Annotated in this window: 87 protein-coding genes and 2 pseudogenes; 42 read left to right on the top strand and 47 right to left on the bottom strand. The window is 73.6% G+C overall.

Annotated elements, in window-relative coordinates:
- Positions 1 to 104: 104 nt before the first annotated feature.
- Both ACGFI1_RS29340 and ACGFI1_RS29335 read right to left on the bottom strand, forming a co-directional pair.
- Positions 105 to 452, bottom strand: a pseudogene (locus tag ACGFI1_RS29340) (DUF5753 domain-containing protein); the annotation flags it as partial.
- Positions 453 to 502: 50 nt separating this feature from the next.
- Positions 503 to 769 carry a helix-turn-helix domain-containing protein gene (locus ACGFI1_RS29335; protein ID WP_392789807.1) on the bottom strand — a complete coding sequence of 89 codons (267 nt, stop codon included), beginning with the start codon at positions 767 to 769 and terminating at the stop codon, positions 503 to 505.
- 168 nt (positions 770 to 937) lie between these two features.
- On the opposite strand from ACGFI1_RS29335, the gene ACGFI1_RS29330 reads away from it, so the two are divergent.
- Together ACGFI1_RS29330 and ACGFI1_RS29325 are read left to right on the top strand one after the other, a co-directional pair.
- The gene (locus ACGFI1_RS29330) at positions 938 to 1,264 is read left to right on the top strand and encodes an ATP-binding protein (protein ID WP_392789822.1); all 327 of its coding nucleotides are present in this window, start codon (positions 938 to 940) and stop codon (positions 1,262 to 1,264) included.
- A 142-nt stretch (positions 1,265 to 1,406) separates the two neighbouring features.
- The gene (locus ACGFI1_RS29325; RefSeq protein ID WP_392789805.1) at positions 1,407 to 1,613 is read left to right on the top strand and encodes a hypothetical protein; all 207 of its coding nucleotides are present in this window, start codon (positions 1,407 to 1,409) and stop codon (positions 1,611 to 1,613) included.
- Positions 1,614 to 1,823: 210 nt separating this feature from the next.
- On the opposite strand, the gene ACGFI1_RS29320 is transcribed toward ACGFI1_RS29325, so the two are convergent.
- A complete protein-coding gene (locus ACGFI1_RS29320; protein WP_138639161.1) occupies positions 1,824 to 2,102 on the bottom strand; it encodes a hypothetical protein in 279 nt (92 codons plus the stop codon).
- Positions 2,103 to 3,084: 982 nt separating this feature from the next.
- On the opposite strand from ACGFI1_RS29320, the gene ACGFI1_RS29315 reads away from it, so the two are divergent.
- Entirely contained in the window at positions 3,085 to 3,624 is a 540-nt protein-coding gene (locus ACGFI1_RS29315) for a GNAT family N-acetyltransferase (protein ID WP_386875199.1), read from the top strand.
- A gap of 59 nt (positions 3,625 to 3,683) precedes the next feature.
- On the opposite strand, the pseudogene ACGFI1_RS29310 reads toward ACGFI1_RS29315, so the two are convergent.
- Positions 3,684 to 3,980, bottom strand: a pseudogene (locus ACGFI1_RS29310) (carboxymuconolactone decarboxylase family protein); the annotation flags it as partial.
- A 359-nt stretch (positions 3,981 to 4,339) separates the two neighbouring features.
- Positions 4,340 to 4,471 (bottom strand): LuxR C-terminal-related transcriptional regulator, encoded by a 132-nt coding sequence (locus tag ACGFI1_RS29305; protein WP_392789801.1) that lies wholly within the window; start codon positions 4,469 to 4,471, stop codon positions 4,340 to 4,342.
- Between the two features lie 118 nt (positions 4,472 to 4,589).
- On the opposite strand from ACGFI1_RS29305, the gene ACGFI1_RS29300 reads away from it, so the two are divergent.
- Entirely contained in the window at positions 4,590 to 5,126 is a 537-nt protein-coding gene (locus ACGFI1_RS29300) for a hypothetical protein (protein ID WP_392789799.1), read from the top strand.
- A gap of 55 nt (positions 5,127 to 5,181) precedes the next feature.
- Here the strand turns inward: ACGFI1_RS29300 and ACGFI1_RS29295 are convergent, their stop codons facing one another.
- From ACGFI1_RS29295 to ACGFI1_RS29280, 4 genes are all read right to left on the bottom strand, one after another.
- Entirely contained in the window at positions 5,182 to 5,544 is a 363-nt protein-coding gene (locus tag ACGFI1_RS29295) for a GNAT family N-acetyltransferase (protein ID WP_392733854.1), read from the bottom strand.
- On the bottom strand, positions 5,541 to 6,041 hold the full coding sequence (locus tag ACGFI1_RS29290; RefSeq protein WP_392789798.1) for a carboxymuconolactone decarboxylase family protein: 501 nt from the start codon (positions 6,039 to 6,041) through the stop codon (positions 5,541 to 5,543). Before ACGFI1_RS29290 ends, ACGFI1_RS29295 begins: the two co-directional genes overlap by 4 nt.
- A 99-nt stretch (positions 6,042 to 6,140) precedes the next feature.
- Positions 6,141 to 7,784: a cytochrome bc1 complex cytochrome b subunit gene (qcrB, locus tag ACGFI1_RS29285; RefSeq protein WP_392789795.1), complete on the bottom strand. Its 1,644-nt coding sequence runs from the start codon at positions 7,782 to 7,784 to the stop codon at positions 6,141 to 6,143.
- A gap of 292 nt (positions 7,785 to 8,076) precedes the next feature.
- Positions 8,077 to 9,270 carry a hypothetical protein gene (locus tag ACGFI1_RS29280; RefSeq protein WP_392789793.1) on the bottom strand — a complete coding sequence of 398 codons (1,194 nt, stop codon included), beginning with the start codon at positions 9,268 to 9,270 and terminating at the stop codon, positions 8,077 to 8,079.
- Positions 9,271 to 9,856: 586 nt separating this feature from the next.
- Here ACGFI1_RS29280 and ACGFI1_RS29275 point away from each other — a divergent pair.
- The 3 genes from ACGFI1_RS29275 (at position 9,857) to ACGFI1_RS29265 (ending at position 12,946) form a co-directional block, all read left to right on the top strand.
- Complete coding sequence (locus ACGFI1_RS29275) at positions 9,857 to 11,536, top strand: alkaline phosphatase D family protein (RefSeq protein WP_392789791.1); 1,680 nt, start codon at positions 9,857 to 9,859, stop codon at positions 11,534 to 11,536.
- Positions 11,533 to 12,402 carry a galactose-binding domain-containing protein gene (locus tag ACGFI1_RS29270; RefSeq protein WP_392789789.1) on the top strand — a complete coding sequence of 290 codons (870 nt, stop codon included), beginning with the start codon at positions 11,533 to 11,535 and terminating at the stop codon, positions 12,400 to 12,402. Before ACGFI1_RS29275 ends, ACGFI1_RS29270 begins: the two co-directional genes overlap by 4 nt.
- 352 nt (positions 12,403 to 12,754) lie before the next feature.
- Positions 12,755 to 12,946: a hypothetical protein gene (locus ACGFI1_RS29265; RefSeq protein WP_392789787.1), complete on the top strand. Its 192-nt coding sequence runs from the start codon at positions 12,755 to 12,757 to the stop codon at positions 12,944 to 12,946.
- 34 nt (positions 12,947 to 12,980) lie between these two features.
- Here the strand turns inward: ACGFI1_RS29265 and ACGFI1_RS29260 are convergent, their stop codons facing one another.
- The 4 genes from ACGFI1_RS29260 to ACGFI1_RS29245 all read right to left on the bottom strand — a co-directional run bounded on the left by ACGFI1_RS29260 (position 12,981) and on the right by ACGFI1_RS29245 (position 16,538).
- On the bottom strand, positions 12,981 to 13,919 hold the full coding sequence (locus ACGFI1_RS29260; RefSeq protein WP_392789785.1) for an amidohydrolase family protein: 939 nt from the start codon (positions 13,917 to 13,919) through the stop codon (positions 12,981 to 12,983).
- A 39-nt stretch (positions 13,920 to 13,958) separates the two neighbouring features.
- Positions 13,959 to 14,795 carry an alpha/beta fold hydrolase gene (locus ACGFI1_RS29255; protein WP_392789782.1) on the bottom strand — a complete coding sequence of 279 codons (837 nt, stop codon included), beginning with the start codon at positions 14,793 to 14,795 and terminating at the stop codon, positions 13,959 to 13,961.
- Entirely contained in the window at positions 14,792 to 15,697 is a 906-nt protein-coding gene (locus tag ACGFI1_RS29250; RefSeq protein ID WP_392789780.1) for a VOC family protein, read from the bottom strand. Before ACGFI1_RS29250 ends, ACGFI1_RS29255 begins: the two co-directional genes overlap by 4 nt.
- Before the next feature lie 205 nt (positions 15,698 to 15,902).
- Complete coding sequence (locus ACGFI1_RS29245; protein WP_392789778.1) at positions 15,903 to 16,538, bottom strand: TetR/AcrR family transcriptional regulator; 636 nt, start codon at positions 16,536 to 16,538, stop codon at positions 15,903 to 15,905.
- A gap of 202 nt (positions 16,539 to 16,740) precedes the next feature.
- On the opposite strand from ACGFI1_RS29245, the gene ACGFI1_RS29240 reads away from it, so the two are divergent.
- From ACGFI1_RS29240 to rox, 3 genes are all read left to right on the top strand, one after another.
- On the top strand, positions 16,741 to 18,306 hold the full coding sequence (locus ACGFI1_RS29240; protein WP_392789775.1) for a bifunctional 3-(3-hydroxy-phenyl)propionate/3-hydroxycinnamic acid hydroxylase: 1,566 nt from the start codon (positions 16,741 to 16,743) through the stop codon (positions 18,304 to 18,306).
- A 93-nt stretch (positions 18,307 to 18,399) separates the two neighbouring features.
- The gene (locus ACGFI1_RS29235) at positions 18,400 to 19,089 is read left to right on the top strand and encodes a pentapeptide repeat-containing protein (RefSeq protein WP_392789773.1); all 690 of its coding nucleotides are present in this window, start codon (positions 18,400 to 18,402) and stop codon (positions 19,087 to 19,089) included.
- Between the two features lie 249 nt (positions 19,090 to 19,338).
- Positions 19,339 to 20,784, top strand: a complete 1,446-nt coding sequence (gene rox, locus ACGFI1_RS29230) for a rifampin monooxygenase (protein WP_392789819.1) — start codon at positions 19,339 to 19,341, stop codon at positions 20,782 to 20,784.
- 34 nt (positions 20,785 to 20,818) lie between these two features.
- On the opposite strand, the gene ACGFI1_RS29225 is transcribed toward rox, so the two are convergent.
- Positions 20,819 to 21,343, bottom strand: a complete 525-nt coding sequence (locus ACGFI1_RS29225; RefSeq protein ID WP_386875170.1) for a pyridoxamine 5'-phosphate oxidase family protein — start codon at positions 21,341 to 21,343, stop codon at positions 20,819 to 20,821.
- 325 nt (positions 21,344 to 21,668) lie between these two features.
- On the opposite strand from ACGFI1_RS29225, the gene ACGFI1_RS29220 reads away from it, so the two are divergent.
- Positions 21,669 to 24,170 carry a collagenase gene (locus ACGFI1_RS29220; RefSeq protein ID WP_392789770.1) on the top strand — a complete coding sequence of 834 codons (2,502 nt, stop codon included), beginning with the start codon at positions 21,669 to 21,671 and terminating at the stop codon, positions 24,168 to 24,170.
- Between the two features lie 66 nt (positions 24,171 to 24,236).
- Here ACGFI1_RS29220 and ACGFI1_RS29215 read toward each other — a convergent pair whose 3' ends face one another.
- The 5 genes from ACGFI1_RS29215 to ACGFI1_RS29195 are packed head-to-tail and all read right to left on the bottom strand — an operon-like array spanning position 24,237 to position 29,758.
- Positions 24,237 to 25,199 carry an ABC transporter ATP-binding protein gene (locus ACGFI1_RS29215; RefSeq protein ID WP_301176048.1) on the bottom strand — a complete coding sequence of 321 codons (963 nt, stop codon included), beginning with the start codon at positions 25,197 to 25,199 and terminating at the stop codon, positions 24,237 to 24,239.
- Positions 25,196 to 26,164 (bottom strand): ABC transporter ATP-binding protein, encoded by a 969-nt coding sequence (locus tag ACGFI1_RS29210; protein ID WP_364550183.1) that lies wholly within the window; start codon positions 26,162 to 26,164, stop codon positions 25,196 to 25,198. The genes ACGFI1_RS29215 and ACGFI1_RS29210 overlap by 4 nt, the downstream gene beginning before the upstream one ends.
- Positions 26,161 to 27,150: an ABC transporter permease gene (locus tag ACGFI1_RS29205; RefSeq protein ID WP_301176047.1), complete on the bottom strand. Its 990-nt coding sequence runs from the start codon at positions 27,148 to 27,150 to the stop codon at positions 26,161 to 26,163. Before ACGFI1_RS29205 ends, ACGFI1_RS29210 begins: the two co-directional genes overlap by 4 nt.
- Positions 27,147 to 28,094 carry an ABC transporter permease gene (locus ACGFI1_RS29200; RefSeq protein ID WP_392789768.1) on the bottom strand — a complete coding sequence of 316 codons (948 nt, stop codon included), beginning with the start codon at positions 28,092 to 28,094 and terminating at the stop codon, positions 27,147 to 27,149. The genes ACGFI1_RS29205 and ACGFI1_RS29200 overlap by 4 nt, the downstream gene beginning before the upstream one ends.
- The gene (locus ACGFI1_RS29195; RefSeq protein ID WP_392789766.1) at positions 28,094 to 29,758 is read right to left on the bottom strand and encodes an ABC transporter substrate-binding protein; all 1,665 of its coding nucleotides are present in this window, start codon (positions 29,756 to 29,758) and stop codon (positions 28,094 to 28,096) included. The genes ACGFI1_RS29200 and ACGFI1_RS29195 overlap by 1 nt, the downstream gene beginning before the upstream one ends.
- A 116-nt stretch (positions 29,759 to 29,874) precedes the next feature.
- Between ACGFI1_RS29195 and ACGFI1_RS29190 the strand changes: the two genes are divergently transcribed.
- Positions 29,875 to 31,368: an aminopeptidase P family protein gene (locus tag ACGFI1_RS29190; protein ID WP_138635975.1), complete on the top strand. Its 1,494-nt coding sequence runs from the start codon at positions 29,875 to 29,877 to the stop codon at positions 31,366 to 31,368.
- Positions 31,369 to 31,435: 67 nt separating this feature from the next.
- Here ACGFI1_RS29190 and ACGFI1_RS29185 read toward each other — a convergent pair whose 3' ends face one another.
- The 3 genes from ACGFI1_RS29185 to ACGFI1_RS29175 all read right to left on the bottom strand — a co-directional run bounded on the left by ACGFI1_RS29185 (position 31,436) and on the right by ACGFI1_RS29175 (position 34,553).
- A complete protein-coding gene (locus ACGFI1_RS29185; protein WP_392789764.1) occupies positions 31,436 to 32,707 on the bottom strand; it encodes a S1 family peptidase in 1,272 nt (423 codons plus the stop codon).
- A 152-nt stretch (positions 32,708 to 32,859) separates the two neighbouring features.
- A complete protein-coding gene (locus ACGFI1_RS29180) occupies positions 32,860 to 33,528 on the bottom strand; it encodes a GntR family transcriptional regulator (RefSeq protein WP_392789762.1) in 669 nt (222 codons plus the stop codon).
- 68 nt (positions 33,529 to 33,596) lie between these two features.
- Positions 33,597 to 34,553: a LysR family transcriptional regulator gene (locus ACGFI1_RS29175; RefSeq protein ID WP_138635956.1), complete on the bottom strand. Its 957-nt coding sequence runs from the start codon at positions 34,551 to 34,553 to the stop codon at positions 33,597 to 33,599.
- A 177-nt stretch (positions 34,554 to 34,730) separates the two neighbouring features.
- On the opposite strand from ACGFI1_RS29175, the gene ACGFI1_RS29170 reads away from it, so the two are divergent.
- The gene (locus ACGFI1_RS29170; protein WP_392789760.1) at positions 34,731 to 35,288 is read left to right on the top strand and encodes an ATP-binding protein; all 558 of its coding nucleotides are present in this window, start codon (positions 34,731 to 34,733) and stop codon (positions 35,286 to 35,288) included.
- A gap of 1 nt (position 35,289) precedes the next feature.
- Here the strand turns inward: ACGFI1_RS29170 and ACGFI1_RS29165 are convergent, their stop codons facing one another.
- Positions 35,290 to 35,955, bottom strand: a complete 666-nt coding sequence (locus tag ACGFI1_RS29165; RefSeq protein ID WP_138635958.1) for a GntR family transcriptional regulator — start codon at positions 35,953 to 35,955, stop codon at positions 35,290 to 35,292.
- Between the two features lie 131 nt (positions 35,956 to 36,086).
- Between ACGFI1_RS29165 and ACGFI1_RS29160 the strand changes: the two genes are divergently transcribed.
- The 6 genes from ACGFI1_RS29160 (at position 36,087) to ACGFI1_RS29135 (ending at position 41,605) form a co-directional block, all read left to right on the top strand.
- Complete coding sequence (locus ACGFI1_RS29160; protein WP_392789758.1) at positions 36,087 to 36,698, top strand: helix-turn-helix domain-containing protein; 612 nt, start codon at positions 36,087 to 36,089, stop codon at positions 36,696 to 36,698.
- Between the two features lie 87 nt (positions 36,699 to 36,785).
- Positions 36,786 to 37,946, top strand: coding sequence for an NAD(P)/FAD-dependent oxidoreductase (locus ACGFI1_RS29155; RefSeq protein ID WP_392789756.1), 1,161 nt, complete (start codon positions 36,786 to 36,788; stop codon positions 37,944 to 37,946).
- A complete protein-coding gene (locus ACGFI1_RS29150) occupies positions 37,943 to 38,257 on the top strand; it encodes a (2Fe-2S)-binding protein (protein WP_392789754.1) in 315 nt (104 codons plus the stop codon). The genes ACGFI1_RS29155 and ACGFI1_RS29150 overlap by 4 nt, the downstream gene beginning before the upstream one ends.
- The gene (locus ACGFI1_RS29145; protein WP_392789752.1) at positions 38,254 to 39,681 is read left to right on the top strand and encodes an FAD/NAD(P)-dependent oxidoreductase; all 1,428 of its coding nucleotides are present in this window, start codon (positions 38,254 to 38,256) and stop codon (positions 39,679 to 39,681) included. Before ACGFI1_RS29150 ends, ACGFI1_RS29145 begins: the two co-directional genes overlap by 4 nt.
- On the top strand, positions 39,678 to 40,604 hold the full coding sequence (locus ACGFI1_RS29140; protein ID WP_392789750.1) for a dihydrodipicolinate synthase family protein: 927 nt from the start codon (positions 39,678 to 39,680) through the stop codon (positions 40,602 to 40,604). Before ACGFI1_RS29145 ends, ACGFI1_RS29140 begins: the two co-directional genes overlap by 4 nt.
- Entirely contained in the window at positions 40,604 to 41,605 is a 1,002-nt protein-coding gene (locus ACGFI1_RS29135; protein ID WP_392733817.1) for a proline racemase family protein, read from the top strand. The genes ACGFI1_RS29140 and ACGFI1_RS29135 overlap by 1 nt, the downstream gene beginning before the upstream one ends.
- Before the next feature lie 18 nt (positions 41,606 to 41,623).
- Here the strand turns inward: ACGFI1_RS29135 and ACGFI1_RS29130 are convergent, their stop codons facing one another.
- The gene (locus tag ACGFI1_RS29130; protein WP_392789817.1) at positions 41,624 to 42,667 is read right to left on the bottom strand and encodes an NAD(P)-dependent alcohol dehydrogenase; all 1,044 of its coding nucleotides are present in this window, start codon (positions 42,665 to 42,667) and stop codon (positions 41,624 to 41,626) included.
- A gap of 142 nt (positions 42,668 to 42,809) precedes the next feature.
- Here ACGFI1_RS29130 and ACGFI1_RS29125 point away from each other — a divergent pair, with 142 nt between their 5' ends.
- Positions 42,810 to 43,679: a helix-turn-helix domain-containing protein gene (locus ACGFI1_RS29125; protein ID WP_392733815.1), complete on the top strand. Its 870-nt coding sequence runs from the start codon at positions 42,810 to 42,812 to the stop codon at positions 43,677 to 43,679.
- Positions 43,680 to 43,691: 12 nt separating this feature from the next.
- Here ACGFI1_RS29125 and ACGFI1_RS29120 read toward each other — a convergent pair whose 3' ends face one another.
- Positions 43,692 to 44,129 carry a VOC family protein gene (locus ACGFI1_RS29120; protein ID WP_392733814.1) on the bottom strand — a complete coding sequence of 146 codons (438 nt, stop codon included), beginning with the start codon at positions 44,127 to 44,129 and terminating at the stop codon, positions 43,692 to 43,694.
- A 1-nt stretch (position 44,130) separates the two neighbouring features.
- On the bottom strand, positions 44,131 to 44,694 hold the full coding sequence (locus ACGFI1_RS29115; RefSeq protein ID WP_392789748.1) for a DinB family protein: 564 nt from the start codon (positions 44,692 to 44,694) through the stop codon (positions 44,131 to 44,133).
- Between the two features lie 61 nt (positions 44,695 to 44,755).
- Here ACGFI1_RS29115 and ACGFI1_RS29110 point away from each other — a divergent pair, with 61 nt between their 5' ends.
- A complete protein-coding gene (locus ACGFI1_RS29110) occupies positions 44,756 to 45,712 on the top strand; it encodes a helix-turn-helix transcriptional regulator (RefSeq protein WP_392789746.1) in 957 nt (318 codons plus the stop codon).
- A gap of 8 nt (positions 45,713 to 45,720) precedes the next feature.
- Here the strand turns inward: ACGFI1_RS29110 and ACGFI1_RS29105 are convergent, their stop codons facing one another.
- The 8 genes from ACGFI1_RS29105 to ACGFI1_RS29070 all read right to left on the bottom strand — a co-directional run bounded on the left by ACGFI1_RS29105 (position 45,721) and on the right by ACGFI1_RS29070 (position 55,348).
- Entirely contained in the window at positions 45,721 to 50,277 is a 4,557-nt protein-coding gene (locus ACGFI1_RS29105; RefSeq protein ID WP_392789743.1) for an HAD-IC family P-type ATPase, read from the bottom strand.
- A gap of 123 nt (positions 50,278 to 50,400) precedes the next feature.
- Entirely contained in the window at positions 50,401 to 50,871 is a 471-nt protein-coding gene (locus tag ACGFI1_RS29100) for a cysteine dioxygenase (protein WP_392789741.1), read from the bottom strand.
- 22 nt (positions 50,872 to 50,893) lie between these two features.
- Entirely contained in the window at positions 50,894 to 51,025 is a 132-nt protein-coding gene (locus ACGFI1_RS29095) for a putative leader peptide (RefSeq protein WP_364552522.1), read from the bottom strand.
- A 32-nt stretch (positions 51,026 to 51,057) separates the two neighbouring features.
- Positions 51,058 to 51,729 carry a biliverdin-producing heme oxygenase gene (locus ACGFI1_RS29090; RefSeq protein WP_392789738.1) on the bottom strand — a complete coding sequence of 224 codons (672 nt, stop codon included), beginning with the start codon at positions 51,727 to 51,729 and terminating at the stop codon, positions 51,058 to 51,060.
- 13 nt (positions 51,730 to 51,742) lie between these two features.
- Positions 51,743 to 52,591, bottom strand: coding sequence for a heme ABC transporter ATP-binding protein (locus tag ACGFI1_RS29085; protein WP_387073097.1), 849 nt, complete (start codon positions 52,589 to 52,591; stop codon positions 51,743 to 51,745).
- A complete protein-coding gene (locus ACGFI1_RS29080; protein ID WP_364552514.1) occupies positions 52,588 to 53,682 on the bottom strand; it encodes a FecCD family ABC transporter permease in 1,095 nt (364 codons plus the stop codon). Before ACGFI1_RS29080 ends, ACGFI1_RS29085 begins: the two co-directional genes overlap by 4 nt.
- A complete protein-coding gene (locus tag ACGFI1_RS29075; protein WP_392789735.1) occupies positions 53,679 to 54,731 on the bottom strand; it encodes a heme/hemin ABC transporter substrate-binding protein in 1,053 nt (350 codons plus the stop codon). Before ACGFI1_RS29075 ends, ACGFI1_RS29080 begins: the two co-directional genes overlap by 4 nt.
- On the bottom strand, positions 54,728 to 55,348 hold the full coding sequence (locus tag ACGFI1_RS29070; protein WP_392789734.1) for a hypothetical protein: 621 nt from the start codon (positions 55,346 to 55,348) through the stop codon (positions 54,728 to 54,730). Before ACGFI1_RS29070 ends, ACGFI1_RS29075 begins: the two co-directional genes overlap by 4 nt.
- A 128-nt stretch (positions 55,349 to 55,476) precedes the next feature.
- Between ACGFI1_RS29070 and ACGFI1_RS29065 the strand changes: the two genes are divergently transcribed.
- The 5 genes from ACGFI1_RS29065 (at position 55,477) to ACGFI1_RS29045 (ending at position 60,714) form a co-directional block, all read left to right on the top strand.
- Positions 55,477 to 56,250 carry a hypothetical protein gene (locus ACGFI1_RS29065; protein ID WP_392789732.1) on the top strand — a complete coding sequence of 258 codons (774 nt, stop codon included), beginning with the start codon at positions 55,477 to 55,479 and terminating at the stop codon, positions 56,248 to 56,250.
- Between the two features lie 130 nt (positions 56,251 to 56,380).
- Positions 56,381 to 57,385 (top strand): hypothetical protein, encoded by a 1,005-nt coding sequence (locus tag ACGFI1_RS29060; RefSeq protein WP_392789730.1) that lies wholly within the window; start codon positions 56,381 to 56,383, stop codon positions 57,383 to 57,385.
- A 74-nt stretch (positions 57,386 to 57,459) separates the two neighbouring features.
- Entirely contained in the window at positions 57,460 to 58,446 is a 987-nt protein-coding gene (locus ACGFI1_RS29055; protein ID WP_392789728.1) for a WxL protein peptidoglycan domain-containing protein, read from the top strand.
- Positions 58,443 to 59,603 carry a hypothetical protein gene (locus ACGFI1_RS29050; protein WP_392789726.1) on the top strand — a complete coding sequence of 387 codons (1,161 nt, stop codon included), beginning with the start codon at positions 58,443 to 58,445 and terminating at the stop codon, positions 59,601 to 59,603. Before ACGFI1_RS29055 ends, ACGFI1_RS29050 begins: the two co-directional genes overlap by 4 nt.
- A 61-nt stretch (positions 59,604 to 59,664) precedes the next feature.
- The gene (locus ACGFI1_RS29045; protein ID WP_392789724.1) at positions 59,665 to 60,714 is read left to right on the top strand and encodes an NAD(P)-dependent alcohol dehydrogenase; all 1,050 of its coding nucleotides are present in this window, start codon (positions 59,665 to 59,667) and stop codon (positions 60,712 to 60,714) included.
- An 18-nt stretch (positions 60,715 to 60,732) separates the two neighbouring features.
- Here the strand turns inward: ACGFI1_RS29045 and ACGFI1_RS29040 are convergent, their stop codons facing one another.
- On the bottom strand, positions 60,733 to 61,233 hold the full coding sequence (locus tag ACGFI1_RS29040; RefSeq protein ID WP_392789722.1) for a cyclic nucleotide-binding domain-containing protein: 501 nt from the start codon (positions 61,231 to 61,233) through the stop codon (positions 60,733 to 60,735).
- Between the two features lie 204 nt (positions 61,234 to 61,437).
- Here ACGFI1_RS29040 and ACGFI1_RS29035 point away from each other — a divergent pair, with 204 nt between their 5' ends.
- Positions 61,438 to 62,109, top strand: a complete 672-nt coding sequence (locus ACGFI1_RS29035; protein WP_301176873.1) for a response regulator transcription factor — start codon at positions 61,438 to 61,440, stop codon at positions 62,107 to 62,109.
- Between the two features lie 148 nt (positions 62,110 to 62,257).
- Positions 62,258 to 64,870: a cation-translocating P-type ATPase gene (locus ACGFI1_RS29030; RefSeq protein WP_392789719.1), complete on the top strand. Its 2,613-nt coding sequence runs from the start codon at positions 62,258 to 62,260 to the stop codon at positions 64,868 to 64,870.
- Positions 64,871 to 64,893: 23 nt separating this feature from the next.
- Here ACGFI1_RS29030 and ACGFI1_RS29025 read toward each other — a convergent pair whose 3' ends face one another.
- Genes ACGFI1_RS29025 through ACGFI1_RS29015 form a run of 3 tightly spaced genes read right to left on the bottom strand, consistent with a single transcriptional unit; the run spans position 64,894 to position 67,078 of the window.
- Positions 64,894 to 65,277: a putative zinc-binding protein gene (locus ACGFI1_RS29025; RefSeq protein WP_301176875.1), complete on the bottom strand. Its 384-nt coding sequence runs from the start codon at positions 65,275 to 65,277 to the stop codon at positions 64,894 to 64,896.
- A gap of 41 nt (positions 65,278 to 65,318) precedes the next feature.
- Entirely contained in the window at positions 65,319 to 65,753 is a 435-nt protein-coding gene (locus tag ACGFI1_RS29020; RefSeq protein ID WP_392789716.1) for a hypothetical protein, read from the bottom strand.
- A complete protein-coding gene (locus ACGFI1_RS29015) occupies positions 65,750 to 67,078 on the bottom strand; it encodes a multicopper oxidase domain-containing protein (protein ID WP_392789714.1) in 1,329 nt (442 codons plus the stop codon). Before ACGFI1_RS29015 ends, ACGFI1_RS29020 begins: the two co-directional genes overlap by 4 nt.
- A gap of 197 nt (positions 67,079 to 67,275) precedes the next feature.
- On the opposite strand from ACGFI1_RS29015, the gene ACGFI1_RS29010 reads away from it, so the two are divergent.
- The 10 genes from ACGFI1_RS29010 to ACGFI1_RS28965 all read left to right on the top strand — a co-directional run bounded on the left by ACGFI1_RS29010 (position 67,276) and on the right by ACGFI1_RS28965 (position 76,843).
- A complete protein-coding gene (locus ACGFI1_RS29010) occupies positions 67,276 to 68,244 on the top strand; it encodes an Acg family FMN-binding oxidoreductase (protein ID WP_392789711.1) in 969 nt (322 codons plus the stop codon).
- A 23-nt stretch (positions 68,245 to 68,267) separates the two neighbouring features.
- Positions 68,268 to 68,393 carry a hypothetical protein gene (locus tag ACGFI1_RS29005; protein ID WP_386875119.1) on the top strand — a complete coding sequence of 42 codons (126 nt, stop codon included), beginning with the start codon at positions 68,268 to 68,270 and terminating at the stop codon, positions 68,391 to 68,393.
- Entirely contained in the window at positions 68,386 to 69,804 is a 1,419-nt protein-coding gene (locus ACGFI1_RS29000) for a nitronate monooxygenase (protein WP_392789709.1), read from the top strand. Before ACGFI1_RS29005 ends, ACGFI1_RS29000 begins: the two co-directional genes overlap by 8 nt.
- Positions 69,801 to 70,997, top strand: a complete 1,197-nt coding sequence (locus ACGFI1_RS28995; RefSeq protein WP_392733769.1) for a TIGR04053 family radical SAM/SPASM domain-containing protein — start codon at positions 69,801 to 69,803, stop codon at positions 70,995 to 70,997. Before ACGFI1_RS29000 ends, ACGFI1_RS28995 begins: the two co-directional genes overlap by 4 nt.
- 61 nt (positions 70,998 to 71,058) lie before the next feature.
- On the top strand, positions 71,059 to 71,412 hold the full coding sequence (locus ACGFI1_RS28990) for a PRC-barrel domain-containing protein (RefSeq protein WP_138637449.1): 354 nt from the start codon (positions 71,059 to 71,061) through the stop codon (positions 71,410 to 71,412).
- Positions 71,413 to 71,443: 31 nt separating this feature from the next.
- Positions 71,444 to 71,614, top strand: a complete 171-nt coding sequence (locus ACGFI1_RS28985; protein WP_171069063.1) for a hypothetical protein — start codon at positions 71,444 to 71,446, stop codon at positions 71,612 to 71,614.
- Positions 71,615 to 71,783: 169 nt separating this feature from the next.
- On the top strand, positions 71,784 to 72,914 hold the full coding sequence (chvE, locus tag ACGFI1_RS28980; protein WP_240807746.1) for a multiple monosaccharide ABC transporter substrate-binding protein: 1,131 nt from the start codon (positions 71,784 to 71,786) through the stop codon (positions 72,912 to 72,914).
- A 64-nt stretch (positions 72,915 to 72,978) separates the two neighbouring features.
- Positions 72,979 to 74,547, top strand: a complete 1,569-nt coding sequence (gene mmsA, locus ACGFI1_RS28975) for a multiple monosaccharide ABC transporter ATP-binding protein (RefSeq protein WP_364552464.1) — start codon at positions 72,979 to 72,981, stop codon at positions 74,545 to 74,547.
- Positions 74,544 to 75,785, top strand: a complete 1,242-nt coding sequence (mmsB, locus tag ACGFI1_RS28970; RefSeq protein ID WP_138637447.1) for a multiple monosaccharide ABC transporter permease — start codon at positions 74,544 to 74,546, stop codon at positions 75,783 to 75,785. The genes mmsA and mmsB overlap by 4 nt, the downstream gene beginning before the upstream one ends.
- Positions 75,786 to 75,829: 44 nt before the next feature.
- Positions 75,830 to 76,843 (top strand): LacI family DNA-binding transcriptional regulator, encoded by a 1,014-nt coding sequence (locus ACGFI1_RS28965; protein WP_392789705.1) that lies wholly within the window; start codon positions 75,830 to 75,832, stop codon positions 76,841 to 76,843.
- A 30-nt stretch (positions 76,844 to 76,873) separates the two neighbouring features.
- Here the strand turns inward: ACGFI1_RS28965 and araB are convergent, their stop codons facing one another.
- The 4 genes from araB to ACGFI1_RS28945 all read right to left on the bottom strand — a co-directional run bounded on the left by araB (position 76,874) and on the right by ACGFI1_RS28945 (position 81,815).
- Positions 76,874 to 78,502, bottom strand: coding sequence for a ribulokinase (gene araB / locus ACGFI1_RS28960; RefSeq protein WP_392789702.1), 1,629 nt, complete (start codon positions 78,500 to 78,502; stop codon positions 76,874 to 76,876).
- Between the two features lie 29 nt (positions 78,503 to 78,531).
- A complete protein-coding gene (gene araA / locus ACGFI1_RS28955; protein ID WP_392789700.1) occupies positions 78,532 to 80,028 on the bottom strand; it encodes an L-arabinose isomerase in 1,497 nt (498 codons plus the stop codon).
- Complete coding sequence (locus ACGFI1_RS28950; protein ID WP_392733763.1) at positions 80,025 to 80,696, bottom strand: L-ribulose-5-phosphate 4-epimerase; 672 nt, start codon at positions 80,694 to 80,696, stop codon at positions 80,025 to 80,027. Before ACGFI1_RS28950 ends, araA begins: the two co-directional genes overlap by 4 nt.
- A gap of 66 nt (positions 80,697 to 80,762) precedes the next feature.
- On the bottom strand, positions 80,763 to 81,815 hold the full coding sequence (locus ACGFI1_RS28945; protein ID WP_338072558.1) for a LacI family DNA-binding transcriptional regulator: 1,053 nt from the start codon (positions 81,813 to 81,815) through the stop codon (positions 80,763 to 80,765).
- A gap of 165 nt (positions 81,816 to 81,980) precedes the next feature.
- On the opposite strand from ACGFI1_RS28945, the gene ACGFI1_RS28940 reads away from it, so the two are divergent.
- The 3 genes from ACGFI1_RS28940 to fdh all read left to right on the top strand — a co-directional run bounded on the left by ACGFI1_RS28940 (position 81,981) and on the right by fdh (position 87,938).
- Entirely contained in the window at positions 81,981 to 82,727 is a 747-nt protein-coding gene (locus tag ACGFI1_RS28940; protein WP_392789697.1) for an SCO6745 family protein, read from the top strand.
- A 144-nt stretch (positions 82,728 to 82,871) separates the two neighbouring features.
- Positions 82,872 to 84,590 (top strand): hypothetical protein, encoded by a 1,719-nt coding sequence (locus ACGFI1_RS28935; protein ID WP_392789694.1) that lies wholly within the window; start codon positions 82,872 to 82,874, stop codon positions 84,588 to 84,590.
- Positions 84,591 to 84,686: 96 nt separating this feature from the next.
- On the top strand, positions 84,687 to 87,938 hold the full coding sequence (gene fdh, locus ACGFI1_RS28930; protein ID WP_392789692.1) for a formate dehydrogenase: 3,252 nt from the start codon (positions 84,687 to 84,689) through the stop codon (positions 87,936 to 87,938).
- A gap of 38 nt (positions 87,939 to 87,976) precedes the next feature.
- Here the strand turns inward: fdh and selD are convergent, their stop codons facing one another.
- The 3 genes from selD to selA are packed head-to-tail and all read right to left on the bottom strand — an operon-like array spanning position 87,977 to position 92,060.
- Positions 87,977 to 88,984, bottom strand: coding sequence for a selenide, water dikinase SelD (selD, locus tag ACGFI1_RS28925; RefSeq protein WP_138636268.1), 1,008 nt, complete (start codon positions 88,982 to 88,984; stop codon positions 87,977 to 87,979).
- On the bottom strand, positions 88,981 to 90,747 hold the full coding sequence (gene selB / locus ACGFI1_RS28920) for a selenocysteine-specific translation elongation factor (RefSeq protein WP_392789687.1): 1,767 nt from the start codon (positions 90,745 to 90,747) through the stop codon (positions 88,981 to 88,983). Before selB ends, selD begins: the two co-directional genes overlap by 4 nt.
- On the bottom strand, positions 90,744 to 92,060 hold the full coding sequence (gene selA / locus ACGFI1_RS28915; RefSeq protein ID WP_392789685.1) for an L-seryl-tRNA(Sec) selenium transferase: 1,317 nt from the start codon (positions 92,058 to 92,060) through the stop codon (positions 90,744 to 90,746). The genes selB and selA overlap by 4 nt, the downstream gene beginning before the upstream one ends.
- 194 nt (positions 92,061 to 92,254) lie before the next feature.
- On the opposite strand from selA, the gene ACGFI1_RS28910 reads away from it, so the two are divergent.
- Positions 92,255 to 93,499, top strand: a complete 1,245-nt coding sequence (locus ACGFI1_RS28910) for a PucR family transcriptional regulator (protein ID WP_387073155.1) — start codon at positions 92,255 to 92,257, stop codon at positions 93,497 to 93,499.
- A gap of 3 nt (positions 93,500 to 93,502) precedes the next feature.
- Here the strand turns inward: ACGFI1_RS28910 and ACGFI1_RS28905 are convergent, their stop codons facing one another.
- Positions 93,503 to 95,263, bottom strand: coding sequence for a fatty acyl-AMP ligase (locus ACGFI1_RS28905; protein WP_392789683.1), 1,761 nt, complete (start codon positions 95,261 to 95,263; stop codon positions 93,503 to 93,505).
- Positions 95,260 to 96,282: an acyl-CoA desaturase gene (locus tag ACGFI1_RS28900; RefSeq protein WP_138636263.1), complete on the bottom strand. Its 1,023-nt coding sequence runs from the start codon at positions 96,280 to 96,282 to the stop codon at positions 95,260 to 95,262. The genes ACGFI1_RS28905 and ACGFI1_RS28900 overlap by 4 nt, the downstream gene beginning before the upstream one ends.
- Positions 96,283 to 96,428 lie beyond the last annotated feature (146 nt).

Below are 96,428 nucleotides of genomic sequence, written 5' to 3'. Positions count from 1 at the left end.
CCAAGCTACGGTGCTGCCCCCACCGGGCCGGTCACCTGGCCAAGGCCATCCACGTCCTTCAGAACCGCGAGCTCAACGAATGTTGAAAAAGGGTCGGTGTAGGCGAGGTCCCGGTCCCCGACCGTGAGGAGCACAAAAGGGCCGTCAAGGCCCGGATGAGCACCCGCGTTCTTCTCCACTATCCGGATACTGACGAAGGGAAGCTCGCTCAACTCGATCAGCCGAGTGAGTTGGCCGCGCATGACGTCCGGACCGCCCACGATTTGCGACACTGCCGCCCAGCTGAGAAGGGCCGTCACTCGCGGTGGCTTCGTCTTGCCGAATACGGTGGCCTGCCGCGCCAGTCGCCGGTCAAGGGCCGCTTCAAGATCCTCCGCAGTTCCGGCGCTCAGTGCGGCACGCGCGTAGTCCGGTGTCTGGAACAGCCCCGGGATGACCGATGACTCCCACATCCTGAGCCTTGACGAGCGCGCCTCCAACTCGGCGAGTTCCAGCAGCCAAGTCAGTTGCCCTCGTCGGCACGCTCGGCGAACCCGACCAGGGCCGTGAACATGCCGTCCGTGTTCCACACACGGTCGATGATCTCCGCATGCTCCCGCTTGAGCTTGAGCGTGTCGGACTCGTACCGGGAAACAGTCGAACGGTCACAGTCAAGCAGGTCACCGAGAGCCTGCCCCGACATCCCGTGTGCTTTTCGGTAGCGAAGCAGGTGGAACGCCATGAAGTGCCAAATCGATCTTGACGGGTCGAGTGATTCCCGCGCGAGCATGGCCTCTCCCGTTTGTTGCGGATGATTCCGGAACGTAGCGAGCGCAGCTCAGAGCGAGCACGCTTACACCCGAAGTAACCGGCAACGTTCCGAAGGTCGTAGCGATATGTCCGTACCTGCCCCAGAAATCCCGACTCTTATTCTCGATCCCGACGAAACGCGCCGGCGCTGGCAAGGGATTTCCTTGCCACTCTGTTCCGGGAGTGGGGTTCCGCGGGCGACTTCATGGCGCGTCTGGTGGTGTGCGAGCTGGTGACCAACGCCTGGCGGCACGGCGAAGGCCAGATCATCCTTCGCGTCTTCCGCGACGTCCGCGCTGACCTCGCGGTGATCGAGGTGTGGGACCAGGGGGATGGACTGCCGGTGGTCGGTCCCGAGGACTTCGAGGCGACCTCGGGGCGGGGCCTGCTGCTGATGTCGCGAGTCGTGGACGACTGGGGAACCCGACCCATCGCGGAAGGCGGAAAGATCGTATGGGCCAAGTGCGCCCTGTGAAGGCCCAGATTGAGCGGTACGTCCTGCGGTGGCGGACGTACCGGGGCCAGGCTGAAGCCGAAAGGTTCCTGAGCCTGTTGGCGTGGCTCTGGAGCCTCGGGGGTGGCGTCTGGTCCGGCTCCATCGCCCGCAGGGGTTCTCGGTGCCCCTGCTGTGGATCTACGCCGGCGGCCCCGACGATCACGTCGGACTCAGTGTCATCGTGCTCGCCGTTCCGGGTGGTGCGTGGGGATACCACGACGCTGAGCGCGGACGGCGCGGCTACCTGGCTCCCTGTGGAGACGCCAAAGCCGCCGCCGGACAAGTCGAAGACCTGCTCAAGCACCGCATGTTCCCCGGCACCTGGTAGGCCACAAGAGGGGCGACCCCATGGGGTGGGGCTCAGGGATCGACCCTCATTCCCGGCGGTGACGCACGGCCCTGGCTGGGGAGTTCGGGCCGTCGCTCGTCACCGTCCGCCCCGCCTCTCCGCTTAACCCCCGGAGCAGAGAGGTGGGGCCACGCTTCCCGTGCAGCATGCTGAGCGGATCGACCGCTCGTCGTAGGGGCGCGTTGCCGCTCAGTCGTCCTCCGGCTCTATCAGGCCCATGGCGAAGGCGAACGTCTCCACGAACTCTCGGTATGCCGAATCCGTCTCACTCGCGGCCAGGGCCGCCAGCTCGTCAGCAACCCGCTGCTTGTCCGCCTCGGAAAGCTGGTTGAGGAGGTAACCGGCGTACTCCTGCTGCTTGATCGCCGTGTCATCGTCCAACACCACCTCGTCGCAGGTCTCGAAGAACCAGGTGTACGCAACTACCACCTTGAGCAACTGCGTGACCAGTTGAGGGGATTCGCTCATCCCCGCATCCCACCAGACCCCACCGACGTGATGGCATCGCCGTCCGAGTTACCAGCGCTCATCTAGGTGAGCCAGCAGGGTGCGGAAACGGCGAGCATCGCGCCGGGGCAGAACGTGAGCAGCCGCCTCCAAGTAGGAGCGCACCTCCCAGGGGTCGGCGCAGCACTCCCAGAAGCCGCAGCCCTCGTATCTCGGGTCGTGGAGCCGGCGGTGGGGATCGTCCAGGACCGCTCCCCAGAGTCGGAGGGCCTGTCCTGTGGTTCCTGGGCCCCTGCGGCGAAACTCGAACTGGATCAGCATGGTCATGCCGTGGGGCGATAGCCCAGGGATGCACGCCACGAGCCCTCGGCCCGCGGGCGGGAGGGTCGATAGTTGCGCTCTGCGGAGTTGGCCTGGCCGTCTACGCGGCATGGCCCTTTCGTGTCGACATCATGCCGCACATCGTGACATGAACCGATGCCTAGAGGCCGAGGTCGCTGCCGGCTGGGCTAGCCATTACTGCGTCGTCGGCGGCATTCCCGCCTCGGTCGGCTCTGAGCGATCGGCTACGAGAGGTGTCCGCAGTTAGGGAGCGTCAGTCTTGGCGGGACGAGTTGCTCATGTCTGTTGTGTTGAGACCAGGCTGCACGTTCGTTTGTGACACTTGCGATCACCTGTCCGGGGGCGTTCGGTTCCTAGGGCTTCGTCCAGTGGGTAGCCCTGGTCCCTCCGGCTGACTGAAGCGCGAAGGTGGTTGGTGTCAGGCAGCGGGGACGCGTCCTCGTCCCACGGGGGCGGCGAGGACGCGCACCGCCGCCGGTGATGTGTCGATCAGTGGCGTGAAGGCACGGCCATGGCCCGGGCCTTTGGTCCCGTCTACAGCCGCCGGGTGTTGGGAAGTGCCATGTTGAGTGCCCTCCGCTGATGCCGGCGAGGTACGGCGGGTGATTGCCTGGAGGGCACGCATGACGTTGAGGACGCCTGTTTCATCGGAGGGGACGAGATGACGCATCAACTGGTTTCCGAACGGCTCGTCCTGCGGCCGTGGGCGGTGGACGACGCCGAGGCCGCGCTCGACATCTACGGCACCGGCGAGGTCACGCGCTGGCTCAGTCCGGCGATGGACCGGGTGGCGGACGTCGATACGATGCGCTCGCTGCTGGAGCGGTGGATCTCCGAAGGCGCGCGCCTGATCGTCCCCGGTGGTCGCTGGGCGATCGAGAACCGCGAGTCCGGGGAGCTGGTCGGGGCCGCGACGCTGCTGCCGCTGCCGCCGGACGAGGCGTACGAGATGGGATGGCAGCTCCGGCCCACGGCGTGGCGGAACGGCTATGCCACTGAGGCTGGGGAGGCCTTGGCGCGGTGGGCGTTCACGCAAGGGCTGGAGGAGGTGATCGCGCTCGTCCGGCCGGCGAACAAGCGCGCCGCCGCGACGGTCAAGCGGATCGGCATGGAGTGGGTCGGCGAGACCGAGAAGTATTACGGGCTGCGGCTTCAGGAGTACCGGCTGCGTCCTGGCGACCTTGATGTGGATGGCCTATAGCGTCAGCGCGTCCCTTCGACACCGCTCAGGCCAAGACTAGATGTGGTTACCGGTCGGCTTCAGCCGTGGACGGGGTACCGGCTGGTGATCGCGACACGGTTGAAGGCGTTCATCACCGTTGTCAGCCAGACGACCGCCGAGAGCTGCTCCGGGGAGAGGACCGCCGCGGCGGCCTTGTAGTCGTCGTCGCTGACGTGCCCGTCCGGCACCTGCGTGACCGCTTCGGTCAGGCGGAGGGCGGCGCGGTCCGTCTCGGAGAAGTAGCCCGTCTCACCCCACGCGGGCAGCACGGCGATCCGGTCGGGGTTCTCGCCCTTCTTGAGAGCGTCGCGCGTGTGCATGCGCAGGCAGAACGCGCAGCCGTTTGATCTGGGACGTCCGGATCCTCACCAGTTCGATCAGGAGCGGGTCGAGGCCGGCCGCGACGGCGCTCTCCTCCACCTTCGCCGACCAGTCGATGAGGCTCTTGTAGGCGCTCGGGTGCTGCTCACCGATATGGACACGCTGTGCATTGGTCACGGTTCCTCCGGTTCGGACTTGCGGGCTGCGTCCCTGCGTTCGGTTCGTATCGTCGGCGGGGTCACCAGGTAGACGGGCTCGCCACCTGGGTTGTGACAGGCTGACCGGCCTCGTGTGAGAGCCGCCTTGCGCTTGGCTGCGGTGAGGGTGCGGGTCGCGGCCCACGGGCTGCGGTGCCACCGCGTGCGGTCGGCCGTTAGGACAGGACGCGGTCTAGTTGGCTGCGTGAGGTCATGCCGAGGTTCCGGAAGAGATTGCCCAGGTGATACCGCACCGTGCGGGCGCTGATGGCCCGCGATCCGTGGACCAGACCCCTTTGAGCGGTCACCCGAATGCACGATATGTGCTGCTCGAGGTGGACGTGATGTCACATCTGCGGCCCTGCTCTGGTCTTCCTTATGCCGGGTCGGCCGACACCCGCCGGGTTATGAGGACAGGGAGCCGAGATGGACGCGCTGCCGGAAAAGAACTATTCCGACCCCGATTCATGGCGCATCGAAGGCGCCGCCAGCGAGGCCGTTCTGTCGGCGGTCACCGGAAGCGGCACCGAACCGATCTTCCGGTCGGCGGACCTGGAGGGGACGTTCATTCTGAACCGATCCGGACTGCTGTCGGGCTTCTCCCTCGGCCTCGACCTGCCCGAGCAGGCGCTTCCGGCCCGGCGGTGGGGGCGGTACCCGCCCAGCCTGTTCTGGGAGGCATCGGGCCTGCAGCCGAGCGGGGCGGAGCCGCACGGCCTGGAGGGACGCGGCACGCTCGCCCTCGGGCACCGGGAGACGCGGACGGCGCTGTCGGGAACCTGCACGCGGGTGCCGAACGCGCGCACCGGCGTCCCCTACCTCAAGATCGTCCTGGAGACGGTGTTCGCGTCGGCCGCCCTGTGGTGGCCGCGTGAGGCGCGGCGGCGGCTCCGGCCCGTCCAGCTCACCCTGTTCGCCGAGATCCGTCCCGTCCGCATCGGCCCGGACTCAAGGGGCCGGTAGGGCAAGGCACTCATTCGTTGGCGGAGACGGGCGGGGCCGTGCCCGTGGGCGCGTGTCAGCTCCGGCGGGAGGTCACCTGGCGCAAATGTTCTGGTCTGGGCTTGACGATGTGGTCGTTGTACTCGGGGTGCTTCGGGAGCCACGCGGCGACATAAGGGCAGACGGGAACAATGGCGTATCCGTGGGCGATGACGTCGTCGACCACGGTGCGGACCAGCAGGGAGGCGAGCCCTTGGCCGCTGTAGTCCTCGGAGACGCCCGTGTGGAACAGCACTCGCTGGACGCCGCCGGTGGTGTCGACGTCGACATAGCTCTCCTCACCGATGATCTGGTCCTCCGGGTCGGCGGCGTCGTGGTCGATGAGGACGTAGCGTGATTCATCGGGCCGATGCTGCACCTCGAAGCGCTGGCCGGTCATGGTCGTCCTTTTTCCTGTGATGGCGTGTTCTCGGTCGTGCCGGGGTGGTGCCGCGGCCGGACGGGATGCTGGCTGAGGACGGAGACGCGGTTGAACGCGTTGATCGCGACCGTGACCCATTCGGCCGCGCCGAACCCGTCCTCACCCAGAATCGCGCGCGCCGCCTCAAGGTCGGCATGCCCGTCCTCGGTCACCGGAAGCAGGGTGCCCGCCTCCGCGACGGCGAGGACCGCGTCCTCGCGGTCGGTGTAGACGGCGGACTCGCGCCAGGCCGGCAGCAGGTCCAGTTTCTGCTGGGGGACGCCGGCCCGCCGGGCCTGCCGGGAATGCAGGTCCAGGCAGAACGCGCAGCCGTTGAGCTGGGAGGCGCGCACTTTGATCAGCTCGATCTCCTGGACGCTGAGTCCCCGCCCGAGCGCGGCGCCGCGGATCTCCTGCGAGAAGGTCAGCGCGGCCTGCCACGCCTCGGGCATCACCTTGTCCAGGAACGGCCTCACCTGTCTCCTCACTCTTGATCGGTCCCGGTTCTCATCGGTGCCCGGGACGAACCCGGCGACGGCCGCCGGCTCGGCGGCCGGCCGCTCGGTGTCTTCGGCCTATTCGTGAGCGCTGGATTCGACCGCTTTTCGTGCCCGGTCTTCGTGGCCGTCCGGCGGCTCGGGGTGCTCGGCCAGATCGGCGGTGAAGCGGCGGTTGAGCGCCAGGCGCAGCCTGCCGAGTGCCTGGCGGCTTTCGGGGGCCGGCACTCCGTTCTCCTCGGGACGGCTGAGGACGATCGCCGGGGGCGGGCGCTCGTCGGTGATGGGGGCGGCCTCCTCTGGACGCAGGCGCCGCTCGACCTCGGAGTGCCGGCCGTCGGGAGAGCGGACGATGACGCCGGTCTCCACCCCGTGCTCGACCAGCGCGCGGTCGCGCAGCTGCAGGCCGAGGCAGATCCGGTAGGTGACGGCGTACGCGAGGACCGGGCCGAGGATGAAGGTGACGCGGAAGAACCAGGTCGTCCAGTAGAGCGGGATGTGGAAGGCGTTCGCGATGACGTCGTTCCCGCCGGCGGCCCACAGCGTGCCGAACCAGACCATCCCGGCGACGCCGAGGCCGGTCCGGGCGGGGACGTCGCGGGGACGGTCCAGCAGGTGGTGGACCTGGCGGTCGCCGGTCACCCAGCGTTCCAGGAACGGGTAGAGGGCCAGCCCGGTGAACAGGATCCCGGGGACGATCAGAGCGGGGATCAGCACGCCGAACGCGATGGTGTGCCCCATCACGTTCCATTCCCAGCCGGGCATCATCCGCAGTGCGCCCTCCAGCCAGCCCATGTACCAGTCGGGCTGCGAACCGGAGCTGATCGCGCCCGGGTCGTAGGGGCCGTACAGCCAGATCGGGTTGATCTGGAACAACGTGGCGAGGATGACGCAGGTGGCGATGATCCAGAGGAACCACGCGGTGGTCTTGGCGATGAAGACCGGGTAGAAGGAGTAGCCGTACTGGGTCTTGTTGGTGGCGCCCTGGCCCGGGTATGACGTGTGCATCACCCGCCAGGTCATCAGGACCCCGTGCAGCGGGATCAGCGCGGCCAGCAGGCCGGGGATCAGCAGGACGTGGACGACGTACAGCCGGGAGATGATCATGTCGCCCGGGAACTCGCCGCCGAACAGGAACATCTGCAGGTACGAGCCGACCAGGGGGACGCTCAGGATGACGCCCTCCAGGATCCGCAGGCCGGTGCCCGACAGCAGGTCGTCGGGGAGCGAGTAGCCGAACAGCCCGTTCAGCATCACCAGCATGAACAGCACGATCCCGACCAGCCAGTTCAGTTCGCGGGGCTTGCGGTACGAGCCGGTGAAGAAATGGCGGAGCATGTGGACGAGGATCGCCGCCATGAACAGGAGCGTCGCCCAGTGGTGGATCTGGCGGACGAGCAGCCCGCCGCGCACGTCGAACGAGATGCGCAGGGCGGACTCGTACGCCTGGCTCATCTCGACGCCCCGCAGCTTGGTGTACGACCCGTCGTAGACGACCTCCTCCATGCTCGGCACGAAGAACAGGGTGAGGAAAACCCCGGTCAGAAGGATGATGACGAACGCGTACAGCGCGATCTCACCGAGAAGGAAGCTCCAGTGGTCGGGAAACGCCTTGCGCATCGACTTCCGGGCCCATGCCGCTCCCCCGAACCGCTTGTCGATCGTGTTGGCCGCGCCCGCGAGCGCTCCCTGTGCCCCGCGGCCCTTCTGGTCGGCTACCACGGGAACCTCCCGGCTGCGGCACGCGCCCGCGCGACGGCACCGTTCCCGGAGACATGCCGGAAGGGCGTGTCCGTCACGGGCAGCGCGGCAAGACCGGCCTCCCGACTTCGGAGAGTGATGGCATGCATAAGGTCTGGTCCTTATCAGGGGTCACTGGTTCTCACCAGGGATGACCAAGTAGGACCATCGAGTTGTGACAGTTGGGGGCGTCCAGGGGGAAATTGGGTCGAGCCCCGCCGTCCGTCTCCCTGTGGCGCAGTTCCGGCAAGGTGGGGTCAGCGATGGGAGGGGGTCAGCCCCTGCTGGTGCAGGTCTGGGTAGGCGAGGGGGTTTGATAGGCGGCGGCCAGGCACCGGCCCTGGGACTGTTGGGCGAAGGCATTGGGGTGCAGTGACTCCTGCTGGAAGCCCTGGCTGGTCTTCATTCCGGCGGTGCCGAAGCGCACCCACTCCATCTGGCCGCCCAGCTCACCGGCGTCTTCGCTCGGGCCTGCCTGGCGGGTGCCGTTCTCGCAGAGGGCGTGGCCGTCCAGCGCGTGGAGCATGCTCAGGAAGGTCACATTCTTGTCGGCGGCGATCTTCTGCAGCATTGTGTCGATTGCGGGGGCCACGGTGTCGTGCATGAGGTCGAAGTCGGCGTTCCACAGCGGGCAGCCGCCGACAAGTGTCCGCTTGGTCTTGCCGCCCCCGGCCTCGGGGAAGATGTCTCGCACCTTGCCGCTGGTCGGTACTGGAGACGGGTAGGACTGCAAGATCAGCTTGTAGCCGCCGGAGGGTGATCCGGCCGCGTTCATCACCTGGCGGATCTTGTCGATCACTTTTCCGACGTCCGTGGCGACCTGCGGCAGTTGAGCGAGTAGGCGTTGCCCTTCGCCGGTGGCGGCGCATGACGGCCTGCTGTTCATGTACTGATCCGTGCAGCGCCGCAGGAGGTCCGACAGGTGCAGGTCGTTGCCGCCGATCGACACCACGATCAATTTCACCTGATGAGTGGCGGCCAGTGTTTGCAGTAGCCGCGTCTGCGGTTCCTTGTTCTCTTTGAAGGGCTCGGTGAGGAGGTGCTCCGTCTCGGCTCCCGAGCAGGCCAGATTGACCGGAGTGAGCGCGATCTGCCGGGTGCCGGTTATCTCGGCCACATCCGAGCGGTGGCATCCGGTGGTGGTGGGCCGCCGGGGATCGACCGCGGTTCCGTCATAGACCCGCTTCGGGTCATAGCGGCAGAAACCTGCGAAGCGGTAGGCGGCGCGATCGGTCCCGCCTCGGGTGCAGAACGCCGCGGCGGCGAGATCGCCGTTGCCCCACCAACGCCCCGCCTCACCGGAGATGAAACTGTCTCCCAGCGACACCGCCACCGGCTCGGCCTTCTGAGCGAAGGCCCCCTGGTCTGCGGCTCTGGCCTGGGGCGCCCAGGCCGAGTAGGCGGCCAGCATCCCGGCGATGGCGGTGGCGAGTGCGGCGAATCCAGGACGCTTGCTGCCTTTGGTCATGAATGGAACCTCCCAGGCGATATGAGGATGAGAACCGTCCTCCACTGCCTGATTCGGAACCACGAAGAGAGGAGTCGGAACCACGGAAAGAGGAGGATGACAGCGTTCAGCGAACGCCTCGCGTTCTCATACTTGCACAGCGCAATGATGGCGTGACTCGACTGCGTGGAGAGTGCTTTCTGACGGCCGAGGGATCGCACTGTGCGTCGCTCGCCAGGACATCACCGCCATTCCCGGGCAAAACCGCGCCACCATGCCATTTTGGTGCTCGCGGGTCGACCGGCATCGGAATCGCGGCCGGCCGTCAACCGGTTCGACGCTCCTATCGGCTGCCGGCGGGCGCGACTCCCACGCACGCTCGGCGATGTGGTCCTCATGCCCGCGGTGCATCGTGGGCCGGGGCCCGGTCGAGTCGAGGTGGCGGCGTCGGGCTCCGCACGAGGCCGAGCCGCCTCCCGGCTCCGAGTGTTAACCGGGGGGAGACATCTATCAACTTTGGCGTTATTTTAACGTCAAGATCGCAGGCGATCCTGATATGGACTCAGTTCGGCGTGTGTGGACGGCGGACGGGAAGGGAAGCGTGCAGGTGAGCAGAGACGTAGAACCCGGGCCTGCCTTGAGTGATCTGGGCAGGCGGCGTTTCCTGGGGTACTCCGGGATCGGGGCGCTGGCGCTGGCCTTCGGGCCGTTGCAGGCCGAGCCGTCGGCCCTGACCCGCGAGGTGGCCCGGTTCAAGAACGATCCGTTCAGCCTCGGCATCGCGTCCGGCGACCCGCTGCCCGACTCGGTCGTCCTGTGGACCCGGCTGGCGCCGGAACCGCTGGCCTCGCTCGGCGGCATGGAGCCGCACCGCGTGCCCGTCCGCTGGCAGGTCGCCGAGGACGCGAGGTTCCGCCGGGTGGTACGGCAGGGGACGGCGACCGCCAGGCCCGAGTACGCGCACTCGGTGCACGTCGACGTGCGCGGACTGCGCCCCGGAAGGGAGTACTTCTACCGGTTCAAGGCGGGCGACGAGATCTCACCGACCGGACGGACCAAGACCGCCCCCGCGCCCGGAGCGGCGGCGAGCGCGTTCACCTTCGGAATGGTGTCGTGCCAGGCATGGTTCGACGGCTACTACACCGCATACGGCCACCTGGCCGAGGAGGACCTCGACCTGGTCCTTCATCTGGGCGACTACCTCTACGAATACGGCGTCCAGACCAATGGCGGCAGGCCGGACACACCGGTGCCGGGCAAGTTCCACTCCCCCACCGTTCACCTGTCGGATTACCGCGACCGGTACGCGCTCTACAAACTCGACCCGCAACTGCAGGCCGCGCACGCCATGGCACCGTGGATCGTCACCTGGGACGACCACGAGGTCGTCGACAACTACGCCGGCCTCGCCCATCCGTCGGCGCCGCCGGAGGACTTCCTCGTCCGCCGCGCCAACGCGTACCGGGCGTACTGGGAGCACATGCCGCTGCGGGCACTGGAGCCGGCCGGTCAGAACATGCCGCTGTACCGCCGGTTCACCTTCGGCCGGCTGCTGGAGTTCAGCGTCCTGGACACCCGCCAGTACCGCAGTGACCAGGCGTGCGGCGACGGCCTGAAGACCGACTGCGACCAGCGGCTGGACCCGTCCCGGACGATGCTCGGCGACGCCCAGGAGTCATGGCTGCTGGACGGCCTCGGACGTTCGTCGGCGAAGTGGAACGTCCTGGCGCAGCAGGTGATGCTGTCGCAGGTCGACTTCAACACCGATCCCGGGCAGGCGCTCGGAATGGACCTGTGGGACGGCTACAAGCCGTCCCGCGACCGGCTGCTGAACGGGATCGTCGAGCGAAAGGCCCGCAACCCGATCGTGCTGTCGGGCGACTTCCACCGCAGCATGGCCGCGGACGTCAAGCAGGACTTCGACGACCCCGCCTCCCCCACGATCGCGACGGAGTTCCTCGGCTCCTCCATCTCGTCCGGCATGGACGGGGCGGACATGGACGAGTACGGCTCGCAGTTCCTCGCTGCCAACGACCACATCCGCTTCTACAACGGGCAGCGTGGATACATGACGTTCCGCGTCACACCGGACACCTGGAACGCGTCCTACCGTGTCGTCCCGTATGTCCGGGAACGCGGTGCACCGGTGTTCACCCGCGCGAGCTTCGCCGTCGAGGACGGCAGGCCCGGCCTGCAGGCCGACTCCGCGAGCACGGCACGCGGCAGGAGCTACCTGTCCGCCTCCGAAGTCGACCCTCCCGAGCCGCTGAAGGGGAAGCGCCAGTGAGCGTTCGCAAGATCATCGCACTGCTCGCCGTATCGCTCACGGCGGTCGCCGGTGTCGCCGTCTACGCCGGCGCGGCCTCCGCCGCCGGGCAGGGGCGCGGGTCCGTCACGATGACGGTGCGGTCCGGGACGCTGGACGTGCTCGCCGCCCCCTGCGGCGGCGAGCCGCTGGTGATCGACCTCGCCAACTCCGGCTCCGAGGGCGAGTACGTCGACGTGTTCATCACGCCGGAGCGTCCGCTCCTCACCTCCCATGACGTCATCTCGACCTACGTACCGCCGAACCGCGACGTCGTGGTCCGGGCGCAGGTCTCCGCGCCGCTCGGCTCCGCCGGTGGGACGCACGACGTGTCGCTGCGGCTGGGGCCGCGCGGGCCTCGGGTGGAGAAGGCCGTCACGGTCACGCCGAAGCCGTCCGGACCGGGTGCCAACCTCGCCCTCGGCGGCCCTGTCAACGCCTCGTCCACGCACGGCAACTTCAACGTCTGCGGCGGCGTCGACGCCAATACCGACTCCGAGGACTGGTCCACGCTGACCGGCTGGAACGACGGCACGCGCGCCGCCTTCCCGGACACCTACACGGTCGAGTTCGGCGGCCCGCAGCCGATCGACCGGGTCGTCCTGTACACGCTGGACTCCGCGCGCTACCCCGCTGCCCGCTACGGCCTGCGCGACTTCGATGTGCAGGTGCTCGGCAGCGGCGGCGAGTGGACGACGGTGTCGAGCGTCCGCGGCAACACCGCGGGCCGGCTGGAGATCCCGTTCGACCCGGTGGCCTCCACCACGTCCGTGCGCATCACCGCGCTGGCGTCCAACAGCGGCGACTACTCCCGCATCGTCGAACTGGAGGTCTACCAGGACTCGTAATCTCCGCCGACGCCCGAGGGGAGCCCCAGAAGGCAGGACACCACGTGGTCCGGGACGTGCCTCGATACCCGCCACCGAGCATCCCGGCCACCACCCTGGACGCGCGTTTCTCCGGCGGCCAGTGCACTCGCACAGGCCGCCGGAAACACGGGAAAGCGTTCCGGCGAGGCGCAGGAGGAGCGTGGGCGACCCGCCTCGGCCCAGCGCCCTACCCGCTCATCGTCATTCACGGGTTCTCATTCTGCCCCACGATTTGGAGTCGGCCGGCCTGAAGCGCACATGAGCCGCCGCGAACGCTCTACGGGCTTACGATGACAACGCGAGGGCACTGCCGTGCCGCCGGAGGCATCGCATGAGCTGCTTTGGTTGCGTCCTGGCCCTTCTCTCGACCTTCGGCGGGTTCTGCATAGGCTTCATTCTCGGTGCCCTCATCGCCGACGCCATGGGCCTCGAAGGCGTCGGTTTCCACGCCCTTGCCATCCTCGGTGCCATCGCAGGCGCCATTGCGGGTGCCGTTGAAGGCCGGCGCGATCCCGTTGATTAGTGCCGGGTTTTCGGTGCCGGTCGGGGTTGGGCGGCTACTTCGGTACCAGGCGGGGGAACAGCGGGTGGGCGTTGGTGCGGGCTATGGCGTCGTCGGTGGCGATGAAGTCGGTGAAGTAGGAGACGGCCAGGTCGGGGGCGAAGGGCCAGTCGCTGCCGTAGAGGACGTGTCCGGGCTTCGCGAAGGCGTGCAGGGACGGTAGTGCCGAGGGGCTGGAGGACAGGGCGGTGTCGAAGTAGAAGCCGGCCAGGTCGTCCAGGACGGCGGCGGGGTCGCGGCCGGTCTCGGCGAACACGGCGACGGCCAGCCGGTGCGCGGCGTAGGGGACGAAGCCCCCGGCGTGCGACAGGAGGAACCGGATGCCGGGGTAGCGGCGCGGGACGTCGTGCTTGACCAGGTTGAACGCGGCGCGGGTGGTGTCGAGCAGGAAGTCGGCGGCGAACGGCGGGATGCCTTCGGCGGGCGGGCCCGGCAGTTCGGCGGGGTGGACGAACACCACGGCCCGGCGCTCGTTCAGGACGTCCATCAGCGGGTCGAGGGCGGGGTCGCCCAGGTACAGGCCGCGGTGGTTGGCCAGCAGGACGACGCCGTCCGCCGACAGGTCGTCGAGGGCGCGCACCGCCTCCCCGGTGGCGGCGGGCACGTCGGGCAGCGGCAGCGACGCCCAGAGGCCGAAGCGGTCGGGGCGGTCGGCCACCAGCGCGGCGCCGAAGTCGTTGACCCGGCGGGCCATGGTGCGGGCCTCGGCGTCGTCGCCGAGGTGGACGCCGGGTGTGGTGAGCGACAGGACGCCGGTGGCGATGCCGTGCCGGTCCATGAAGTCCAGGGCCAGGTCGGGCGCCCAGTCGGGCAGGGCGCGTCCGCCGGGGGCGTGGACGCCGTTGCCGCGCAGCCAGGCGGCGTAGTCGGACGGCACCATGTGCTGGTGCACGTCGATCCGGGCGGGTCGCGGCCGGTTCGCGGGTTCGCTCATAGGTCGGTCCCAGGGGTGGAGGCGGGTGCGCGACGTGCGCTAGATGCGGCCGGTCAGGAAGGCGCCGACGACGTGGGCGAAGCGTTCGGGCTGTTCGATCTGGGCCCAGTGGCCGGCGTTGGGCATGACGTACAGCTGCGCGTCGGGGATGTGCTCGGCGAAGTAGTGCCCGGCCGCCGGGGGGATGATGCGGTCTTCGCGCCCGTGGACGACCAGTACGGGCGTGCGGAGGCCGGTGAGCTGGTCGGGTTCGTAGAGTCCGGGCAGGTTGTGGGCGAAGGTGGCCAGGTGGGAGCGGCGGACCTCGGGGCGCCGGATCCGGTCCATCCGGCTCTCGGCGATCTTCTCCAGGCTCGCGCCGAGGACGGACGGGTCGTGGGTCATCGCGCGCATCAGACCGGCGAGGGCCTCGGCGGTCGGGTCGTCGTAGTAGGCGACGAGCTTCAGGAGGTCCTCGGTGGGCGGGACGGGGGCGCCGCCGCTGCCCATCAGCACGATGCGGCCGATCCGGTCGGGGGCCCGCAGCGCCATGCCCAGGCCGATGATGCCGCCCATGGAGTTGCCGACCAGGTGAGCGCGCTCGATGCCGAGTTCGTCCAGGAGGCCGAGCAGGGTGTCCTGGCGCAGCCGGGTGAAGTCGGCGGCGGTGGGCGGGGGCGGGTCGGGGTGGCTGGAGTCGCCGAACCCGATGATGTCGGGCGCGATGTTGTGCAGTTCGCCGGACAGGTCGCCGATGACGCGTTCCCAGTTGGACAGGGCGGTGGCGCCGGGGCCGGAGCCGTGCAGCCACAGCACCGCCTCGCGGGACGGGTCGCCGGTCTCGTGGACGCGGAAGCGGTGGTCGCCGACGGGAACGTCCGCGGTGGTGATCGTCATCGGTCGTCTCCGGGGCAGGGCCGGGCGATGCCGGGCGGGAGCGGTTCGGCGGGCGGGTGGTGGCCCCAGATGCTGAAGGAGTCGTAGGCGCGGGGCGCGGCGGCGGTGTCGCCGACCTGGATCCCGCCGTGCCCGTACTCGATCTCGAAGCCGGACGGAGTACGGACGTAGAAGGAGGTCATCAGGTCGTTGACGTGCCGTCCCAGCGTCATGGCCAGGGGCAGCCCCCGTTCGAGGACCTCGTCGTAGGCGGTGCCGACGTCGTCCAGCGAGGCCGTTTCCAGCATGAGGTGGTGGAAGCCGGCGACGCCGGGCACCTCGGCGAGCGCCAGCGAGTGGTGGCGGGTGTTGCAGTGGTAGAACCGGATCGCCATGCCGGGCTGGTCGATCTGGTCCGACAGCCGGAAACCCAGCACGTCGCAGTAGAAGGACTCGGCGTCCGGCAGGCTCGGCACGACAAGGACCGCGTGGCCGAGTCCCTGCGCCCCGGTCACGAACCCCGACATGGGGCGTCCGGGCCGGAACGACGCCGGGACGGTGCGGCGGCCCCAGGTCAGTTCGTGGCGGAACCCGAACACGTCCTCGAACCAGACCAGTTCGACGACGGCGCGTTCGGCGGCCAGTTCTGTGTCGGCGTGGTGGACGATGACACCGGCGTCGGCGAGGCGGGCGCAGGCGTCGGCCAGGGCGCGCGGTCCGTCCACGGCCCAGCCGAGGTAGGCCAGGTCATCGTGGTCGCCGGGGTGGATGCTGACGCGGTGGACGGCGTCGTCCACCCGCAGCCGCACCGCGCCGTCCGGGCCGGGCGCGGCCAGTTCGGCGCCGAGGATCTCGGGGCCGAACGCCTCCCATTCCTTCGCGGCCGGGGAGACGAAGCCGATGTAGCTCAGTGCCTGGATCATCCTGCTCCTCTGTCATCGGGCCGTGAGACCCGCGGTCGCCGCCGCGACGTCCGCGCCGGGGTCATCGAAGCCTCCCTGTCTGGAACGGTCAGTCCAGTCCGGAACGATTGGTACGGAGACTAGGCAGCCGTGGGAGGCCGCGTCAATGGGGGCGGGAAGGCGAAAGCCCGCCGTCACACGCGGACGGCGGGCGGCGGAGCCGCGGTCAGGCGGTCAGGTGGTCCCAGGCGGCGTCGATCGTGAGGGCGAGCCGGTCGAACTGCCCGTGCAGGTCGAAGGCGTCGGGGGCGAGCTGGTAGGCCATGAACAGCCCGTCCGCCGCGGCGAGGGTGAACTCGGCGAGCCGGCGGGCGCCGGCCCGGCGTTCGGCGTCGGACGTCCCGGCGACCAGGGGCAGGAACACGTTGACGGCGAAGTCCAGCACCTCGGCCCGGATGTCGAGGAACAGCTGGCGCGCCTTGGCCTCGACCGGACGCCGTTCGAGGGTGAGCATCATGCCGAGGCGCAGGAACTCCGGCTGGTCGAGGAGGCTGGCCGCCAGGGCCGCGAACGCCTCGCGCAGGCCGGCGGCGCGGTCCGGGCCGAGCGTGCGGGCCGACGCGGCCGCGAACAGGCGGTCGCGCCAGAGGTGGTAGCTGCGCTCGATGACGGCGGCCAGCAGGTCGTCCTTGTCGCGGAAGTGCCAGTAGATCGAGCTCCGCGGCAGGCCGGAGCGCTCGCTGACCAGCGCGATGCTCGTGCCCTCGTAGCCGCGCTCGGCCGCGATCTCGACGGTCGCGTCAAGGATGCGCTGACGGGACTGCTCGCCATGCTGCTGGCGGCGCTCGGTCTTCGGCCCCATCCCCGTCCTCTCGGGTTCCGCTCCTTCGGCGGGCACTGCTGATCCGTGCACCAGTCTCCCAGCCCCAGGGCTCGGGCCGACCCGTCCGGGGGCGGACCCCTGTTGACGGATTGTTCCACGGCCGCCTACTCTCCGGACCAATCGTTCCGGACTGAACCGATCGTTCCAGACGAGCGGTGCCAGCGCAGGGAGGCAGCCCGCCGTGTCCGCGTACCCGCAGTACGACGTGGCCGTCATCGGCTACGGCCCCACCGGCGTGACGGCCGCCAACCTGCTCGGCGCGCTCGGCGTGTCCGTCGCCGTCATCGAGCGCGACGCCTCCGTCTACGACCGCGCGCGAGCGATCTCGACCGACGAGGAGGTGCTGCGCGCCTGGCAGCGGACGGGACTCGCCGAACGGCTGAAGCGCGACATGCTGCCCGACCGGCCGATCGACTTCGTGGACGCCGCCGGGCGGTCGTTCATCCACGCCGTCCCCTTGCCGCGCGGCCACGGGCACCCGCCGCAGATGTTCATCTACCAGCCCGCCCTGGAGCACACGCTCCGGGCCGGCGTCGAGCGGTACCCGAACGTCGAGGTGCTCCTGGAGCACGAGTGCCTGCGCGTGCGGCAGGACGACCAGGGCGTCGAACTGCTGGTCGCCCGGCTCGGGGAGGAGCGGCCGACCCTCCTGCGGGCGTCCTACGTCATCGCGGCGGACGGCGGTTCCAGCCCCACCCGCGGACAGCTCGCGGTCGGCTTCGAGGGACGCACCTACGAGGACCGCTGGCTGGTCATCGACACCGAGATGCTCAAGGAGTGGCCGGACTGCGACCGGCTGCGCTTCCACTGCGACCCCGCCCGTCCCGCCGTCGACTGCCCCACCCCGCTGGGCCACCACCGCTGGGAGTTCCCCGTCCTGCCCGGCGAGGACGAGGCGGACCTGGTCGCCGACGCGTCCGTCCGGCGGCTGCTGGACCGGCAGGGCATCACCCCCGAGCACGTGAAAGTCCTGCGCGCCACCGTCTACAGCCACCACGTCCGCTTCGCCGACCGCTGGCGGATCGGCCGGATCCTCCTGGCCGGCGACGCCGCGCACGTCATGCCGCCGTGGATCGGGCAGGGCATGGCCGCCGGCGTCCGCGACGCCGAGAACCTGTGCTGGAAGCTGGCCGCCGTGCTCTCCGGCGCGCTGCCGGACACGGTCCTGGACAGCTACCAGGCCGAACGCGCCCCGCACGTGCGGAACATGACCCGTCGCGCGGTGTACGTCGGGCGCATCATCACCGAGCGGCGGAGGTGGCTCACCGCGCTGCGCAACCCGGTCTTCCGCGGGCTGGGCAGGCTGGGCCGCCTCAACCGCACCTTCCAGGCCGCGTCGTGGATCCCGGCCTGCCGCTACCGCGAGGGCTTCTTCCGCGCGTCCGAGGGGACGGCGGCTCCGGGCCGCAAGATCCCCCAGCCCTGGGTACTGGACGAGACCGGAACCCGAGTGCGGCTCGACGATGCGCTGGGGCCGGGCTGGTCCCTGCTGCACCTCACGCCCACTCCCGACGCGGCATGGCAGGCCGCAGCGGACACCACGCTGCACGTGCTGCCCGCCGGCTCGCCCCCGAGACCGGGCGCACTCGTGGACGCCGACGGAACCCTGACCGGCTGGGCGAGGCGGATGCGGGCCGTCGCCCTCGTGCTCCGCCCCGACGGCATCGTCTACGCGGCCGCGACCGCGAAGCGCCCCCTGCCGCCGCCTCCCTTCCTCCAGAGTGGCCGGCGTGGTCGTGCGCGCTGACGTTGACATGGTCGAACCAAGCGGCCTGCGGGCCGGTCCGGATCGGGTGCGGTTCGACCGCGTCTGGGGTGCTGCACCGGTAACGTCGCGGCCATGCCAGCCCGCACCCGCGGTGCCCGGCGCGTTCAGCGCGTCTCGCCGCTCCGCGACCCCAAGCCGCCCCGGCTTCCGGAAAACCTCTCCCCGGCCTCCCTTGCCGACCGGGAGCTGACCCACGATGGGAAGTACCTGTCGCTGGCCTTCGGCCCCGGCCGGGTGACCGGCGCCGACACTGAGAACGTCGAGGTCGAGCGGTGCCGTTTCACGGGCGGCACGCTGGCGGGTTCGCTCGTCCGGGCCGAGATCACCGACGCCGAGCTGACCGGCTGCGACCTGGCCAACCTGAAACTCCGGGACTCCCACGTCTCCACCACGGCCGTCCTGGACTGCCGGATGACCGGGATGCGGCTGGACGACGGCGCGCTGCGGGAGGTGCTGTTCACCGGCTGCCGCGCCGACCTGGCCTCGTTCCGGTTCGCCCAGTTGCGCGAGGTGGTGTTCCGCGACTGCAACCTGTCGGAGGCGAACTTCCAGAACGTCGAACTGACGCGGGTCCAGTTCGAACGCTGCACCCTCACCGCGGCGCAGTTCTCCGGGGCTCGGCTGGCCCAGGTCCGCTTCTCCGGCTGCGACCTGTCCGGGATCGGGGGGATCGGTTCACTGAAGGGCGCGATCATGTCCCGGGCGGACGCCGCCGCCGTCCTCGACCAGCTCGCCGCCGCGCTGGGCATCACGATCGACTGACACTGCACCGCGAGGCGGCGGATAAAGGAGTGGACGGTGCGATGTCCGGGCTTGTAGCTTGCGGGTAGCCGTGACACCGCCCGAGGAGGTGAGACCCATGAACGCTGTATCGATGTGGGTGCTCCCCTCGTCGTCATGGTCGGGCGATTGACGTAGGGGTCGCCGGGAGCGCCTCGCCAGTCAGGCACTCCCGAAAGGCAACACCCCATGCGCTCTTCGCAATTCACCGCCGGGCCGTCGTCGGACGACATGGCCGATCGCGCGCCCCTCGCGTACGACGTCGTCATCGCCGGATGCGGGCCGACCGGTGCGATGCTGGCCGCCGAACTGCGGCTGCACGATGTGCGGGTCCTCGTTCTGGAGAAGGAGACCGAGCCGGCTTCGTTCGTCCGTGTCGTGAGCCTGCACATCCGCAGTCTCGAAGTGATGGCGATGCGCGGGCTGCTGGAGCGTGTTCTCGAACACGGAAGGCGGCGTCCCGCCGGCGCCTATTTCGCCGCCATCGCCAAACCCGCGCCCAAGGATCTGGATTCCGCGTACGCCTACCTGCTGGGCATTCCGCAGCCGGTCATCGATCGGCTGCTCGAAGAACGCGCGGTCGAACTGGGGGCGCAGGTCCGGCACGGGTGCGCGGTGGCCGGTTTCGAGCAGGACGGCGAGGGGGTGACCGTCGAGCTGGCCGATGGTGAACGAGTGCGGTCGCGTTACCTCGTGGGCTGCGACGGCGCGCGCAGTACGGTACGCAAAGTGCTCGGCGTCGGCTTCCCCGGCGAGCCCTCGCGGAACGAGACGCTGATGGGCGAGATGGAAGTGAGTGCGCCGCAGGAGGAGATCGCCGCCAAGGTGGCCGAAATCCGCGAGGCCCATCCGTCCTTCAGCCTCGGGCCGTTCGGCGGGAGGGCCTATCGCGTCGTTGTCCCCGCCGCGGGAGTCAGCGATCGCGCGGAGCCGCCCACGCTCGAAGATTTCAAGCGGCAATTGCGCGCCATCGCCGGAACCGACTTCGGCGTGCATTCCGCGCGCTGGCTGTCGCGCTTCGGCGACGCCACCCGGCTGGCCGAGCACTACCGGGTCGGGCGGGTGCTGCTGGCCGGCGACGCGGCGCACATCCACCCGCCCGCCGGCGGTCAGGGCCTCAACCTCGGCGTTCAGGACGCGTTCAACCTCGGCTGGAAACTGGCCGCGCAGATCCGCGGCTGGGCGCCGGGGACGCTGCTGGACACCTACCACGCCGAACGTCGTCCGGTCGCCGAGGACGTCCTGGACAACACCCGCGCGCAGACGGAGCTGACGTCCGCCGAGCCGGGCCCGCGGGCCGTGCGCAGGCTGCTCACCGAGCTGATGGACTTCGACGAGGTGAACCGCCACCTCACCGAGAAGATCAGCGCGATCGGCGTCCGCTACGACTTCGGCGAAGGCCCCGACCTGCTCGGCCGCCGCATGCCCGACATCGGCGTGGCCCAGGGCAACCTCTACAGCCTGCTGCGTCGCGGGCGCGGCCTGCTCCTGGACCGCACCGGGCACCTGACCGCCGACGGCTGGTCGGACCGGGTCGACCGCCTCGCGGATCCCGCCGCGGAGCTGGACGCTCCGTGCGTCCTGCTGCGCCCGGACGGCCACGTCGCCTGGATCGGCGACGGCCGGCGGGACCTGGACGACCACCTCGCCCGCTGGTTCGGCGAGCCCGCCGGCTGATCCCGCGAGGCGGTGTTCCGGTCACCGCGCCCGGCTAGGCGTCGTCGGCTTCGAGCTTGGCGATGTCGGACGCGTAGGCGACCATCCAGTGCGGGCGGAGCTGGTAGTAGACGACCTCGTCCCAGTCGAAGAGGTCGGCGCCGTAGAACTCCTTGAGGTGGGCGAGCAGTTCGGGCCAGTCCGCGTGCGGCCCGCCGTCCCGCGGGTTGAGGACCTCGACCGTGCCGTGCGTGAACACGCCCAAGTCCTCGCCTCGGATGTGGGCGGCGCTGACGGCGGGGCGGGCGGCGAGGTGGCGGGCCTTGGCGGCGTCGCGCGCGGTGCCGAAGTGCCACTTCCCGTGCAGGAAGTGCCCGTCCACGCCGCTGATGCGCGGCTCGCCCTTCGCCGTCACGGTCGACAGGGCCAGGACGCACATCCCGGTGAGGACCTTCGTGAGCTGCCCCGCCGCCACCGCGCGCTCCCCATTGACGATCGAGCGGAGATGCGAGGTGGAGCGGGACAGGGAGGCGTCCAGGAGGGCCTGCAGTTCCTTGAGGTCTGCGGGCGTTTCGTACATCGAGGTCCTTCTCTCTGGGTGTGCTCGTTCGTGGGCCCGGTCCGCTTCTGCGCTAGATGGCGGCCGGTGAAACCCATCCTGGCGGCAAAACCTGACATCCCACGGCAGGTTTCCTTGCGGTCTCCGGACGCGGGTGCCGCCGGGAGTGCCGAGGTGGATCCTCCATAAGGCAGTTCGATGGATCTGCGTATGACCACGGGGCGGGTCTGGTCCGCACACTGCGGGCGCACGCCTTTCCGAGCCTCCGGGAGTTGGGCCCCGGAGTCCCCCTGCGAATCCGTCCGGCGGCGGTGCCGGACGGCCCACCCCCCGGAGGGAAACCCCCGTGAGTAACAGACGCAGAGCCGCGCGATGCCTGATGGCGTCGCTGGCGGTCGTCCTCGGGACGACGTTCCTGGCCGCGCCGGCGGTCGCCGCGCCGAAGCCGCCTCCCGTCACCGGCGGCGACGTGGTGCGGCAGCCGCAGAAGTCGCCGCTGCCCGTGAAGGACCGGCCGCCGCTGGCGGCGGAGAAGGACGCGCTCAAGAGCCCCGACGCGAAGCACACGGAGCACCGGCGGCCGTCCAGCACGGCGAAGAAGGGGATCAAGGCCGCCGCCTGCAGCCCCAGTGAGTTCACGAGCCGTTCCGGGAGCGCGCTCGTCCAGCAGGTCAAGGCGTCCACGACCGACTGCATCAACTCGCTGTTCAGCCTGACCGGCGGGGACGCCTACTACGCGTTCCGCGAGTCGCAGATGACGACGATCGCGTACGCGCTGCGCGACAACGGCGTCTACTATCCGGGCGACAACAGCACCAGTACCGCGCAGCTCGTCCTGTACCTGCGCGCCGGGTACTACGTGCAGTGGTACAACCCCTCCACCGTGGGGAGTTACGGCCAGTCGCTGAAGACCGCGATCCAGGCCGGACTGGACGCCTATTTCGGCAACGCGAAGTCGTCGACGGTCAGCGACGCGAACGGCGAGGTGCTCGCCGAGGCGGTCACGCTCATCGACAGCGCGCAGGAGAACGCCCGCTACATCTACGTCGTGAAGCGGCTCCTGAACGGATACAACAGTTCCTACGACGCGTCGTGGTGGATGCTCAACGCCGTCAACAACGTGTACACGGTGCTGTTCCGCGGCCACCAGGTTCCGGAATTCGTCACGGCGGTCCAGTCGGACCCGAGCCTCCTCGACACGTTGAACTCCTTCGCGGCGAACCACCTCGGCCTGCTCGGCACCGACCGCAGCTACCTGGCGTCCAACGCGGGACGGGAGATGGCCCGGTTCCTCCAGCATTCCGCGCTGCAGGGCAAGGTCAGGCCCTTGGCCAAGGGGCTGCTCGGCCAGAGCGCGATGACCGGGAAGACCGCTCCCCTGTGGGTCGGCATCGCCGAGATGACCGACTTCTACGACAAGGCGAACTGCTCGTACTACGACACCTGCGACCTGCAGCAGCGGCTCGCCCAGAACGTCCTGACCATCACGCACTCGTGCAGTTCCAGCATCAAGATCCGGGCGCAGGACATGACCGCGTCCCAGCTGTCGGACACCTGCGCGAGCCTGCTGAACCAGGACGCCTACTTCCACGGCCTCGTCAAGGACGGCAACAAGCCCGTCGCGAACGACGGCAACACCACCATCGAGGTCTGCGTCTTCGACTCCAGCACCGACTACCAGACGTACGCGGGCGCGATGTTCGGCATCGACACCAACAACGGCGGGATGTACCTGGAAGGGGACCCGGCCGCCGCCGGGAACCAGCCGCGGTTCATCGCCTACGAGGCCGAATGGGTGCGCCCGAAGTTCGAGATCTGGAACCTCAACCACGAGTACACGCACTATCTCGACGGCCGCTTCGACATGTACGGCGACTTCAACGCGAACGTCGCCACGCCCACGATCTGGTGGATCGAGGGGTTCGCCGAGTACGTCTCCTACTCCTACCGGAAGGTGACGAACGACTCGGCCATCGCCGAGGCCGCCAAGGGCACCTACGCGCTGAGCACGCTCTGGAACACCACCTACGGCCATGACACGACCCGCATCTACTACTGGGGCTACCTGGCGGTGCGGTACATGTTCGAGAAGCATCCCGGCGACATCGCCACCGTGCTCGGCTACTACCGGACGGGCGACTGGAACGCCGCCCGCACGTTCCTGACCAGCACGATCGGCAGCCGCTACGACGGCGACTGGCGGACGTGGCTCGCCGCGTGCGCAGCCGGCGCCTGCACCGGCGGGGGCGGCGGCAACCAGGCGCCGTCCGCGCGGTTCTCCTACTCCGCGAACGGGCTCGCGGTCGCCTTCACCGACCAGTCCACCGACGCCGACGGGACGATCGCGTCCCGGCGCTGGGACTTCGGCGACGGCGCCACGTCCACGGCGGCCAGCCCGTCCCACACCTTCGGGGCCGACGGCACCTACACCGTGTCCCTGACGGTGACCGACGACGCCGGGACCACCGGCACCGCGTCCCAGCGGATCTCCGTGTCGGCCGGGGGCGGCGGGACGACCCCCGAGTGCACCGGGTCCGACACCCGGCAGCTCGACCGGAACTGCCAGCGCGGCAACCTGTCGGCGGCCAAGGGCGGCACCGCCTACCTCTACCTCTACGTTCCGTCCGGCACCCGGTCGATCACCATCACCTCCTCCGGCGGGACGGGTGACGGCGACCTCTACTACAGCTCCGGCAGCTGGGCGACGCCGTCGTCCTACAACCAGCGCTCCACCAACACCGGGAACGGCGAGACGCTCACCATCGCCAACCCGCCGGCCGGTTACAACTACGTCAGCCTGTACGGGAAGGAGGCGTTCAGCGGCGCGGCCGTGAAGGTCGAGTACTGACCCGCGGCATCGAAAGGCCGGGGCCGGACCGCGAAGGTCCGGCCCCGGCTTCGTGCCGCGCCCCGGTCAGGCGAGGGGGCCCCGCTCGGGGAAGTGGCAGGCCACCGCGCGCCCGGCGGTCCCGTCCAGCGGGGCGAGCGGCGGGCGCTCGACCCGGCAGCGGTCCTGCGCCTTGAAGCACCGGGGGTGGAAGGCGCAGCCGGGCGGAGGGGCGGACGGGCTCGGCGGGTCGCCGCGCAGCACGATGCGCTCCCGCGTCCGCTCCGCCACCGGGTCGGGCAGCGGGATCGCCGACAGCAGCGCCCGGGTGTAGGGGTGCGCCGGGGCGCCGTAGAGCGCGTCGCGGTCGCCGATCTCGACGATCCGGCCGAGGTACATCACGGCGACCCGGTCGCACACGTGCCGCACCACGGCGAGGTCGTGCGCGATGAACACGTACGCCAGGCCGAGGCGCCGCCGCAGCCCGGCCAGCAGGTTGACGATCTGGGCCTGGATCGACACGTCCAGCGCCGACACCGGCTCGTCCGCGACGACGAGGCGGGGGCCGGTGACCAGCGCCCGCGCGATCCCGATCCGCTGCGCCTGCCCGCCGGAGAACTCGTGCGGGTACCGGTCGGCGTGCTCGGCGCCAAGGCCGACGAACTCCAGCATCTCCCGCACCCGCGGGACGGGGTCGGCCTCGCCCTGCGCGCGCAGCGGCGCCGCCACGATGGAGCCGACCGTGTGCCGGGGGTTCAGCGACGCGAACGGGTCCTGGAAGATGATCTGGAGGTCGCGGCGCAGCGGGCGCATCCGCCGCTGCGACAGCCCGGTGATGTCGCGCCCGTCGAAGGTGATCCGCCCGGCGGTCGGGTCCAGCAGCCGGACGAGCATCCGCCCGGTCGTGGACTTGCCGCAGCCGGACTCGCCGACCAGCCCGAGCGCCTCCCCGGCGCGCACCTCCAGGTCGAGGCCGTCCACCGCGCGGACGGCGCCGTGCCGGGTGCGGAACGTCTTCGTCAGCCCGTCCAGGCTGAGCAGCGGCGTCATCCCGCCACCTCCTCACCGGCCGTCAGCAGATGGCAGGCCGCCGGGTGCGGCGCGCCCCGCAGCGGCGGCCGGTCGGTCGCGCACACCGCGATCCGCTCCGGGCACCGCGGCTCGAACGGGCACCCCGCCGGCGGACGCGACGGCGACGGCGGGGCGCCCGGGATCGGGACCAGCTCGCCGGGCGGCCCGGTCAGCCGGGGCAGCGAACCGAGCAGGCCGCGGGTGTAGGGGTGCCGGGGCGCGGCGAACAGCGCGCCGGCCGCCGCGCGCTCCACGGCCCGTCCCGCGTACATGACCAGGACGTCGTCGGCGACCCGCGCGACCACCCCGAGATCGTGGGTGATCATCAGGACGGCGAGGCCGCGGTCGCGCTGGATCCGCGCGATCAGCTCCAGGATCTGCGCCTGGACGGTCACGTCCAGCGCGGTCGTCGGCTCGTCGGCGATCAGCAGCTCCGGCTCGCAGGCCAGCGCCATCGCGATCATGACACGCTGGCGCATGCCGCCGGAGAACTGGTGCGGGTGGTCGCGGGCGCGCTCGCCCGGGTCGGGGATGCCGACGTCGCCGAGCAGCCGGACGGCGTGCGCGTGCGCCGCGCGGCGGGACTCGCCGAAGTGCAGCCGGCGCGCCTCGGCGATCTGCTCGCCGACCCGGTAGTGCGGGTGCAGCGAGGTCAGCGGGTCCTGGAAGATCATCGCGATCCGGCGGCCGCGCAGCGCGCGGATCCGCTCCCGGCCGGCGCCGACGACCTCGGTGCCGGCGACGTCGATCGACCCGGTCACCCGGGCCCGGTCGTGCAGCCCCATGACGGCGAGGCTGGTCACGGACTTGCCGGAGCCGGACTCGCCGACGATGCCGAGGGTGCGGCCCGCGCCGACGGTGAACGACAGCCCGTCCACCGCGCGCACCGGCCCCCGCGGGGTCGGGAACTCGACGACGAGGTCCCGGACGGTCAGCGGCGTCATGCGTACCTCACCTGGGGGTCGATCGCGGCGTAGAGCAGGTCGACCGCGAGGTTGGCGAAGGTGATGAAGAACGCGGCCAGCAGCGCGACCCCCATCACGACCGGCTGGTCGGACTTGTCGATCGCGTCGATGGTGAGCCGGCCGACGCCGGGCAGCCCGAACACGCTCTCGGTGATCACGGCGCCGCCGAGCAGCGCGCCGAGGTCCATGCCGAACACGGTGAGGACGGGGGTGAGCCCGGCCCGCAGGCCGTGCTTGGCGACGACGGTCCGCTCGGGCAGGCCCTTGGCGCGCGCCGTCCGGATGTAGGGCTCGGCCATCGTCTCCACCATCGACGCCCGCGACATCCGCGCGTACATGGCCGCGTACAGCAGCGCCAGCGCCGCCCAGGGCAGGACGAGGTTCCGCGCCCAGCCGACGGGGTCGTCCGCGATCGGCACGTAGCTGGAGTAGGGCAGCAGGCCGCCGAGCTGGACGACCAGGACGGTCAGCGCCATCGCCGTGAAGTAGATGGGCAGGGACGCGGCGGTGAGCGTGCCGACCATCAGCGTCCGGTCGAGCAGGGTGTCCTTGCGCAGCGCGGACACGACGCCGACGCCGACGCCGCCCGCGAGCCACAGGACGGCGGCGCCGACCCCGATCGACAGGGTCGTGGGGAGCCGCTGCATCATCAGGTCCCAGACCGGCATGTTGTTCTGGTAGGAGAACCCGAGGCACGGGAAGTGGCACTGGACGGCCAGGGGCCCCGACCCGTAGGTGCGGCCGGCGAAGATCCCGGCGAGGTAGTCGGTGAACTGGCGCCACAGCGGCCGGTCCAGGCCCATCTGGTGGTGCAGCATCGCGAGCCGCTCCGGCGTGCACGACTTCCCGCACGCCTGCAGCGCCGGGTCGGCGGGGAACACGTAGAAGATCGTGAAGGTGACCGCGCAGATGACGAGCAGCACGCCCGCGACGCCGGCCAGCCGCAGCGCGAGGTAGCGGATCACCGGTCGGCCCCGCGCGGGTCGAGGGCGTCCCGGAACGCGTCGCCGAGCAGCGTGAACGCCAGCACGGTCAGCAGCAGGCACACGCCGGGCACCACGAAGAACGTCGGGTCGACCTGGTACCAGTCGATCGCCTTGGCCATCATCTGCCCCCAGGACGCGTCCGGCGGCCGGACGCCGATGCCGAGGAACGACAGCGCCGCCTCGGTGCCGATGTTGATCGGGATGGTGAGCGTGGCGTAGACGAGCACCGGCGCCAGCAGGTTCGGCAGCACCTCGCGGAACACGATCCGGGTGCGCGGCATGCCGGTGGCGCGCGCGGCGTCCACGAACTCCCGGTGGCGCAGCGAGAGCGCCTGCCCGCGCACGATCCGCCCGATGTAGGGCCAGCCGAAGAAGCCCATGACGACCACCAGCTCCAGCATCCGGTTCGCCTCCGGCAGCACCGACACCAGGGCGATCATGAAGATGAGGTGGGGGAAGGACAGCACGAGGTCCATGGCGCGGCTGATCAGCGCGTCGACCCGGCCGCCGGCGAAGCCCGCGGCGAGCCCGAGGACGGTGCCGGCGACGGTGGAGACGCAGGTCGCCGCGACGGAGATCAGCAGCGAGACGCGGGCGCCGTAGACCGTCCGGCTGAACACGTCGCGTCCGGTGCCGGGCTCGACGCCCAGCCAGAAGTCGCCGTCGATGCCGCCGAACGCGCCCTTGGGCGCCCCGGCGAGCGCCTTGTCGATCTTCTCCGGGTGGAACTCGTTCGGGCCGTGCCCGTTCAGCGCGGTGAGCAGCGGGGCGGCGACGGCCATCAGCACGAACAGCGCGATGATCGCGAGGCCGGCGAGGGCGGCGGGGTCGCGGCGCAGCCGCCCGCCGGCCAGCCGCCAGGGCGACCGGCCGGCGGGCGTCGGCGCGCCGCCCGCCGCCTCGGTGAGCGACGGGACGGCCACTACTTCACCCCGAGGACGGCGAAGTCGAGCTCGCCCTCCCAGATGGGGTGGCCGAACGCGCCGGTGACCTTGGAGCCGTGCAGCAGCGGCAGCTTGTCGTGGATCAGCGGGACCATCGGCGACAGGCCCATCAGGTCGCGGTCGAGCGCCTGCCACCGGGCGGGGTCGTTCGCCGCCACGGCCGCGTCGATCTTCGCGTTGACCCCCTCGTCGTCGAGCTGGGAGACGACGGTGTTGCCCTTTGGCGCGATGTTGCGGCCGTCGAAGATCGGCGGGATGAACGAGCCGGCGGACGGGTAGTCGGCGCACCAGCCGTAGAAGACCAGCTCGTCCTCCTTCTTGATGTCGCCGATGGCGTCGTAGTAGACGCTCTTCGCGACGGAGTTGATCTGGACCTTCACGCCCGCCCGCGCGAGCGCCTGCTGGACGGCCTCCGCCTCGGCCTTGCCCTGCTCGGTGCTGGTCGTGGTCAGGCGGATCGACAGGCCCGCGCTCTTGCCGGCGGCGGCGAGCAGCTCCCGTGCCTTGGCGGGGTCGCCGGTGGGCGGGGCCTTGTAGACGTCCTGGGCCCGCCCGCCGGTCATGGCGGGCGGGAGGTAGGAGCCGGCGAGTTCGCCGACGCCGCTGCCGCCGTGCGCGGTGCGGTACGCCTCCTTGTCGACGGCGAACTGCATCGCCTGCCGCACCTTCGGGTCGTCGAACGGGGGCTTGGAGGTGTTCATCACCAGGAACCGCGTGCACAGGCTGGTCGCGCTGACGAACCGCTTCTTGACGTCCGGGCGGGTCAGGACGCGGGGCATGCTGGCCGGGGCGACGCTGTAGAGGGTGACGGCCCGCTGGTCCCCGCCCTGGTCGGCGATCAGCCGCTGGTCGATGGTGGGCTGCGCGATGCCCTCCTCGACGACGATCCGGTCGGGGTTGGCCTGCCGGACGCCGTCGGTCGCCTTGCTCCAGTGCGGGTTCCTGACCAGCGCCAGCCTCTTGCCCCGGTCGTAGGACTCCACCTTGTAGGGGCCGGACGAGAACGGCCGCCTGTCGAAGTTGACGCCGGTGTCCTCGGCCTTCGGGACGGGCGCGAACGTCGGCAGCGTCGTGATCTTCGGCCAGTCCATGGACGGTTCCTTGAGCTGGAACACGATGGTCTGCGCGTCCGGGGTCTTGATGGAGGCGAGGCCGTTCTCGTCCTGGTAGGGGCCCTTGTAGCGGTCGCCGCCCGCGAGCATCGTCCTGGCGTAGCCGGGCCCCTCCGGGAGGTCGGGGGCGAAGGAACGCTCCACGCCGTACTTGACGTCGGCGCTCGTGATGGGCGAGCCGTCCTCGAACTTCAGGCCGGGCTTGAGGTGGAACGTCCAGGTCCTGCCGTGGTCGGACGTGGTGCCGGTGCCGGTCGCGAGGTCGGGGACGACCTCGGTGCCCGCCTGACCGGGCTTCGCGGCGTAGGTCGTCAGCGTCCGGTAGAGCAGCCGGGTGCCGAAGTCCATCGCGAACATCACGTAGTTGCGCTGCGGGTCGAGATGGGCGAAGTCCTCGTTGAACAGGACGGTGAGGGTGCCGCCGGCCTTGGGCGCGGCCCCGTCGCCGCCCGAGCCGCAGGCGGCGGACGCGCCGCCGGCGACGGCCAGCGAGAGGGCGAGGGCGAAACAGGTCCTTACCGGACGTCTCATGGCATCTCCGTGCATCGTCGGGCGGAGTGCCATATAAAATAGTACAGTGCAATTGCACTACAAGGCCCGTTATCGAATCTCCACATCCGGGACAGCACACGGAGGACATGGCCGCCATGGACGACCGCCCCACCGACCGACCCGCCGCCGACCCGCCGGGTCGATCCGCGGCCCCATCCGCCGACCGGTTCGCCACGGGCAGCCATGACCTGCCCGTCTCCGCGGCGCTCGCCTCCTTCATGACCACCGGCTGGGCCGCGCCCGACACGCCGCCCGCCGAGCGGCTGCCGGTCGCGGCCTACGCGGAGAAGCGGCGCGCCGCCCTCTCGGCCCGCTTCCCGGGCGAGCGCCTCGTCCTGCCCGCCGGGCCGCCGAAGGTCCGCAGCAACGACTGCGACCACCGCTACCGCCCCCACACCGCCTACGCGCACCTGTCCGGCGACACCGCGGCGGACACCGGGACCGGCGCCGTCCTGGTGCTGGAGCCGACCGCCGCCGGGCACGACGCCGTCCTCTACCACCGGCCCCGGTCGCCGCGCGGCGACGGCGGCTTCTACCGGGACCGCCGGCACGGGGAGTTCTGGGTCGGCCGCCGCGCCGCCCTCGCCGAGACCGAGGAGCGGCTCGGCCTCGCCTGCGCGCCGCTGGACGACCTCGCCGGCGCGCTCCGCGGGCCGCGCCCCGCCCGCGTGATCCGGGGCGTGGACCCGGCGGTCGACGCGGCGGTCCCGGTCCGGGACGCCGAACGCGACCGCGAGTTCGCCGCGGCCGCCGCCGAACTCCGCCTCATCAAGGACGAATGGGAGATCGCGCAGCTCCAGGCCGCCGTCGACCACACCGTGACGGCCTTCACCGCCGTCGCCGCCGCGCTCCCCCGCGCGACCGGGATGCCGCGCGGCGAGCGCTGGGTCGAGGGGACGTTCGAACGCGTCGCGCGGATGGAGGGCAACGGCGTCGGCTACGAGACGATCGCCGCGTCCGGGGCGCACGCGTGCGTCCTGCACTGGACCCGCAACGACGGCACGCTGCGGCTCGGGGAGATGCTCCTGCTCGACGCCGGCGTGGAGACCGACACCCTCTACACCGCCGACGTCACCCGCACGATCCCGGTCAGCGGCTGGTTCACCCCGCGCCAGCGGCAGGTCTACGACCTCGTCTACCTCGCGCAGGAGGCGGGCCTCGCGGCGGTGCGCCCGGGCGCCCGCTTCCGCGACTTCCACCTGGCCGCGATGCGCGTCATCGCCGAGGGCCTCCAGGAGTGGGGCGTGCTGCGCAGCGCCGAGGAGGCGCTCGACCCCGAGTCGGGCGTCTACCGCCGCTACACGCTGTGCAGCAGCGGGCACATGCTCGGCATGGACGTGCACGACTGCGCGGCGGCGCGCGCGTCCCAGTACCTCGACGCGGAGTTGCGCCCCGGCCACGTCCTCACCGTCGAACCGGGCCTCTACCTGCAGCCGGACGACCTGACCCTGCCCCCGGAGCTGCGCGGCATCGGCGTCCGCATCGAGGACGACGTCGTCGTCACCGAGACCGGCGCGCGGCTGATGTCCGCCGAGCTGCCGCGCCATCCCGAGGAGATCGAGCTCTGGATGCAGTCCCTCGCGGGTTGAGAGCACGCCGGAGGGGCCGTGCCGCACCCGCCACCGGGTGCGGCACGGCCCCGTGTCCCGGGCGATGTCAGCCGCTGAGCAGCGACACGCCCCAGGTGGACAGGGCCCGGCCGATCGGTTCGTGGATCATGCCGCACCCGGAGTTCGGCCCGCCGCTCAGGATGCCGTGGGCGTAGTTGCCGTAGAACACGCCGCTGCCGCTGTCGCCCGGACCGTCGCACGCCGTGCTCCAGGTCATGCCGGAGAGCGTCCGGTTCGGGTAGGAGACGGTGGCGTCGATCTCGGTGACCGTCCCGCAGGTGTAGCCGGTCGTCGAGCCCTGCTTGCAGACGTATCCGCCGACGTAGTCGGCCTCGCTGCCGCGGACGGGCGTCTCGTACAGCACCCAGCCGCGCGGCTGCCACCAGCCGGGGTCGCCGACCGACACGATCGCGGAGTCGCCGTACCAGCCGAACGTGTAGTCGGCGACGCCCCCGACGTTCTGGTAGCCGTAGCTGTAGGTGGACACGTCCCACCAGTAACCGAGCTCGGCGCAGTGGCCGGCGGTGAGCATGTAGTACCTGCCGCCCGAGTACGCCGTGAACGCGCTGGTGCACCGCGCCCCGCCGGTGAAGATCGCCAGCCCGGAGCGCAGCGGCGGGTCGCACGCGTAGTCGTCGTAGCAGTAGCGCGGCACCGACCGGTGCGCGTACGCGGAGACCTCCACGGCCGCGCCGAACTCGCGCTTCGCCCAGCTCAGCACGTCCTTCTGGGCGCGGGTGAGCGCGGCGCCGCGCACGCCGCCGAGCTTCACCGCGTTGCGGGACGTGACGATGCCGCTCTGCAGGCCGTTCCGGGCGCCCTCGTTGGCCTTGGCGATCCGCTCGGCCAGCGCGTCCGACACCTTCTGGAGGTGGTCGAAGCCGTACCGGACGGTGGTCGTGGCGGTGTCGCCCATGCCGGACGCCCTGGCGGCGGCGCGCGCCTTGGGCGCCGCCGATCCGGCGGTCACGCCGACGGTGAGCCGGCCGCCGTGCGCCTGGTCGATCCAGGCTCCGCCGTAGGCGGCGCCGAGGTCCGCGCGGATCTCGGCCGCGAGCCTGAGCTGGGCGGGTTGCCGGTCGGCGCGGCGCCGCGCCTCCGCGGCGGAGACGCCGTGGTCCTTCGTGATCTGTGTGACGAGTGCCTGCTCGGCCTCCTTCTGGGTCTGTACCTGGGTGCCGGTACGGGGGGACGGGGCGGGGGGCGCGCCGCGGTCGCCCGCCGCACCGGCGCGGGCCGGTGCGGTGAGCGCGGTCGCGGACAGCGCGGCGGCCAGGGCCAGGGCCAGGGCGGCGCGGCTGCGCTTGTGGCGGACCATCCGGGGTTCCTCCTTCGCGGACCGGGGGAGTGCCACGGCCCGGTGCCGTGGCGTCCGCTGTGCAATGTGAAATTGCACTGTAAAATGTAAAATGGTTCTTGCCAAGGGCCGGTGCGTCCGGTTCCCCGGAGGACGTGCTCAGGCGGGTGGGGTCAGGCGTCCGCGTTCCGGACGTGGTCGAGGTGGCGGGTCATGATGCCGCCGGCGCGCTCGGCGTCGCCGGCGACCAGGGCGTCCAGCAGCCGGAGGTGCTCGTCGGCCGACGCCGCCAGCTCGGCCGCCGCCGCGGGCTTGACGAGCCCGTGCATGCGGGACCGGTCGCGCAGGTCGAGGACCGTCCGGACGAGGGTCCGGTTGCCGGTGAGTTCGAGCAGTTCGGTGTGGAACCGGCGGTCGGCGTCCAGGAACCGGAGGGCGTCGCCGTGCGCCGCCGCCTCCGCGCCCTCCTCGGCGAGGGCGCGCAGCCGCGCGCGGGCCTCCGCGGGCACGGCCCCGGCCAGCCGCACGACCGCGGGGACCTCGACCATCTCCCGGAGCTCGGTCAGCTCGGCGAGGTCGCGGTCGGACAGCGGGACCACCCGGAAGCCGCGGTTGCGCACCGCCTCGAACAGCCCGTCCCGGACGAGGTCGATCATGGCTTCGCGGACGGGCGTGGCGGAGATGCCGAACTCCTCGGCCAGCGTGGGGGCGGAGTAGACGACGCCCGACCGCAGCGTGCCGCTGGCGAGCGCGTGGCGCAGCGCCTCGGCCACCTGTCCGCGGAGGCTGGTGTGGCCGCCGAGGTCCGGAAGTCCGCCCACGGCGTCGGCCACCGTATCCATATGCCTCCTCCTCACCCGCGATCAGAATACCGTTCCACGCGGGCGAAGCCGCAGCGCAGGCGCCGCGCTCACAGCAGCGGGTGGACGTGCGGATGGGCGTGCCACCAGGCGCCGAACGCCGGATGGCGGTCCGCGTGCTCGACGAAGGCGGCGGCGAGGCCCCGGTAGAGGGCCGCGGCGTCCGCGTCGTTCAGCCGGTCCCGGCGCCAGGCGACGATCAGCTTGGCGACCTGCGGCTCCCCCGCCAGCGGCCGGACCACCGTGCCGGGCTGCGGCGGCCACGACGGATCCACCAGCCGCACCCCGTGCCCGGCCGCGACCAGCGGGCAGGCGGCGCCGCTCGGCGCCTCGTAGCGCACGACGGGCTCGAAGCCGGCGGCGCGGCAGGAGGCGCGCAGCGACGCCAGCGAGCCGTCGTCGGCGCCGGGCGGGCCGATCCAGGACTCGTCCTTCAGGTCGACCAGGTCGATCTCGTCCCGCCCGGCCAGCGGATGGTCCGCGGCGAGCGCCACGAAGATCGGGTAGCGGGGCACCAGCGTGCGGCTGACCACCGGGGCGGTCAGCGCGACGTCGAAGCCCTCCATGATCCCGAGCAGCGCGGCGTCGAGCCGGCCCCGGTTGAGGGCGTCGCCGAGCAGCGCCGAGGACGGCTCGATGCGCAGCGAGACCTCCCGGCCGGGCAGCTCCCCGCCGACCCGCTCGACGATGCTGCCGACGCAGGCGAGGTGCACGCAGCCGAGGGCGAGGGCCGTGCCCGGCTCCGCCGGCGCGGGCAGCTCGCCGAAGAGGGTGTCCAGCTCCGCCAGCACGGTCCGCGCCCGGGCGACGACCTGCCGCCCCAGCGCCGTCGGCTCCAGGCCCGCGCGGCTGCGCTCGAACAGCCGGCCGCCGACGATCTCCTCGACCCTGCGGAGCTGGCTCGACATGGCGGGCTGCGACACCCCCATCCGCGCCGCGGCCCGGGTGACGCTTCCCGTCTCCGCCATCGCGCAGACCATGCGCAGATGACCGATATCGAGATCCATAGCCGGAAATTATGCACCAGCTGATGCCCGCCGTTCCGGGCTCGCGGCAATACTTCCCGTACCTCTCCGGCAGAAGGGAGCACCACCGTTTCCCCGCCGCCGGAAGGGGGCTCCTCACCGCCTCCCCCTTCCGGCGGTCCGGCCCGCGCCGGGCCGGTACGCCCAGGGAAGGCGATCATGATGACGGACAACTCGCGGATCTCCGGGACGGAGGCCGCCCGGTCAGCGAGCGCCTTTCCGGCGTGGCCGCTGCCGCCCGATCCGACGGCCGCGCCCACCGCGCGGTCCATTGCCGGGCGCCTCTCCGCCGAACTGGAACTCTCCCCGTCCGTGACGGACGACGTTCGCACGATCGTTTCCGAGCTCGCGGCGAACGCAGTCCTGCACGGCGACCGGTGGAGCGCCGAATTATGGGCCCGGATCGGTCGGCGGAACCGGCCCCATGTCACGTTCACGGTGTTCGACGCCGGCCCCTGGCGCGGACCGGCCGTGCTCCCGGCGGGTCCCATCGAGCCGTCCGAGGCCTGCCGGGGCCGCGGGCTCGCGCTGGTGAGCGCGCTGACGGCGGAGATCGGCGGGCGCTGGGGCGTGCATCCCGGCCGCGCCCGGCTCGGCGCGCCCGGCGGACCCGGCCGGGACCCGGTCTTCGGCAAGGCGGTCTACGTCGCCGTTCCCCTGCCGCTGAGGTTCTTGATCGTCCCGGAGTTCGGCGCGCCGTCGCGCGGACTCCGCTGAGTCAGCGGCGTTCGGGGCGGTCGGCCCAGATGCCGCGGATGTGGCGCAGGTGGTGGCGCGTCAGGGCCTCGGTGCGCGCCGCGTCGCCGTCCGCCACCGCGTCGAGGAGTTCCTCGTGCTCGCGGGCGGACGGCTCCAGCTCGCCGCGCTCCGCCAGCCGGGGGACGCCGTAGAGCCGCGACCTGTACCGCAGCTCGCTCACCAGCCGGACGAGGTGCGCGTTGCCGCCGAGCCCGAGCAGCGCGAGATGGAAGCGGTGGTCGGCCTCGATGTAGGCGAGGACGTCCCGCTCCCCCGCGGCCCGCACGATCGCCTCGGCCAGCGGCCGCAGCGCGCGGACCTCGGCGGCCCGGCCGGACTCCGCGACCCGGACGACGGCCGGAACCTCGATCAGCGCCCGCACCTCGGTGATCTCGTCGAGTTCCCGGTCCGACAGCTCGGTGACCCGGAACCCCTTGTTGCGGACGACGCCGACCAGCCCCTCGCGGGCGAGGTCGATCATCGCCTCCCGGACCGGGGTCGGGGACACCCCGAACCGGTCGGCGATCGCGGGAGCGGAGTAGACCGTGCCCGGCCGCATCTCGCCGCTGACGATCGCGGCCCGCAGCGCGTGGGCGATCTGCACCCGGACGCTCTTGCGCGGGCCGAGGGACGGCAGGTTCAGCATCGCGGTGGGCTCTCCCCTCCGGACGGACGCTCCGGATAGTGACATGTAGTATTGCACTCGCACCTGACCGTCGTCGCGGCGCTACACTGGCTGTTCGTTAAAGCGAACGCTAGCGAGGGGCGGGCCGGAGCGTGAGCGCGTCAGGGGAATCGGTGCGGGACGTGCTGGCGGGCAACCTGCGGCGCGCGCGCCTGGAGCTCGGCCTGTCGCTGTCCGAGCTGTCCCGCCGCTCGAAGATCGGCAAGGCGACGCTCTCGCAGCTGGAGGCGGGCGCCGGCAACCCCACCATCGAGACGGTGTTCAGCCTGGCGCGCGTGCTGGAGGTCCCCGTCTCCGAGCTGCTGGACGGGCAGCAGCCCGCCGGGCTCACCGTGGTCCGCGCGGCGGACGTGGAGGTGCTGCGCGGCGAGGGCGTCGACCTGCGGCCGCTGCGCGGGATCGCCTCCGGCGGCGCCCTGTTCGAGGTGTACGACCAGCGCTTCCGGGCCGGCCGCCGGCAGGACTCGCTGGGCCATGTGGGCACCGAGCACACGATCGTCCAGGACGGGCGGCTCGCCGTTCGGGTGGACGACCGGGACGTCGAGCTCGGCCCCGGCGACTACGTCGGCTTCGACGCCCGGCTCCCGCACTCCTACGCCGCGCTGGACGGCCCCGTCCGCTCGGTCCTGCTCCTGCAGTACGACGCCGACCAGCGGGTCCACTCGGCGCCCGCGGAACCGCCGCACCGCTCCGACGCGCCCTGACGATCCGGCCGGGCCGGGCCGTTGACATCCCGCGCGGGGCCGACGTACGCTCGCAATCGTTCGGTTTATCGAACAAAAGGAGCCGTGATGACGCGGGTCGTGGTGATGGGCGCCGGGATGATCGGCGCCGCCTGCGCCCGCGAGCTGGCCCTGGCCGACTGCAGCGTCACCGTCCTGGAGCGCGGCCGTCCCGCCGCCGCGACCACCGCGCACGGCGAGGGCAACGTCCTGGTGTCCGACAAGCCGCCCGGCCCCGAGCTGGAGCTGGCGCGGCTGTCCCGGCGGCTGTGGCCGGGGGTGCTCGACGGGCTCCCCGGCGCCGGGGGCGCGGAATGGGACCCCAAGGGCGGCATCGTCGTCGCCACCACCGAACCGGGCGCCGAGGCACTGCGCGAGTTCGCCGCCGCCCAGCGCGCCGCGGACGTCGACGCGCGGGAGCTGGACGCCGCCGCCCTCGCCGCCGCCGAACCGCACCTCACCACCGACGTGACCGCCGCCGTCCACTACCCCGAGGACGCCCAGGTGCAGCCCGCCGGGGCGGCCACCGCGCTGCTCGCCCACGCGGTGCGGCTCGGCGCCGAGCTGCGCACCGGCTGCGAGGTCCTCGGCGCCGTCACGCGCGGCGGCCGGCTGACCGGCGTGCGCACCCCCGCCGGGACCGTCGAGGCCGACGCGTTCGTCAACGCGGCCGGGCCCTGGTCGGGCGAGGTCGCCGCGCGGCTCGGCGTCCGGCTCGACGTCCGGCCCCGCCGCGGGGAGATCCTGGTCACCGCGCCGCGGCCGCCGACCGTCTTCCACAAGGTCTACGACGCCGACTACGTGGACGCGGTCGGCAGCGGCGACGGGGAGCTGCAGTCCTCGGCGGTGGTGGAGTCCACCCGCGCGGGGACGATCCTGCTCGGCTCGTCGCGCCGCCGGGTCGGGTTCGACGACCGGACGCGCCCCGGCGTGCTCTCGGTGATCGCCCGCAAGGCGCTGCGGCTGTTCCCGTCGCTGGCCGGCGTGCCGGTGATGCGCGCCTACGGCGGGTTCCGCCCCTACGTGGCCGACCACCTCCCGGTGATCGGCCCCGACCCGGCCCTGGCCGGGCTGTGGCACGCCACCGGGCACGAGGGCGCCGGCATCGGGCTCGCCGCCGGGACGGCCGCCGTCCTGCGCGACCTGCTGCACGGCCGCGCGCCCCAGGCCGACGCGGAGCCGTTCCGCGTCGACCGGCCCGCCGTCAGACCGGAGGGAGCGCCCGGATGACCCCGCGACTCGTGCGCGCGGACCGCGACGCGACCGGGCGCCGCGACGTCCCGCTGCGCATCACCGTGGACGGCGCGCCGCTCACCGGCGTCACCGGCCAGACGATCGCCGGGGTGCTGATGGCGGCCGGCCGCACGGCCTGGCGGGAGAGCCCGTCGGGCACGCCGCGCGGCGTCTTCTGCGGCATCGGCGCGTGCTTCGACTGCCTGGTCACCGTCAACGGCGTCCCCGACGTGCGGGCCTGCCGCCGCCGGGCCCGCGACGGCGACGCCGTCACGACCCAGTCCCGCGCCGGGCGGGAGGCCCGGTGACGCGGCACGTCGCGGTCGTCGGCGCCGGCCCGGCCGGGCTCGCGGCGGCGGCGGGCGCGCTGCGCGCCGGGGCGCGGGTGACGCTGCTCGACGCCGCCGACAACCCGGGCGGCCAGTACCACCGGATGCTCCCGGACGCCTACGCCGCCGCCGACCCCGGACGCCTGCACCACGGCTGGCGCGGCTTCGTGCGGCTCCGCGACCACGTGCTCGGGCACGCGCGCTGCGACTGGTGGCCGGAGAGCACGGTCTGGGCGCTGGAACGCGAGGGGGAGGGCGCGCCGCACGTCCATGTGCTGCGCGGCGAGGCCGACGCGATGGGGCGGGAGCGCCGCGTGCTGCGGCCGGACGCGCTCGTCCTCGCGCCGGGCGCCCATGACCGCGTCCTGCCGTTCCCCGGGTGGGAGCTGCCCGGCGTCCACTCCGCCGGGGCCGCGCAGGCGCTGGCGAAGGGCGAGCGGGTCGTGGTCGGCGACCGCGTGCTGATCGCCGGCACCGGGCCGTTCTTGCTGCCGGTCGCCGCGTCGCTGCTGGAGGCGGGGTCGGCCGTCCGGGCGGTGCTGGAGGCGAACCCGGCGGCGACGGTCGCGCGCGGCTGGACGCGCCGCCCCCGGGAGCTGGCGTCCGAGGCCGGCAAGGCGGCGGAGCTCGCCGGGTACGCCGCGCTGCTCGCCCGGCACCGCGTCCCCTACCGGACGGGCCGCGCCGTGATCGAGGCGAGGGGCGACGGGCGGGTGGAGGAGGCGGTCACCGCGCGGCTGCGTCCCGACTGGTCGGTGGTCGCCGGCACCGAGAAGGCCGTCGCGGTGGACGCGCTGTGCGTCACCCACGGGTTCAGCCCGCAGCTCGAACTCCCCGTCGCGGCGGGCTGCCGGCTGCGGAACGGCGGCGCGTCCGTCGAGGTGGACATCGACCAGCGCACCACTGTGCCCGGCGTGTACGCCGCCGGGGAGATCACCGGCGTCGCCGGTGCCCAGGCCGCCCGCACCGAGGGGCTGATCGCGGGCTGGGCCGCAGGCGGCGGCGCCACGGACTCCCCCGTCGCGGTGTCAGCGCGCCGCCGCCGCGACCGGGGCCGCGCGTTCGCCGCGCGCCTCGCCGCCGCGCACCCGATCGGCGCGGCCTGGCGCGGCTGGCTGCGGCCCGGCACGATCGTCTGCCGCTGCGAGGACGCCCGGTACGGCGACCTGCTCGACGCGGCCCGCGACCCGGCGGAGGCGTCCGCCCGCGCCGTCAAGCTCGGCACGCGCGCCGGCCTCGGCCCCTGCCAGGCGCGCGTCTGCGGCCCCACGGTCGCCGAACTGCTGTCCGGCGCGGTGGACGCGGCGAACCCGCACCACCGGCCCATCGCCCAGCCGATCCGCCTGGGCGAACTCGCCAATCCCCCCACCGGCACCACCGACCAGGAGGAGAGCGCTCGATGAGCGACACGGAGCTCCGGAGCCTCGGCGGCGTGATCGTCGCCACGGCGCTGCCCTACCGCGCGGACGCCGCCGCCCCCGCCGGGCTCGCCGTCGACTACGACGCCTATGCCGAGCACTGCCGCTGGCTCGTCGCGAGCGGCTGCCGGGGCGTCGGCCCGAACGGGTCCCTGGGCGAGTACTCGGCGCTCACGGACGAGGAGCGCCGCCGCGTCGCGCGGACCGCCGTCGAGGCCGTCGGCGGGGACGGCGTCGTGGTCGCCGGCGTGCACGGCCCCGGCTCCCACCAGGCGAAGCACTGGGCGGAGATCGCCGCCGAGGACGGCGCGGACGGCGTGCTGTGCCTGCCGCCGACCCTCTACCGGGCGAACCCCGCCGAGGTCGTCGCGCACTACGAGGCCGTCGCGTCCGTCGGGCTGCCGGTCATGGTCTACAACAACCCGATCGACACCAAGGTCGACCTGTCCCCCGCCCTGCTCGGCGAGATCGCGCAGATCGACGGGGTCGTGGCGGTGAAGGAGTTCTCCGGCGACGTCCGCCGCGTCCTGGAGATCAAGGAGACCGCGCCGGGGCTGGAGGTCGTCGCGGGCGCCGACGACGTGGTGCTGGAGTCGCTGCTGATGGGCGCGACCGGCTGGTTCGCCGGCTTCCCCAACGTGTTCCCCGCCGCGTCCGCCCGGCTGTACGAGCTGGCCACGGCCGGAGAGCTCGCGGAGGCGCGCGCCCTGTACGAGCCGCTGGTGGCCGCGTTCCGCTGGGACTCGCGGACCGAGTTCGTCCAGGCCATCAAGCTCGGCATGGACCAGGTCGGCCGGTACGGCGGGCCGTGCCGCCCGCCGCGCGGCCCGCTCACCGCCGCGCAGCGCGCCGCCGTCACCGCCGACATGGACCGCGCCATCGCCGCGCTCCGGGACGGGGCCGCCTGATGCGCTCCGTCCGGTCGATCACCGCCGTCGACTCGCACACCGAGGGGATGCCGACCCGCGTCGTCACCGGCGGCGTCCCGCCCCTCCCCGGCGCGACCATGGCCGAGCGCCGCGACCACGCCGTCCGGCACCTGGACGGGCTGCGCCGCTTCCTGGTGGACGAGCCGCGCGGCCACTCCGCGATGAGCGGCGCGATCCTGCAGCCCCCGGCCCGGCCGGACGCGGACTGGGGCGTCGTCTACATCGAGGTCAGCGGGTTCCTGCCGATGTGCGGGCACGGCACCATCGGCGTCGCGACCGTCCTGGTCGAGACCGGGATGGTCCCGGTCACCGAGCCGGAGACGGTCGTCCGGCTGGACACCCCGGCGGGGCTGGTGGAGGCGCGCGTCGCCGTCCGCGACGGCGTCGCGGAGCACGTCACGCTCCGCAACGTCGCCTCGTTCGCGCTCCGGCGGGACGCCGTGGTGGCGGTGCCCGGTCTCGGCGACGTCCGCTACGACCTCGCCTACGGCGGCAACTTCTACGCCATCACCGACCTTGCGCCGCTCGGGCTGCCGTTCGACCGGGCCCGCAAGGACGACATCCTCAAGGCCGGGCTGGCGGTGATGGCGGCGATCAACGACGCCGATCCGCCCGTCCATCCGGCCGACCCGCTGATCGCCGGGTGCAAGCACGTCCAGTTCCTCGCGCCCGGGTCCACGGCGCGGCACTCCCGCAACGCCATGGCGATCCATCCCGGCTGGTTCGACCGGTCGCCGTGCGGCACCGGGACGTCCGCCCGGATGGCGCAGCTCCACGCGCGCGGCGAGCTGCCGCTGCACACCGACTTCGTCAACGAGTCGTTCATCGGCACCCGGTTCACCGGGCGGCTGGTCGGCACCGCCGACGTCGCCGGGGTCCCCGCCGTCGTGCCCGAGTTCACCGGACGCGCCTGGATCACCGGCACCGCCACCTACCTGCTCGACCCCGCCGACCCCTTCCCCGAAGGCTTCGTGCTCTGACGGTCGCGGTCCGCGAGGTCAGCCGAGGGTGGCGGCGTCGATGACGAACCGGTAGCGGACGTCGGACGCCAGGACCCTCGCGTACGCCTCGTTGACCTGGTCGGCCGAGATCAGCTCGATCTCGGCGCCGATGCCGTGCTCCGCGCAGAAGTCCAGCATCTCCTGGGTCTCCGCGATCCCGCCGATCATCGACCCGGCGTAGGAGCGCCGCGCGTGGATGAGGGAGAACGCGTCCAGGCTCAGCGGCACGCCGGGGGCGCCGACGTTGACCAGGGTGCCGTCGACCGCGAGGAGGCCGAGGTAGGCGTCCAGGTCGACGACGGCGCTGACGGTGTTGATGATCAGGTCGAACCGGTCGGCGAGTTGCTCGAACGTGCCGGGGTCGCCGGTGGCGTGGTAGTGGTCGGCGCCGAGCCGCAGGCCGTCCTCCCGCTTCTTCAGCGACTGCGACAGGACGGTGACCTCGGCGCCCATGGCGTGGGCGAGCTTGACCGCCATGTGCCCGAGCCCGCCGAGGCCGACGACGGCGACCTTCTTTCCGGGCCCCGCGCCGCGGCGGCGCAGCGGCGAGTAGGTGGTGATCCCGGCGCACAGCAGCGGCGCCGCGGCCGCCGGGTCGAGCCCCTTCGGCACCGACAGGACGAAGCCCGCGTCGACGACGACATGCGTGCTGTAGCCGCCCTGGGTGATGGTGCCGTCCCGGTCGACGCCCGCGTAGGTGGCGACCATGCCGTCCGTGCAGTACTGCTCGTCGCCGTTGCGGCAGTTGACGCACTCGCCGCAGGAGTTGACCATGCAGCCGACGCCGACGCGGTCGCCCACCCGGTGGGCGGTGACGCCGGCGCCGACCTCGTCGACGATGCCGACGATCTCGTGGCCCGGGACCAGGGGGAAGGGCTTGGCGCCCCAGTCGCCCTGGACCGTGTGGATGTCGGAATGGCAGATCCCGGCGTACTCGATCCGGATGAGCACGTCGTCGGGGCCGACGTCGCGCCGCTCGATGGTGGTCGGGACGAGCGGCTCTCCCGCGGCCGGTGCCGCGTAAGAGTGAACGCGCAAGATGATGCTCCTTCGGTAGCGGCCCGCTCCGGTCGGGCGGGTCGCCATCCATACAAGGGCATGCGACGGTGTGCGAGGAGTCACTGCTGAAGGGTGTACTGGCAGGGCACCCTTCCGCGTTCCGGCGCCGCCTAGCCTGGATGTCGTGGACCACCGCAGCGAAGTCCGTGAGTTCCTGACGTCCCGCCGGGCCAGGATCACCCCCGACGAGGCCGGGCTGCCCTCCTACGGCGCCCGCCGGGTGCCGGGCCTGCGCCGGGGCGAGGTCGCCCAGCTCGCCGGGGTCAGCGTGGAGTACTACTCCCGGCTGGAGCGCGGCGACCTGTCGGGCGTCTCCGACCACGTGCTGGACGCGCTGGCCCGCGCCCTGCGCCTCGACGACGGGGAGCGCACCCACCTGGAGGACCTGGCCCGCGCCGCCGGGCCCGCCCCGCGCCGCCGGCGCCGCGCCGCCCCGCAGCGGGTCCGGCCCACGGTGCGGCGCATGCTCGACTCGATGACCGACGCGCCCGCCATCGTCATGAACGGGCGCGGCGACATCCTGGCCGCCAACCTGCTCGGCCGCGCCCTGTACGGCCCGATGTTCGACGCGGCGCGCGGCGCGACCCCGAACCACGCGCGGTTCATCTTCCTCGACCCCCGCTCCCGCCGGTTCTGGGGCGACTGGGACTCGGCGGCGGACGTCACCGTCGCGCTGCTGCACGCCGAGGCGGGCCGCGACCCCTACGACGCCGACCTCACCGCGCTGGTCGGGGAGCTGTCCACCCGCAGCGACGACTTCCGGACGCGGTGGGCGCGCCACGACGTCCGCCAGCACCACATCGGCGCCAAGCCCTTCCACCACCCGGTCGTCGGGGACCTGCTCCTGACCTACGAGTCCATGGAGCTGCCCGCCGACAACCTCACCGTGGTCGCCTACGGCGCCGAACCCGGCGGCGACTCCGCGGAGAAGCTGCGCCTCCTGGCCAGCTGGGTCGCCGAGCAGGCCGAGCACGAGCCCGCGCTCGGGGACTGACCGGCGCCCCGGTCAGTCGAGGCAGAACTCGTTGCCCTCGGGGTCGGCCATGATGATGTGGCCGGCGCCGAGGGGCGGGGCCGGCTCGTGGCGCCGAAGGCGGGCGGCGCCGTGCGAGACGAGACGGTCGGCCTCGGCTTCGAGGGCCGCCATCCGGTCGTCGCCCTGAAGCCCGGGGGCGGCGCGCACGTCGAGGTGGACGCGGTTCTTGACCCGCTTCGGTTCCGGGACGCGCTGGAAGAACAGCCGCGGGCCGGCGCCGTCGGGGTCGACCACCGCCGAGGCGTCGTTGCGGTTCTCCGGCGGCACGCCCATGGCCTCCAGGGCCTCGTCCCAGGTGGCGAAGCCGCCGGGCGGGTCCTGCAGCCGGTAGCCGAGGGCCTCGGCCCAGAACGCCGCGAGGGCGGCGGGGTCGGCGCAGTCGAAGGTGATCTGGACGTCGCGGGCCATGTCAGCGCGCCTCCTTGTGCTGGTTCTGGTGCTGGTTCTGGTGCTGGTGCTGGTACAGGTCGCGGAGCAGGCACACCTCGCCCAGGTGGTGGATCACCTCGCGGTTGATGTGCAGGACGAGGGTCGCCATCGGGTACTCGGTGTACGGGGCCTCCGCCTCCCCGCAGGGGCGGGCGAGGCCGGACTCGCCGAGCGACTCGACCCCGTCCAGCCAGGCGGCGTACTCGGCGTCGAGCTGGGCCAGCGCCTCGGCGGCGGTCGCGGCGTACGGGAACGACCCGTAGTCGGTGGGCGTCCGGCCGAAGTGGCCGGCGTTGCGCACCGCGAGGACGCCGACGATCACGTGCGCGAGCCGCCAGGCGATCGTGGTGAACGGCGGCGGGTCGGGCTGCGGGAACGCGAAGTCGATCGGCGGGTCGCCGCCGGGGCGGACGGTCCAGCAGCCGGGCACGGGCTCCCAGAAGTACTCGTCGTCGGTGAGCCCCTCCAGGCGGGCGCGCAGCTGGTGGTCCCAGTGCCAGGTGAGCTGCTCCCGGAGCAGGGAGTTCATGGTCGGGTCGGTCATGGCTCCAGCTTGGCGGCAATAGCGGACAGGTTCGTTCCGCGATCTGTGGGACGATGCGTGAATGTCGGTGGAGGCGACGGCCGAGCGCGTGCTGCGGCTGCTGGGGCTGCTGCAGCGGCGGCCGTCCTGGACCGCCGCCGAGCTGGCGGACGAGCTCGGGGTGACCGACCGCTCGGTGCGCCGGGACGTGGAGCGGCTGCGCGCCCTCGGCTACCCGGTGCGCGCGGCGGCGGGCGTCGGCGGCGGCTACCGGCTCGGCGCGGGCACCCGGCTGCCGCCGCTGCTGCTGGACGACGAGGAGGCGATCGCCACGGCGGTGTCGCTGCGGCTGGCGTCCGGCGGCACGGTCGCCGGGTCGGGCGAGGCGGCGCTGCGCGCGCTCACCAAGCTCGACCAGGTGATGCCGCCCCGGCTGCGCGCGGAGGTGCGGGCGGTGCACGGCGCCACCGACACCCTGGCCGCGCCGGGCGTCGAGGTGGATCCGGAGCTGCTGGTGACGCTCGCGCGGGCATGCCGCGACGCCGTGCGGGTGCGGTTCCGCTACGCGGGGCGCGGCGACGCCGACCGGGAGCGGACGGTGGAGCCGGTGCGGATGGTCGCCACCGGCCGCCGCTGGTACCTGATGGCCTGGGACGTCGACCGCGGCGACTGGCGCACCTTCCGGCTGGACCGGATGCGCGCGGCGGCCGCGACGACCTGGCACTTCCGGGCGCGGGAGCATCCGGACCCGGCCGCCTTCGTGCAGCGGGCGGTGGCCGAGGCGCCGTACCGGCATCTGGCCCGGGTGCGGCTGCACGCCCCGCCCGAACGGGTGCGGGAGCTGGTCCCGCCGCAGGTGGGGCGGGTCGAGGACGACCGCGACGGCTGGTGCGTCCTCGTCGTCGGCGGCGACGACCTGGAGTGGCTCGCGGTGCGCGTGGTCGGGCTGGGCTTCGAGGCGGAGGTGCTGGAGCCGCCGGAGCTGCGCGAGGCCGCCGCCCGGCTCGCCCGCCGCCTCGGCGCGATGGCCGCCGGCTGAGCGGCCCGTCATCCGGGCGCGGCCCCTCCTTCCGGCGCGGCCTGCCATTCGTCCGCGGACGGCAGCAGCCGGGGCGCCACGGCGGCACCGAGGGTCGCGGCGGCCGCCGACAGCGTCACGACCGTCCAGGCGCCGGGCCCGAGCGGGGTGCAGCCGAAGAACTGGCTGATGCCCGGCGTCTCGACGATGCCGAACAGCGCGGCGGCGGAGACGGCGCAGGTGGCCAGCAGCAGCGGGCTGTGCCAGCGGGCGATGAGGGTCTGGCCGAGCTGGGCGCCGACGAGCGCGGCGAGGCCCATCGTGGAGGCCCGGCGGCGGCCGCCGGGGACGAGCCCGGTGAGCCGCCCGGTGTGCCAGGACGCGAGGGCGGCGGCCGCGGTGGCGGTGCCGCGCACGGCCAGCACCCGGCCCATGTCCTGCCCGGTGAACCCGCGCACGGGCGCGGTGCCGAGCGGCACCTCGTCGGCGGGCCGCGGGTCGGCCGGGGTGATCGCCACGGCGAGCGACGGCAGCATGTCGGTCAGCATGTTCACCACCAGCAGCTGGCGGGTGCTGAGCGGGGCGTTCCCGCCGAGCGCCGTGCCGAGGACGGTGAAGGCGACCTCGCCCGCGTTGCCGCCGACGAGGATCGCGGCGGCGTCGCGGACGCTGTGCCACAGCGCGCGGCCCTCGCGCAGCGCGTCCAGGATGAGCGCGGTGTCGGGCGCGGTGAGGACGAGGTCCGCGGCGTTGCGGGCGGCGCCGGAGCTGCGCCCGGCCACCGCGATGCCGACGTCGGCGCGGCGGATGGCGGCGGCGTCGTTGGCGCCGTCCCCGGTCATCGCGACGACCCGGCCGACCCGGCGCAGGTCCTTGACGATGCGCACCTTGTGGGCGGGGGTGACGCGGGCGAAGACGGCGGCCCGCTGGACGGCCCGGCGCCGCTCGCCGGCGGGCATGGCGTCGAGCTCGGCGCCGGTGACGACCTCGCCGGCGCCCGGGATGCCGAGCTCGGCGGCGACGGCCGCGGCGGTCGCCGGATGGTCGCCGGTGATCATGGTGACCCGGATGCCCGCCTCGTGCAGCCGGTGCACGGCCTCCTCGGCGGTGGGGCGCGGCGGGTCGGCGATGCCGATGAAGCCGAGCAGCGTCAGGTCGGCGACGTGGTCGGCGATCTCGCCGCGCGCCTCGGCGGGGCCGGCGACGGGCCGCTCGGCGATGGCGAGGACGCGCAGCCCCTCCCCCGCCAGCCGCCGCACCGTCGCGGCGGCGGCGCGGCGCCGGGACGCGGTGAGCCGGCCGCCCTCCCCGTCGAGCCGGCTGCACTTGGCGAGCAGCACCTCGGGCGCGCCCTTGACGGCGATGACCCACCGGTCGCCGTCGCGGCCGAGCGAGGCGGAGAACCCGCGGGTGGTCTCGAAGGGCAGCTCCTCCTCCAGCCGCCACCGGCGGTCGGGCGGCAGGCTGCGGGCGCGTTCGAGGACGGCCCGGTCGGTGGCGTGCGGGGCGGTCCGGCCGCCGGGCGGCGGGCAGGCGCGCGCGGCGACCCGCAGGACGCGCCGCGCGTCGTCGCCGGTGAGCGGGAGGGCGCGGGCGGGCCCGGCGGCGCGGACCAGCCGGAGCCTGCCCTCGGTGAGCGTGCCGGTCTTGTCGAAGCAGAGGGTGTCCACCCGGCCGAGCGCCTCCAGCGCGCGGGTGGAGCGGACGAGCACGCCGAGCCGGGACAGCCGCCGCGCTGCGGCGAGCTGCGAGACGGTCGCGACCAGCGGCAGCCCCTCCGGGACGGCGGCGACCGCGACCGCGACGCCGGACCCGAGCGCGCTGCGCAGCGGCAGCCCGCGCAGCATCCCGAGCACGGTGACGGCCGCGCCGCCGAGCGCGGTCGCGGGCAGGGCCTGGTGGGTGAGCTCGGCCAGCCGCGTCTGCATGCTGGCGGAGGCGTCGGCGGCGCCGGCGAGCGCGGCGGCCCGCCCGGTCTCGGTGGCGTCGGAGGTGGCGACCACCACGGCGGCGGCCTCGCCCGCGACGACGATCGTGCCCTCGTAGACCATGCAGTGCCGGTCGGCGGGCTCGGCGCCGGGGCACGGCTCGGTGCCCTTGTCGACGGGGACGGACTCGCCGGTGAGCGTGGCCTCGTCCACCTCCAGCGACTCGGCCCACAGCAGCCGGGCGTCCGCCGGGACGACGTCCTCGGAGCGCAGCAGGATCACGTCGCCGGTGCGCAGGCTCGCGGCGGTGACGCGGTCGCCGCCGGCGGTCCCGAGCCGGGCGAAGCCGTCCGGGCCCCGCACGGTCTCCAGCGCGGCGGCGGGCACCCGGCGGGCGTGGATCTGCTGGCCCAGCATCAGCTCGCCGAGGGCGCGCTCGGCCCGCATCCGCTGCGCGCCGCCGATGAGGGCGTTGCCGGTCATGACGCCCGCGACCAGGGCCGCGTCCACGCTGGACCCGACGACGGCGGAGGCCGCCGCGCCGAGCGCGAGGATCGGGGTGAGCGGGTCGTCGAGTTCCTGCCGGACGGCCGCGGCGAGGCGCAGGCCCGCGCGCAGGGGCCCGGCCGCGCGGCGCAGGCCCGGCACCGCGGCGAGCCGGGGCTCACCGGCCTCGCCTTCGTCGGCGGCGGCGGGGGTGAGCCGCCGGTACGCCTCCGCCGCGCTGAGGGCGTGCCAGGCGTCCCGGACGACGGGCGGCGGCAGGGGGCGGTGGTTCAGCCGCCGGGCGCCGACCGCGTTCGCGAACATCGCCGACAGCGCGGCGGCGTGCACGGGCGGGACGTCCTGCCAGGTGCCGGTGATCCGGCCCAGCGGCCCGCGGCGGGCGGGGCGCCGGGGCCGTCCCGCGATCAGCAGCGCGCCCAGTGCGGACGCGCTCAGCGCGAGCTGCGCCGAGCGCTCGCTCGCGCGCCGCGCCGCCGGGACGGCGGCCAGCAGCCGCCACGCCTCCGCAAGGCCGGGGCCGCAGACCAGGTCGGCGCGCCAGTCGGCCAGCCCGCGGCCGCGCAGGACGCTGACGCCCACGTCGGCCGCGTCGAGGGCCTCGCCGCGGCCGGTGGAGAAGGCCAGGACCACGTGGCCGTCGCGCTGCAGCGCCGCGACCGAGCGCGCCAGGTCCGCGGCCGCCACCGGGGAGTCGTCGCCCCAGGCCAGCAGCTCCCTGGTGCTCGCGTGCTCGGTCAGCAGGACCACGTCGGCGGCCCGGTGCGCCGCCGCCAGCAACCCCTCGGCCAGCCGGTCCATCGAGGTGCCGACCCGGACCCGGCCGCGCCGCTCGCCCCGGTCGTCGAGCAGGTCGAGGGTGATGCCGTCCGGGTCGCCGGGGCCGCCGGACGGCGCGTCCGGCGCCCGTGCGAGCCGCCGCCCCGCGCCCGCCCACGGGCCGGGGCCCTCCAGTGCGGCGCGGCCGTGCTCGGCGAGCACCTCGCCGGCCGCGCGCCACACGTCCGCGTCGTCCAGCCCGGCGCTCGTGGAGACCGCGGAGAGCAGCCGCAGCTCGCCGTCGCACAGCACCGCCGAGTCGAGGACGACCGCGGTGACCCGGTCGAGCCGGCGCAGCGCGCCCGGATCGAGGACGACCACGCCGCGCCGCGCGAGGTCGCGGCCGAGCACCGCCGCGAACGCCTCCCGGCCGAGCCGCGCCGCCTTGGGCACGGTCGCCAGCAGCACCTCGGCGGCGGCGGACGCGTCGCGGGTGGCCGCCAGGATGCCGCCGGAGCCGAGCAGCTGGGCCAGCGCGGTGCGCCGCGCCGCCCGCTCCACCGGCCCGTCCGGCAGGGGGCGGGGCCGCTCGGCGGGGGCGCCGCACTCGTGCGGCTGCCGGCCCGGCACCGCCAGCTGCGGCTCGCGGCGCCGCCACGTCTCGCGGTGGGCGCGGAACTCGTAGAGCTGGAAGACGCGGTGCACCGCGTCGGTGACCGGCGGCGCGATCCCCTGCCCGGCCCCGTGGACGGCGGCGGGCGCGACGCCCAGCAGGGCGTCGGCGCGCAGCACGCCGAGCCGGCGCTCCAGCACGGACCGCAGGGGCGGGACGGTCTCGGCGAGCGACACCGCGGCGCGCACGGGGGCGGGCACCGGCGGGAGGACGAGCAGCCTGCCGATCATGGCGGCGGCGACCCCGGCGCAGTCGGCCGCGAGCGCGCTCACCGCCGCCGCCCGCGCCATGTCGTCGTCGGGGCGGCGGAAGTGGACCGCCTCGTCGAAGTGGGCGGCGTCGTGCGCGTCCTCGACGGACTCGACGGTCTCGACCAGGGTGTCGACGTCGACCGCGTCCTCCGCGTAGGTGATGAGGACGTTCCCCGCGACCGCGTTGACCTCCGCCCAGTCGACGCCGGGCAGGCCGCGCAGCGCGTCGGTCAGCGCCCGCGCGTACCGCCGGTGCCGGAGGCCGCCGCCGGCCAGGCCGTTCGCCTGGATGTGCGCCCGGCCGCCGTGCGCCCACACGCGGCGCCGGGGGCCGCCGGCCGCGAGGGTGGCGACCGAGCCCAGGGCTCCGGTGCCGGCGCGGACGGTGGTCCGCACTCCGGCGGCGGCACCGCGGACGGCCGTCCTCGACACCGCGTTCGGTACGGAAAGCACCGTCCTGGCCAGGGACATCCCTGGAATCCCCACCGACCGTTCCTCCCCCTGCGAAACCGCGACCGGCCAGGCACGGCGAGTACCCCGCCGGGGGCGCCGCAAACGGCCGCCTCCCCGGGGCCACCCCCGGAGAGGCGGCCCTCACCAGCGGCCGGCCTCCTCGGTGTCGCGCAGCACCGGTCGGCCGCCGACGAGGTCGTAGCGGTTCATGGCGGACAGCGGCGGGGAATAGGCGTGCACGCTGATCGCCGGGGCGGCGGAGGTGTTGCGCACCTCGTGGACGTATTCGGGCCCGAACGCGCGGACCTCGCCCGGCGCCACCGTGCGCACCGCGCCCGGGTCGCGCTCCTCCAGGGCGCCGAGCGCGACCGCGAACGCGCCGCGCGAGCCGCCGTGGTCGTGCAGGCCGGTGCTCTGGCCGGGGAGCCAGCTGATCAGCCAGATCTCGCGGTCGCCGTCGCGGTGGAGGCGCTCGTACCAGCGCCCCTGCGGGTCGAACCGCACCCGCGCCAGCCATTCGGCGCTGTTCTCCGCCAGCGCCGCCGCCGTGGCGGCCAGTGCGCCCTCCGTCACCAATGCGCCCGCCGCCGGGGCGCTCGTGCTCGTCGTCATCGTGCCGGGTTCCTCTCCTGGTTCACGGGTGTCGCTGCGCTGCGCCGCCGAGGGACGCGGCGGCGCGACACAGCGCGCTCGCCAGGCGCCCCAGATCGACGTGCGGCCGCGTCCACAGGGAGATCCGTGGCCACGGAGAGGTCCGTGCGTGCATGCCGACCAGCATGGCCGCAATTGCCTACTAAGTCAATCGGAATTAGCGGGAATCTGGGAGGCGGCCGGCAGCTCCCCGTCCAGGGCGGCGGCCAGGCCGGCGTTGAGCCGGTAGGCGACGCGGACCTCGCCGATGACGCGCTCCTGCTCGGCCTCGTCCCACGGGACCGTGTCGAGCAGGCTCCGGTAGCGGTCCTTGAGCGACTTCGGCCGGTCGTCGAAGCGGTAGAAGCGGACGCCGTCCGCACCCGCGAGGCCGTAGGTCCGCGCGACCCGCGCGCCGATGACCTGGCCGCCTGACAGGTCGCCCAGGTAGCGGGTGTAGTGGTGGGCGACGAACCCGGCGGGCCAGTCGAAGCACACCTCGCACAGCCGGTCGCAGTAGCGGCGGGTCGCGTCGTTGGGACGGACGCGCGCCGTCCAGTCCGGCCCGTAGTAGAACTCCAGGTCGGCCTGCAGCGCGGCGCGCCGGCGCAGCACGGGGAAGTCGAACCGGCTCGCGACGTCGTCGACGCTCATGCGGTCGGCGGCCTCTTCCAGGACGTCGTAGACGAAGTGCAGCTGCCCGATGAGGGCGGCGTACTGGTCGCGGGTGAGCCGCCCGTCCAGCAGGGCGGTCATGTACGCGGTCTGCTCGGTGTCGCCGTGGTCGGGACGGGTGGCCGTGCGGAGGCGGGCCGAGAAGCGCTCAAGGGTCTGTGTCATGTCGTTTCCTTGGTCATGTCGTTTCCTTGCGGTCGGGTGCCGGCGGGCGGTGCGGCAGCACCAGCGGGCGGGCCGTGCGGGGATGGGGCATGACCTCGATGTCGTGCCGGTAGACCTCGCTGAGCAGCGCGGTCGTCAGTACGTGCGGGGGCGGCCCGCAGGCCGCGATCCGGCCGTGCGCCAGCACCGCGACGCGGTCGGCGTAGGCGGCGGCCAGGTCCAGGTCGTGGACGACGGCGATGACGGCGCGCCCTCGCGCCGCCTCGCCGCGGAGCAGCGCGAACACCTGCTCCTGGTGCCGGATGTCGAGGGCGGCGGTCGGCTCGTCGAGCAGCAGCGTCCCGGCGCGCTGGGCCAGCACGCGGGCGAGCGCCGCCCGCGCCTGCTCACCGCCCGACAGGGCCGGGAACGGGCGGTCGGCGAACGCGGCCACGTCCGCGTCGTCCATGGCCCGCGCCACGGCGGCGTCGTCCTCGTCCTCCAGCTCGGTGCCCGCCCACGGGCTGCGGCCCATGCGGACGACCTCGGCGACGGTGAACGCGAACGCGAGCGTGTGGTGCTGCGGCAGCGTCGCCCGCCGCATGGCCTGCTCGCGCGGCGTCCACGCGTCGAGCGGACGGCCGTGGAGGGCGACCCGTCCGGCCGACGGGCGCAGGTCGCCGGCGAGCGCCGACAGCAGCGTCGACTTCCCGGCGCCGTTCGGCCCCACGAGGAGGAGGGTCTCGCCGTGCCGGACCTCCAGGTCGACGCCGTCCAGGACGGTCCGGGCGCCCCGCTTGACGGTGACGCCGTGCGCGGCGAGCGCGACCGAGCCCGGCTCGGACGGCCCCGGGAGCCGCACGCGTCGGCGCAGGGCGATCATTGCCAGCCTCCGGCGCCGGTCCGGGTCCGGCGCAGCAGCCAGAAGAAGAACGGGCCGCCGACCAGCGCCGTCAGCACGCCGAGCGGGAGCTCCTGGTAGGCGATGGACGTCCGGGCCACCGCGTCGGCGGCGACGACGAGCACGGCGCCGCCCAGCGCGGACGCCGGGATCAGGACGCGGTGCCCCGGGCCCGCCGCCATCCGCACCAGGTGCGGGACGACCAGGCCGATGAACGCGATGATCCCGCTGAACGCCACCGCAGCCGAGGTGGTGAGGGCGATGACGGCGATCCCGGTGAAGCGCAGCCGCTCGACGTCCACGCCGAGCTGCCGCGCGGACCGCTCGCCGAGCGCGAGGACGTCCAGCCGGCGGGCGCACGCGCAGGCGACCGCGATGCCGGCGGCGGCGCACGGCGCGACGGCCGCCACCGCCGGCCAGGTCGCGGACGCGAGGCTGCCGAGCTGCCAGGACGTGATGGCCCGCAGCGCGTCGTTGCCGGAGGCGAACATCAGCAGGCCCAGCGCGGCGGAGGTGACCGCGTTGACCGCGATGCCGGTGAGCAGCAGCGTGACCACCTCGGTGCGGCCGCCCGACCGCGACACCGCGTAGACCAGCAGCGTCGTCGCGAGCCCGCCGGCGAACGCGGCGAGGACGACCGTCCAGCCGCCGAACGCGGTCAGCCCGAACACGATCACGGCGGCGGCGCCGGTCGCGGCGCCCGACGACACCCCGATGACGCCGGGTTCGGCGAGCGGGTTGCCGAAGACGCCCTGCATCATCGCGCCGCCGCAGCCGAGCGCCGCGCCGGTGACGACGGCGAGCGCGACGCGCGGGAAGCGGACGACCCACAGCGCGTTGTCGGCCTGCGGGCCGGACGGCATCGGCCCGATGTCGAGCCCGAGCCGGTGCGCGAGGGAGCCGAGCACCTCGGCGGGCGGGATGTTGACCTGCCCGAGGCTCGCCCCGGCGATGACCGCCGCGACGAGCGCGGCGGCGAGCCCGCCGATGAGCAGCGTCCCGCGCAGCCGCGCCGGGCGCTTCCCGCCGCCGGCCTCCGCCGGGGCGGCGGCCCTCTCCTGGACGGCGGTCATGGCGCGCACGGCCGGTGGACGGCGGCGGCCAGCGCCCTGATGGTCGCGCCGGTGCGTGGGCCGAACGTGAGCAGGCTCCCGTCGTCGGCGTCCACCACCCGCCTGTTGCGCCCGGCGGGCGTCTGCGCGATGCCGGGCAGCGCGACCAGCCCGCGCACGCCGCCGACCGACTCCAGCCCCTTGGTCAGGACGAGGATGACGTCGGGCGCGGCGTTGATCATGCCTTCGCTGGTCAGCGGCCGGAAGCCGGACAGCCCGGCGGCGGTGCCGGCGTCGGTGGCGCCGATCGCCTCGATCAGCGCGTCGGAGCCGGCGCCCTTGCCGCCGATGAGGTAGACCCCGGCGGTGCCGCGCAGGTAGAGGAACGCGACGCGCAGCGGGGCGGCCGACGCCGCCGCGGCGCTGCGGCCCGCCTCGATCTCTTCGTCGATGCGGGCGCGCAGGGCCTCGCCCGCCGCCGGGACGCCCAGCGCGGCGGCCACCGCCGTGACGTGCTCGCCGATCGCGGGGAGCGTCTGGTCGTCGCCGACGAGGACGACCGGGACGCCGGCCGCGCGGAGCTGGTCCATCGCCTCGGGCGGCCCGATCCCGGCGTCGGCGAGGACGATGGTCGGGTCCAGGCGCAGGATCGCCTCGGCCGACAGGTCGTGGCCGTTCGTGGTCACGAGCGGCAGGTGCGCGGCGCCGCCGAACGTGGTGGAGGCGTCCCGGCCCACCATGCGGTCGCCGAGGCCGAGGCTGTAGACGATCTCGGCGAGCGACCCGTACATGTTGAGCGCGAGGACGCGGTCCGCGCTGCGGACGGTGACGTCCCGGCCGTCCGCCGACCGCACCGTCACGGGCAGTTTCGGCTCGGGCGCGGGCCCGACCGGCTTCACGTCGCGGCCGACCTCGACCGTGGACGGCCCGCAGGCCGCCGCCGGATCGGCGGCCGTCCCCGATGCGGCGCCGGTCCCGGACGCGGCCGTGCCCGCGGCGCAACCGCTCAGCAGCAGCCCCACCAGGACGACGGCGGACGCGCCGAGCAGCCGCGGTCTGGCGACGTTCACTGGGCGTGCTCCGCGCCGTTCCGGCGGCGGCGCAGCACGAGCACCGCTCCGCCGGCCGCGGCGACGGCCGCCGCCCCGGCACCGCCCGCCCACACGGCCGCCGGCATCCCGCCGCCGTCGAAGGAGACGGGGACGCGGACGTCCTGCGTGCGGTCCGCCGTGCGGGTGTGGTCGGCGCGGCTGGCGACCACGCACCGGGTCTCGGCGCAGTCGACGGTGCCGGAGAGCTTTGCCGCGACGTTCAGGGTGACGCTGAACGTGCCGCCGGCCCCGTAGCGCACGGCGAGGTCCCGCCCGTACGGGGGCGGGTTGTCGGAGATCCAGTGGGACGCGCCGGTGGAGCCCGTCGTGTCGGCGCCTCCGCCGCACGGGCTCGGCGCCTTGCCGGGCCCGTTGTCCTTGCAGAAGGCGATGTAGACGCCCTTGCGGGTGTCGAAGCCCTTGCCGCTGACGGTGACCGTCTCGCCGCCGGCCTTCAGGCCGGACGTCTTGGACACCGTGAGGGTCTGGCCCCGGGCACCGGTGGCCGAGCCGGCGTCGGCGTGGGCCGCCGCCGTTCCGGTCCAGGCGGTCAGTCCCAGGGCACCGAGCAGGAGGGGTGTGCGCAGCGGTCTCATTCGTCCGTCCCAAAGCCTTTGCCGTGCTGACCCGGCGTTCTGCCTCTTTACGCCGAGCGGATCATTACCTTAACTTAGCCTTACCTAACTTTCATTAGGCAAGCCTTACCTAACAGGAGTCGTCAGTCGTGAGCCGGTGTCAGCGCATCCTCGGTCCGGTCGTCGCGGTCGCCGCGGCGGGCTTCGGCCTCGTCGCCGTCGCGCCGCCCGCGCACGCGGCGTCGCTGCGCGTCTCGCCGACGGCGAACCTCGCCCCAGGCGGCCAGTCGGTGACGGTCTCCGGCTCCGGCTTCGACGCCGCCCGCAACAACGGGTTCGGTGTGTACGTGGTCTTCGGGCCGCGCCGGGCCGACTTCCACCGCAACGCCAACGCGTTCGCGTCGGCGGTGTGGGTGCACCGGGGCGGCAGCGGCGGCGGGCAGGCCCGGATGTCCGCCGCCGGGACGTTCACGGTCACGCTCACCGCGAAGGCGAAGTACACCGACGGCGACGGGCGCGCCGTGGACTGCGTCGCGACCGGCTGCTACGTGATGGCCTTCGCCGCCCACGGCGTGCCCGACCGCAGCCAGGACGCCTTCGTCCCGGTGTCGTTCCGCGGCTCCCGCTCCTCCGGCGGGACTTCCCCGGGCGGGACGACCTCGGGCGGCGCCTCCGGCCCGGCCGCCGCGCCGAGCGGCCGGACGACCGCGGCCCCGAACGCGACGGCGGGCACGGCCGCTCCCCCCGCCGCCGGGGCGGCGCCGCAGGCGTCCCCGGCCGGATCGGCGACGCCGCTCGCCGTCGAGCCGTACCGCGTGACGGCCGCCGGCGCGCCCGCGCAGTCGCCGTGGCCGTTCTGGCTCGCGGTCGGCGCCGTCGGCGTCGCCGCGCTCGCGGTGCGGCGCCTCGTCCGCCGCCGCTGACCCCCGCTCCGCCGAACCCGCTCCACCGAACCCGCTCCACCGAACCCGCCTCCGCCGTGCCGCCCGGCCCGGCGGCCACCCGTCTCCGGCGCGCTCCCGCGCCGGTGTCCCCTCCCCGCTAGGAGAATCCATGAGATCCACCCTCGGCCGGACGTCGCGCCGGACCGCCGTCCTCGGCGCGACCGCCGTGCTCGGGCTCGGCCTCGCGGCGGCGCCCGCGCTCGCCGCCGGGCCGTCCACCACCGTGACGCCGACGACCGGCGCCGATCCCGCGGGCCAGGACATCCGCGTCACCGGCAGCGGGTTCGACCCGGACAAGAACAACGGCTTCGGCGTGTACATGGCGTTCGGCCCGAAGAAGGGCGCCGACTGGTACCTGAACGCCAACGCGTTCCAGGCCACCAAGTGGGTGCACAAGAACGCGTCCGGCAGCGCCGGGCAGGCCAAGATGAACGCCGACGGCACCTTCGACCTCACCCTGGCCGGCGTCAAGGCCCAGTACACCGACGGCGACGGCAACAAGGTCGACTGCCTCACCACGCAGTGCTACATCCTGACCCTCGCCGCCCACGGGTCGCCCGACCGCAGCCAGGACACCGCGATCCCGGTCACCTTCACCGGCGGCGAGAACCCCGACCCGGACCCGGGCGGCGGGGACCCCGGCCCCGGTGAGCCGGGCGGCGGCACGGGCGACCAGCGCATCACCGCCAACGTCACCCGGACCGGCGCGCTCAGCATGTCGATGGCCGGCACCGACGTGGCGCTGACCGACGCCGCGCCCGGCGGCAGCGCCACCGGCGCGCTGCACACGGCCACCGTCACCGACGCGCGCGGCACCGACGCGGGCTGGAACCTCGTCGGCCAGATGAGCGACCTGTCCTCGGCCGAGGGCGGCACCATCCCGGCCGCGAACCTGGCGTGGACGCCGAGCGCCGCGGTCGTCGAGGACGGCTCCGGCGCCGCCGTCGCCCCCGGACCGCAGGTCCGCGGGCTGAACACGGCGCAGACCCTGGCCACGTCCGCGGCCGGGGCCAGCGGCGGCGTCTTCGAGGCCGGCGCCGGGCTCGACCTGCTCGTCCCGGCCGGCGTCACCCCCGGTTCGTACACCGGCACGCTCACGCTGACCCTGTCCTGACCCGTCCCGGTGGCGCCGCGCCCGCCGCGGCGCCACCCCGGCCCCGGCCGCCGACCCCCCTCGCGGAGCCCACCATGACCAGCAAGGCCGCCCTCGCGGGCGGTGCCGTCCTGACGGCCGTCCTCCTCATCCCGCCCGCGCCGGCCGCGGCCGCCCCTGGCGACCCGGCCGCCCCGGGCGATCCGGGCGGCATGGCCTGGGCGGTGCGGCCCGCCGGGCCGAAGGGCCCCAGCGGGCGCGACTACTTCGTCTACTCGGTCTCGCCCGGGCAGACCGTCCGGGACAAGGTGTCGATCTCCAACCTGAGCGACCGCACCCGGACGTTCCGGGTGTACGCCACCGACGCGTTCAACACCGCCGACGGCTCGTTCGGCCTGCTCACCGCCGACCGGACCCCGACCGGCGTCGGGACGTGGGTGACGATCGAGCGCGGCTCGTACACGGTCAAGGCGGGCAGGACGGTGCAGGTGCCGTTCACGCTCAAGGTGCCGCACGACGCCACGCCGGGCGACCACGGCGGCGGCATCGTCGCGTCCGTCACCCAGCAGCAGACCACCGCGCGGGGGCAGCGCGTCAACGTCGACCGGCGGGTGGCGGCGCGCGTCTACCTGCGGGCCGCCGGGACGCTCGCGCCCGCCCTCCAGGTCACCGCGCTGCGCACCGGGTACGACGCCCCGCTCGTCGGCAACGGCCGGATGGACGTCACCTACACCGTCCGCAACACCGGGAACCTGCGGATGACCGCGCTGGCCAGGATCGGCGCGCAGGGGCCGTTCGGGCTGCCGCTCGGTGAGCAGGTCTCCCGCAGCATCCCCGAGCTGCTGCCCGGCAGCAGCTACACCTTCACCGAGCGGATCGGCGGCGTACCCCCGGCGGGGCGGCTGGCCGCCTCGGTCAGGCTGTCGCCCACCGACCCGCAGAGCGGCAGGCCGGTCGCCGCCCGCCCGGTCGCGCGCAAGGCGTCCCTCTGGCACGTCCCGTGGCTCGTCGCGGGGGCCGCCGCCGTGCTCGCCGCCGGAGCCGTGTACGCGCGGCGCCGCCGTCCGGGGAGCGCCCGATGAGGACGCTCAGGCTCGCGGCCGTCCTCGCCGCCGCGGCGGCGACCCCGCTGCTCGCCTCCCCCGCCCACGCGGAACCCGCGATCGACCTCGACCGGACGTCGGTCGAGCCGGGCCAGACCGTGACCGTGCGCCTGACCGGCTTCGCGCCGGGCAACCTCCTCGTCGAGCTGTGCGGCAACCAGGCACGGCGCGGCACCGCCGACTGCGCGGTGGCGTCGTCGGCCAACACCTACACGGGCGAGGGCAAGGCCACCGCCGTCATGCTCAACGTCGCCAAGCCGCCGGTCGGCTGCCCCTGCGTCATCGCGGTGCGGCCCGTCACCGGCGGCGCGCCCCGGACGGTCCCGATCACGGTGGCGGGCGTTCCGACGCTGTCGGCCGCCGAACGTCCCGCCGCGTCCACCGCCGGCGGCACCCGCCGCCTGTCGGCGACCGCCGTCTCCGTGCGCGGCGGCGGCCTCCTGGACGGCTGGCTCGGCGGCGCCGCCGACCGGACCCTCCGCGTCACCCTGCGCAACGAGGGCACCACCGCGCTCACCGACCTTCCGCTCGCGCTGACCATGGGACGCGGGCCCGACCCCGCCGACCTGGTCACCGCGCCCGCGCTGGGCACGCTCGATCCCGGCCAGGAGCGCACGTACGACATCCCGTTCACGCTGGGCGCCCCGGCGTTCGGCCGCTACACCGTGCGCGGCGAGATCGGCGGGCTGGACGAGCCGATCGCGTTCACCGCGCACACCGCCAGCTACCCGTGGGCGCTGCCCCTGCTCGGCGCGCTGCTCGTCCCGCTGCCGTTGCTGACCCGCCGCCGGAGGCCCCGCGCCCGCCCGGCCTCCGTCGTCCGCGACGGCCGGGAGCCGCGCACCATGAACGAGAACGTGGCCGCCAACATCGCCTGGTGGACGCGGGCGCGCGGCCACACGCCCGAAGCGCTGGCCGACGCCCTCACCGTCGCCACCGGCCGCCCCTACACGGCCGCCGACCTGCCCCCGGCCACGTCCGACTGCTCGTTCGACGCGAACACCCTGGAGGCGGCGAGCACGTTCCTCGGCGTCCCGTTGCCCGCCCTGCTGCTCCCCGGCCCGGCCGACGCGGAGCGCGAGAACGCCCGCCTCACCCGCCCCGGCACCGCCCCACCCCCCGACCTGCCCGCTTAGTGCGACGAAGCCCGCATTTCGGGGTATGCGGGGTGGGACGGGGCGTTTCTTGGGAGGGATCATGCGGGCACTTCGGTTGCTGGAGTGGAAGTCCGATCCGGAGCTGGTCGAGGTCGCCGAGCCGGAGCCGGGGCCGGGCCAGGTCGTCGTCAAGGTGGGGGGCGCGGGCGCCTGCCATTCGGACCTGCACCTCATGCGCGACTTCGACAGCGCGACCTTGCCGTGGGGTCCGCCGTTCACCCTCGGCCATGAGAACGCCGGGTGGGTGCACGCCCTCGGCGACGGCGTGCGCGGGCTCGACGTGGGGCAGCCGGTCGCGGTGTACGGGCCGTGGGGCTGCGGGATCTGCCCCCGGTGCCAGATCGGCGCGGAGGACTACTGCGAGAACCCGGCCGAGGCGCCGGTGCCCGGAGGCGGCGGCGGGCTCGGGCTCGACGGCGGCATGGCCGAGTACCTGCTGGTCCCCGCCGCGCGGTTCCTCGTGCCGCTGCCGGACGGGCTCGACCCCGTCGCGGCGGCGCCGCTGACCGACGCCGGGCTCACCCCGTACCACGCCGTCCGCCGGTCGTGGGCGAAGCTGCCGCCGGACGCGACCGCCGTCGTGATCGGGACGGGCGGCCTCGGCCACCTGGCGGTGCAGGTCGTCAAGGCCACCACCGCCGCGCGGGTGATCGCCGTCGACACGCGGGAGGAGGCCCGGGAGCGCACGGTGGCGCACGGCGCCGACCTCGCCCTCCCGTCCGACGGCGGCACGGCGGACGCCGTCCGGGAGGCGACCGGCGGGCGCGGCGCGGACGTGGTGCTCGACTTCGTCGGCGTGGACGCGACGCTCGCGACGGCCGCCGCCGCGGCGCGGATGCTCGGCGACGTGACGATCGTCGGCATCGGCGGCGGCACGCTGCCGGTGTCGTTCTTCTCCGTCCCCTACGAGGTGTCGCTGCAGACCACCTACTGGGGGACGCGGCCGGAGCTGGCGGAGGTCCTCGACCTGGCGGCGCGGGGGTTGCTGCGGCCCGACGTCACCCGGTACCCGCTGGACCGGGCGACGGACGCCTACCGCGACATGGAGGCGGGCCGGCTGGAGGGCCGCGCCGTGATCGTGCCCGGCTGACGCGGCCGCGCGGGCGGGTCACGTGTGCGGCGCGGGCGCGGTGGAGGGCGCGGTGGAGTGCGCGGTCGAGACGGCCTCCAGGAGCCGCAGCCGCACCGCCTGGAGCCGGTCGACGGCGAGTTCGGTGAAGCGGCGGGTCAGCTCGTAGCCGAGCGCCGGGTCGACCGCGCACAGGGTGCGCACCAGCCGCCCGTCGAACTCGACGGCCTCGACGCCGGTCACCGCCGTCGCGCCGAAGCGCCACCGGTACGGGTGGAACAGCCAGGACCAGCCGAGCACCGAGCCGGGCCCGGAGGTGTCGACGACGACCGTCCCGCCGCCGGGCGCGCCCAGGTCGAGCGCCGCCTCGCCGTCCCGGATCAGCCAGAACCGCTCGGCGGGCGCCGCCTCGGCGATGATCCGCCGCCCCGCCGGGATCGCCGCGGGCCGGGCCGCGGTCGCCAGCCTCGCCAGGTCGGCGCTGCGCATCCCCCGCAGGAAGGGCTCCCGCGCCAGATCGGCCGCGGTAAGGGTGCTCACGGTTCGCCCCCGATCGTGTGTGGTCCGTCCCCCCCATCCCAACGCAGCGGGTGACCGCCGCCACAGGGCCGAAAGGCCCTTGCCCGCGGGACCTCCGCCGGTCCGGGACCTAGGTCCCGGGGCACCGGGACCTCCAGTGCCCTCCCGCGGGTGCGGGCGCCGGGTAGCGTCCGTAGTGTCAGCGACGAGGCGAAGGACGATGCCATGACCCGCCAGGCCGGCGAGACGATCCGGGTGTTCCTGCTGGACGACCACGAGGTCGTCCGCCGCGGGGTCGCGGCGCTGCTGTCGGCCGAGGACGACATCGAGATCGTCGGCGAGGCCGGCACCGCCGACCACGCACTCGCCCGCATCCCGGCCGCCCGCCCCGACGTCGCCGTCCTTGACGTGCGGCTCCCCGACGGCGACGGCGTATCCGTCTGCCGCGAGATCCGCTCCCAGCTGCCCGACCTGGCCTGCCTCATGCTGACCTCGTTCGACGACGAGGACGCCCTGTTCGAGGCCGTCATGGCGGGCGCCGCCGGCTACGTCCTCAAGCAGATCCACGGCTCCGACCTCGTCGGCGCCGTCCGCACCGTCGCGACCGGCCAGTCCCTCCTGGACCCCCGCTCCACCGCCCGCATGCTCCAGCGGCTGCGCGACCGGCAGGAGAAGCAGGACCCGCTCAAGGCCCTGACCGACCAGGAGCGCCACATCTTCGACCTGATCGGCGAGGGCCTCACCAACCGGCAGATCGGCGAGCGCCTCTTCCTCGCCGAGAAGACCGTCAAGAACTACATCTCCAGCATCTTCGCCAAGCTCGGCATGAGCCGCCGCACTCAGGCCGCCGCGCTCGCCGCCCAGCTCAAGGCCGACCGCCGGGACTCGCGTATTTAGCTGATCTTCTTCCCCGGCTCCGCACGTCCCCCCGGCGGGGCTGCGTCAGCGGCGCGCGCGGGGGCATGAACCGGGAGATCCGCGGGACCCACGCCCCCGCCGCCCTCGTCGGAGGCGGCGCGGGCTCGCGGGCGACAGGAGGTTGGGGATGACGACGGCTCTCGCGCCTTACCGCAGACCCGCCGAGGACGTCGTGCGCGACCTCGGCGGCGACGCGTCCCGCGGGCTGACCGCGGCCGAGGCGGCGGCCCGGCTGGAGCGGGACGGGCCCAACACGCTGCCCGCCGCGCGCGGGCGCGGGCCGCTGCTGCGGTTCCTGCTCCAGTTCAACAGCCCGCTGATCTACGTGCTGCTCGCGGCGGCGGCCGTGACCGCGCTGGTCGGCGAGCACGTGGACGCGCTGGTGATCCTCGGCGTGGTGATCGTGAACGCCGTGGTCGGGTTCGTCCAGGAGTCGCGGGCGGAGCGGGCGCTGACCGCGCTCGCCGCGATGGCGCGGACGACGGCGGTCGCCGTCCGGGACGGCGCGCCGGTCAAGGTCCCCGCGGCGGAGCTGGTGCGCGGCGACCTGGTCGTGCTGGAGGCCGGCGACAAGGTCCCGGCCGACCTGCGGCTGCTGCGCACCGACGAGCTGACCGTGGACGAGTCGGCGCTGACCGGCGAGTCGGCGCCGGTCGCGAAGGACCCGGCGGCGCTGCCGGAGGTCGCGCTCGCCGACCGGGCCGCGATGGCGTTCTCCGGCACGCTGGCGACGGCGGGCCGGGGCGCCGGGCTGGTCGTGGCGACCGGCGCGGACACCGAGCTCGGCGGCATCAACCGGCTGGTGCAGAGCACGGCGGCGGCGCAGACCCCGCTGACCCGCAAGATCGCCCAGTTCAGCCGGGTGGTGACGGTCGCGATCCTGGTGCTGGCCGCCGTCACCTTCGCGATCGGGGTGCTGCGCGGCCGGGGCGCGACGGAGATGCTGACCGCGGCGGTCGCGCTCGCGGTCGGCGCGATCCCCGAGGGCCTGCCCGCCGTCGTGACGATCACGCTGGCGCTCGGCGTCGCCCGGATGGTGCGGCGCGGCGCCATCGTCCGGCACCTGCCCGCCGTGGAGACGCTCGGCGGCACCACCGTCATCTGCACCGACAAGACCGGCACGCTCACCCAGAACCAGATGACCGTCACCGCGGTCAGCGCGGGCGGGCGCGACTACACCCTCACCGGCACCGGCTACGCCCCGCGCGGCACGGTCGAGCTGGACGGCCGCACCATCGACGCCGCCGACCATCCCGCCCTCAGGGAGACGCTGCTCGCGGGGCTCGGCTGCAACGACGCGCGGCTCGCCGAGATCGACGGCGGCTGGCGGATCACCGGCGACCCCACCGAGGGCGCCCTCCTCACCAGCGCCGCCAAGGCCGGGCTCGACCGGGCCCCGGAACGGACGGCGACGCTCCCGTTCAGCTCCGAGCGCCGCTACATGGCGACGCTCCACGAGGGCGGCGTCGTCTACGTCAAAGGGCAGCTCGAACGGGTTCTCCAGCTGTGCGACGACGCCGCCGGCCCCGACGGCGCGCCCGTCCCGCTGGACTCGGACGCCGTCGTCGCCCGCGCCGAGGCGTACGGCGGCGAGGCCCTGCGCGTGCTGGCGTTCGCCCGGGGGCGCGCCGACACCCTGGACGGCCTGCCCCGGCTGACGTTCCTCGGCCTCCAGGCCATGCTCGACCCGCCGCGCGAGGAGGCCGCCGACGCCGTCCGGACCTGCCACGACGCCGGCATCCAGGTCAAGATGATCACCGGTGACCACGCCGCGACCGCCGCCGCCATCGGCGCCCGCGTCGGGCTGGCCGGCGAGGTCATGACCGGCGCCGAGCTGACCGCGGACGTCTCCCCCGAGCGCGTCCAGGCCACCACGGTCTTCGCCCGCGTCTCCCCCGAGCAGAAGCTCCGCCTCGTCCAGGCGCTGCAGGGCTCCGGGCACGTCATCGCGATGACCGGCGACGGCGTCAACGACGCGCCCGCGCTCAAGCAGGCCGACATCGGCGTGGCGATGGGCCGCAGCGGCACCGACGCCGCCAAGGAGTCGGCCGACATGGTGCTGACCGGCGACGACTTCGCCTCCATCGAGCAGGCCGTCGAGGAGGGGCGCGGCGTCTTCGACAACCTGGTGAAGTTCATCGTGTGGGCGCTGCCGTCCAACATCGGGCTCGGCCTCGTCCTCGTCGCGGCGATCGTCGCCGGGACCGCGCTGCCGATCCTGCCGCTCCAGGTGCTGTGGCTGAACATGACCGCGGTGCTCGTCCTCGGCCTGCCGTTCGCCGTCGAGCCGAAGGACGAGCACATCATGCGCCGCCCGCCCCGCGACCCGGGGCTGCCGCTGCTCACCCGCGCGATGACGACGCGGATCCTGCTGGTGTCGGCGATCCTGCTGGCCGGCTCCTTCGGGCTCCAGCACTGGGAACGCGCCCACGGCGCCTCGCCGGAGGTCGCGCAGACGATCGTCGTCAACGTGTTCGCGCTGACGCTGCTGACCTACATGTTCAACTGCCTGTCCCTGGACCGGCCGCTGCTGTGGCGGGGCGTCCGCCGCAACCCGTGGATCGCCCTCAGCGTCGTCGCCCTCGCCTCGCTCCAGGTGCTCTACACCTACACGCCCTTCATGAACGACGTGTTCGGCTCCGCGCCGCTCGGCGCCGCCGCCTGGGCGCGCATCGCGGTCATCGCCGTCATCTCGTACCTGGTGGTGGAGGCGCTGAAGTTCGCCCAGCGGCCCCGCTGACGCGGCGGGGCCCCGTCGGCCGTTCAGGCGTCCGCCGCCCCGACCTCCGTCTCGACCCGCTCGATGAGCGCGCCGAGGACCTCCTCGGCCTGGGCGGGGTCGAAGTCCTCACCGAGGCGCTTGCGGACGCCCGCGTCGCTGAGCCGGTGGTGGACGTCGATGGCCACGCCGTGCCGGGCGAGGCAGCTGCGGGCGCACTCCAGGGCGCAGCCGTCGATCGCGATGACCGGGCGTCCGCTGGTGGCCTTGCGGACCAGGCTCCGCACGTCGCCGCCGACGCCCGCGATGCAGGACATCTCGGCGACGCCGCGGCGGTCGAGCTGGATCGCCAGCCAGTTCGTCATCTGCGCGGCGCTGGAGCAGCCCGAGCACGAGTAGACGAGCGGCAGTTCACGGCGGTCGGGCATGGCTTCTCCACTTGGGTACTGGGCGGCTGGGTACTGGGGGGTTAGGTGCTGGGCAGGGCGGTCGCGATGAGGACGATGCCGACGGAGCCCACGAGCGAGGCGATCGCCATGGCTCGGGCGAAGGACGGGTGCCGGGAGCTGGCCCAGCCGTGCACGCCGGCGACGGCGACGACGGCGGCGAACAGCAGCAGCTTGGCGGCGAGGATGCGGCCGTAGCCGGGCTCGGTGAGCGAGGCCCAGGTGACGCCCTTGTGCCATGCCATCGCCACACCCGTGGTGACCTGCACGGGCAGGAAGATCGCCCCGGTGAAGATGCCGAACCGGCGGCCGACCTCCCGCGCCATCCCGGTGTACTGCTCCGCGGCGAGCTTCCGGCGGGCGAGCGGCAGCAGGACCAGGGAGATGGTGAGCTGCCCGCCCACCCACAGCGCGGCCCCCGAGACGTGCAGGAAGCGGATGACGGACCACCAGGTCATGGGGTCACCTTCAGGATTCCGTGGGCGCCGGATTCGCCGTGTCGCATGTCGTGGTCGACGAAGGGATAGTGGCCCGCTTCGGGGACGACGGTTTCGATGAAGCCGCCTTGGCCGGGGGCCAGGTCGAGGATCTGCGCGCCGCCGGGGTCGTCCTTGCGCAGCAGGTAGGCGCCCTCCTTGTAGAGGGTGTCGAACTGGGCGCCGACGATGTGGAAGGCGGTGCCGGAGGAGGGGCCGGCGTCCACCACCCAGACCCGGACGCGGTCACCGGTGCGGGCGGTGAGCGGGGCGTGGTCGTAGCCGGCGGCGGTGCCGTTGAACATCCACGCGTCCGGACGGCCGTCGCGCATCTTGGCCACCTGCGCCTCCGAGCCTGGCGTGCCCAGGTACAGCTCGCCTTGGACCAGGACGTACTCGCGGTCGGCGCGCGGCAGGCCGGGTGGGTCGATGATGACCGCGCCGTACATGCCGTTGGCGATGTGCTGCAGCATCGGCATCGTCGAGCAGTGATACAGCCACGCCCCGGCATGCTCAGCGGTGAACCGGTACGTCAACCGCTCCCCGGGCTGGATCGTCCGCATGGGCACGTCCGGGGCCAGGCTGCCGGCGTGGAAGTCGATCCCATGCCCCATGGTCGTGTCGTTGACCAGGGTGATCACGAACACGTCCCCGACCTTGCCGCGCAGCGCCGGGCCGGGGACGCTCCCGCCGAACGTCCACATCGTCTGCCGCACGCCCGGCGCCACCTCCAGCACACGGTCGGTGGCACGCAACTCCACCCGATGCTCCTTCGCCCCCGGAGCAGGCTTGAGCGAGGCGTCATACGGCTTCCAACCCGCCGACGGTTGGGCCGATAGGTCGAGTTGGCCGGTGCCCATCGCCAGATGGCTCATCGACGGCGCGTGCGTCTCGTGCGTGCCGGTCGTCTTGATCTGCATCGTCATGCCAGCGGCCCGATGGCCCGCAACGGTGCACCAGCCGTCAACCGTCCCCTTCAACGGCGACAGCGTCAGCGTCGCCGACTCTCCCCGGTCGAGCATCGGTGTGGCCTGACCCGACGCCAAACGCAGGTCATGCTGCATCGCGTCCTTGTTGGTCACGCGCAACACCAACCGCGTCCCCGGCGCGGCCTCGATCGTCCCCGGCCGGATCCGCATGTTCGCCAACGTCACGTCCACCACACGCGTCCCCGACGCGGTGACGGTCCGGGCGGGCGGCTCGGTCCGGCCGCTCGTCGCGAACACCACCGCGAGGGCGGTCAGAAGGCAGCCGACCAGCACACCGGCGACCGGCGGCGAAGGCCGGACGCCCCGCGAAAGGATCACGGCTCCCACCCTCCACGCCCGTGCGCGCGGCGCGAGAGGGCCCAAGGTCCCGCCGGCGCGGACCGAAGGGCCCGCCGTGCGGCGGCCCGCGGACGAACCGTCCTTGGTCCCCTCCCGCGCGGGACCTTCGGCCCTGGGGCCCCCGCACCCGCGCCGAAAGCCTGGGAGTGCACAGCGCCGGCACGTGGAGGTGCGTCATGCCCCATCCGTTCGCGACGCACGTCGTGGTGCGCCGACTGGTCACCGCGGCCGTCGCGGCGCCGTCGGTGCACAACACCCAGCCCTGGCTCTTCCGGCTCGACCGGGACGCGTCGGTCCTGGAACTGCACGCGGACCCGGACCGCGCGCTGCCGGTCATGGACCCGGGCGGCCGGGCCCTGCACATCAGCTGCGGCGCCGCCCTGCTCAACCTGCGGCTGGCGATCCGGTCGACCGGGCACCGCCCGCTGGTCGAGCGGTTCCCCGACCCCGGACGCCACCCCGCGCTGCTGGCGTCCGTCCGGGCGGTGGACGCGACGATGCCGTCACCGGGCCAGTCCGAGCTGTACGCGACCATCCCGTTCCGGCGCACCAACCGCGGCCCGTTCGGCAAGCGGCGGGTACCGCAGGTCGTCCGCGACGAGCTGGTGGCCGCCGCCCAGGAGGAGGGGGCGATGCTCGCCCTCCCCGGCCCGCAGACCACGGCGTACCTGCTCAGCCTGATCGCCGCGGCGGACGCGCGGCTCACCGCCGACCCCGCCTACCGCGCCGAGCTCGCGAGCTGGACGCCGGGCCGCACCCGCGGCGACGGCGTCCCCTGGTACGCCTTCGGGCCGCGGCCGAGCGGGCGGGGGCTGCCGCTGCGCGACTTCGGCCTGTCCGGGCCGGCCGCCGGGCGGACGCCCGACGACTTCGCCGCGCGGCCGCAGCTCGGCGTCCTGCTCACCCGCGGCGACGGCCCCCGGGACTGGCTGCTGGCCGGGCAGGCCCTGCAGCGGGTCCTGCTCACCGCCGCGCGGCGCGGCGTGTCGGCGTCGCTGCTCACCCAGCTCCTGGACGGGCGCGGCGCCGCGACGTCCGGGCCCCGCCCGCACGGGCACATCCAGGCGGTCATCCGGTTCGGCTACGGGCAGCCCGTGCCCGGCACGCCGCGCCGGCCGTTCCCGGAAGTCCTGGAACGCGTCTGATCCGCGACCGAGAAAGGCGAACGATGCCCACACTCGTCCACGAGTTCACCGCGGTGTTCCGTGCGGAGCACCGCGGTGTCCGCGACCTGCTGCTCGACCTGGTGGAGGCGTTCCGGCCGCGCGACACCGAGCGGGCCCGGAATGTCTGAGCCGGCTCCGCCCCGCATCATCCAGGGCGGCATGGGCGCGGGCGTCTCGGGGTGGCGGCTGGCGCGCGCCGTCGCGCGGACCGGGCAGCTCGGCGTGGTGTCCGGGGTCGCGCTGGACGCCCTCCTCGCGCGCGGTCTGCAGACCGGGGACGAGGGCGGCCACCTGCGCCGCGCGCTCGCGCACCTGCCGCTGCCGGGGGTGGCCGAGCGGGTGCTGGAGCGCTACTTCGTGCCCGGCGGGATCGAGCCGGGGCAGCGGTTCCGGCCGGTGCCGAAGCTCGGCCTGCGGCCGAACCGGACCCGCGACGAGCTGACCGTCGCGGGGAACTTCGCCGAGGTGTGGCTCGCCAAGGAGGGGCACGGCGGCCCGGTCGGCGTCAACTACCTGGAGAAGATCCAGCTCGCCACCCCGGCCGCCGCGTACGGGGCGATGCTGGCGGGCGCGGACTACGTGCTGATGGGCGCGGGCATCCCGAGCGAGATCCCCGCGCTGCTGGACGCGCTGGCCGCCGGGTCGCCGGGGAAGGTCACGGTGGACGTCCTCGGCGCCGACGAGGGCCGCCCGTTCGCGTTCGACCCGGCGACGCTGGCCGCGCCGGGGACGGAGGCGGCCCGGCCGCGGTTCCTGGCGATCGTGTCGTCGCCCGTTCTCGCGCTGTACCTGCACCGGTCGCCCGCGACCCGCCCGGACGGGTTCGTGCTGGAGTCGGCGGTCGCGGGCGGGCACAGCGCCCCGCCGCGCGGGCGGCTGCAGCTCGACGAGGGCGGCGAGCCGGTCTACGGGAAGCGGGACCGGATCGACCCCGCGAAGGTCGCCGCGCTCGGCCTGCCGTTCTGGCTCGCGGGCGGGCACGCCCGGCCCGGCGCGCCCGACGAGGCGCGCTCCGCCGGCGCGGCGGGCGTCCAGGCGGGCAGCGTGTTCGCGCTGTCCCGGGAGTCCGGCCTCGACCCGGAGCTGCGGCGCCGGCTGATCGGGCGGGCGCTGGACGGCACGCTCCGGGTGCGCAACGACCCGCGCGCGTCCTCGACCGGGTTCCCGTTCAAGATCGCCGAGCTGCCGGGCACGCTGTCCGAACCGGACGTCTACTCAGCGCGCCCCCGGCTGTGCGACCTCAGCTACCTGCGGACGCCCTACCTCAAGGCGGACGGGGCGGTCGGCTACCGCTGCCCCGCCGAACCCGTCGACGCCTACGTCCGCAAGGGCGGCGACGCCGAGGACACCGCCGGGCGCCGCTGCCTGTGCAACGGGCTCGTCGCGAACACCGGCCGCGGCCAGCACCGGCCGGACGGCTACGCCGAGCCGCCGCTGCTCACCCTCGGCCAGGACCTCGGCTTCCTGCCGGGCCTCGTCCGGGCGGCCGGAGCCGACTACTCCGCCGCCGACGCCGTCGACTACCTGCTCGGCCGATGAAGCAGATCCGCGTGCCCCGCCACGACCCCGCCGACCGGCCGTTCATCGTGATCTGGGAGGCCACCCGGGCGTGCCCGCTGGCCTGCCGGCACTGCCGCGCCGAGGCCCGGCCCGACCGCGACCCCGGCGAGCTGACCACGGCCGAGGCATGCGGCCTGATGGAGCAGGTCGCCTCGTTCGGGCACCCGCCGCCGGTGTTCGTCATCACCGGCGGGGACCCGTTCCAGCGCCCCGACCTGTTCGACCTCGTCCGGCACGGGACCCGGCTCGGGCTGCCGGTCGCGGTCTCCCCGTCCGGCACGCCGACGCTCACCGAGGCGGGCCTCACCGGGCTGCGGGACGCGGGCGCGCGGGCGATCTCGCTGAGCCTGGACGGGTCGACCGCGCGGATCCACGACGCCTTCCGGGCCACGCCCGGCGTCTACGGCTGGACGCTGGACGCCTGGCGCGCCGCCCGCGACCTCGGCCTGAAGGTGCAGATCAACACCACCGTCGCCGGGCACAACCTCACCGACCTGCCGGAGATCGTCCGGCTGGTGCGGGAGATGGGCGCGCTGACGTGGAGCGCGTTCCTGCTCGTCCCGACCGGGCGCGGGAGGCTGCTGCCGGGGCTCGACCCGCACCGGGTGGAGGACGTCCTCAACTTCGTCTACGACGCGGGCGCCCACATCCCGGCCCGCACCACCGAGGCCCACCACTTCCGCCGGATCGCCGTCCAGCGGGAGATCCTGGCGCGGCACGGCGCCGACCACGCGGCCGTGCTGGGGCTGGGTCCGCTGTACGAGTCGCTGCGGCGGCGCCTGGCCGAGCTGGACCTGCCGGTGCGGCGCGCCCGGCGCCCGCCCATGGACGTCGGTTCGGCGCGCGGGTTCGTGTTCGTCTCGCACCGGGGAACCGTCCATCCGAGCGGCTTCCTGCCCGCCGCGGCGGGCGACGTCCGGCGGGAGCCGCTGCCCGCGATCTACCGCGACTCGCCGCTGTTCACCGGCCTGCGCGACACCGCCAACCTGACGGGGAAGTGCGGTGCCTGCGAGTTCCGGACGGTCTGCGGCGGCTCCCGCTCGCGGGCCCTCGCGGTGTCCGGCGACCCCTACGCGGCGGAGCCCTGGTGCTCCTACGAGCCCGGTTCGTTCCCCTACCGGGACGACCTCGCCGCCCACGGCCTCCCGATGCCGGGACCGCGGCGGACATAACCGCCGTGAGCTGGGTAGATGTCCTGTAAAGGCATCCGATCCAGAAGGCTGGGCAAGGGACATGTTCCAAGTCGAGGACATCCGGGAGTGGCGCGGCCGGCCCGTGGTCGACGAGTCCGGGAGCAAGGTCGGTGAGCTGGAGGCCGTCTACGTCGACACGCTCACCGACCAGCCGGCCTTCGCCACCGTCAAGACGGGCCTGCCGACGCGGCAGCGGCTGGTGTTCGCGCCGCTCGACGGGGCGACGCTCGGGCCGGACCACGTCCGGATCGCCCACCCGAAGAAGCAGATCAAGAACGCGCCCGCGATCGCCACCGACGGCGAGCTGCTCGCCGCCGACGAGGGCGCGGTCTTCGCCCACTACGAGCTGGCCTACCGGGCCGCGCCGGACGAGCGCCGCCTCGCGCGCCGCTGAGCGCCGGTCCGCGTCCAGGAGGGATCGCACCGTGGCCCTGTTCCTGTTCATCCTGCTCGTCGCGGTGGCGCTGGGCATCGTCGGCGTCGTCGTGAAGGGCCTGTTCTACCTGCTGATCATCGGGATCGTGCTGTTCCTGGTCAACCTGGTGCTGGTCGGGCTCCGGATGGGGCACCGGCGCGGCTCGCGCCTCACCCGCTAGCGGAGACACCCCTGCTCCGGAGCGCCGCCGCGCTTTCGCGCGGCGGCGAATGTTTGCGTTAACAACAACCGGGTCACGGTTGTGACGCGGCCCACGGGGGGCTCTTGACATGGCAGTGTGACCGGTAACACTGTGTCCGGGACACCGGCACCACCCCCGAGGTGAGACGTTGAAGCACAGGAAGCTCGTCAGCCTGGCGCTGGGCCTCGGCCTCGCGCTCGGCATGACCGCGTGCGGCTCGACAGAGAAGACCGTCGACAAGGAGAAGGCCGACAAGAAGCCGGCGGCGGGCGCCCTCGTCGGCGTCACCATGCCGACCCGCTCGTCCGAGCGCTGGATCCACGACGGCGACAACCTGAAGAAGCAGCTGGAGCAGCTCGGCTACAAGGTCGACCTCCAGTACGCCGAGAACGACATCCCCACCCAGGCCAACCAGATCGACAACCAGATCACCAAGGGCGCCCGGCTGCTGGTGATCGCGTCCATCGACGGCACCGCGCTCACCACGCAGCTGCAGAAGGCGGCCGACAAGGGCGTCCCGGTCATCTCCTACGACCGGCTGATCCGCAACTCCCCGAACGTCGACTACTACGCCACCTTCGACAACTACAAGGTCGGCGTCCTGCAGGCGACGTCCCTGCTCATCGGTCTCGGGCTGAAGAAGGCGGACGGCTCCGAGGGCACCGCCAAGGGCCCGTTCAACATCGAGGTCTTCGCCGGCTCGCCCGACGACAACAACTCCTCCTACTTCTACAACGGCGCCATGGACACCCTGAAGCCGTACATCGACCGCAAGGCCCTCGTCGTCAAGAGCGGCCAGACCGACTTCAAGACGATCGCCACGCTGCGCTGGGAGGCGGAGCGCGCGCAGAAGCGCATGGAGGACCTCCTCACCCGCCACTACGGCGGCGGGACGAAGGTGAACGGCGTCCTGTCCCCCTATGACGGCCTGTCGATCGGCATCCTGTCGGCGCTGAAGTCCAACGGCTACGGGACGCCCGGCCAGCCGTACCCGGTCGTGACCGGCCAGGACGCCGAGGTCGCCTCGGTCAAGTCGATCATCGCGGGCGAGCAGTACTCGACCGTCTACAAGGACACCCGGCAGCTCGCCGCGGTCACCGTGAAGATGGCGGACGCCGTGCTGAAGGGCGGCAAGCCCGAGGTGAACAACGTCAAGGACTACGACAACGGCGTGAAGGTCGTGCCGTCCTACCTGCTCAACCCGGTCGTCGTGAACAAGGGCAACTACAAGAAGGAGCTCATCGACACCGGCTACTACACCGAGGCCCAACTGGGGTGACGGCGGGGCGGGCGCCCCCCGGCACCTCCCCCGGGGCGGCGCCCGCCCGTCCGCGAGGAGGACCATGACCGACGCGATACTGCGGATGCGCGGCATCACCAAGACCTTCCCCGCGGTCACCGCGCTCCAGGACGTGAACCTGGAGGTGCGGCGCGGCGAGATCCACGCGATCTGCGGCGAGAACGGGGCCGGGAAGTCGACGCTGATGAAGGTGCTGTCCGGGGTGTACCCGCACGGCGACTACACCGGCGAGATCGAGTTCGACGGCGCGGCCTGCCGGTTCTCCGGCATCCGCGACAGCGAGCAGCACGGGATCGTCATCATCCACCAGGAGCTGGCGCTCAGCCCGTACCTGTCGATCGCCGAGAACATCTACCTCGGCAACGAGCGCCGCGGACGGTTCGGGCTCATCGACTGGAACCGGACGAACGCCGACGCGGCCCGGCTGCTGGAGCGGGTCGGCCTGCACGAGAACCCGGTGACGCCGGCGATGGACCTCGGCGTCGGCAAGCAGCAGCTCGTCGAGATCGCCAAGGCGCTGTCGAAGCGGGTGAAACTGCTCATCCTGGACGAGCCGACCGCCGCGCTGAACGACGCCGACTCCGCGCACCTGCTCGACCTGCTGCGCGGGCTGCGCGACGAGGGCATCACCTGCGTGATCATCTCCCACAAGCTGAACGAGATCCGCGCGATCGCCGACTCCACCACGATCCTGCGGGACGGCCGCACGATCGAGACGCTCGACATGCGCGGCGACGTGTCCGAGGACCGCATCATCGCCGGGATGGTCGGCCGCGACCTGCGGCACCGGTTCCCCGACCGCGTCCCCGACATCGGCGGCGAGGTGCTGCGGATCGAGGACTGGACCGTCCACTCCCCCACCCAGCACGGCCGGGTCGTGGTGGACCGCGCCTCCCTCACGCTGCGCCGCGGCGAGATCGTCGGGCTCGCGGGCCTGATGGGCGCGGGCCGCACCGAGCTCGCGATGAGCGTGTTCGGCCGCAGCTACGGCACCGGGATCAGCGGCCGGATCTACAAGAACGGCGCGGAGATCTCGGTCCGCACGGTCACCGACGCGATCCGGCACGGGCTCGCCTACGCGACCGAGGACCGCAAGACCTACGGCCTCAACCTCATCGAGGACGTCAAGCGGAACATCTCCGCCGCCGGGCTCCGCGGCCTGGCGCGGGCCGGCTGGGTGGACGCCGGCCGCGAGTACGCGACCGCCGAGCGGTTCCGCACCGAGATGAACATCAAGACGCCGAGCGTCCTCACCCCGGCCGGGCAGCTGAGCGGCGGCAACCAGCAGAAGGTCGTCCTGTCCAAGTGGATCTTCACGGACGCGGACGTGCTGATCCTGGACGAGCCCACCCGCGGCATCGACGTCGGCGCCAAGTACGAGATCTACTCGATCATCAACCGGCTGGCCGACCAGGGCCGCGCGGTACTGGTGATCTCGTCCGAGCTGCCGGAGCTGATCGGGATCTGCGACCGCCTGTACGCGATGGCGGAGGGCCGCATCACCGGCGAGGTCACCCGCGCGGAGGCCACCCCGGAACGGCTCATGCAGTTCATGACCCGGCAGACGCAACAGACAGGCCAGACCCAGCAGACCGAGGAGACCAGAGCATGAGCAGCGTCGCGTCGGCCGGCAAGGCCGTGGCTCCGCCGCCGGCGGAGCGGCCGAAGCCGGGCCGGAGCCTGCCGGTCAACCTCCGGCAGAGCGGGATCTACATCGCGTTCGCCCTGATCGTGGCGCTGTTCGCGGTGCTCACCGACGGGCAGCTGCTGTCCCCGCAGAACATCTCCAACATCATCGTGCAGAACTCCTACATCCTGATCCTGGCCATCGGGATGATCCTGATCATCATCGGCGGGCACATCGACCTGTCGGTGGGGTCGGTGGTCGCGGTGACGGGCGCGATCGCGGCGGTGCTGATGGTCGAGCACGACGTGCCGTGGCCGCTCGCGATCCTGCTGACGCTGCTCGCCGGCGCGGCGATCGGCGCGTGGCAGGGGTACTGGATCGCCTACTTCGAGATCCCGGCGTTCATCGTGACGCTGGCCGGGATGCTGGTGTTCCGGGCGCTGACCCTCACCATCCTCGGCAACCAGGGCATCGGGCCGTTCCCCGACGAGGTGCGGACGATCGCGAACGGCTTCCTGTCCGGCTACCTCGGCAACATCGGGCTCGGGCCGCTCGGCGGCGCCGACCTGTTCACGCTGCTGGTCGCGCTGGCCCTGGTCGGCGGGTACGTGGCGCTCGGGTGGCGGAACCGGCAGGGCCGCATCGGCTACGGGCAGCAGGTCGAGCCGCTCACCGTGTTCGCGCTGCGCAACGCCCTCGCCGTCGTGGTCGTCATGTTCATGGCCGTGCAGCTCGCCCGGTTCAAGAACATGCCGTGGGTGCTCGTCCTGCTGGGCGTGCTCGTGCTCGGCTCCACGCTGGTGATGAACCGGGCCGTGTTCGGCCGGCACGTGTACGCGCTCGGCGGCAACCCGCTCGCGGCGCGGCTGTCCGGCATCAAGGTGAAGTCGGTGTCGTTCTGGCTGTTCGTCAACATGGGCGTGCTGTCGGCCGTCGCCGGGATCGTGTTCGCGGGACGGCTCAACCAGGCGGGCCCGACGGCCGGGAACATGTTCGAGCTGGACGCGATCGCGGCGGCGTTCATCGGGGGCGCGGCCGTGCAGGGCGGGGTCGGCAAGGTGGTCGGCGCGATCACCGGCGGCCTGATCATGGGCGTGATCAACAACGGCATGTCGCTGCTCGGCGCGCCGAGCGAGCGGGTCATGCTGATCAAGGGCCTGGTGCTGCTGGCGGCGGTCGCGTTCGACATCTGGGCGAAGCGGCGCGCCGGGACGTCGCGCTGAGCGGGCCGTCCGGGGACGGCGGACGCGGTAGGTTCCGAGGTGACATGACCGCCACGCCACCACCGGCCCGGCCCGGGCTCCGCGACGTCGCCCGGCTCGCCGGGGTCTCCCACCAGACCGTGTCGCGGGTGTTCAAGAACCATCCGATGGTGAGCCCGAAGACCCGCGACCGGGTGCTCGCCGCCGCCGCGCAGCTGGACTTCCGGCCCAACGCGGCGGCGCGGGCCCTCGCCACCGGCCGGTCCCGGACGCTCGGCGTCGTCAGCTTCGACACCGCGCTGTTCGGCCCCGCGTCGATCATCGCGGCGATCGAGCGGACCGCCCGCGCCGCCGAGTTCTTCACCAGCGTCGCGAGCCTGGAGTCGCCCGGCCACGGCGCGGTCGCGGGGGCGGTCGACCGGTTCCGCGACCAGGGCGTGGACGGCATCATCATGATCCCCGGGCACGTCCCGCCGGACGAGGCGCTGCGGCACCTGCCCGGCGACCTGCCGACGGTGCTGCTCGGGCCGCCGGCCGCCGTGCCGACGGTGTCCGGCGACCACTACATGGCGCCGCGGGAGGCGACCCGGTACCTGCTCGGCCTCGGGCACCGGACCGTCCACCACCTGCCGGGCCCGGACGACTGGTCGGAGGCGACCGAGCGCACCCGCGGCTGGCGGGACGCGCTGACCGAGGCGGGCGCCGCCGTGCCCGACTGCGCGCCCGGCGACTGGAGCGCCCGGTCCGGCTACGAGCGGGGCCGGGTGCTCGCCGCCGACCCGGGCGTCACGGCGGTGTTCGCGGCCAACGACCAGATCGCGCTCGGGCTGCTGTGGGCGATCCACGAGAGCGGGCGCCGGGTCCCGGACGACGTCAGCGTCATCGGGTTCGACGACATCCCGGAGGCGGCGTTCCTCACCCCGCCGCTCACCACCGTCCGGCAGGACTTCACCGCCCTCGGCCGGCACTGCGTGGAGCTGCTGATCGCGCAGCTGACCGGCGGCGGCGCCGGGCCGGAGGAGCCGCGGCTGGTGCCGAGCCGGCTGATCGTCCGGCGCAGCACCGGCCCAGCCCGCTGACCCGGCGAGCCGGGGGCGAGACGCCGCGGGTCAGCGGAGCGCGCGGAGGCGGTGCATGATCGCGCCGTCCGCGAAGTGGTCGTGCAGGCTCCGGTAGATCGCGTACAGGTCGTCGTAGGCGTCGGCGCGCGCCCGGTCGGGCACGTAGGCGGCCGGGACGCGGCGCCCCATCGCGGCGGCGGCCGCGGTGACGTCGGCGTGGGCGCCGGCGGCGACGGCGGCGTGGATCGCGGCGCCCAGTGCCGGGCCCTGCGCCGACCCGATCAGCGACAGCGGGCGGCGCAGCACATCGGCGTACACCTGCATGAGGAAGGCGTTCTTCATCAGCCCGCCCGCGACGACGAGCTCCTCGACGGGGACCCCGGACGCCTCGAACGTCTCCACGATCATCCGGGCGCCGAACGCGGTGGCCTCGATCAGCGCGCGGTAGACGTCCTCGGGCTTCGTGGCGAGCGTCTGCCCGACGATGAGGCCGGACAGGTCGTGGTCGACGAGCACGGACCGGTTGCCGCTGTGCCAGTCGAGCGCGACGAGCCCGTGCCGCCCGACCGGCTGGGCCTCGGCGAGCGCGGTGAGGTGCTCGTGGACGGTCCGCCCCTCGGCGGCGGCGACCTGGTTGTAGTAGGCGGGCACGCAGGTGTCGACGAACCAGGCGAAGATGTCGCCGACGCCGGACTGCCCGGCCTCGTAGCCCCACAGCCCCGGCACGATGCCGTCGGCGACGACGCCGCACATGCCGGGGACCTCGGCGAGCGCGTCCGACGACATGACGTGGCAGGTGGAGGTGCCCATGATGGCGACCATCTGGCCGGGCCGGACGGCGTCGGCCGCGGCGGCGGTGACGTGCGCGTCGACGTTGCCGACCGCGACCGCGATGCCCTCGGGCAGGCCCGTCCAGGCGGCGGCCTCCGCCGTCAGCGTCCCGGCGAGGCCGCCGAGCGGCGCCAGGTCGTGGCCGAGCTTGGCGGGGAAACCGGCGAAGCCGGGGTCGAGCGCGGCGAGGAACTCGGCGGACGGGTAGCGGCCGTCCTGGTAGATGCCCTTGTAGCCGGCCGTGCAGATGTTGCGCGACTCGGTGCCGGTGAGCCGCCAGACGATCCAGTCGGCGGCCTCGATCCAGCGGTCGGCCTCCGCGTACAGCTCCGGGTCCTCGTCGAGGAGCTGCAGGGCCTTCGCGAACTCCCACTCGGAGGAGATCTTGCCGCCGTAGCGGCGCAGCCACGGCTCGCCGCGCTCGGCGGCCAGCGCGTTGATCCGGTCGGCCTGCGGCTGCGCGGCGTGGTGCTTCCACAGCTTCGGCCAGGCGTGCGGGCGGTCGGGGTACCGCTCGCAGAGGGGCGTCCCGTCCGCCGCCGTCGGCAGGACGGTGCACGCCGTGAAGTCGGTGCCGATGCCGATCACCCGGGACGCCGGGACGCCCGCGACGGCCAGCGCCTTCGGGACGGCGAAGCGCAGCACGTCCACCCAGTCCCGCGGCGCCTGCAAGGCCCAGTCCGGCGGGAGGGCGGCGCCGGACGGCAGCGCTTCGTCGATCACCCCGTGGCCGTACTCGTGGACGCCGTCGCCGAGTTCGGCGCCGTCCCGGACGCGGACGACGACCGCCCGCCCCGACAGCGTGCCGAAGTCGATCCCGACGACGTACCGCTCGTCCGCGCTCATACGGCTCCTCCTCTACAGGGCCGTGGCCATCACAGCCCGAGGGCCAGGCGATGGTACGCCTGGTTCCAGCGGATCTCCTTGGTGAACTGCCGCATCGTGGTACCCGCGTCGATGCTCAGCAGCTCGACCCCGGCCATCTCGGCGAGGTCGTCCAGCACCTCGGTGCCGAGCGCGGCCGACAGGACGGTGTGGTGCGGCGCCCCGGCGGTCAGCCACGCCTCGGTGGAGGTGCGCAGGTCCGGCAGGGGGCGCCAGACCGCGCACGCGACCGGCAGCATCGGCAGCGGCTCCGGGGGCGCGACGACCTCGATCTCGTTGGCGACGAGCCGGAACCGGTCGCCCAGGTCGGCGAGGCCGACCACGACGGCGGGGCCGGGCGCGGCGTCGAACACCAGCCGCACCGGGTCCTCGCGCCCGCCGATGGACAGCGGGTGGATCTCCAGCGACGGCCGCCCCGCCGCGACGGACGGGCAGACCTCCAGCATGTGCGCGCCGAGGATCAGCTCGTTGCCGGGCTCCAGGTGGTAGGTGTAGTCCTCCATGAACGAGGTGCCGCCGGGCAGCCCGGCCGAGGCGGCCTTCAGCGTGCGCAGCAGCGTCGCGGTCTTCCAGTCGCCCTCGCCGCCGAAGCCGTAGCCGTCCGCCATCAGCCGCTGCACGGCGAGGCCGGGGAGCTGCCGCAGCCCGCCGAGGTCCTCGAAGTTCGTCGTGAACGCCGTGAAGCCGCCCTCGTCGAGGAACGTCCGCAGGCCCAGCTCGATGCGGGCGCCGTAGCGCAGCGAGCCGTGCCGGTCGCCGCCCGCCCGCAGCGCCGGAACGACGTCGTAGAGCTCCTCGTACTCCTTCACCAGCTCGGTGACGTCGTCGTCGGAGACGGCGTCCACCACGCCGACCAGGTCGTTCACGCCGTAGGTGTTGACGGAGACGCCGAACCTGAGCTGCGCCTCGACCTTGTCGCCCTCGGTGACGGCGACGTCCCGCATGTTGTCGCCGAACCGGGCCAGCTTGAGGGTGCGCAGCTCGTGGCGCCCGGCCGCCGCCCGCGCCCACGCGGCGACGCGGGCGCCCACCGCCGGGTCGCTGACGTGCCCGGCGACGGTCTTGCGGGCGACGCCGAGCCGCGACTGGATGTAGCCGAACTCCCGGTCGCCGTGCGCGGCCTGGTTCAGGTTCATGAAGTCCATGTCGATCGAGTGCCAGGGCAGCTCGACGTTCGCCTGCGTGTGCAGGTGCAGCAGCGGCTTGGTCAGCGCGTCCAGCCCGGCGATCCACATCTTCGCCGGGGAGAAGGTGTGCATCCACGCGATGACGCCGACGCAGGAGTCGTCGGCGCTGGCGTCCAGGCAGGTCCGGCGGATGGCGTCGGCGTCGGTCAGCACCGGGGTCCAGCGCAGCGCGACCGGCAGCGCCTCGCCGAGCCGCGCGGCGATCGCGCCGGACTGCTCGGCGACCTGGCGCAGGGTGTCGTCGCCGTACAGGGCCTGGCTGCCGGTGAGGAACCAGATCTCGCGGTTCGGAAAGCTCATGGTCGGCCCCTCTGCCCGTAGACGTTCTGGTAGCGGTCGTACAACCGGTCGATGTCGCCCGCGTCCATCGGCAGCGGCTCGCCGAGCTGGCGGGACAGGTGGACGGTGCGGGCGACGTCCTCGCACATCACGGCCGCCTTCACCGCGGCGCGGGCGTCGGCGCCGATCGTGAACACGCCGTGGTTGCGCATGAGGACGGCGGGGCTGCGGTGCCCGGCGAGCGTCTCGACGATGCCGCGGCCGATGTCGTCACCGCCGATGAGCGCGAACGGGCCGACCGGGATCTCGCCGCCGAACTCGTCCGCCATCGCCGTCAGCACGCACGGGATCGGCTCGTCGCGCGCCGCCCACGCGGTCGCGTAGGTGGAGTGGGTGTGCACCACCCCGCCGACGTCCGCACGGTGCCGGTACACGTAGGCGTGGGCGAACACGTCGCTCGACGGCTTGAGCGGCGACTCACCGAGGGGCTTGCCCTCCAGGTCGCAGAGCACCATCGAGTCAGGGGTCAGGTCGGCGTAGGGGACGCCGCTCGGCTTGATGAGGAAGGCGTCGTCGCCCACCCGGGCGGACACGTTCCCGGCCGTCCAGACGACCAGCCCGCCCTCGACGAGCATCCGGTGGAGGACGGCGAGCTCGGTGCGGAGCGCGGCGGTCTCCGGCTCTCTCATGTCCGCTCCTTTGTTAGCGCTAACATCAACGGGCTGCCGACGGGGACTCGCGGGGACGGACGGTGGTCAGGTGCGGCGGCGCACCCCGGTGCTCTCCCGGACGACGAGCTCGGGTTCGACGACGCGGCGCGTCCCGTCCGGGGCGGGGGCCGGCCGGGCGCCGCCCTCGATCCGGTCGAGCAGCAGGCCGAACGCGCGCCGCCCCACCTCGGCGAAGTTCTGCCGGACGGTGGTGAGCGGCGGCGGGAAGTAGGCGGCCTCGGGCACGTCGTCGAAGCCGACGACGCTCACCTCGCCGGGCACGTCGCGGCCGGCCTCGCGCAGCGCCCGCAGCAGCCCGAGCGCCATCGCGTCGTTGGCCGCGAACACGGCGGTGACCTGCGGGTCGGCGGCGATCCGGCGGCCGAGCTCGTAGCCGGACCGGGCGCTCCAGTCGCCCGCGGACGCGGCCGGGACCTCGCACCCGGCGGCTTGCAGCGCGGCGCGCCAGCCGTCGGTGCGGCCGCTCGCGTCGACCCAGTCGGCGGGGCCGGACAGGTGGGCGACGGTCTCGTGGCCGAGGCTGAGCAGGTGCCGGACGGCGCGCTCCGCACCGGCCCGGTGGTCGACCGCGACGACGGGGAACGGCACGTCGCCGCCCGCGCCGACCGCGACCAGCGGGGTGTCGGACGGCAGCTCCTTCAGCCCGTCGGCGGCCGACTCGTGCGGCGCGACGACCATGATCCCGTCCGCGGACTGGGCGCGCAGCCGCTCCACGCCCTCGCCGATCGAGCGGCGGTTCAGCGAGCTGAGGCTGACGATGCTGACGTTGTAGCCGTGCTCGCGGGCGGCCTGCTCGATGCTGAACACCGTGGACGCCGGGCCGTACAGGGTGGTGTCGAAGCTGACCACGCCGAGCACCCCGGACCGGCCGGTCGCGAGGACCCGCGCCGCCGAGTTCGGCCGGTAGTCCAGCGCCTGCACCGCCGCCATCACCCGGGCGCGCGTCTGCGGGCGCACCTTCTCGGGGGTGTTCAGCACCCGCGACACGGTCATCGCCGAGACGCCGGCCATCGCGGCCACGTCCTCCATCACCGCCAGCCGCCGGCCGTCGGGCGCCTCCGGTGATTCGGCGGCCACATCGCCTCCCCGAGCCGAGCCATCGCTACGCCCCGAATGTTTGCGCTAACTCCCCCGAATGTCAACAGCGGGCGCCCCGCCCCCGGCGCCCCGATCTCCCCGGCGCGCCGGGCGGCGGGTAATCTCCCGCTTACCCGGTCGCCCCGACCCCGAGGAGCCCCCCACATGACGGAACTGCCGGAGCTGAGCGCCGCCGAGACCGCGGCCGCCGCCGACAAGACCATCCACGACATCGGCTCGACCTGGATGCTGGACCCGGCCGTCTCCGCGCACGGCGCGGAGCTCGGGTACGCCAACCCGTTCGCGTTCTACTTCGCCGGCCGCGGCGGGGTGCTCGGGGACGTCGACGGCGGCGTGGTGTGGTCCGCGCTGGGCTTCTTCGAGCCGGGGGTCGTCCGGGCCATGTGGGACGAGGGCGTCGCGGTCGCCGGGGCGCGGGAGGCCGCGCGGCGGTACACGCGGGCGTTCACGGCCTGGGCGGAGGAGCGCGTCCCCGACGACCCGCGCCTGTGCGAGCTGGCCGAGCGGGTCGCGAACGCGGCCGAGGGCGCGGGCCTGCCGCTGTTCTGCGGCTGGCGCGCCGAGCCGCTGCCCGAGAGCGGCCCCGGCCGCCTGGTGCAGGTGCTCCAGGTGCTGCGCGAGCTGCGCGGCGGGATGCACCTGGTCGCGACGACGGCGGTCGGCCTGACCCCGCTGGAGGCCGTGCTGACCAACGAGGGCGAGGGCAAGGCCAAGTTCTGCGGCTGGCAGGGCGACTTCCCCGACTGCACCGCGCTGAAGCCCCGGCTGGACGAGGCCGAGGAGATCACCGACCGGCTCTCCGCCGCCGTGTACGAGCGGGCGCTGTCGCCGTCCGAGCGCGCCGAGTTCGCCGGCCTGGTCGCGAAGGCGGGAGCGGCCGTCCTCCCCTGACCCGCAGGGGACGTTCGTCGGGGAGGACAGTTTGTCGGGGAGGGACAAGGGCGCCCCGGAGATTGTGCAAACAGGCGACTGTCGTCAGAAGAACGACAAGTTCATTGTTGCCCTGTTACCGATCACCTCCGGAAGGAGCCCGTGATGGGGCGACCCCCACTCCCCCTGACGGCCCTCGCGGCGTCCCTCCTCGTGCTCGGCGCGGCGGCCGGGCCGGTGGGCGCGCGCGAGGCCGACCGGTCCGAGACGCCCGTCGCGTCCGGTTCGCCCGTCACCGACGTCGCCGAGTCGGTGGTACGGGTCCGGGTGCCGCTGCCCGCCTCCGCCGGCCCGCACCCCGAGTCCTGCGACTGGCTGTCCTACCTGCGGTTCCGGCACGAGGACGGCCCGGCCGAGTCGGCGCGGGCCGACAAGATCCTGGTCGCGCAGCCCGGCATCTTCGAGGGCGCGGGCGCGTTCGACAGCGTCGCGCGCAACACCGTGTCGGCGGCGGCGAAGAGCGGGCGGCACATCGAGCTCTGGGCGCTCGACCGGCGCTCCAACTGCCTTGAGGACCGCACCGGCGTCCTGGCCGGTCTGAAGGCGAAGGACGTCCACCTCGCCGTCGACTACTACTACCGGCAGAAGGAGATCGACGGCCGCCGGTTCGCCGGGTATCAGACCAACGACCAGGTGAAGTGGCTGCAAACGGTCGGGCTGGCGCAGACCGTCCGCGACCAGTACGACCTGATGGCGCGCGAGCTTCCCGACCAGGCGGCGCGCAAGCGGAAGATGCTGTGCGGCGGCCACTCCCTCGGCGGCGTCCTGACGGCGTACTTCGCCGAATGGGACTTCGACGGGAACCCCGCCACCACCGGCGACGCCGGGTACAACCAGTGCTCCGGCTACTTCGCGCTCGACACCCGCATCGCGACGGGGCTGCCGGGCACGGGCGGCGGCGAGGTCCCGGCGGAATGGGTCCCGCTGGTGAAGTTCGGCGCGGGCGCCGTCCAGGCGGGGCTGGAGACCGGGGTGGTGCCGCGTGCGCTGTCGGCGCCGGCCGTCGTCAACACCGAGACGATGAACCTGCTCGCCATCGCTGGCCTCGCCGCCAACCTCGACCCCGGCGGCGTCTCCGACCTCGCGACCTACGTCCCGTCCGGGTTCAACCAGGACATGACGTACCGGCTGCTGTTCTCCAAGGACTACCCGACCTTCCTCAAGGGCTCCCCCACCGTGAAGGACTTCCGGTTCACCAACGCCGCCGCGCTCGGCGGGCTGCTGGACGACAACTCCGAGCCGCTCGCGTTCATGCAGGCCAGCGTCGGTTTCTGGGACGGCGGGAAGATCGTCGACAAGGAGTTCCCGGCACCGAACAACCTCGACGCCATCGGGCTCGGCGGCCTGGCCCGGCTGCTCGGCAAGGACAAGAAGGCGATCCCCGACGAGCCCAACGGCCCGCTGTTCACCTGGCGCAACTACGACCGCGTCGGCGCCCCCGACGACCCCGTGTATAAGTCGAAGGACGGCACCCCGTTCACGTCCGCGGGCAAGGAGGTCACCGACATCGCCGAGCTGGCCCGCAGCCTGTCGGAGCACCCGCTCGACTTCACCGAGCACTACTTCCCCACCAAGCTGATCACCGACATCGCGCTGGCGAGCGCGCCCGGCATCGCGGACGGCGCCGTCCACGAGGGCGGCATCGCGGCCAACCCGGTCCTCAACCTGGAGGCGGGCGACGGCCTCGGCACCGCCGACCCGCGGCCCGGCGACGTCGTCGCGCCCGGCTACCAGCACATCGACGTGCTCACCGCGTCCGCCGTGCAGAACGACGGGAGGCCGGAGCCGATCTCCACGAGCCTCGCCGCCTTCGCGGCCGGGTGACGCCCGCGCCCGCCGCCCGTCCGCCCGCGCGGGGTTTGTTTTGAGGGACGGGCGGCGGGTAGGTGGACGGCGCGCCGAGGTGAAGGGTGGTGTGACGTGGGCGTTCGTACATGGATCGAGTCCTGGCCCGTCTACCGCCAGTTCACCGGGGACGACCCCCTCGGGCGCGGGGCCGCAGCGAAGAGCGCCGGATCCGAGCGGATCAAGGCGCGGGTGAGCACCGCCGACCGGGTCGTGAAGTCCGTCTGCCCGTACTGCGCGGTCGGCTGCGGGCAGGACGTGTACGTCACCGACGGCAAGGTCACGCAGGTCGAGGGCGACCCGGACTCGCCGGTCAGCCGGGGGCGGCTGTGCCCGAAGGGCTCGGCGACGCTCCAGCTCACCACCGGGTCGGCCCGCGAGCACCGGGTGCTGTACCGGCGCCCGGGCGGCGCCGACTGGGAGCACCTCGACCTCGACACGGCGATGGACATGATCGCCGACCGGGTGATCGAGGCGCGCCGGCACGGCTGGCAGTGGGAGCAGGACGGGGTGCGGGTGCGGCGCACGCTCGGGGTCGCGAGCCTCGGCGGCGCCACGCTCGACAACGAGGAGAACTACCTGATCAAGAAGCTGTTCACCGCGCTCGGCGCGGTGCAGATCGAGAATCAGGCCCGCGTTTGACACTCCTCCACCGTTCCCAGTCTGGGAACCACGTTCGGACGAGGCGGCGCGACCACGTTCCAGCAGGACCTGCAGAACTCCGACTGCATCGTCATCCAGGGCTCCAACATGGCCGAGTGCCATCCGGTGGGGTTCCAGTGGGTGATGGAGGCGAAGGCGCGCGGTGCGACGGTCATCCACGTCGACCCTCGGTTCACCCGGACCAGCGCCCTGTCGGACCTGCACGTCCCGTTGCGGGCGGGCAGCGACATCGCGTTCCTCGGCGGGATCATCAACTACGTCCTGGAGAACGACAAGTACTTCCGTGACTACGTGGTGGCGTACACCAACGCGCCGGTGATCCTGACGGAGGAGTTCCGCGACACCGAGGACCTCGACGGCGTGTTCTCCGGGCTGAACCCGGAGACCCGCAGCTACGACCACACGACGTGGCAGTACGAGGGCATGGAGGTCCAGTCGGCGGCCGGCGAGCGCGACATGGCCTACGACGAGCGCGTCGAGTCCTTCGCGGAGGCGGGGCGCGGCGAGGCGCACGGCTCCGGCGGCGCGGCGATCGGAGAGGGCCACCCCGAGCGCGACCCGCACCTGGAGCATCCGCGGTGCGTCTTCCAGGTGCTCAAGCGGCACTACGCGCGCTACACGCCGGAGATGGTCGAGCGGATCTGCGGCGTCCCGCAGGAGCAGTTCCGCAAGGTGTGCGAGATGCTCACCGAGAACTCGGGCCGCGACCGGACGTCCGCGTTCGTCTACGCGGTGGGCTGGACGCAGCACACGGTCGGCGTCCAGTACATCCGGACGGCGGCGGTCCTGCAGAGCCTCCTCGGCAACATCGGGCGGCCCGGCGGCGGCATCCTGGCGCTGCGCGGCCACGCGTCCATCCAGGGCTCGACCGACATCCCGACGCTGTTCAACCTGCTGCCCGGCTACATCCCGATGCCCCACGCGCACAGCAACGAGGACCTGGACGCCTTCGTGCAGGCCGAGTCGGCGCGCAAGGGCTTCTGGGGCGACATGCGCGCCTACACCGTGAGCCTGCTGAAGTCGTACTGGGGCGACGCGGCGACCGAGGACAACGACTACTGCTTCGACTACCTGCCGCGGCTGACCGGCTCGCACAGCACGTACGAGACGGCGATGGCCCAGATCGACGGCGTGTGCAAGGGCTACTTCCTGATGGGCGAGAACCCGGCGGTCGGGTCGGCCAACGCCAAGATCCAGCGGCTCGGGATGGCGAACCTGGACTGGCTCGTCGTCCGCGACTTCTCGCTGATCGAGTCGGCGACCTGGTGGAAGGACGGCCCGGAGATCGAGTCGGGCGAGATGCGCACCGAGGAGATCGGCACCGAGGTGTTCTTCCTGCCCGCCGCCGCGCACACCGAGAAGGACGGCAGCTTCACCAACACGCAGCGGATGCTCCAGTGGCACCACCAGGCGGTGGAGCCGCCCGGCGACGCGCGCAGCGACCTGTGGTTCACCTACCACCTCGGCCGCCTCATCCGGGAGAAGCTCGCCGGGGAGGACGACGAGGTGAACCGCCCGCTCCTCGACCTGACGTGGGACTACCCGACGACGGGCGAGCTGGAGGAGCCGGACGCGGAGGCGGTGCTCGCCGAGATCAACGGCTTCGACGCCGAGGGGAACCCGCTGTCGTCCTACACGCAGCTGAAGGACGACGGGTCCACCCGGTGCGGCTGCTGGATCTACTGCGGCTGCTACGCCGACGGCGTCAACCAGACGGCCCGCCGCAAGCCCGGCAAGGACCAGCACTGGGTGGCGCCCGAGTGGGGCTGGGCGTGGCCGCTGAACCGCCGCATCCTGTACAACCGGGCGTCCGCCGACAAGGACGGCAACCCGTGGAGCGACCGCAAGGCGTACGTCTGGTGGGACGCGGAGCAGGGCAAGTGGACGGGCCATGACGTGCCCGACTTCGTCGCCGACCGCCCGCCCGACTACAAGCCGCCGCGCGACGCGACCGGCCCGGACGCGCTCGCCGGCGACGACCCGTTCATCATGCAGGCGGACGGGAAGGCGTGGCTGTTCGTCCCGGCGGGGCTGACCGACGGCCCGCTGCCGACGCACTACGAGCCGCAGGAGTCGCCGTTCACGAACCCGCTGTACGGGCAGCAGCGCAACCCCGTCCGGCAGCTGCTGCCGCCGCACCCTGACAACCGGTACGCGCCGAGCGACGGCTCGCCGGGCGCGGCCGTGTACCCCTACGTCGCGACGACGTACCGGCTCACCGAGCACCACACGGCGGGCGGCATGTCGCGGTGGCAGCCGTACCTGGCGGAGCTGCAGCCGGAGTTCTTCTGCGAGGTGTCGCCGGAGCTCGCGGCCGAGCGGGGGCTGGAGCACGGCGGCTGGGCGACGCTCGTCAGCCCGCGCGCCGTCGTCGAGGCCCGCGTGCTGGTCACCGAGCGGATGCAGCCCCTCGTCGTGGACGGCCGGACGATGCACCAGATCGGCCTGCCGTACCACTGGGGGCCGAACGGCTACAGCACCGGCGACGCGGCGAACGAGCTGCTGCACATGTCCCTGGACCCGAACACCCACATCCAGGAGGCGAAGGCGATATCGGTCGACATCCGCCCGGGCCGCCGCCCGCGCGGCGCCGCCGCCGGTGAGCTGGTCCGCCGCTACCAGGAGGACGCGGGCGTCACCGACGAGACGGGCACCGAGGTCTAGCTGCGACGGGGCCTGGCGGCGGCGTCCAGCGGCGGGGTCTAGCGGACGACGACCGGGAACTCGCCGGCCGGGACCAGTTCGCCGATGACCGGCTCGCCGGGGATCTCGCCCGCGACGAGGAGGCCGCCGGAGGTCTGCGCGTCGGCGAGCAGGAGGCGGTCCTCCTCGGGGGTGCCGCGGAAGTCGGTGTGCGGGGCGACCCAGTCGAGGTTGCGGCGGGTGCCGCCGCTGACGTACCCGGCGCGCAGCGACTCGCGGGCGCCGTCCAGGTACGGGACGGCGGCGGCGTCGACCACGGCGGTGACGCCGGACGCGCGGGCCAGCTTGTAGAGGTGCCCGAGCAGCCCGAAGCCGGTCACGTCGGTGGCGCAGGTCGCGCCCGCGTCGAGCGCGGCGGCGGAGGCGTCCCGGTTCAGCGCGGCCATCGCCGCGACGGCGTGCGGGAAGACCTCCCCGGTCGCCTTGTGCCGGTTGTTGAGGACCCCGACGCCGAGCGGCTTGGTCAGGGTGAGCGGCAGGCCCGGCTTGCCGGTGTCGTTGCGGAGCAGGGCGGCGGGGTCGGCGACGCCGGTGACGGCCATGCCGTACTTGGGTTCGGGGTCGTCGACGCTGTGCCCGCCGCCGACATGGCAGCCCGCCTCGGCGGCGACGTCCAGGCCGCCGCGCAGCACCTCCCGCGCCAGCTCGAACGGCAGCACGCCGCGCGGCCAGGAGAGCAGGTTCACCGCGACGAGCGGGCGGCCGCCGACGGCGTACACGTCGGACAGGGCGTTGGCGGCGGCGATCCGCCCCCAGTCGTAGGGGTCGTCGACGACCGGGGTGAAGAAGTCGGCGGTGGCGACGGCGGCGAGCCCGCCGTGCGAGCCGGGCAGCCGGACGACGGCGGCGTCGTCGCCGGTGTCCAGCCCGACGATCAGCTCGCCGTTGGGGGCGCCGGGGGCGGTGGTGAGGCCGGCGACGACGTCCTCCAGCTCGCCGGGCGGGATCTTGCAGGCGCAGCCTCCGCCGTGCGCGTACTGCGTCAGCCGCTTCGCCGTCTCGGTCATGTCGTCCTCTCGGTACAGCGCCGCCGGAGGTCGTCCACCCGGGTGGTGTAGCCCGCCGCGTCGAGGTGCTCCAGGAGCGGGACGGCGACGCGGCGGGTGGTGCCGAGCGCGCGGCGCGCCTCGCTCAGCGTGAACGGGCCGCCGAGGCGGCCGAGGAGCGCGGCGGCGCGGGCGTCGTCGCCGGGCAGCAGCACGATGCCGCCGCCGACCTTCAGCAGCGCGCCCGCCGCCGCGGCGGCGGCGAGCATCTTCGGGGTGAGGCCGAGTTCGGCGAGCCGGCCGGCGTCGGGGGCCTGGAACGGCGCCGCGGCCAGGTCGCGGCGGACGGCGTCGACGGCCGCCTGCACGGGCGGGGGCAGCTCCGGCGCGACCGCCCGCCCGTAGATCCGGCCGTCGCGCTGGTGCAGCCCGTCGGCGAGGGCCTCGACGAGGGCGCGGTCGGGCAGGCCGAGGGCGCGGCGGGCGGCGTCGGCGGGCAGGCCGGGGTCGGTCGGGTGCGCGGCGGCGTGCTCCTCGACGGCGGTGATGAGGCGCTTGCGGAGGTCCTCCCAGTGGTCGGGGTCGGCGAGCCAGTCCCCGGCGACGGGCGCGGACGGGGCCGGGACGCCCATCGCGACCAGCTCCGCCCGCGTGATCAGGCCCCGGCGGCGCAGCTCGCCGGCGCCGTCGGGCCGGTCGCCGATCGACGCGAGTTCGCGGGCCCGCGCCGCCGCCGCGCCGCGCCGCCGGAACGGCTCGGGGCGGACGTCCAGCACGGTGACCCCGGCGGGGACGCGGTGCGCGCCCGGGTCGCGGAGCAGCGCGGCGTCGCCGACCCGCAGCGGCAGCGGCCGGCGCAGCGCGAGCCGCGCGGTGTCGGCGCCGAGCGGGCGCACGTGGACCGGCACCGCCGTCGTCCCGGCGTGCAGGGTCAGCTCGCGCGGCAGGTCGCCCGCGGGTTCGCCGCGCAGCCGCACGTCGACGAGGTCGGCGGTGAGCCAGCGTCCGGGGGTGAGCAGGGCGTCGCCGCGGCCCGCCCGCCGCACGTTCCCGTGCAGGTTGACGGCGACGCGGGCGACGGCACCGATGCCGTCGTGGTCTTCCTTGAGGCTCTGCAGGCCGCGCACGCGCACGATGTCGTCGCCGATGGCGAGGCGGTCGTCGACGTTGACGGTCCCGGCGCCGAGCGTCCCGGTCACGACGGTGCCCCGGCCCCGGACGGTGAAGATCCGGTCGATCCAGAGCCGCACGTCGGCGTCGAGGTCGGGGGCCGGGAGGGACGCGGTGAGCCGTTCCAGCGCGGCGCGCAGCTCGTCCAGGCCCTCGCCGGTGGCGCCGCTGACCATGACGGACTCGACCTCGCCGAGCGAGGTGGCCGCGATGTGGGCGAGGGCCTCGTCGCGGGCCAGCTCCGCCAAGTCGTCGCCGGCGAGGTCGCGGCGGGTGACGGCGAGGAGGCCGTGCCGGACGCCGAGCGCGTCGAGCACCGCGAGGTGCTCCTCCGACTGCCGCTGCCAGCCCTGGTCGGCGGCCACCACGAACAGGACCGCCGGGGCGGGCCCGACACCGGCGAGCATCGTGGTGACGAGCCGCTCGTGCCCGGGGACGTCCACGAACGCGAGGCGGTCGCCGCCGGGAAGGGTCGTCCAGGCGAAGCCCAGCTCGATCGTCAGGCCGCGGCGGCGCTCCTCCTCCAGCCGGTCGGGCTCCATCCCGGTGAGGGCGCGGACGAGCGTGGACTTGCCGTGGTCGACGTGCCCGGCGGTCGCGATGACGTGGGTCATCGCGCGGCCGCCCGGACCGCGTCGGCGACGGCGTCGTCCTGACCGGGCGGCACGGCGCGCAGGTCGAGCAGGCACCGCCCGTCCTCGACCCGGCCCATCACGGCCGGGTCGCCGCGCCGCAGCCGGACCGCGAAGGGCTCCGGCAGCGCGACCGCCGCGCTCGGCAGGACGACACCCGGCGCGCCGCCGCCCCCGACCGCCGCCTCGCTCTCCACGGGCACGGCGTCGACCCCGTCGAGCCGCAGCCGCGCGGCGAGCCGCTCGGCCCGCTCCCGCAGCGCGGCGGCGTCGGCGCGCAGCGCCTGCTCGGTCGGGGTGCGCGGCCCCCGGACGGTCGCCTCCAGCGCGGCGAGCGTCATCTTGTCGACCCGCAGCGCCCGCGCCAGCGGATGGCGGGCCAGCGTGCGCACCAGGTCGTCCCGCCCGAGGACGAGCCCGCACTGCGGGCCGCCGAGCAGCTTGTCGCCGCTGGCCGTGACGAGGTGCGCGCCCGCCTTGAGCATGGACGCGGCGGCGGGCTCGTCCGGCAGCAGCGGCTCGGGCGCGAGCAGGCCGGAGCCGATGTCGGCGACGACCGGGACGCCGAGCCCGGTCAGCTCGGCGACGCCGGCGCTCCGGGTAAACCCCTCGATCCGGAAGTTGGACGGGTGCACCTTCAGGATGAACCCGGTGCGCTCGCCGACCGCCGCCGCGTAGTCGTCCGGCGAGGTGCGGTTGGTGGTGCCGACCTCCCGCAGCCGCGCGCCCGTCGCGGCGAGCAGCTCGGGGATCCGGAAGCCGTCGCCGATCTCCACCATCTCGCCGCGGCTGATGACGATCTCCCGGCCGGGCGCGAGCGCGGTCGCGGCGAGCACGAGCGCCGCCGCGCCGTTGTTGACGACGTGCGCGGCCTCCGCCTGCGGCACCCGCTCCAGCAGCGCCGCCAGCACGGACCGGCCGCGCCTGGCCCGCCGCCCGGTCTCCAGGTCGAGCTCGACGTCGGTGGCGCCCGACGCCACGGCCACGGCCTCGCGGGCCGCGTCCGACAGCGGCGCCCGCCCGAGGTTGGTGTGCAGCAGCACGCCGGTCGCGTTGATGACGGGGCGCAGGCCCGACGCGGTCGGCGGCAGCGCGCCGACCGCGGCGTCGGCCACCGCGTCCGGCGGGATCTCGCCCGCGCGCGCCCGCCGCTGCGCCCCGGTGACCGCCGCCTTGACCACCCCGCGCCCGAGCCGGCCGGCCGCCGCGGCGAGCCGCGGGTCGGCGAGCAGCACATCGGTGCGGGCGATCCGCCGCCGCCCGTCCTCCCCGGCGGGCACGGCCGCACGATCCATCAGGCGCACCTCCGATGCAGACCGCTACCCGTCCAGCATCGCACCGAAACGAGGGCCGCGCCGGGACCGGGATTGGTCCGCCGTTACGCCCCCGATGACAACGAATCAGGGGTCATTGTCATCGGGCTGAGTGTCATGTGTGACGCGCGTTACTTAGCCTGGCGGCCCGGATGTCCGCTGACGGAGGTGACGCTTTGACCGAGCTGCACGAGAGGTCCGCGGAGGCGGAGGGCCTGTCCGGCGAACCCTGGCGGGACGTGCCGCGCGAGGAGGCGCGGTGGATGCGGCCGCACCTGTCCGCCCTCGCCGACACCATGGTGGAGGGGGTGCTCCGCAACGTCCCCGAGTACGCCCGGCCCGACGACCCCGTCTACACCGAGGTCATGCGCGTCGCGGTGACGCGCGGCATGGGGCACTTCATCCAGCTGATCGCCGACCCGGACGCGTCCTGGAAGGAGGTCCACCAGGTCTTCTTCGACATCGGGTACGGGGAGGCGATGGAGGGCCGCTCCCTGGAGCACCTGCAGAACGCGCTGCGGGTCGCGTCCCGGACGGCGTGGCGCTACCTGTCGCGGGAGGCCGACCGGCTGCAGAAGCCGCGCGAGCTGGCGATCTCGCTGACCGAGGCGAACTTCGCCTACCTGGACCTGCTGGCGTCCGCCGCCGCGCAGGGGTACGCGCGGGCGCGGGAGAAGGCGGCGGGCGAGCGGGAGCAGCGCCGCGGGCGGCTGCTCGGCCTGCTGCTGTCGGACCCGCCCGCCCCGGCGGACGTCCTCGCCGAGCAGGCGAACCTGGCCGGCTGGGCGCTGCCCGAGCGGCTCGCGGTGATCATGCTGCTGCCGCGCCCCGGCAGCGGCGGCGAGGGCCCCGCGGGGCTGCCGCCGTTCCTGCTGAGCGGCCTCGACCGGGGCCGGCCGTGCCTGATCGTGCCGGACCCGGACCGCCCCGGCGGCACCGGCCGGCTCACCGCGCCGCTGCGCGGCTGGACCGGCGCGGTCGGGCCGTCGGTGCCGACCGCGCAGGCCGGCGTGTCGCTGCACTGGGCGCACCGCACCCTCGACCTGATGGCGGACGGGCGGCTCGCCCCGGCCGAAGCCGGGACCCTGGTGCACGCCGACCGGCACGTGCCCGGCCTGCTGCTCCAGGAGGGCTGGACGCTCGCCGAGGCGGCGGCGCGGCGGCGGCTGGCCCCGCTCGCCGCGGTCGGCGCGCACCGCGGCGCCCGGCTCGCCGCGACGCTGCTGGAGTGCCTCAAGCACGGCTTCAACGCGACGGACGCCGCCGAGGCGCTGTGCGTGCACCCGCAGACCGTCCGGTACCGGCTCGCGCAGCTCCACGAGCTGTTCGACTACGACATCGAGGACCCGGCGATCCGGCTGGAGCTGATGCTGCTGCTCCCCGTCTGGCTGCGCGACAACCCGGACGGGGAGCAGGCGTGAGCGTCACTCGCCCCCGGCGGCGGTCCGGGTGACCGGCAGCGTCCCGTCGAGGTAGGCGCGGCGGCAGGCCGACCGGGCGATCTTCCCGCTGCTGGTGCGGAGCAGGCCGCCCGGCTCGATCAGCACGAAGTCGTGGACGCGGAGGTCGTGCTGCTGCTTCACCGCCGCCCGCACGGCGCGCGCCGCGTCCGCCGGGTCGAGCAGCGCGACCGGGACCCGCCGGTTCCGTTCGGCGATCACGACGAGGCCCTCGGTGTCGCCGGTCTCGACCGACACCGCGCAGGCGTACTCGCGGCGGATCGCCTTGTGCGCGCCGGACACGGTGAACTCGATGTCCTGCGGGTAGTGGTTGCGGCCGTCCACGATGACCAGGTCCTTGATCCGGCCGGTGACGAACAGCTCGCCGGCGTGCCGGACGCCGAGGTCGCCGGTGCGCAGCCACGGCCCGCGCGGCAGGTCCCCGACCGTGCCGGACAGCTCCGCCTCGAACGTCTCCCTCGTCGCCTCGGGGCGTCCCCAGTAGCCGGCCGCGACGTTCGGGCCGTGCACCCAGATCTCGCCGACGGCACCGTCCGCGAGCCGGACGCCGGTCTCGGGGTCGACGACGGCGGCGTGCTGGCCGTAGGACGTCCCGCACGCGATCAGCTGGATCGCGCCGGGCGCGTCCGCGTCGCACGGCTCGGCGGTGCCGCGGCGGAGCCGCTCGTGGTCGAACGCCACGCGGGTCGGCGGCCGGAACCGCGACGACGCCGACACGTACACGGTCGCCTCGGCCAGGCCGTAGGCGCACACCTGCGCCTCGGGCCTCAGCCCGCAGTCCTTGAACGCCTCGTAGAAGCCGGTGAGGGTGCTCTCCCGGATCGGCTCCGCGCCGTTCATGAAGACCTGGACGCCGCTCAGGTCGAGCTTCGCCTTCTCCTCCTCGGTTACCTGCGCGGTGAGGTACTCGTAGGCGAAGTTGGGGCCGCCGGTGAACGCGTGCTTCTGCGCGCTGAGCAGCTCCAGCCAGCGGACGGGGCGCATGATGAACGCCACCGGGTCCATGATCACGCCCGGGTTCCCGTAGACGAGCGGCAGCGCCACCGTGGTGACGAGGCCCATGTCGTGGAACACCGGCAGCCAGTTCACCCCGGACGACTCGCGCGGGATGCCCTCGAACGTCCGCCACAGCTGCTCGGCGTTCGTCGCGAAGTTGCCGTGCGTGATGATGACCCCGGCCGGGGTCCGGGTCGAGCCGGACGTGTACTGCAGGTAGGCGACGTCGCCGGGGTCGATCGGCTCCGGCGCCCAGTCGAGATCCGGGTCGACCTCGTCGGTGACGATGACCTCCTTCGGCGCGCGCACCCCCTCGCCCGCCAGGAACGCCTCGACGTGCGGCAGCGACGCGCGCGTGGTGAGCACGACGTCCGGCTCGGCGTCCCGGTAGACGGCGAGCAGCCGGTCGCCGTGGCCGGGCAGGTCCGGGGAGAACAGCGGGACGCCGATGACGCGGGCGTACATCGCGCCGAGGAACCCGGTCACGTAGTGCAGGTCCTGCGGGGCGAGCAGGGCGGCGCGGGCGCCGGGCTCGGCCGCGCGGCGGATGGCGGCGGCGACGGAGCGGGCGCGCCGGTCCAGCTCGCCCCAGGTGACGTCGGTGGCGACGCCGTCCGGGTCGGTCATGTAGTCCATGAACGTGTACGCGCGGTCGCCGGGGAAGTCCTTGGCGAACCGGGCGAGCCGCTCGATCAGCGGGGTCCGGTCGAGTTCGGGGACGTCGGTCATGCTGCCTCTCCGTTGGCGGTGGCGCCCGCGGTGGCGGCGCGCTCGGCGGTGGCGCTCTCGCCGGTGGCGCTCCCGCCGGTGACGCGGCGGGCGGCGAGGCGCTCGTGGTCGGGCCAGCGGACGTCCCAGACCCAGCCGAGCCGCTCGAACAGCCAGATGACGCGGGCGCTGATGTCGATCTGGCCCTTCAGGACGCCGTGCCGCGCGCAGGTCGGGTCGGCGTGGTGCAGGTTGTGCCAGGACTCCCCGAACGACGGGATCGCCAGCCACCACACGTTGCGGGCCTTGTCGCGGGTCTTGAAGTCCTCCTTGCCGAACACGTGGCAGATCGAGTTGATCGAGAAGGTCACGTGCTCGCCGACGAACACCCGCATCAGGCCCGCCCAGAACAGCGCCGTGAGGGCGCCGTGCCAGGACAGGGTGAGCAGCGCGCCGAGGCCCATCGGGACGAGGAACGTCGACAGGACGATGACGGCGTACACGGGGTCCAGGGACAGGAACCGGATGTCCCTGTCCTTCAGCAGGTCGGGCGCGTACTTGCTGCGGGACGTGCGGTCCTTGCTGAACAGCCAGCCCATGTGCGCGTGGTACAGGCCCTTGGTGAGCCCCCACACGCCCGGCCCGTAGGCCCACGGCGAGTGCGGGTCGCCCTCCTGGTCGGAGTACTTGTGGTGGCGGCGGTGGTCGGCGACCCACCGGACGACCGACCCCTGCATGGCCTGCCCGCCGAGGATCGCGAGCGCGATCCGCAGCCACCGCTTGGCCTTGAAGCCGCCGTGCGTGAAGTGCCGGTGGTAGCCGACCGTGATGCCGAGGGCGTTGAGCGGATAGAGGAAGGCGAAGACGGCGACGTCCGTCCAGCCGAGGCCCCATCCCCACAGGAAGGGGACGGCCGCCAGCAGCCCGAGGATCGGCGCGACCACGAACACCACGACCGCGACGCGCTCGGGCAACGGGACCGTGCCCGAGATGTCGGGCTGCGGGGTTCTGCTGCCGGCGTCGGCGACACCCGCTGTCATGTTCGGACTCCTTCGTGGTGAGGCGTGCGGGGTGGTGAGGCGTGCGGGGAGCCCCCCACGGGGTCCGGGCCGCCGGTCGTCCCGGCGGCCCGGACCGCGGGGGGTGGGTGAGCAGTTGCCCCAGACCCGCTTTGCCAACAAACCGT

Source organism: Actinomadura geliboluensis (assembly GCF_043197915.1).
Classification (GTDB): Bacteria; Actinomycetota; Actinomycetes; order Streptosporangiales; family Streptosporangiaceae; genus Spirillospora; species Spirillospora geliboluensis.
This window is presented reverse-complemented; position numbering and strand designations above follow the sequence as displayed.

Bases quoted from the DNA above. Each gene is read 5' to 3' on its own strand.
- ACGFI1_RS29335 (WP_392789807.1), bottom strand. From the start codon at position 769: ATGCTCGCGCGGGAATCACTCGACCCGTCAAGATCGATTTGGCACTTC.
- ACGFI1_RS29320 (WP_138639161.1), bottom strand. From the start codon at position 2,102: ATGAGCGAATCCCCTCAACTGGTCACGCAGTTGCTCAAGGTGGTAGTT.
- ACGFI1_RS29315 (WP_386875199.1), top strand. From the start codon at position 3,085: ATGACGCATCAACTGGTTTCCGAACGGCTCGTCCTGCGGCCGTGGGCG.
- ACGFI1_RS29300 (WP_392789799.1), top strand. From the start codon at position 4,590: ATGGACGCGCTGCCGGAAAAGAACTATTCCGACCCCGATTCATGGCGC.
- ACGFI1_RS29295 (WP_392733854.1), bottom strand. From the start codon at position 5,544: ATGACCGGCCAGCGCTTCGAGGTGCAGCATCGGCCCGATGAATCACGC.
- ACGFI1_RS29280 (WP_392789793.1), bottom strand. From the start codon at position 9,270: ATGACCAAAGGCAGCAAGCGTCCTGGATTCGCCGCACTCGCCACCGCC.
- ACGFI1_RS29265 (WP_392789787.1), top strand. From the start codon at position 12,755: ATGAGCTGCTTTGGTTGCGTCCTGGCCCTTCTCTCGACCTTCGGCGGG.
- ACGFI1_RS29260 (WP_392789785.1), bottom strand. From the start codon at position 13,919: ATGAGCGAACCCGCGAACCGGCCGCGACCCGCCCGGATCGACGTGCAC.
- ACGFI1_RS29255 (WP_392789782.1), bottom strand. From the start codon at position 14,795: ATGACGATCACCACCGCGGACGTTCCCGTCGGCGACCACCGCTTCCGC.
- ACGFI1_RS29250 (WP_392789780.1), bottom strand. From the start codon at position 15,697: ATGATCCAGGCACTGAGCTACATCGGCTTCGTCTCCCCGGCCGCGAAG.
- ACGFI1_RS29245 (WP_392789778.1), bottom strand. From the start codon at position 16,538: ATGGGGCCGAAGACCGAGCGCCGCCAGCAGCATGGCGAGCAGTCCCGT.
- ACGFI1_RS29235 (WP_392789773.1), top strand. From the start codon at position 18,400: ATGCCAGCCCGCACCCGCGGTGCCCGGCGCGTTCAGCGCGTCTCGCCG.
- rox (WP_392789819.1), top strand. From the start codon at position 19,339: ATGGCCGATCGCGCGCCCCTCGCGTACGACGTCGTCATCGCCGGATGC.
- ACGFI1_RS29225 (WP_386875170.1), bottom strand. From the start codon at position 21,343: ATGTACGAAACGCCCGCAGACCTCAAGGAACTGCAGGCCCTCCTGGAC.
- ACGFI1_RS29215 (WP_301176048.1), bottom strand. From the start codon at position 25,199: ATGACGCCGCTGCTCAGCCTGGACGGGCTGACGAAGACGTTCCGCACC.
- ACGFI1_RS29210 (WP_364550183.1), bottom strand. From the start codon at position 26,164: ATGACGCCGCTGACCGTCCGGGACCTCGTCGTCGAGTTCCCGACCCCG.
- ACGFI1_RS29195 (WP_392789766.1), bottom strand. From the start codon at position 29,758: ATGAGACGTCCGGTAAGGACCTGTTTCGCCCTCGCCCTCTCGCTGGCC.
- ACGFI1_RS29190 (WP_138635975.1), top strand. From the start codon at position 29,875: ATGGACGACCGCCCCACCGACCGACCCGCCGCCGACCCGCCGGGTCGA.
- ACGFI1_RS29185 (WP_392789764.1), bottom strand. From the start codon at position 32,707: ATGGTCCGCCACAAGCGCAGCCGCGCCGCCCTGGCCCTGGCCCTGGCC.
- ACGFI1_RS29180 (WP_392789762.1), bottom strand. From the start codon at position 33,528: ATGGATACGGTGGCCGACGCCGTGGGCGGACTTCCGGACCTCGGCGGC.
- ACGFI1_RS29175 (WP_138635956.1), bottom strand. From the start codon at position 34,553: ATGGATCTCGATATCGGTCATCTGCGCATGGTCTGCGCGATGGCGGAG.
- ACGFI1_RS29170 (WP_392789760.1), top strand. From the start codon at position 34,731: ATGATGACGGACAACTCGCGGATCTCCGGGACGGAGGCCGCCCGGTCA.
- ACGFI1_RS29165 (WP_138635958.1), bottom strand. From the start codon at position 35,955: ATGCTGAACCTGCCGTCCCTCGGCCCGCGCAAGAGCGTCCGGGTGCAG.
- ACGFI1_RS29155 (WP_392789756.1), top strand. From the start codon at position 36,786: ATGACGCGGGTCGTGGTGATGGGCGCCGGGATGATCGGCGCCGCCTGC.
- ACGFI1_RS29150 (WP_392789754.1), top strand. From the start codon at position 37,943: ATGACCCCGCGACTCGTGCGCGCGGACCGCGACGCGACCGGGCGCCGC.
- ACGFI1_RS29140 (WP_392789750.1), top strand. From the start codon at position 39,678: ATGAGCGACACGGAGCTCCGGAGCCTCGGCGGCGTGATCGTCGCCACG.
- ACGFI1_RS29135 (WP_392733817.1), top strand. From the start codon at position 40,604: ATGCGCTCCGTCCGGTCGATCACCGCCGTCGACTCGCACACCGAGGGG.
- ACGFI1_RS29120 (WP_392733814.1), bottom strand. From the start codon at position 44,129: ATGGCCCGCGACGTCCAGATCACCTTCGACTGCGCCGACCCCGCCGCC.
- ACGFI1_RS29115 (WP_392789748.1), bottom strand. From the start codon at position 44,694: ATGACCGACCCGACCATGAACTCCCTGCTCCGGGAGCAGCTCACCTGG.
- ACGFI1_RS29110 (WP_392789746.1), top strand. From the start codon at position 44,756: ATGTCGGTGGAGGCGACGGCCGAGCGCGTGCTGCGGCTGCTGGGGCTG.
- ACGFI1_RS29105 (WP_392789743.1), bottom strand. From the start codon at position 50,277: ATGTCCCTGGCCAGGACGGTGCTTTCCGTACCGAACGCGGTGTCGAGG.
- ACGFI1_RS29100 (WP_392789741.1), bottom strand. From the start codon at position 50,871: ATGACGACGAGCACGAGCGCCCCGGCGGCGGGCGCATTGGTGACGGAG.
- ACGFI1_RS29095 (WP_364552522.1), bottom strand. From the start codon at position 51,025: ATGCACGCACGGACCTCTCCGTGGCCACGGATCTCCCTGTGGACGCGG.
- ACGFI1_RS29090 (WP_392789738.1), bottom strand. From the start codon at position 51,729: ATGACACAGACCCTTGAGCGCTTCTCGGCCCGCCTCCGCACGGCCACC.
- ACGFI1_RS29085 (WP_387073097.1), bottom strand. From the start codon at position 52,591: ATGATCGCCCTGCGCCGACGCGTGCGGCTCCCGGGGCCGTCCGAGCCG.
- ACGFI1_RS29080 (WP_364552514.1), bottom strand. From the start codon at position 53,682: ATGACCGCCGTCCAGGAGAGGGCCGCCGCCCCGGCGGAGGCCGGCGGC.
- ACGFI1_RS29070 (WP_392789734.1), bottom strand. From the start codon at position 55,348: ATGAGACCGCTGCGCACACCCCTCCTGCTCGGTGCCCTGGGACTGACC.
- ACGFI1_RS29060 (WP_392789730.1), top strand. From the start codon at position 56,381: ATGAGATCCACCCTCGGCCGGACGTCGCGCCGGACCGCCGTCCTCGGC.
- ACGFI1_RS29055 (WP_392789728.1), top strand. From the start codon at position 57,460: ATGACCAGCAAGGCCGCCCTCGCGGGCGGTGCCGTCCTGACGGCCGTC.
- ACGFI1_RS29050 (WP_392789726.1), top strand. From the start codon at position 58,443: ATGAGGACGCTCAGGCTCGCGGCCGTCCTCGCCGCCGCGGCGGCGACC.
- ACGFI1_RS29045 (WP_392789724.1), top strand. From the start codon at position 59,665: ATGCGGGCACTTCGGTTGCTGGAGTGGAAGTCCGATCCGGAGCTGGTC.
- ACGFI1_RS29035 (WP_301176873.1), top strand. From the start codon at position 61,438: ATGACCCGCCAGGCCGGCGAGACGATCCGGGTGTTCCTGCTGGACGAC.
- ACGFI1_RS29030 (WP_392789719.1), top strand. From the start codon at position 62,258: ATGACGACGGCTCTCGCGCCTTACCGCAGACCCGCCGAGGACGTCGTG.
- ACGFI1_RS29025 (WP_301176875.1), bottom strand. From the start codon at position 65,277: ATGCCCGACCGCCGTGAACTGCCGCTCGTCTACTCGTGCTCGGGCTGC.
- ACGFI1_RS29020 (WP_392789716.1), bottom strand. From the start codon at position 65,753: ATGACCTGGTGGTCCGTCATCCGCTTCCTGCACGTCTCGGGGGCCGCG.
- ACGFI1_RS29010 (WP_392789711.1), top strand. From the start codon at position 67,276: ATGCCCCATCCGTTCGCGACGCACGTCGTGGTGCGCCGACTGGTCACC.
- ACGFI1_RS29005 (WP_386875119.1), top strand. From the start codon at position 68,268: ATGCCCACACTCGTCCACGAGTTCACCGCGGTGTTCCGTGCGGAGCAC.
- ACGFI1_RS29000 (WP_392789709.1), top strand. From the start codon at position 68,386: ATGTCTGAGCCGGCTCCGCCCCGCATCATCCAGGGCGGCATGGGCGCG.
- ACGFI1_RS28995 (WP_392733769.1), top strand. From the start codon at position 69,801: ATGAAGCAGATCCGCGTGCCCCGCCACGACCCCGCCGACCGGCCGTTC.
- ACGFI1_RS28990 (WP_138637449.1), top strand. From the start codon at position 71,059: ATGTTCCAAGTCGAGGACATCCGGGAGTGGCGCGGCCGGCCCGTGGTC.
- mmsA (WP_364552464.1), top strand. From the start codon at position 72,979: ATGACCGACGCGATACTGCGGATGCGCGGCATCACCAAGACCTTCCCC.
- mmsB (WP_138637447.1), top strand. From the start codon at position 74,544: ATGAGCAGCGTCGCGTCGGCCGGCAAGGCCGTGGCTCCGCCGCCGGCG.
- ACGFI1_RS28965 (WP_392789705.1), top strand. From the start codon at position 75,830: ATGACCGCCACGCCACCACCGGCCCGGCCCGGGCTCCGCGACGTCGCC.
- araB (WP_392789702.1), bottom strand. From the start codon at position 78,502: ATGAGCGCGGACGAGCGGTACGTCGTCGGGATCGACTTCGGCACGCTG.
- araA (WP_392789700.1), bottom strand. From the start codon at position 80,028: ATGAGCTTTCCGAACCGCGAGATCTGGTTCCTCACCGGCAGCCAGGCC.
- ACGFI1_RS28950 (WP_392733763.1), bottom strand. From the start codon at position 80,696: ATGAGAGAGCCGGAGACCGCCGCGCTCCGCACCGAGCTCGCCGTCCTC.
- ACGFI1_RS28940 (WP_392789697.1), top strand. From the start codon at position 81,981: ATGACGGAACTGCCGGAGCTGAGCGCCGCCGAGACCGCGGCCGCCGCC.
- ACGFI1_RS28935 (WP_392789694.1), top strand. From the start codon at position 82,872: ATGGGGCGACCCCCACTCCCCCTGACGGCCCTCGCGGCGTCCCTCCTC.
- selD (WP_138636268.1), bottom strand. From the start codon at position 88,984: ATGACCGAGACGGCGAAGCGGCTGACGCAGTACGCGCACGGCGGAGGC.
- selB (WP_392789687.1), bottom strand. From the start codon at position 90,747: ATGACCCACGTCATCGCGACCGCCGGGCACGTCGACCACGGCAAGTCC.
- selA (WP_392789685.1), bottom strand. From the start codon at position 92,060: ATGGATCGTGCGGCCGTGCCCGCCGGGGAGGACGGGCGGCGGCGGATC.
- ACGFI1_RS28905 (WP_392789683.1), bottom strand. From the start codon at position 95,263: ATGACCGACGTCCCCGAACTCGACCGGACCCCGCTGATCGAGCGGCTC.
- ACGFI1_RS28900 (WP_138636263.1), bottom strand. From the start codon at position 96,282: ATGACAGCGGGTGTCGCCGACGCCGGCAGCAGAACCCCGCAGCCCGAC.